This window comes from Microbacterium sp. 3J1 (assembly GCF_001049495.1).
In the GTDB taxonomy this organism is placed as follows: Bacteria; Actinomycetota; Actinomycetes; order Actinomycetales; family Microbacteriaceae; genus Microbacterium.
The window spans coordinates 56,026-168,860 of sequence record NZ_CDWI01000008.1 but is presented as its reverse complement, the minus strand read 5'-3'; the positions used below and the strand labels follow the sequence as shown (position 1 = coordinate 168,860).

Genomic DNA, 112,835 nt, shown 5'->3' with positions numbered 1-112,835 from the left:
CGGCGGCCGCGGAACTCGACTATCAGCGCAACGCGGCGGCGAGCCTGCTCGCCAGCGGCCGCCTCGCCGACTCCATCGGCCTCATCACCGGCGACTTCACGAACCCCTTCTACTCGGCGCTCGCTCACGCCATCGAAGACGAGATCCGCACCCGGGGAATGCACCTGTCTGTCGCCAACTCCCGGGAGTCGGCCGAGCAGGAGCAGCTCGTCGCCCACGATCTCGCCGACCGGCAGACGAAGGCCGTCATCACGGTGTCGGCCATGACCGATCATTCCGACTACGCGCAGCTGCAGGCTCGAGGCATCCCCGTCGTCTTCGTCGACCGGCCCGCCGAGAACCTCGCCGCCGACTCCGTCGTCTTCGACAACCGCGAGGGCGGACGATCGGCCGCACAGCACCTGATCGACGCCGGGCACACCCGGATCGCGTTCATCGGCGACTACGCGTGGCTTCCGACGTATCGGCAGCGCCTGGCCGGCATGGGCGACATCCTCGACGCCTCGGGAGAGCGCTGGCGCGACCTGCTGCGCACCGACGCGCACGACGTCGCCTCCTCGCGAGAGTGCGCGCGCGACCTGCTCGCGCTCGATGATCCGCCCACCGCGATCGTCGCGGGGAACAACCGCATCCTGCTCGGGGTCATGGAGGAGACCGCATCGATGACCCCGCACGAACGACCGGCCGTGATCGGCTTCGACGAGCCGGAGTGGGCCCGCGTCCTGGGCGTGAGCGTCGTCACCGGAGACGTCGAGGCTCTCGGACGTCACGCCGCGCGCCTCGCTGTCGCCCGACTCAGCGACCGCACCCGTGCGTTCGAGAGCGTCGTGCTGCCGATGCGGCTCATCGAGAGGCGTTCGACCGTCTGATCCGATCCGCCGTGCATGCGTCAAGGGGCTGCAGCGCCGGCTCCACATCGGCGACGCTGAGGGTATGGCAGGACAGGACCGCGAGACGGCGACCGACGCCGGACCCGAGCGCACCGAGGACGGTCACCACATGATCATCGACGGGCGGCGCTGGCGCGCCACGGACCCGTCGATCCCCGAGGGATTCCGTCAGGAGCTCGTCGACGAGCTCATGGCCGCCCGGCGCGCCGTGAAGGCATCCGAAGACGATGCGCGCCGCCGGGTGCAGGATGCGAAGACCGCCCTCGGCGAGCGCGGAGTCCCCTGGTGGGAGGATCGCGCGGGCGAGGCGTTCGACGAGCGGATCGCCTCCGTCATCCGGGCGCTGACGCGCAAGCGCTCGGGGTCGTCCATCTGCCCGAGCGACGTCGCTCGCACGCTGGGAGGCGAATCGTGGCGGACCCTGATGCCCGAGGTGCGACGGGTCGCCGCTGATCTCGCGGATCGCGCGGAGATCGTCGTGACGCAGAAGGGTGAACCCGTGAGCATCCGCGAGGCGCGGGGTCCGGTGCGGATCATCCGAGGACCTGGACTCTGACACCGGAGATCGATCCCGACGCGGGGTGATACCGCTGAACCGCCGATCTCGTCAATGCCCTCTTCCGTCACTCCGGCACGTCGCTACGGTCAGGCGAACCACGCAGCGCCGCATCGCGGCCGCACCGACATGGAGGACATCATGAGTGACACCGCACGTACACAGCGTTTCGCCGAGACCCCGATCCAGAAGACGGCGCTCATCGTGGGCATCGTCTTCCTCCTGGTCGGGATCGCCGGTTTCATCCCGGGCCTCACGCACTCCGCCGAGCACCTGCACGGAGCGGGTGCCGGGTCGGAGGCCCAACTGCTGGGCCTGTTCCAGGTCTCGGTCCTCCACAACTTCGTGCACCTCGCCTTCGCGGTCGCCGGAATCGCCGTGGCCGCTCGCGCCCGTGCATCCCGCCTCTATCTCATCATCGGCGGGCTCGCCTACCTCGTCGTCTGGCTCTACGGCCTGATCGCCGTCGGCAACGAGCAGCTCAACTTCCTTCCGGTGAACGACGCAGACAACTGGCTGCACCTCGGCCTCGGCATCGGCATGGTGCTGCTCGGCATCTTCGTCTCCCGCGACCCTCGCGTCCCGGGCAACGGCGGGCGAGCGGCTCGGGCCTGACTTCCTCGGCTCTGACCCTCGGGGCTGCACCGCCCCGAGGGGTCAGAGGAGGTCGTAGTACCCGCCGAACGGGGAATCCAGCTCGCCGGTGTCTCGTGCGTCGAAGGCGACCGCCGCGGTGCTGATCGTGACATGGCTGCGCGGAGTGATCAACACGCTCACCTGGCGGTTGCCGACGACCACGATGTCGATGAAGGTCCCGGCGGTCTGGACTGCGGCCTCGATCTGACGCCGGATCTCCTGGACGTCCTCGTTCTGAGCGAGCACGAAGCTCATCCCATCGAACGTGACCTCGGTCTGAACCATCAACTTCACCTCGCTCATGGAAGGACCCTACGCTGGCCGACCTGGTCGAAGAAGGGGGGTTGAAATCGAGTTCCAGGAATGCCAAGACCACCGGAATCGCCGCCGAGAACACGGGTGACCGTCTTTCTTGTAGGACGCCCGAGTTGTTAACAGATCCATCCACACCTGTGGAGGAAGAACCTCCGAGAAAACGAGAAGGCCCCGCACATGGCGGGGCCTTCTCGAACTGTCTCAACACAGTGTGGAGCCTAGGAGATTCGAACTCCTGACATCCTGCTTGCAAAGCAGGCGCTCTACCAACTGAGCTAAGGCCCCGTGAGGGTGTTTCTTGAATTGAGGAGTGGGGCTACCAGGACTTGAACCTGGGACCTCTTCATTATCAGTGAAGCGCTCTAACCGCCTGAGCTATAGCCCCGTCAACCTCCGAAACTTTACCGGAGATTCTTCGAAATACCCAATCGAGGGCGGGAGCCGTGAGGAGCTCCCGCCCTCGACCGCTCATCCGCCGGGACGGATGGTCACGCTGCCCGCAGACAGGGTGACGTCGATGAGGCGCCGCGAGTCCGAGGACTGGTCGACCTGAGCGTCGAGGGTCCCCGCGCTGACGTTCTGCGAGATCGTGTACGAGCTGCTCGGAACCGTGAGATCGACCGATCCGGCGCTGACGTCGATCGTCGTCTGCGTCGGAGCCTGCCCTGTCAGCTCGACGTCGAGGTCGCCCGCCGACACCTGGAACACCGCCTCGTCGACGCCGTCGGCCAGGACGTCCGCTCGGCCTGCGCTCATATCGATGTCGAGAGCAGTCGCCGCCCCCTCGAGATCGAGGGCGCCCGCATTCACCGAGATGTCGAGCGCACCGAAGTCGCCGATCACGTCGAGGCTGCCGGCGTCGAGCGTGAGGTCGGCGTCGAGCGCGGCCTCGCGCAGCGTCTCGGGCAGGGTGAGCACGGCGGACTCGTCGTCGCCGAACCAGCCGTCGAACCACCAGCCCCAGCGGAACTCCGGGCTCCGCACGACCAGCTCATCGCCCTCGCGCTCGAAGGTCCACCCGGGGCCGCGACCGTTCGTCACCGCGAGCTCGGCATCGTCGACATCGCCGAACTCGATGCGCATGTTGCCGGCATCCACGTCGAGCGCGAGTCTCTCGAGTCCCGACGCATCCTGCGTCTGCACGGAGTCGCTCCGATCCGACGAGGTCAGCAGGGTGCCGGTCGCCGCGAACGCCGCGGTTCCGCCCGTGCCCAGGAGCGCGAGCCCGCCGACGATGGCCGTGGTGACCATGATCGCCGTCTTGCCCGACGACCGCGCACCCGGGTCCGCCGGCGGCTGCTGCGGCGTCGGCTGAGGACCCGGCTGCGGAGCCGTGGGCTCGGCCGATGCCGAGGCCGACGCCGGAGGCGGAGTGAGGGGCGTGTGGCCCCCCTGGAAGTCGTTCTCATTCGTGGTCATCGTCCCGTTCCCGTCTGGCCGGTCGGAGGAATCGATCCTCCGGTGTTCTCGATGTGGGCGAGGGCGGCGAGCACGCGTCGGTTGCCCGACTCGTCCTGCTCGAAGCCCAGCTTCTGGAAGATCGCGGTGATGTGCTTCTCGACGCTGGCCTCCGAGAGGAAGAGCAGTCCCGCGATCGCCTGGTTCGACTTCCCCTCGGCGATCAGTGCGAGCACGGTGCGCTCGCGCTCGGTCAGCCGCAGCATCCGATCGTCGCGGTTGCGTCGGGTGAGCAGCTGCGCCACGACCTCGGGGTCGAGCACGGTCGCACCCTCCGAGATCCGCTGCACGGACGCGAGGAACTCCGCGACGTCCGCCACCCGATCCTTGAGCAGGTAGCCGAGCGGGCCGCCCTGCGCCGCGATGAGGTCCGACGCGTAGCGCTCCTCGACGTACTGCGAGAGCACGAGCAGCGGCAGCGCCGGATTCGTGACCCGGAGTCCGAGCGCCGCACGGATCCCCTCGTCTGTGAACGTCGGCGGGAGCCGCACGTCCAGGATGCAGAGCTCGGGATCGGTGTCCACGACGGCCTCGGCGAGACCCGACGTGTCGGGGAGAGCCGCGACCACGGTGTGTCCGGCGTCTTCGAGCAGTCGGATGAGACCCTCTCGCAGCAGGACCGAGTCCTCGCAGATCAGGATGCGCATGGCACGTTCACCTCCAGGCTGGTCGGGCCGCCGACGGGACTCTCGAGTCGGAACGTTCCGCCTGCCGCGAGGATGCGGTTCGCGATGCCGTCGAGTCCGCCGCCGGGCTGCACCTGAGCGCCGCCCATTCCGTTGTCCTCGACGCGTGCCCAGAGCACCCCGCCTTCACGGAGTCGCACGGTCACGCGCGCCTCGCTGGCACGGGAGTGCTTGGCCGCGTTGGTCAGTGATTCCGCGATGGAGAAGTACACGGCGGCCTCGGCCTCACGGCTGCACCGACCGTCCATCCGCACATCGAGCACGACCGGGATGTGCGACCTGCTCGCGAGCGCCGAGAGCGCCGCGTCCAGTCCACGATCATCGAGCACCGAGGCGTGGATGCCGCGGGCCAGCTGTCGCAGTTCGGTGATGGCGGCCTTCGTGGAGGTGTGCGCCTCGGCGATCAGCTCTTTCGCGGCATCCGGATCGTTGTCGATCTTTTGCTGCGCGAGTCCGAGTGTCATTCCCACCGACACGAGTCGCGGCTGGACGCCGTCATGGAGGTCGCGCTCGATGCGGGTGCGCTCGACATCCGCAGCGCGGACGGCCCCTTCGCGCTGTGCGGTGGTCGTGCGTACGCGCTCGGTCAACTCCGCCTCGCGGCTGCGGGCGACGATCGCGAGCGACAGCATCCGGTGCAGGAAGGCGAGGCCGATGATCCCCGCGACCGACGCGGCGAGCCCGAGGATGCCGACCAGCGGCGCCCACTCGACCGCGATGCCGCTGCCGCCGAACGGCCCGATCACGGCGCCGGCCTCGGTCAGCGGAGCGAACGAGATGGCGATCGACCAGACGACGGCCCACACGAGCCTGAGGACGATCCAGCCGAGGATGGAGGCGATGGCGAAGTTCGCGATGGCCCTCCACATCCGCCCGTCGATGGCCTGACGGCCGAGTGCGCGCAGCCACCCGGAGAAACCTGGGCGATCGCGCGGCCGCCAGCGCAGCGGGGTGATCGGGGTGCGGTACAGAGCGCTCACGCGAGCGACCTCGAACCAGCCGACACCGAAAAGGGCGTACACGAGGCCGACGAGCAGCACGGCCCCGATCCCCGCGGCGAAGAGGAGTCCCAGGCCGGTTCCGAGGAGCCCGGACAGGGTGGTGAAGATGATCCCGCCGAGCACGCCCACGCCCGCGAGATGCAGGATCGTGAGCAGGATGCGCAGCGGAGGCTTATCGCCTGTCGTCGCTGGTGGCGTCGCAGTCTGAGTGGTCATGTCTCCAAGGTACGGCGGCCTCTGTCGCGCCGACACCGAGGCATCCCGACACCCGGTTTCGGGATTTCCCTACCCCTGATTCCGGAAAACAGAAGAGGGGCGGATGCTGTACGCATCCGCCCCTCTTCCGTGAAGGTGCGTCAGTTGGACATGAAGCCGACGAGCAGCCCGCCGGTCACCTTCACTGCGACGTTGTAGATGCCGGCGACGACGGCGCCGAGCACGGTGAAGACGATGAGGTTGAGGATTGAGACGACGGCGGCGAAGGCCATCACCTGCGGCAGACCCGCGACCTCGGAGATGCGCACCGACTCGTCGGTCACGACGCCGATGAACTCATCGGCCTGGGCGAGGATGCCCGTGGCCTGGAGCACGAGGTAGATCAGGAAGAACGACACCATCGTGACGATCGCGAGCGCGACGGCTCCGAGGAAGGAGAGCTTCACGGCAGACCAGAAGTCGACGTAGACGAGGCGCAGGCGCACCTGCTTGCCGCTGGTCTTGCGCGTGGACTTCTTCGCCAGCTTGTCGGCTACTGTGCTCATGCGTCTGTGTCCTCAGGGTTCTCTGTGGTCTCGGGGGAGGGGAGATCCGCCTCCGCCTCAGCCGATCCTTCGTCCTCGGCGAGGCCCCGCTCACCATTGCGGGCGATGGCGAGGATCCGGTCGGCTTCTGTCGTCCGTGCGAACACCACTCCCATGGTGTCGCGGCCCTTGGCGGGCACCTCGGCCACGGCAGAGCGTACCACCTTGCCGCTGGACAGAACCACCAAGACCTCGTCGTCCTCCGAAACCATCAGACCACCCGCGAGAGTGCCCCGATCGTCGTTGAGTTTCGCGACCTTGATGCCGTATCCGCCGCGTCCCTGGACGCGATACTCCTCGATCGCAGTGCGCTTCGCGTAGCCGCCGTCGGTCACCACGAACACGAACTGACCGGGGGCCGCGACGGATGCCGACAGCAGGCTGTCGTTCTCGCGGAACTTCATGCCCTTCACTCCGGCCGTGGCCCGCCCCATCGGTCGCAGAGCCTCGTCGGTGGCGCTGAACCGCACCGACATGCCGCGTCGGCTGATGAGGAGGATGTCGTCCTCGGCGTTGACCATCAGCGCACTGACGAGCTCGTCGTCATCGTTCAGACGGATCGCGATGACGCCGCCCTGGCGGTTGGTGTCGTAGCTCGGAAGGCTCGTCTTCTTCACGAGGCCGTTGCGGGTGGCGAGCACCAGATAGTCGGCGACCGCGTAGTCGCGGATGTCGAGGACCTGCGCGATGTTCTCGTCCGGCTGCAGGGCCAGCAGGTTCGCGACATGCGTACCCTTCGCGTCGCGGCCGGCCTCCGGCACCTCATAGGTCTTCGCGCGGTAGACGCGGCCCTTGTCGGTGAAGAACAGCAGCCAGTGATGCGTCGTCGTGACGAAGAAGTGCTCGACGATGTCGTCCGCGCGCAGCTGAGCGCCCTTGATCCCCTTGCCGCCGCGGTGCTGCGAACGGTAGTTGTCGCTCCGCGTGCGCTTGATGTACCCCGCGCGGGTGATGGTGACGACCATCTCCTCCTCCGCGATGAGGTCCTCCATCGAGACGTCGCCGTCGAAGCCGTGCAGGATGTGCGTGCGACGGTCGTCGCCGAAGCGCTCGACGATGCCCGTGAGCTCCTCGCGGATGATGTCGCGCTGCAGCGCCTCGTCGGCGAGGATCGCCTGGTACTCGGCGATGAGCTTCTCGAGCTCCGCCGCCTCGTCGAGGATCTTCTGACGCTCGAGTGCTGCGAGGCGTCGCAGCTGCATGTCGAGGATCGCCTGAGCCTGGTCGTCGTCGATGTCGAGGAGCTTCTTGAGTCCCTCACGGGCATCCTCCACCGTGGCCGACCGACGGATCAGCGCGATGACCTCGTCGAGAGCATCGAGAGCCTTGAGGTAGCCGCGCAGGATGTGCATGCGCCGTTCGGCCTTCGCGAGGCGGAAGCGGGTGCGGCGGACGATCACCTCGAGCTGGTGCGTGATCCAGTGGGTCACGAACCCGTCGATCGCGAGCGTGCGCGGCACGCCGTCGACGATCGCGAGCATGTTCGCGCCGAAGTTCTCCTGCAGCTGCGTGTGCTTGTAGAGGTTGTTGAGGACGACCTTCGCCACGGCGTCGCGCTTGAGGACGACGACGAGACGCTGACCCGTGCGGTCCGACGACTCGTCGCGGATGTCGGCGATGCCCGTGATCTTGCCGTCACGGGCGAGGTCGCCGATCTTGACCGCGACGTTGTCGGGGTTGACCTGGTACGGCAGCTCGGTGATGACGAGGCAGGTGCGACCCTGGATCTCCTCGACGTTGACGACGGCGCGCATCGTGATCGAGCCGCGGCCGGTGCGGTAGGCCTCCTGGACGCCCTTGGTGCCGAGGATCTGCGCGCCGGTCGGGAAGTCCGGACCGGGGATGCGCTGGATCAGACCCTCGAGCAGCTCTTCGCGCGAGATTCCCGGGTTGTCGAGCGCCCAGAGCGCTGCGGCCGAGACCTCGCGCAGGTTGTGGGGCGGGATGTTGGTCGCCATGCCGACCGCGATGCCCACCGAGCCGTTGACCAGCAGGTTCGGGAACCGTGCGGGGAGGACCGTCGGCTCCTGGGTCTGACCGTCGTAGTTGTCGGTGAAGTCGACCGTGTCCTCTTCGATGTCGCGCACCATCTCGAGCGCGAGCGGAGCCATCTTGGTCTCGGTGTATCGCGGCGCCGCGGCGCCCATGTTGCCGGGGGAGCCGAAGTTTCCCTGACCGAGCGCCAGCGGATACCTCAGCGACCACGGCTGCACGAGGCGCACGAGGGCGTCGTAGATCGCCGAGTCACCGTGCGGGTGGTACTGACCCATGACCTCGCCGACGACACGGGCGCACTTCGAGAACGACTTGTCGGGACGGAAGCCGCCGTCGTACATGCCGTAGATCACGCGGCGGTGCACGGGCTTCAGTCCATCGCGGACGTCGGGCAGAGCGCGGCCCACGATCACGGCCATGGCGTAGTCGAGATAGCTGCGCTGCATCTCGGACTGCAGGTCGACCTGGTCGATCTTGCCGTGTTCGTGCTCCGGCTCGGGGCGGATGTCGTCAGTCATGTGTCATTTCCTGGTTGCTGAGCTTGTCGGAAGCTGGGTCGCTGAGCTTGTCGAACCGCGGGACCCGTCGGCGAGCTCGGGGACCCATGGAGTGTCAGATGTCGAGGAAGCGGACGTCCTTGGCGTTGCGCTGGATGAAGCTGCGTCGCGACTCGACGTCCTCACCCATCAGCACGCTGAAGATCTCGTCCGCGGCCGCGGCATCCTCGATGGTCACCTGACGCAGCGTCCGCGTCGTGTGATCCATCGTGGTCTCCCACAGCTCCTTGGCGTTCATCTCACCGAGACCCTTGTACCGCTGGATGCCGGCTTCCTTCGGGATCCGCTTGCCGTTGTCCAGGCCGTGCTTGAGCAGAGCATCGCGCTCGGCGTCGCTGAACACGTACTCGTGCGGCTGGTTCGTCCACTTCAGACGGTAGAGCGGGGGCATCGCCAGGTACACGAAGCCCGCCTCGATGAGACCGCGCATGTAGCGGAACAGCATCGTCAGCAGCAGCGTCGTGATGTGCTGCCCGTCGACGTCGGCATCCGCCATCAGCACGATCTTGTGATAGCGCGCCTTCTCGATGTCGAACTCCTCGCCGATGCCCGTGCCGAAGGCCTGGATCATCGCCTGGACCTCTTTGTTGCCGAGGGCCTTGTCGAGACGCGCGCGCTCGACGTTGAGGATCTTGCCGCGGAGCGCGAGGATCGCCTGCGTGTGCGGGTCGCGTCCCTGCACGGCCGAGCCGCCTGCGGAGTCACCCTCCACGAGGAAGATCTCGCTGATCGACGGGTCCTTGCTCGTGCAGTCCTTGAGCTTGTCGGGCATCGCCGCGGACTCGAAGACGCTCTTGCGACGCGCGGTCTCGCGTGCCTTGCGAGCGGCCATACGGGCGGTCGCGGCGTCGATCGCCTTGCGGATGACGTTCTTCGCCTGGTTCGGGTTGCGGTCGAACCAGTCGCCGAGCTGGTCGCCGACGACCTTCTGCACGAAGGCCTTGGCCTCGGTGTTGCCGAGCTTGGTCTTCGTCTGACCCTCGAACTGGGGCTCGCCGAGCTTGATCGAGATGACCGCGGTGAGTCCCTCGCGGACGTCGTCGCCCGAGAGGTTGTCGTCCTTCTCCTTGAGCAGGCCGTTCGCGCGGGCGTACTTGTTCACGAGTGTCGTGAGCGCCGCGCGGAATCCCTCTTCGTGCGTGCCGCCCTCGTGGGTGTTGATTGTGTTGGCGTAGGTGAAGACGTTCTCGGTGTACGAGGTCGTCCACTGCATCGCCACCTCGAGCGAGATCTTGCGCTCGGTGTCCTCGGACTCGAAGGCGATGATCTCGTCGTTGACGACCTCGGCGTGACGCACCTTGTTCAGGTACTCGACGTAGTCGACGAGACCGCGCTCGTAGAAGAACACGTCGTTCGGCTGGGTGAGGGTGGCCTGACCCTCGACCTCGACCTCGTACGCCGAGTCGGGGCGTTCGTCGGACAGCTCGATGCGGAGTCCCTTGTTCAGGAACGCCATCTGCTGGAAGCGTGTGCGGAGGGTGTCGTAGTCGAAGTCGACCGTCTCCTGGAAGATCTCGGGATCCGGCCAGAAGGTGATCGACGTTCCGGTGGTGTCGGCCGCCTCGCCCTTCTCGAGCTGCTGCTGGGGCACGCCGCCGTTAGCGAAGCTGTGTCGCCAGACGAAGCCCTTCTGCTTGACCTCGACGTCGAAGCGGGTCGACAGCGCGTTCACGACCGAGGAGCCGACACCGTGCAGTCCGCCGGAGACGGCATACGCGCCACCGCCGAACTTTCCGCCGGCGTGCAGGATCGTAAGGACGACCTCGACGGTCGACTTCGAGGGGTCGGAGGAGTGCGGGTCGACGGGGATGCCGCGGCCGTTGTCGATGACGCGCACGCCGCCGTCTTCGAGGAGCGTCACGAAGATCGTGTCGGCGTAGCCCGCCAGTGCCTCGTCGACGGAGTTGTCGACGATCTCGTACACGAGGTGGTGCAGACCGCGAGGCCCCGTGGAGCCGATGTACATACCCGGACGCTTGCGCACCGCCTCGAGACCCTCGAGGATCTGGATCGAGTCGGCGCCGTACTCACCCGGCTGCTGCGCCCTGGGTGCGGTCGATGCGGATCCGGTACCCGAGTTCGAAGGGTTTCCGTCGGTCGATTCCGTCTCGTCTGCAGGGGATTCAGGCGTCATCAGAGGGCATTCTCCACATCGATATCACGAACTCCCAGTCTAGCGGTCTTTCGTGTCGACATGCGGCTCAGCGGCCACGTATGGCCCTCTGAGCGTGTCGGACCCCTCGCATGGTGTCCTACCCGTAGGTATCGCGCGGACCCCGCCCTGGAACGACTCTGGGACCCCATTTCCAGGAGGGTACGTCCGGTCCGATGAAGCGGAGGTTCTCGACGCCGGCATCCGGGTAGCGTCTGCCGATCTCCGTGAGGATGGTCCCGCGCATGTACTGCAGGTTCTTCGCCCAGGCCGTCGAATCGCACTTCACGGTCAGCAGTCCGCGCTCCAACGACACCGGTTCGGAGTGCTTCGCGGTGTCGGCTCCCGCGAGATCGGCCCACTGCCGAACGAGGTCCTCACGAGCCAGCGTGGTCTGCCATCCGGAGTCGCGACTCAGCTTGTCGAGCACGGCGCCGAGCGACCCGGGGTCTCGTCCTGGGGTGAAGGGCGCATTGTCGTCGTCGGTCACGACACGACGCTTGCGCTTCCACGTCTTCGAGCTCGGCTGGAGTCCTCGCAGACGCAGATACGTGGCGACGGTCTCGGGGGCGTCGGATGCCGGGGCGGCCGCGGTGTCAGTCATCCGCCGTCTCCTCGTCCTGTGCGAGCGAGCGCTCGTCACTGATCGTTCCCGCGGTGATCCGCACGACGTGAGCGTGCAGCACCTCGGGGATATCCTCCTCCACCGCCGCGGTGACCACCACCTGCTCGTACCCCGCTGTGAGGGATGCGAGGCGCTGACGCCGGTCGGCGTCGAGCTCGGCGAACACGTCGTCGAGGATCAGCACCGGGTCGCCGGCCGGAGACTCGCTGCGCAGCAGCTCGGCCGATGCGAGCCGGAGAGCGAGGGCCACCGACCAGGACTCGCCGTGCGAGGCATACCCCTTCACCGGGAGCCCCCGCACGCGGAGGACCAGGTCGTCGCGATGGGGGCCGGTCAGCGTGAGGCCGCGGTCGAGCTCCTGGGTCCGCTTCGCGAGGAGCGAAGCCCGGAACAGCTCGGCGCACATCGACGGGCTCAACGTTCCGTCGGACTCGAGTGCCCCGCCTTCACCGTCTTCGGGATCCGCTCCGCGGATCGACAGCGCCCAGTCGAGCTGCGGCTGATGGTCGGCGCCCGCGATGGACGCATAGGCGTCGGCCACCGGCTGCTGCAGGTCGGCCGCCAGTCGTTGCCGGGCCACGATGATCTCGGACCCGAGCGCCACGAGCTTGTCATCCCAGACGTCGAGGGTACTGAGGGCTTCACCGCGGATGCCGCGCGCCCTGGCCGACTTGAGCAGAGCCGTTCGCTGCTTGAGCACCCGGTCGTAGTCCCCGAGCACCGCCGACATGCGGGGCGCGCGCTGAATGAGGAGCTGATCGGCGAAGCGTCGTCGGGAAGACGGATCGCCGCGGACGATCTGGAGGTCCTCGGGTGCGAAGAGGACGACATGCGCATAGCGGGGGAGCTCGCTCGTCTTCGCAGGCGAGCCGTTGATCCGTGCCTTGTTGGAGCCCTGGCGGTTGAGCTGCACCTCGGCGAGGACCTTGCGCTCACCATGGGAGAGGCGCGCGCGGATGATCGCGTACTCCTGACCGTCGCGCACCATCGGAGCATCGGACGAGACCCGGTGCGACCCCAGTGTGGCGAGGAACACCACCGCTTCGGCGAGGTTCGTCTTGCCCTGACCGTTGCGACCGACCAGCACATTGGGGCCAGTGTGGAGGGCCAGTTCTGCGGTCGCGTAGTTGCGGAAATCGACCAGACTCAGGTGCTCCACAATCACGGGATCAGCCTACCTTCGGCCTCTGACAGTGCCCCGGGTGGCGGCCCGACGGGCTCGGCCGTGCGCGTCGTCGAGATCAGCGAAGCAGGAGGTTCGGCTGCAGGAGGTACTTGAACGAGTCGAGACCTGCCTGGTCGACCGAGGTCTGGCTCGTGATGAGCACCGGGCTGAGCTTGTTCGCGTTGTCGCTGGAGGTGAAGGTCACGCGGACGAACTCGCTCTTCACCGCGCCCAGAGCCTCGATCAGGTACTGCGGGTTGAGGCCCAGAGTCACCTCGTCGCCGCCCGACAGGATCGCGTCGACGGACTCGGACGCACGGGCGTGCTCGCTCCCCGATGCATCCATCGTCACGCTGTCGGCGGAGAACGTGAAACGCAGCGGCGCAGCACGATCGAGAACCAGCGACACGCGACGGACGGCTTCGATGAGGTCTGCCGTGTTGACGACCGCGTAGTGGTCGGTCTGCTCCGGGAAGAGCCGACGGACCGGCGGGAAGTTGCCCTTGATGAGCAGCGACGTGACCGTCTTGTTGCCTGCGGTGAACGCGATGATCTCGCGATCGCCGGCACCGGAGAACGCGATCTGGATGGTGCCCGCGTGGCCGAAGGTCTTTCCCACCTCGAGCAGGGTTCGTGCCGGGACGAGTGCCGAGGTCTCGACCGCCTCGCCGTCCCAGGGGACGTCGCGGAGCGAGACGCGATAGCGGTCGGTGGCGACGAGGCTCAGGTTCTGGCCCGACACCTCGAGCTGCACACCGGTGAGGACCGGGGTCACGTCATCGCGGGAGGCGGCGAAGCCGACCTGTGCGATCGCGGTGCCGAAGTCGTCGGCGGGGACGACACCGGAAGAGCCGGAGACCTCGGGGATCGAGGGATATTCCTCGACCGGCATGGCGGCGAGCGTGAACCGCGCCGAGCCGCAGGTGACGGTGATTCCGCCGTCGTCCTCGACGGCGATCTCGATCGGAGCGTTCGGGAGGCGGCTGGCGATGTCGGACAGCAGGCGACCGTGGACGAGGATCGTGCCGGGGGTGTCGACCGTCGCCTCGATCGTGGTGCGAGCGGATGCCTCGTAGTCGAAGGCCGACAGCGTCAGACCGGAGGCGTCGGCCTCGATCAGGACTCCGGCGAGGATCGGCTGCGGGTTGCGCTGCGGGAGGAGCTTGACGACGAAGGACACAGCCTCGCTGAAGACATCGCGGTTGACCTGAAACCTCACGGGTGCTCCCTTGTCGTCGTTCTGTGACGCGTGGTGATGGGTCCTGCCAGTGCAGGGCTTCCCATGCTAGCCCCACAGTCGTACCGATCCCTACGACGAAGTGGATCGAGGGATGGGGTCGGCTATCCCCACCGTCTGGTGATCGGATCGCGCCTGAATTGAATTAACTCCTTAACGGTGTTAACACCTGTGGATACTGTGGATAAGTCGGTGGATAGCAGGCGTGAGTAAGGAACTACACGCTTGTCACTTGTGGAATCCCTGAGGAATCCGGGGCTGGACGCACATCGGAGGCGTTCGAGTCGGTTCGTAGTTATCCACAGGTAGGACGGTTTCCCCCACATCCGTCCCGACCCGACGGGGAATCATCCACAAGTTATCCACATGTGCAAACTGGCATCTACCGGATTCTGCATGCGGCGCGTCGCGGGACGACGAAGGGGATGCAGCGCCCTTTCGGAGCTGCATCCCCTTCGTGAGGGTCGGTGCCGGATTCAGCGACGACCGAGCTGCGTGGTGATCTCGGTCACCTGGTTGTAGATGGAGCGTCGCTCCTTCATGAGCTCGCTGATCTTCTTATACGCATACATGACCGTGGTGTGGTCGCGGTTGCCGAACAGCTGACCGATCTTCGGCAGCGAGAGGCTCGTGCGCTCCCGGCAGAGGTACATCGCGATCTGTCGTGCGGTCGCGATCTGCTGCGACCGGCTCGAGCCGTAGAGGTCGTCGACGGTGAGCTTGAAGTACTGCGCGGTCGCAGTGATGATGTCCGTCGGCGAGATGATGTTGTCCTCTGCCGTGTCGATGATGTCGCGGAGGACCGTCTGGGCGAGGGAGATGTCGAGCGCCGACCGGTTCAGACTCGCGAAGGCGGAGACGCGGATGAGCGCACCCTCGAGTTCGCGGATGTTGGAGGACACCACCGTCGCGATGTACTCGAGCACCTCGTCGGGGATGTGCAGTGCCTCGCTCTGCGCCTTCTTGCGGAGGATGGCGATACGGGTCTCGAGGTCGGGGGCCTGCACGTCGGTGATGAGGCCCCACTCGAAGCGGCTCCGCATCCGATCCTCGAAACCGGTGAGGTGCTTCGGTGCCACGTCGCTCGTGATCACGACCTGCTTGTTGTGATCGTGCAGCGTGTTGAAGGTGTGGAAGAACGCCTCCTGGGTCTCGGCGCGACCCTGCAGGAACTGGATGTCGTCGATGAGGAGGATGTCGACGTCTCGATACCTCGCCTGGAATGCGGCGCCGCGGTTGTTGGCGATCGAGTTGATGAAGTCGTTCGTGAACTCCTCGCTCGACACGTACCTCACCTTCACGCCTGCATAGAGGGACTGCGCGTAGTCGCCGATCGCGTGGAGGAGGTGCGTCTTGCCGAGGCCGGAGTCGCCGTAGATGAAGAGAGGGTTGTACGCCTTCGCCGGCGCCTCCGCGACCGCGACCGCCGCGGCGTGGGCGAAGCGGTTGGACTGGCCGATCACGAAGTTGTCGAAGGTGTACTTCGGGTTGAGACGCGATTCATGCCGGAGCTGCGTCGGCTGCTCCATGGGCGACTCGACGCGGATCTGCTCCTGCCGTCCGTAGTCGGCGACGGCGATGGGGGCGGTCGCCTGCTCCGCCAGCTCGTGGTTCACGACCACGCGGTAGGAGGTGACCTCTTCTCCGATGTGCGACAGGGCCTCCATGATCGGCAGCCGCAGGCGCTTGTTGATCTGCGCGGCGGTGAGGTCGTTCGGCACCTCGAGGTAGAGGGTCGCGGCCATGACACCGGCCGGGACGGCGAGACTCAGGAATCCCTGGAGCTGAGGCGTGACACGGTCGTCCGCCTCGAGGAGATCCTGCACCGTGGCCCAGATCGGAACGTCGGGCTGGGCTGGTGAGGACATGACGCTCCGCGCTGGGGGATCGGGGGCGGCTGTCGATGGACGCTCACCCCTGTGGATAACTTCGGATGCCACGGTAGTCATCACGGCTGTGAACGGCAACCTGCCTAGGGAATCATGCGCGCGTGTTGCGCATACGTGCAGCGCCAAGGTTGTGGATAATGGCTGTGCGGACCGTACAGCGGTCCGGGGCCGAGGCGCGCAGATTTGCTCTGCGCGCCGCCAGGACGTACCCTTAATCGGTTGACTTATGCCTGAACGGCAGATCCCTATGTCTCCGGTCAAAATGATCCCGGTGGCAGCATTCCCGGAGTGATTTCATGAGCAAGCGCACCTTCCAGCCCAACAACCGCCGTCGCGCCAAGAAGCACGGCTTCCGTCTTCGTATGCGTACCCGCGCCGGCCGCGCGATCCTGTCGGCTCGCCGCGCGAAGGGCCGCACCGAGCTCTCCGCGTAAACCGCTGTGCTCGCCCGCCCGTCCCGTCTGACTCGCGGGAACGACTATCGACTGGTCGTTCGACGCGGCTCCCGTTGTGGCGGGGCGCGCGTCATCACCTCGATGATGACGACGGGCGAGAGCAGGGCCGCGAGGTTCGGATTCATCATCAGCAAGCAGGTGGGCACTGCCGTGGTGCGCAACACCGTCAGACGACGGCTGAAAGCCGTCTGTGCGGAGGCGCTCCCCGGAGTTCCCGAGGGCACGGATGTCGTCATCCGTGCCCTTCCTGCGTCTGCGACCGCGAGCTACGCAGAGCTTCGCGCCGACGTTCACCGCTGTCTCGGGCGGCTGTCGCAGGTGCCGGCGTGACCGCGCTTCCCGCGTCGTCGATCGGGACCGGGCATCTGCAGTCGGGCGACGTTCTGCGCAGCATCCCGCTGGTGCCACGGAACCTCGTGCTCGGTCTCCTCGCCGGGTACCGCAAGGTGATCTCCCCCATGTACGGAGACGTCTGCGCCTACTACCCCTCGTGCTCGGCATACGCTGTAGGGGCGGTGCAACAACATGGGGCCGTGCGAGGAAGCATCCTCTCGGCATGGCGGATCCTCCGTTGCAACCCCTGGAGCCACGGCGGCGTCGACGACGTCCGTCCGCACGAACACTTCCGCTATGACCTGACCGCCCGCGGTTTCGTCGTCCCTGCCCGAAAGGACTGATCGGTGGGTCTTGACCTTCTGCTCGCCAGCACCACGCCCTCGCCGGAGCCCGCCTCCGGGGGTTTCGATCTGATCGGAACCATCCTCTGGCCGCTCAAGTGGATCGTCGAGCTCGTTCTCGTCGCGTGGCATTGGCTGCTCACCGCGGTGGGTCTCCCCGCGGCATCCGGTCTCACCTGGGTGCTGTCGATCGTCGGTCTGGTGATCGTCGTCCGCGCTGCCCTGATCCCGCTCTTCGTGAAGCAGATCAAGAGCCAGCGAAAGATGATGGAAATCGCTCCTGAGCTGCGAAAAGTTCAGGAGAAGTATCGCGGCAAGAAGGACCAGCTCAGTCGTGAGGCCATGAGTCGCGAGACCATGGCGCTGTACAAGAAGCACGGCACGACGCCCATGTCGAGCTGTCTGCCGCTGCTCGTGCAGATGCCGATCTTCTTCTCCCTGTTCAGCGTTCTGAGCGACGTCTCGAAGCACCACAATCTGGGTGTCGGAGGCGTCGGTCTTCTCAACGCCGAGCTCACCGAGCAGTTCTACAACGCCGAGCTCTTCGGCGTCGCATCGCTGCACGAGACGCTCGGCAACGCGGTGGACGCGGGCAACACCACAGCGATCATCATCCTGGTCACGCTCGTCGTGCTCATGATCGCGTCGCAGTTCTTCACGCAGCTGCAGATCATCTCGAAGAACCTGTCGCCCGAAGCCAAGACCGGCCAGGCGTACCAGATGCAGAAGATCATGCTCTACGTGCTGCCTCTCGGCTTCATCTTCTCGGGCATCTTCTTCCCGCTCGGCGTCGTCGTCTACTGGTTCATCTCGAACCTGTGGACCATGGGTCAGCAGTTCCTCGTCATCCGAGAGATGCCGACTCCCGGCTCCGAGGCCGCGAAGGCCCGCGAAGAGAGACTCGCCCGCAAGGGCAAGGCGATCGACGGTTCGGGCAAGGTCGTTCCGATGGCGGCTTACGAGGCAGAGCAGCGGCGTCTGCTCGAAGAGGCGGAGCGCGCGAAGGCGCAGGCCCCCAAGCGACAGCAGCCGGTGGGCAAGAAGCGTGCGAAGAAGAAGGGGAACGGCTCGTGAGCGAGAACGTGACGGCAGAGGTCGTGGAGCCCACCGTGGCTCAGCTCGAGAACGAAGGCGACGTCGCCGCGGACTACCTCGAAGAACTGCTCGACATCGCGGACATCGATGGCGACCTGAACCTCGATGTGCGACAGGGTCGTGCGTACGTCTCCGTCGAGGCGGAGGGTGACGGACTGTCGCTCCTCTCGGCGCCGGACACGGTGCAGGCGCTGCAGGAGCTCACCCGGCTCGCGGTGCAGAACAAGACCGGTTCGTTCTCTCGCCTCATTCTCGACATCGGGGGCTCGCGCGACACGCGTCGCCGTCAGCTCGAGACACTCGTGAACGCGGCGGCCGTGAAGCTGGATGAGGGTGCGTCTCAGGCGTCGCTTCCCGCCATGTCGAGCTACGAGCGCAAGCTGGTGCATGACATCGCCGCCGACCAGGGTCTCGTCTCCGAGTCGTATGGCGAGGGTGCCGATCGTCACACCGTTCTGCGTCGTCGTTGACGTTCTTCATGGACCATCTGGCGAAGAGGGCCTCATGAGCGCTGTCGAGGCCGAGCCCGCGGTTGCCGAGGAGCTCTTCGGCAACCGCATCGATGTCGCCCGGCGATTCACGACTGCCCTCGCGGAACATGGAGAAGAGCGCGGGCTGATCGGTCCGCTCGAGTTGCCGCGTCTCTGGACGCGCCACATTCTCAACAGTGCGATTGCTGCGCCGCTCTTCCATGGCACGGTCGCGGACATCGGATCCGGTGCGGGGCTACCGGGTCTGGTACTCGCCATTGCTCGGCCCGATGTGCAGTGGACTCTCGTCGAGCCGATGGAGCGGCGGATCATCTGGCTGAACGAGCAAGTGGATTCGCTCGGACTGGAGAACGTCGAAGTTCTGCGTGCTCGCGCCGAAGAAGTGCGCCGGCCCGAGGGGTTCGACGTCGTCACAGCTCGAGCGGTCAGTGCTCTACGGACGCTGATTCCGCTCACGGCGCCTCTCGTGCGCGACGGAGGAGAGCTCACTCTTCTCAAGGGAATGAACGCACCCAACGAGATCGACGCCGCGCAGAAGCAGATCAAGAAGTTCCGTCTGACGAATGTGCGCGTCGAGGTTCTCGGCGAAGGAGCGCTGCCGGAGACCACCCGCGTCGTTCGGGCTGTCGTTCGCTGACGATTCTGCGGTGATGTGCGCGGTGCGCGCTCATGTGAGCATCGCTGATGAGTGGGCGTTGGCGTGGTCCGGATGCTGGAGCAGTCATCCCCATCCGATCATCGAGTAATCGGGGTTCCAGTTCAGCTGCGTGACTATTCTCTCCGGGTGTGGGCTCGGTCCTGTTACTTCGTGAGCCGGGAGCCAGGACGTCCCGGTGTTTCACGTGAAACTCTCGCCCCGTGAGCACGCGCTGGTCGGGGCAGAGCGTCCGGCCGTAGGTTGCGACCGCACCCCTGTGTTGCCGAGACGCGAGCGCTCAGATACCTGATCAGGAACCTAGGGTCACTGGTTGGCGTTAGTAGGTAGGTGGGGAGCTTCGTGGTCGCCCCGACCTGATGGTTTGCGCCCGCAACGACGATTGCAATGTTTCACGTGAAACGCCAAGCGGTGAGTGGCTCGTCAGCGTCGCCACTCGCAGGGTTGTCGAGGATGGGGGCGGGTGGGCTAATGTGCGTTCGGAACGGCCCTTCCCCCAAGCGGGATGCGGGCCGCGGCTAGCCCTGACGGTGTGAGGCGTAGCGGCTAAGCGGGAAAGAGTGTTTCACGTGAAACATAGCCGAATGTGGAGTGAAGACGATACTTGACTTGCTATGGAGGAGGGGCCTGCAGCGAGGGCGTGGCACCGGAGGCGGTTGCTTGGCGGAGTAGCTCGGGGCTGGGGCTGGGGCTGGGCTCGGGCTGGGTTTGGGGCTCGGGCTGGTGCGCTTACTACTCGGGTGCGGCGAGCCAGCGAGCTCCTCGCCCAGGTCGGCTGGGTCACGGACCGGCCGCTCGGCAGCGTTTCACATGAAACACTCGGACGTGCTGGGCGTCGTCCATGTGGGGGAGGGCGCCATGCCGCCAGTGAGCTCGCATCTTGCTCGTGTGTTCAGCGCTCGATGGGCCTACTACCCCCTGTTCATGCAGTCCGCCAGACAAGATGAGCACCGAGCGGCCTTCGCGGTGTTTCACGTGAAACACCGGTCCATTCGGCAAGGGGTGGAATTACGGAGGCGGCGTAGCAAGGGATCGGTCAAGGTGACGTTGCAGTCTCTGCCGCCACCATCGTGAGACGACACGGGCCCGTGGGGCGGCCTCCGGGGTGAAAAACGTCCTGATTGTTGCGAATGCAGGCCCTCGTCGCGACGCAGTCGCCGGCAGGAGCACGTCAGAACGCCGCTGCGGCGAATCGAGTCCTCCGAAGGAGTAGGCGCTTGATGCGTGAACCGTCTGTGAACCGTGACTGAGGTCACTCGGCCGACGCGGTCTGTATTCGCGATTCGTATCAGCCGTCTCAGTCCTCCGCCTATGCGAGAGTTCTGGCGATGGGTGCACTCTGGCTCGCCCGCCCGGTCGAAGCGTTGGTTCCCGTGTTCGGTATGAGGGGTGAAGACGGACGATAGAGAACGCCCGGCGTTGCGAATGGGCAACTGCTGAGGAAGCTGTGACTCGGGTGCGGTCTCGACAGCCGATGTTTCACGTGAAACGTGCGTAGCTGCTGCCGCCAAGCGCCAACGGCGGCCGAGGACAGCTGCCGCAGACGAGGAGCCGGGCGGCGGGGCCGGCATGAGCTGCATGCGTCGCCCGACAGGTGTCGGACCTCGGTGGCTAGGGTACGGGGCGCTACCCCCACCCTCACCTCCTCGGATGACACCGCCGACGTTGGAACCCACGTGCTTCGTAGCTGCGGCAGACCGAGGTGAGAGCGCAGGACGGATCCGCGGGGGCACCTGGGGCACGAGTGGAACCGAGCGGACGACAGCGCTGACCTCAACGGCTTGGCGGCTGGATGGCGCGAGTACCGATGACTGGAATGTCTGGGTCAGGCAAGTCCGGACTCCTCATCACCCCTGCTGCGCACAATGGAGAATCACACGGACTTCTACGGTCGCGTCGCCCGAGTGGTCCCGACTGGACGTGACGCGTCCCATTCACTATCTCGCCGACAAGGTCGCTGATCTGTCGGGCAGCCCCAGCTTGTTTCACGTGAAACAACGACCAGCGGAACCGGATAGGGGAGGGCTCACTGCTCGCCAACCCATCCGCTGACCGGTGATGTCGGCGCGAGCGATTAGAGTGGAAGACGGCCCCGGAAGGAGTGGATGTTTCACGTGAAACAGTCCGAGAAAGCATCACCGAAAGACAGTTTCGGGATGGATACACCGCTCGCGCGGGAGCTCGCAGACCTGTCGGCACGCCGCCGGGTGCTGGAGGAAGTGAAGGTCGACTTCTCCGGAGAGACACGCGTCCTCACCGTCTCCAACCAGAAGGGCGGCGTCGGAAAGACGACGAGCGCCGTCAACATCGCATCCGCTCTCGCCGGCCTCGGTGCCAAGGTCCTCGTCATCGACCTGGATCCTCAGGGAAACGCCTCGACCGCCCTGGGTGTACCCCACAACGCGGACACTCCGAGCGTCTATGACGTCCTCATCGATGAGCTGCCGCTCGCGGACATCGTGCAGCAGAGCCCGGAGGACGAGAACCTCTTCTGTGCTCCCAGCACCATCCACCTGGCGGGCGCGGAGATCGAGCTGGTCGCGCAGGTCGCCCGCGAGCACCGCCTCCGCCGGGCACTGGACGACTATCTGGCCACGAACCCCGTGGACTTCGTCATCATCGACTGCCCGCCGTCGCTCGGCCTCCTGACCATCAATGCGTTCACCGCGGCGCGAGAGGTGTTCATCCCGATCCAGTGCGAGTACTACGCACTGGAAGGACTGAGCCAGCTGCTCGGCAGCATTCAGATGATCCAGAAGCACCTCAACCCCGACCTTCACCTCTCGACGATCCTGCTCACGATGTTCGACGGGCGGACCCGTCTGGCGCAGCAGGTGGCGGAGGAGGTGCGGACGCACTTCCCGGAGCAGGTGCTCGACACCGTGATCCCGCGCTCGGTGCGGGTGTCGGAGGCCCCGAGTTTCGGACAGACCGTGATCGCCTACGATGGGCAGTCGGCCGGCGCCGTCGCATACCGCGAGGCCGCCGTCGAGATCGCGTCGCGACACGCGACGCAGAGCAAGGAGAAATGATGGCGAAGCGCACTGGACTGGGCCGGGGGATCGGTGCCCTCATCCCCACCGCTGATCAGGCCGAGCGTCCTGTCGACGTGTTCTTCCCCGGCGCGAGCCTTCGTCCGGCCGTGGAGCCGGCCGTCTCCGAGCCGACAGAGACTGCGGATCTGGAGACCGTCCCCGGTATCCACCTCGTGCAGGTCGACCCGAACAAGATCGTTCCGAACCCGCGACAGCCCCGCACCCACTTCAATCCCGAGGACCTTGCGGAGCTCGTGCACAGCGTCCGGGAGTTCGGCGTCCTGCAGCCCGTCGTCGTCCGCAAGAACAGCGACGGCGAGTACGAGCTCATCATGGGTGAGCGTCGCACGCGCGCGGCTCGGGAAGCGGGTCTCGAAGCCATCCCGGCCATCGTGCGCGACACCGCCGACGAGGACCTGCTTCGTGACGCCCTGCTCGAGAACCTCCACCGCTCGGAGCTGAACCCGCTCGAAGAGGCATCGGCGTACCAGCAGCTGCTCGAGGACTTCGGCATCACCCAGGAACAGCTCGCCGCGCGGATCGGTCGATCGCGTCCGCAGATCAGCAACACCATCCGCCTGCTGAAGCTCCCGGTACCGGTGCAGCAGCGCGTCGCCGCAGGGGTGCTGAGCGCCGGTCACGCCCGCGCGATCCTCAGCCTCGACACCCCCGAGGCGATGCAGCGGCTCGCCGACAAGGTCGTGAACGAAGACCTCTCTGTGCGCGCCACGGAGGTGGCAGCGAAGACAGAGCCCGCCGCACCCGGACGCACCGCGAAGCCGACTCCCGGTGCTCGCCGCGCATACCTCGACGAGGTCGCGGGCAACCTCGGCGACCGTTTGAACACGCGCGTCAAGGTCTCGCTGGGTGCACGAAAAGGCCAGGTCATAATCGATTTCGCATCGATTCAGGACTTGAACCGCATCCTCAGCGAGCTTGGTGAATCGGGGTTCGGACCGGCGTGACGCCGCCCCGCACGACCTGAGCGCCCGTAGACTCGCGACATCGCCACGATGAAGGGGAGACGATGTCCACAGCGCAGACTCCATCAGGTTTCCAGCGACGAGTCATAGCGGTCAGCATCGCAGCTGCTCTCGGTGGCTTCCTCTTCGGCTTCGATACGGCCGTCATCAACGGTGCTGTCGATGCGCTGGCAGGGAACGTCTCGGGCTTCGATCTCGGCGTCGGGCTCAAGGGCTTCGCCGTCTCATCCGCGCTCATCGGCTGCGCGATCGGCGCATGGTTCGCGGGCCCCATCGCGAACAAACGCGGCCGCATCCCGGTGATGGTCGTCGCCGCGGCGATGTTCTTCATCTCCGCCATCGGGTCGGGTCTGGCGTTCAGCGTCGTCGACCTCATCATCTGGCGCGTGATCGGCGGTCTCGGCGTCGGCGCGGCATCCGTCATCGCCCCGGCGTACATCGCCGAGGTGTCTCCGGCGAAGATCAGAGGCAGACTGGGCTCGCTGCAGCAGTTGGCGATCGTCACAGGCATCTTCGCGGCACTGCTGTCGGACGCGCTCCTCGCCAACATCGCCGGCGCTGCCGATCAGCCCCTGTGGGGCCTCACCGCCTGGCGCTGGATGTTCATCGTCGAAGCCATCCCCGCACTCGTCTACGGGATCATGTCGTTGCGCCTTCCGGAATCGCCGCGATATCTCGTGCGAAAGGGTGACATCACTCGAGCATCCGAAGTGCTGCAGACCGTCACGGGCACCGTCGACGTGGACGCGAAGATCAAGGAGATCACGAGCACGATCGACACGGAGCGTCAGGAGTCGTTGCGCGACCTCCGAGGAAGCCGTCTCGGGCTGAAGCCGATCGTCTGGGTCGGCATCCTTCTGTCGGTGTTCCAGCAGTTCGTGGGCATCAACGTCATCTTCTACTACTCCACAACGCTGTGGCGGTCCGTCGGATTCGACGAATCCAGTGCGCTCCTCACGTCCGTGATCACCTCCGTCACGAACATCGTCGTCACCATCGTGGCGATCCTGCTCGTCGACAAGGTGGGCCGCCGCATCATGCTGCTCGTCGGCTCGGTCGGCATGACCGTGACGCTCGGACTCATGGCACTGGCGTTCTCGTTCGGCACACTCGACGCAGAGGGGACCGCAACCCTTCCGGACCCGTGGGCCACCGTCGCCCTGATCTGCGCCAACGGCTTCGTGGTGTTCTTCGGAGCCACCTGGGGTCCGCTCGTCTGGGTGCTGCTCGGGGAGATCTTCCCGAACTCGATCCGCGCAGGAGCCCTCGCGGTGGCCGCGGCAGCGCAGTGGGCCGCGAACTTCTTCATCTCGACCACCTTCCCGGTGTTCGCCGAGATCGGCCTGACGTTCGCCTACGGGTTCTACGCCTTCTTCGCCCTCCTGTCGTTCTTCTTCGTGTACTTCAAGGTGCCCGAGACCAAGGGCAAGGAGCTCGAGGAGATGACGGACGAGCTCAAGGTGGAGCGCCGCGGCACTCGCAAGGCGACGTAGGCTGGATGTATGACCGAGTCCGTCCCGCGCCGCGCAAGCCTCGAGGTTCTGCGCGCCGAAGCAGCGGACGAGCTCGCGGTGCTGATCCAGGAGCGACTGCTGGGCGGGGAGGATCCCTGGGAGTTCATGGAGGAGCTCCCCAGTGTCGATGAGCTCGTGGTCTACCTGCTGCGTGCCGACAACATCACCGCGAACGACGGTGTGCGACCCAATGCCGCGCGTCACTACCGTGTGCTCCGTCAGATCTCGCTGGAGTATCCCGAGCTGACGCCCGCCGTCTGGGGCCTGCTCGACGAGAAGCAGCGCCACCGCCGGTGGGATCCGTCCGTCGCCGACGCCTCCTGATCACCGCGCGATGCCTCGCATGCTCGTGACGTACGACCCGACCTGGCCGGATCGATTCGAGAGCATCGCCGCAGACCTGCGGGCGCGAGGGGATGCCGACTGGATCATCGAGCACATCGGATCGACGGCGATCCCGGGCATGCGCGCCAAGCCGATCATCGACCTGGCGATCAGGGTGGCCGATCTCGACGACCTCGAGGCGCACAGGCCGGCGCTCGAGGCTGCAGGGTGGCGGCAGGGGAGCGCTGTACGCACGCATCCGGTTCTGGTGCTCGAGATCGACGGCGTCCGCGCGGCGATCGCGCACTTCTTCGTCGCTGTGGAGTGGGATGCGGTGCACCAGCGTCTGCTCAGAGACTGGCTGCGTACGCACCCTGAAGACGCCGATCGGTACTCCCACGCGAAGTGCGATGCCGTCGCGGCCGCTGCGCGCGGACGATCGACGTACAACGCGGCGAAGACGCCGGTGATCCAGGAGATCGTCGATCGGGCGCGCGCGGCTCAGGGGCTGCCCTCGGTGCCGGTGTACGACAAGTAGCACCGCGGACCGAACGCCCCGGGGGCGCACGAGAAAGGCCGCCACCCCATGCGGGGTGACGGCCTTCAGAGGATCGATCAGCCGATGAACGCGGCGAGATCCTTCTCGAGCGCCGGCTTCGGCTTGGCGCCGATGATGGTCGTCTTGACCTCACCGCCGTGGAAGACCTTCATCGCCGGGATCGACGTGATCTGGTACTTCATCGCCAGCTCGGGGTTCTCGTCCACGTTGAGCTTGAGGATCGTGATCTTGTCGGGGTGGTCGGCCTGGATCTGGTCAAGGACCGGAGCGACCATGCGACAGGGGCCGCACCATTCCGCCCAGAAGTCCACCAGCACGGGACCGTCGGCCTGCAGAACGTCCTGCTCCCAGGTCGCCTGGCTCGTAGCCTTTGCACTCATCAGAGTTCTCCTTGATTCGAGGTTCGCCTGCTACAACAGCGGGCGGGGTGGATGTGTTCCCGAGGGCTCAGGCCGTGATGATCTCGGCGGCCTCGGCAGCCGGGAACTCGACCGAGACGTCTTCGAGATCCGCGAGGAAGTGCTCGGCATCCAGGGCCGCGACCGTTCCCGACCCCGCGGCCGTGATGGCCTGGCGGTAGGTGGGGTCGATCACGTCACCGGCGGCGAACACACCGGGCACCGAGGTGACCGACGAGCGTCCGTCGACCCAGATCGTGCCCTCTGCGGTCAGCTCGAGCTTGTCGTGCACGAGGTGCGTGCGCGGGTCGTTGCCGATCGCGATGAACAGGCCGTCGAGCGGAAGGTCGCTCAGCGTGCCGTCGACCGTGTTGCGCAGCTGCACACCGGTGACCGCGTCGCCACCGAGGATCTCGGCGACCTCGCTGTTCCACACGAACTCGATCTTCTCGTTCGCGAATGCGCGCTCCTGCATGATCTTCGAGGCGCGCAGCGTCTCCTTGCGGTGGATGACGTAGACCTTGTCCGCGAAGCGGGTGAGGAACGTGGCCTCCTCCATCGCCGAGTCGCCGCCGCCGACGACCGCGATCGTCTTCTCCTGGAAGAAGAAGCCGTCGCAGGTGGCGCACCAGGAGACGCCGTAGCCCGAGAGACGCTCTTCGCCCTCGATGCCGAGCTTGCGGTAGGCGGAGCCGGTCGCGTAGATGAGCGTCTGCGTCTCATGCACGGTTCCGCTGCCCAGCGTGACCTTCTTGACAGGGCCGGCGAGGTCGAGCTCGGTGACGTCGTCGTAGACGACCTCGGTGCCGAACTTCTCGGCCTGCTCCTGGAACTTCGCCATGAGCTCGGGTCCCTGGATGCCCTCGGGGAAACCGGGGTAGTTCTCGACCTCGGTGGTGTTCATCAGCTCGCCGCCGACCTCCACCGAGCTCGCGATGAGCAGCGGCTTGAGGTTCGCGCGCGCCGCGTAGATGGCGGCGGTGAATCCGGCGGGGCCGGAGCCGATGATGATGACCTGACGCATGTGCTCTCCGTGATCGGTGCGGTGTCCGCAGTGCTCGCGCACCACCGGACGTTCGACTGCTTCAACCAATGGTAACCGTGGGGCATTCCCCGGCCAGGAGACTCAGCGGCCGGGGAGGAAGCGGCGGAGCATGGTGCCGGCGGCCTTGAGCTCGGGAGCCCGCAGGAGGGCGAGGATGAGGACGTAGACGACCAGCACCACGAGCCCGACGATGCAGGTTCCCAGGGCGCCGAGGAGCTGGCTCTGCAGGGTCCATCCGTCGGGCCCGCCCATGAGGAGGAAGACGCCCCAGCCCGCGAAACCGGCGGGAACGGCAGCCAGGGCGAACCGCGCAATCGACAGCATGGAGGCGGCGAACTGGAGTCCGCCGATCTTGCGATGGAGCAGCCAGACCGCCAGGACGGTCTGCACGGTGCTCGCGAGCGATTGTCCGAGCGCGACCGCTGCCGCGAGGAGGCTTCCGGGAAGGACGTCGGACGTATAGAGGAACGATGCCAGCAGGGCGGTGCCGACCACGAGCGCGCACTGCAGGATCGTGAACCAGAACGGCGTGCGCGTGTCGTCGTAGGCGTAGAACGTGCGCTGCACGATGAACAGGATCGTCAGCGGCAGGAGCCCGATGAGGTAGGCGATCAGGACCGGCGCAGCGGCGAAGGCCTCGTCGGGTGAGCGGGTGAAGACGCGGGATGCCGGGAGCGTGGCGGCCGCGACGGCGGCGATCGCGGCCATGATGAAGAACACGAGCGTGCGGATGCTGCGGCCGATGTCGGCGCGCACCTCGTCGTCGCGTCCGGCTGCCGCGTGCTCGCTGATCTGCGTGAAGTAGGGCGTGCCGATCGAGAGCACGATGATCGAGTACGGGAGCATGAAGACGAGCCAGGCGTTCGCCATCACCGTGGTCGACGCGTCGGTGCCCGACACGGCGGTCGCGATGCTGGTCTGGAAGAACCCCGCGGCGATCCCGGCGAGAGCCATCATCAGGGTCCAGCCGGCCAGCCTTCCGACCGTGCCGAGGCCGGCGCCGCGCCAGCGGAAGTCCGGCCGCAGCGAGAGACCCGTGCGTCTCCAGAACACGAGCAGCACGAGTGCCTGGAGCGCGATGCCGAGGGTGGCGGTACCTCCGAGCATGGCCGTCATCTCGGGCGTCCACGCCGCGGCTCTGGTCGGGACGTCGCCGAACAGGGCGCCCAGCGCCAGGAAGCCGGCGATGGACACGACATTGTTGACGACGGGCGCCCACGTGAACGGGCCGAAGATCCGACGGGCGTTCAGTGTCTCGCCCAGCAGCGCGTAGATGCCGTAGAAGAGGATCTGCGGCAGGCACCAGTAGGCGAGAGCGGTCGCCAGGGCCCGCAGTTCCTGCTGCGTGTCGGACGTGGCGAGCGTGACCAGCGCCGGAGCGGCGAGCATGGCGATGGCAGTGCAGATCAGCAGCACCACCACTCCGAGCGTGAACATCTTCGAGATGAACGCCCCGCCGCCGTCGGGCTTCGCGGTGGCCTTCACGATCTGCGGCACGATCACGGCTGTCAGCACACCGACCGAGATCAGTTGGAAGACGCTGTTCGGCAGCTGATTCGCGACGGTGAACGCATCGGCCGCCTGCGAGATGGAGCCGAGGACGCCGACGAGGACGATGCTGCGCAGCAGACCCGTCACGCGCGACACCATCGTGCCGGCCGCGATGACGGCGCTGGCGCGGCCGAGACTACTCATTCGACTCCTCCGCCGGCGCGCGGACCGCGTCGGCATCCGTCTCTGCATCCTCAGGCTGTTCCGCGTCGGGCTGTTCCGCGGCCTCGCGACGCTTGCGGCGCACGGTGCGGATGAAGCCGAGTCCGAGCAGCAGCACGATGAGGCCGCCGAAGACGGCGAGGCCGATGGTCTCCCACTCCGCACGCACCGACACGCGCACGGTCTCGGGCTGGCTGATGGGCACTCCGGTCGGGCTGGAGAGCTCGAGGGTCAGGCTCACTTCGCCGCTGCCCACGCGTGCGGACACCGGCACCCGCACACGGGTGGTCGTTCCCGCCGGGATGACCCAGGGCGTCACGCGCTGGACGTCGAGGCGGGTGTCGCTCGGGAGCACCGTGAGGCGCACGTTGACCGGCCATGGCAGCTCGTTGCGCACGGAGAACGGCAGGTCGGCGTTGGCCGAGAGGAGCTGGATGGTGCTCGCGGGCGGGATGTCGACCGCTTCCAGGGTGTCGCGGGTCGCGGCCTCGACATCGGCCACGGCCTCCTCGAATCCCTCGCCGCTCAGGCCGACGGCGGTCGCGCGCATGATCTGGATGCGCTGGGGGCTCAGGAGGAGCTGCGGATCGTCGAGGATGGTCGCGAACTGCGTCAGCGGGCCCTCGCTCGCGAGCATCCCCTGCAGGGAGGTGGCGCGAGACGCGTCGGGCTCCGTCGTCAGCGCTGCCGTGGCTGCCGGGGCAGCGCGCACCGCTTCGAGCCCGACACCGAGGGAGTCGACCGCCGAGATCGTCTCCTTGAGAGCGTCAGCCGTACGGGCGTCGTCGCGGTCGAGACCGACGAGCAGCGGCGCGCCGCCGCTGGTCTGCCCGGAGAGGTAGAGGTGCGCGTTCGCTTCGGCGAACCAGTGCTGCCGGATCGCCGCGTCCTCTTCGCCGGCCGCGCGGGAGAGGGCATCGGATGCTGCGGCTTCGGCCACGAGGGCGTCGGATCCGCCGATCGTCGCATGCGCCCCGACTTCTCCGCCGACCGCTGTCGACGAGACGACGGTGGTGGCCGTTCCCCCGACATAGGCCGAGAACACCGAGAGATCGGCGGCGGACACGTCGCTGCGCGGCCACAGGATGCCCGGTACCGCGGCCTCGACGACGGACAGGTCTTCGTCATCGGGAAGCACCGGGCCATCGGTGGGTGCGGGTGACGGGACGGCGGTGGGAGTGGCTCCCGGGTCGACCGCTGTCGCGGCGAAGTTGCTGGGGTTCAGGAAGGGCGCCAGGGTCGTCGGCCGCAGGAGCTCGGGGAGGCCGGCCTGCGCCTGCGTCGTGGCATCCGCATCGCCGAACTGCAGTGCGAACCGCTCGTTCGGGAGACCGTCGAGCTGTCGCAGCCACTCCGTGGCCTGCGCGGGTGCGGCGGATCCGAGGGCACGGATGGCCGCGGGGATCGACGGGTCGATGGCGAGGATCGCCGAAGTGCCCGCGACGCCGTCGAGCGCGGCGGTGAGCGCGCCTTCTGCGGCGGTCAGCGCGGAGAGCTCGTCGGCGGTGAGCAGTGCGCCGTTCTCCGGCGTGGCGGTCAGGGGGACCATCACGGCGACGGGGGCCGAGGGAGCTGCTGTCACGACCAGCACGGTCGTGGAGGTCACGGCGTCGGCGTCGTCGTCCTGCGCATCGGCCAGACTCGCACGCAGCGGGTAGACGCCGGGAGCAAGGTCGCCGAGGCTCTCCTGGGCGAGGGGGAGGGTGCTGGTGACCGCGCCGTCGGGATCGACCGGTGAGACGGAGTCCGTGCCGATCTGCTCGAAGTCGCCGTCGGCCTTCGAGTCGTCGAGCCATGCCTCGACGGCCTGCTCGTCGGTGAGCGGCGTGCGGTTGAGCTCGACCGTGACCCGCCCGGCGGAGAGCCGGCTCTGCGAGTCGTTCTGCACCGTGACAGAAGCCGTGGTCGCGCTGCCGGGGGCGACCGTCCCGCGGACGCCGGCCGTCACATGCAGTTCGACGGGAGTCGTGTCGGTCACTGCCCCGTCGGCGGCGAAGGCACTGCCGGCCCCGGTGCCGCAGGTCGCGAGCACGATCGCGAAGACGACGGACCCGCGTGCCAGGCGGTGCAGGCGCGCGCGGAGGCCGTTCTCGAGGGTGGTCGCGGTCATGAAGGTCTTCCTCGAACGCCGGGAATCCGGGCTGCTCGTGAGTGGTGACCTTGCGATTCTAGGCGGGAGGCTGAGGGAGAACGCTGAAGACGCGTAGAGTGACGGCCGTGTCCGACGCCCCCGCTCCCGTGCCAGATCCGATCCTCAGCGCCGCGCTCGCCGCCGATCTCGACGCCGCAGACTTCCGGTCGGAGCCGCTGCGGCGCCTCTGGGGTGAGGAGGCCGACGATGCGCTGGCCCGGGGGATGCGTGAGCCGATCCTCCGCGCGATCGCCGATGACGAGGGCCCCCTGGCCACCCTCGGCCGTCTGCTCGTCCTGGGCATGCGGCAGCCCGCTCCCGCGGTCGCGGCGGCCCTGCCCACGCTCGGTGTGGGCGGGCTCGAGTCCCTCGGCCTCGGGCGAAGGGACGGAGAGACGGTCGTGGCGTCGGCTCTCGTGCGCCCGCAGTCGTTCGTCGACGCCGACGGCATCGGCGAGTGGTGGATCGCGAGCGATCTCGACGAGGTCGCTCTCGACGGCGTGCTTCCGGCCGACCACGTGCTGGGCGTCGGCGGCGCGTCTCGCACCCTGGCGGAGATCATCATGCCGATCGAGGTCGACCGGGCGCTCGACCTCGGCACCGGATGCGGCATCCAGGCGCTGCTCGTCGCTCGTCACGCGGGCTCGGTCGTCGCCACCGACATCTCCACCCGCGCGCTCGCCTACGCCGAGCTCAACGCCCAGCTCAACGGCGTCACCACGATCGAGTTCCGGTGCGGGAGCATGTTCGACCCCGTCGCCGGGGAGACTTTCGACCTGATCGTGTCGAACCCTCCCTTCGTGATCACACCGCGGGTGGAGGGAGTGCCCGAATACGAGTACCGCGATGGTGGACTCGTCGGCGATGCGCTGGTCGAGCAGTTCGTCCGGACGGCCCCGTCGTTCCTGAACCCCGGAGGAGCGGCGCAGCTGCTCGGCAACTGGGAGTCGCGGGGAGGACAGCCGGCGCTGTCGGGGCGTGCGGGTCTCGACCGTCTCGCCTCGTGGGTGGCCGACGACCTCGACCTGTGGGTCGTGCAGCGCGAAGAGCTCTCGCCCCTCGGCTACGCGGAGCTGTGGATCCGCGACGGCGGCACGACGCCGCGCGATGCGGCCTTCACTCCGCTGCTCACGGCCTGGCTCGACGACTTCGAGGCCCGTGGGGTGAGCGCGGTGGGGTTCGGCTACATCCTCGTCCGGCGCCCCGCCGCGGATGCGGCCGACATGCCGCCGATGCGCCGCCTCGAGCGGCTGTCGCAGCCTGTGTCGAACGTCGGCGGCGCGCTCCGCGCGGGCATGGCGGCCCACGACCTGCTCGGCCACGGCCTGCCGGAGGCCCTCGTGACCGCATCCGATGTCACCGAGGCTCGCCACCTGCTGCCGGGCAACGACGACCCGAGCATCATCGAGCTGCGCCAGGGCGGCGGCTTCGCCCGCACCATCGCGGTCGACCCGGCGCTCGCCGCCTTCGTCGGGGCCTGCGACGGCGAGCTGACGGTGATGCAGATCGTGGCGGCGATCGCCGACCTGTTCGAGGTGCCGCTGGTCGAGCTCTGGGCGGACCTCGAACCGCGCATCCGCCAGCTCGTCCTCGACGGACTGCTGCTGCCCCGCGGATGACGTCGGAATACGCCGCCGCATTCATGCGTTCGAATACACCATGAAGGCTTTCGGATTCCTCTCGTTCGGGCACTACGCCGACGTGCCCGGCTCGGCGACCCGCACGGCGGGCGACATGCTGAAGCAGACCATCGAGATCGCCGAGGGTGCTGACGAGCTCGGCGTCAACGGCGCGTACGTGCGCGTGCATCACTGGGCACGGCAGGCGGCGTCTCCGATGCCCCTGCTCTCGGCGATGGCGGCCCGTACGGAGCGCATCGAGGTCGGCACCGGCGTGATCGACATGCGGTATGAGAACCCGTTCCAGTTCGCCGAGGAGGCGGCTGCGCTCGACCTCATCGCCGACGGGCGCATCGCACTGGGGGTGAGCCGCGGTTCACCCGAGACGGCCCTGCGCGGCTACGAGACGTTCGGCTTCCACGACGAAGAGGACCCGGAGCGCGGCAGCACCATCGCCCGCGAGAAGTTCGACCTCTTCCTTCGCGCGATCGACGGGGAGGGCATCGCCCCCGGAGACCCCCGGATGGTGGGCGCGGGTCGGTACCTCGCGATCGAGCCGCAGTCGCCGACCCTGCGCGACCACGTCTGGTGGGGCTCGGGGTCGCGTTCCACCGCCGAGGAGACGGGCCGCAAGGGCCTCAACATGATGAGCTCGACGCTTCTCACCGAGGCCACCGGCGTGCCGTTCCATGAGCTCCAGCGCGAGCAGATCGACCTCTACCGCGCCGCGTACAAGGAGGCCGGTCACACCGGCACGCCGCGGGTGTCGGTGAGCCGCAGCGTGTTCCCGCTCGTCTCCGACATGGACCGGGCGTACTTCGGGCTTCGCAGCGAGGAGAACGCCGACCAGGTGGGCATCATCGACGGCTTCCGATCGACGTTCGGGAAGACCTACGCGGCCGAGCCCGACGTGCTCGTCCGGCAGTTGCTCGCCGACGAGGCGGTCATGGCCGCCGACACCCTGATGCTGACCATCCCCAACCAGCTCGGGCCGGAGTACAACCTGCACGTCCTCGAGGCCTTCGCGGAGCATGTCGCGCCGGCCCTCGGATGGAAGCCGAACGCCGAAGGACCCGTGCAGGGAGACGCGATCTGATCGATCCGGCGGCCGGCTGGCTCTGAGGCCCGGGCACGCTGACGCCGAGGGGCGGATACGAGGCGCAGCGGCCTCTCCCCGAACCTCGACGCGCCCAGCGGTATCCCGATACTCTGGCCGCATGCGCGCGCGGAAGAGCGGAATCCTGGCCGGAGCAATCATCCTCGTCGCGGTGCTCGTCGGCGCGATCCCGGCCGCCGCCGCGACCACGACCGCATGGGCGACCTGGCAGCCGCTGACCGGCACCGGCGGGGCGTTCACGACCACCGTGCAGGTCGCGGACCAGCCCGCCGTGACCGCGACGATGACGAGCGATTCCCGAGCCGGTCAGGTCGGCATCATCTCAGGAGCCACGAACTGGCTCGCGGAGGGGACGCCCGTCGGTGCGAAGTACGGCACCAGCGTCGGTCAGCAGTACCTCAACCTGCGGCCGAAGGCCGACAGCGCGACGAGCCCGTCGACGACGACGTATTCGTTCGCGACGCCGACTCCGGCATCCGGGTGGACGTTCGTCCTGGGCGACATCGACGCCGACGCCGTGCGGATCCAGGCCGTCGGCGCGAACGGTCAGGTGCTGACGGCCGACGAGCTGGGATTCAACGGCGGCTTCAACTACTGCGCTCCGGGGATCGCGGGCAAGCCCTCGTGCACCGGCAGCGCGGCCGACGTGCCCTCGTGGGACCCCGCCACCCAGACCCTGACCGGCAACGCGGCCGCGGCGGACACGAGCGGAGCCGCGGCCTGGTTCGAGCCATCGGTGCCGATCACGTCGCTCAGCCTCATCTTCACCCGCCGCTCCGGTTTCCCGGTGTACCAGACGTGGTTCGCGTCGATCGCGCGCGACATCACCGGAACGGTCACGGATCAGGCCGAGGGACCGCTCGAAGGCCTCGCACTGTCTCTCATCGACGGCAACGGCACCGTGGTCGGATCGACGACCACCGCAGCGGGCGGCGTGTACGCGTTCACCGGTTTCGTCGCCACCGCCGGATACTCCGTGCGGGTCACGCCGCCGGACGGCAAGATCGCCGTCGGGACCACGGCGCAGCCTGTGGACCTGACGGAGGATGACGCGGTCGCCGACTTCACCGTGCGCGACATCGTTCCCGTGGCGGTGTCGGGCCGGGTGGTCGACGCAGACGGGCAGCCGATCGGCGGGGTGACCGTCACCGTCGACGGAGTGCAGACGACCACGACGGATGCCGACGGCGGCTATCTCTTCGACGCGGTGCCGATCGGTCCGCACTCGGTGCTCGTGACGCCGCCCGCCGGATACAGCACCGCCGACCCGATCGAGCCGCTCGTGGTGCCGGAGGACAGCGAGGTGCCGATCACGATCGACGACTTCGTGCTGTTCGAGAATCCTGATCTCAGCGGCACCGTGCGCGCCGTCGGCACCGGCGTCGCGGGCGTCACGATCACGGCCGCCGACGGCGAGGATGTCGTCACCGCCGTCACCGACGCGAACGGCGCCTACCGGTTCCCGAGGCTCCCGGCGGGCGAGTACGAGATCACCATGACCACCCCGGGAGGCTTCGCCGCTGCGGGACCGGTGACACGCACCGAGAGCGTGACCACCACGGATGTCGCGGGCGTCGACTTCGAGCTGGCTCGCCTGGGCTCGGTCGCAGGGGCCGTGCGCGATGAGGACGGCGCGCCGGTGGCCGGAGCGACCGTCACCGTCGGAACGGGCGAGGGCTCGCAGCAGCTGACCACGGATGCCGACGGCGGGTACGGCCTGGCCGGCCTGGTCCCCGGCACCTACACGCTGACGATCGCCGCTCCGGCGGGGACGACGATCGTCGGGCCGGCGACACTCACCGTGGTCGTCACGGCGGCCGGCGAGACGTTCGTCGATCAGGACTTCACGCTCGCCGCGGCGGTCGTCGTGCCTCCGACGGATCCGCCCACGACCCCGCCGACTGACCCCACGACGCCGGCCGACCCCACGACGCCGCCCGCCACCGGGGGTGCGACCGACGGACGGCTGCCGGCGACCGGTCTCGCGCCCGAGACCTTCGCCTGGGCGGCGGTCGGAGGAGCGGTGCTCGTGCTGGGTATCACGCTCCTCGGGATCTCGCGCCGACGCGCCCGCCGTGACGATGATGCACCGGGCCGGGGGTGACGGAGGACGCGACCGCCCCGATCAGTCCCCTCCCCGATCAGTTCGGATGGATGACCCGGAACCGCTCGCAGACCACCGGCATGTCCGGCGCGAAGCCGCGCGGATTCTCCGAGTGGGCGCGCCAGTATCTCTCGTGCACCGTCCGCCAATGATCGAGGGTGCGGTCGCCCTCGCCTTCTGCATGCGCGTGTTCGGCGGTGACCCGGTCGAACGGAACGGTGACGACGTCCGTCGTCTCGAGGACCGCGCGCGGCACACCGGAACCGTCGAGGACGATGCTGAGCTCACCGACTCGGGGCACAGGGTCGAGGGTCGCTTCGTAGTCCCAGAGCGACGAGGCGGTGCCCGTCTTCCTTCCCTCGAGGACGAGAGCCAGCAGGTCATCGGCGTGCGCGGGGGTGGCACCGAACGCCCAGGCCTCGGGTGGTGCTTCGGGCAGCGTCGGCTCGGAGTCGCGCACGTCTCGCCAGAAGGCGACTATCGAAGCAGCATCGTTCATTTTCCCAGCCTAGAAGCGGATGCCGTCAGGACCCCTTCGGAGGACCGAAGAGCTCCTCTCCATGCTGGTGAAGAAGGCGATACGCGTCGGCGAACGTCTGCGGCTCGGGCTCTTCGGGTCGGCCGTACTTCGCGATCAGCAATCCGAGCAGGCCGCGCGCCGGGGGCGTAAGGGGCTTCAGCTGCGCGGGACTCCCGGGCGCGGGCTCCGAGCGCTCGGGGTTGGGCGGCGTATAGGCCGGAGTCGTCACGGGCCAATCCGCAGGATGCCGCGGCTTGTCCAGGTTGACGACGGTGAACAGCGTGTTGGCCGACTGGTCACGATCGTTCAGGGGCGCGAGCCCGTGCAGCCTCGACAGCGTCGCGGTGACGGAGCCGTGGTGCATCTCGTCGTGGATGATCGAGCCGCGCTTCGTGTACGCCGACACCGCGATCGCCGGCACCCGGCATCCGAGCCTGTCGAAGGTGAAGCCCATCTCTCCGGGCTGCGCGTCCTTCGTCGGCGGTGTCGCTGCCGGCGGCGGCACGTGGTCGTAGCATCCGCCGTGCTCGTCGAACGTGATGAGCAGCAGGGTGTTGACGGCGTTGGACCCCGTCGGCGATGCGCTCGTGCGCACCGCCTCGTAGATGTCGTGGACGAGCCGATCGCCGGCCCTGACGTCGGAGATCGCGCTGTCGTACACCTCCTGACCGTCGACCTCGCCCTCGCGCGGTGATCCGAACGGCGGGTGGAAGTCGTTGTGGTCGTAGACCATGCGCGGCTCGATGAACGCGTACGCCGGAAGCGTGCCGTTCTTCGCATCCGCATAGAAGTCCTCCATGGTGCCGAAGTGCTCGGTGCGCCAGTACTTCTCCAGCACCGCGGCGTGCAGCATCCCCGTGTACGAGACGAGCTGCAGCTTGTCGATGTAGATCCGCCAGCTGAGCTTCTTGTCCTCGAGCCGGTTGAACACCGTCGGCGCGGCCGGCGCGTCGAGCCACTTCCGGAATCCGACGCCCCCCTGATTCGTGACGTACCCGTGCGAGGTCGAGGCGTGGAAGAACGAGCGATTGCAGAAGGTCTGAGACGGCACGGCCGCGTACCAGTGGTCGAACACCGCGAACTCCGCGGCGAGGGTCGAGAGCACGGGCAGCATCGCGGGGGAGAACGACCCCATGATGTGCGCCGCCTCCTCGGGCTTCGGCGCAGTGCCGCCCTTCAGGCGACGGAAGTTGATGATGTAGTCCTCGAGGAACCCCGACATCGTCGCCTTCTCGCCGTTCGTCGGAGCGTTGAAGGGGGCCGTCATCTGCTCGGCGAAGAGGTCGGCGTTGCCCTTCGGGTCGACGGTGCCGAAGATCTGGGTGTTGACGTGCGGATACTCCTCGCCGGGATCCGGGTCGGGGTAGCTCATGATCCGGTCGGTGTCGCCCCGGTACACGTGCGCGTCGACGGTCGTGCCGTCGGATGCCGTGTTGCTGTGCGTGCCGAACGCGAGGCCCTCGAACTTCTCGCCCGCCGGCAGCGTGTCCGTCGAATACAGGTAGCCGAGCAGGTTGTCGAAGGACCGGTTCTCGCCCATCACGACGACGATGTGGTCGAACCCCGGCTCGCTGCGCGGCGTCAGTGCGGCGAACGGGTCGGGATCAGACGTGAAGCCGTCGCGGCCGCCGGCTGCGACCGTGGCGCCGATGGCCGCGCCGCCGACGCCGCCGATCACGGCTCCGGCGAGGGCCGCACCGCCCATCTTGAGGAACCCGCGGCGCGAGGTGTCCGGAACGCCGGGGGACTCGTCTTCGCTCATGGGGCGATCCTAGGGCGGCGCCGGGCCGGGCGCACCAGGTCGCTGCCGCGCCCCCGCGGCACCTCTGACGCCGTGCCCCGAAGAGCCCCGCCGAGGGTCGGCATCGTGCCCCGGGTACGCTGGAACCCATGCTCAACATGGCCGAAGGCCTCTCCCGTCTCGGGGCGCTCGCCGAGGATCCGGTCGTCCGCACCCTCGCTGATGCCTTCGCCGCGGCGGGCTTCGACCTCGCCGTCGTCGGGGGTCCGGTGCGCGACGCGCTGCTGGGTCGGCCGACGCATGACCTCGACTTCACCACCGACGCGCTGCCCGACGACATCCTGCGCATCGTGAAGCCGATCGCGACCGCCCACTGGGACATCGGTCGCGCGTTCGGCACGATCGGTGCTCGCGTGCAGGGCGAGCAGGTGGAGATCACGACCTACCGCGCCGACAGCTATGACGGCACGACACGCAAGCCGACGGTCGAGTTCGGGGACACGATCGAGGGCGACCTGACGCGACGGGACTTCACCGTGAACGCGATGGCGCTGCGCGTGCCCGCAGTGACGCTCGTCGACCCCACCGGCGGCGTCGAGGACCTCGTCGCGGGAGTCCTCCGCACCCCGACCGATCCGCAGGTGTCGTTCGGGGACGACCCGCTACGCATGCTGCGCGGTGCGCGATTCAGCGCGCAGCTCGCCTTCCGTATCGAGGACGCGACGTCGGCGGCGATCGAGCAGCTGCGCGGCACCCTCGCGATCGTCAGTCCCGAGCGTGTGCAGTCGGAGCTCGTGCGCCTGATGCAGACGGACGATCCGGTGCGCGGCATCCGCGTGCTGGTCGACACGGGCCTGATCGAGGAGTTCCTCCCGGAGGTCAGTGCGCTGCGTCTCGAGGTCGACGAGCATCACCACCACAAGGACGTCTACGAGCACTCGCTGACCGTGCTCAGCCAGGCCATCGGGCTCGAGCGGTCGCGCCAGCCGGGCGCTGCGCCCGACGTCGCCCTGCGCATCGCGGCCCTGCTGCACGACATCGGCAAGCCGCGCACGCGCAAGCTCGAGGACGGCGGAGCGGTCTCGTTCCACCACCACGACGTCGTCGGATCGCGCATGGCCCGCAAGCGCCTGCAGGCCCTGCGCTTCGACTCCGCGACGACGGATGCCGTGGCCAAGCTCATCGAGCTGCATCTGCGCTTCTTCGGATACGCCGAGGGCGCCTGGACGGATGCCGCGGTGCGGCGCTACGTGCGCGACGCCGGCGACGAGCTCGAGCGGCTGCACATCCTCACCCGCGCCGACGTGACGACGCGCAACAAGCGCAAGGCGGCGCGGCTGGCGAGCGCGTACGACGACATCGAGTCGCGCATCGCGACGCTGCGCGAGCAGGAGGAGCTCGACTCGATCCGCCCCGAGCTCGACGGCAACCAGATCCAGACGATCCTCGGCATCGCTCCCGGTCGCGAGGTCGGCGAGGCGTATCGCTTCCTGCTCGAGCTGCGTCTCGACGAGGGCGTCATCGGGCCGGATGCCGCCGAACAGCGCCTGCGGGAGTGGTGGGCCGCTCGGGCCTGAGCCGGGTCACCTCTGGGGCTCGTCACTCCTCCGATTCGTCCGCCCCAGCCGCCTGCCCCGGGGCCAGCTGCCCCAGGGCCGCCTGCCCGAGGGCCGCCTGCACGAGGTGGGTGATGTCGATCGAGATGATGCGCTCGCTCATATCGCGTCCTCAGGGTGCGGGGGTGGGGGTCGGCTGCGGGTCGGGCGTCGGAGTCGGTGTCGCGCTCGCCGCATCGATGCTCGGCGCCTTCAGGAACGGCGGGGCGGGATGCTTGGTCGTCGACAGGTCGGGCTGACCGGTCATCGGGTCCCACTCGGCCTCGTCGAGAGGGTAGATGTTCCACACGGGCTTGCCTCGGTAGTCCTCCGACGGGATGGTCGTCAGCTGACCGTTGTCCTGCGACCCGAACTGCAGCGCCTCGCCGTCCTCGGTGTACATGACCTGCCCTCCGCCCGTTCCGTACAGGTCCAGCGGCGTGCCCTTCCCGGTGAAGAGCTGCACGCGCTCGATCGGGTTCCCGTCGGCGTCGAAGGCGAAGATGTTGTTGATCTGCACGCCGTCGAGCGCCAGACCCGCGACGCCGACGGGATCGGACGTGTAGACGTGCTCGACGCGCGGAGTCAGCAGCGAGGTGACGATGCCCGGGAGCACCAGCACGGCCAGGATCCCGGCGACGGTGCGCACGTGGCGCAGCGGATTCCTCGGCAGCCACCGGTCGCGTCCCCATTGCACGCTGACCACCACGAAGCCCAGCAGCGCGAGCCAGTGCAGCGGCGAGGAGGGCATCTCCCACATCCCGTAGGACTGGAACGGCGGATAGGGGAAGGGTGGGAGGTACGCGATGAGCGCCGCCAGCGCCGCATACAGGCCGATGCCGCGCAGCACCCACCACACGGGCCGCAGCGCGAGCAGCAGATCGAGCACCCATGCGCCGATGGAGCTGCGACGGATGCCGTCGACGACACGCGTCCGCCCGGCACGGAGTCGCTCGCGCAGGCGCCGCCGATGGATGACCTCCTCGCGCGGAGGCAGACCCGCCGCCGACCTCAGCTCGTCGGCGTACGCCTCGGGGTCGCCGAGTTCGAGGACGCCGTCGTTGTCCGCGGCCTGATCGGCGAGGTCGGCGCTCAGCCCGCCCACGATCTCGTCGAGCTCGTCATCGGGAAGATCGTCTAGGTGCGTGCGCACGGCGGCGGCGAACGAGCGGATCCGCTCGTCGATCGAGACGTCGGTGTCGTTCATGAGTTCTCTCCGTTCGAGGATGCGCCGGCGCCGTCGTCGGTGAGGAGGGAGGACATCGCGCCGGCGAAGTCCAGCCAGGTGACGGTCTGCGACTCCAGGGCCGTCCGACCCTGAGGGTTGATCGCGTAGTACTTGCGATGGGGGCCGCCCTCAGAGGGGACGACGTAGCTCGAGAGGCTGCCCGCGGCATAGAGGCGTCGCAGAGTGCCGTACACCGAGGCGTCGCCGACGTCGCCGAGTCCGGCATCCCTCAGGCGGCGCACGATGTCGTAGCCGTATCCGTCCTCCGTGCGCAGCACCGCGAGCACCGCCACGTCGAGCACGCCCTTGAGCAGTTGAGTGGTGTCCATAGGACCTCCTTCGATGCAGTGCACACTACCACGCAGTACACAGTAGTGCGCGAGGCGTGGGTGCGGCGTGGCATCCGGTTCGCGCACACCCTGTGCGGGAACCGATATACCGCCCTGTCGGCCGCTGCACCCGGCTCGTACACTGAGACCACGCTCCACCGAAGACGATGGGAGACGCTGTGGTCGCGTCGTGGCAGGTGCAGGAAGACAGCCATTCGGAGGCATCCCGGCTCCTCATCGAGCGCGCGCACGAAGAGCTCATCGCCGGCAACCTCGACGACCACCGCCTGGCGCAGGTGCGACCGCTGGTGCGCGAGTCGTGGGTGAGATCGTGGCAGGGCCGGGTCGGGCCCGAAGGCGCACCCCGGCTCGAACTCGTCAGCGAGGAACTCGAGGAGTATCGACGCGCGCATCCGCTCGCATCCGCGATGGACATGATCCGCGCACTGCTGCTGCCGGGAGAAGCCGAGGACTCGGGAGTCGTCATCGCAGTGGGCGATCAGGCGGGCCGGCTGCTGTGGATCGAGGGCGACCGGCAGCTGCAGTCGCTCACCGACGGCATGGGCTTCGTCGCCGGCGCCAACTGGGCGGAGGATGCCGTCGGCACCACCGCCCCGGGAACCGCGCTCACCCTGGACCGCACCGTGCAGATCCGCGGCGCCGAGCACTACAACCGGCTCGTGCATCCGTGGTCGTGCACGGCTGCGCCGGTCCATGACCCCGAGAGTCGGCGGGTGCTCGGGGTCATCGACATCACCGGGGGAGACGAGGTCGTGTCGACCCAGGCCCGCCTGCTCGTCGACGCCACCGCTCGCGCGGTCGAGTCCGAGCTGATGGTCGCCCGGCTGCGGGCGCGCAGCGAGGTCACGCGCCCGACCACGTTCTCCTCGAGAGCGAAGCCGACGACCAGGGCCACGCTCCACGTGCTCGGACGCGACAGGGCGCGACTCGAGATCGAGACGGAGCTGGAGGAGTCGATCATCGAGCTCGGCGCCCGGCACGCGGCGATCCTGCTCATGCTCGCCGTGCACCGGCAGGGTCTCTCGGCCGAGCGGCTGAGCGAGCTCGTCTACGGATCCGACGCCTCTCCTGACACCCTGCGACCGGAGATGGTGCGTCTGCGGAAGGTGCTCGAGAAGCATGCGCCCGGTCTGGTCCCCGAGTCGCGTCCCTACCGCCTGCCCGTCGTTCTGGAGACGGATGCGCACGACGTCCTGTCGCTGCTCGACAGAGGCGCCCACCGCGTCGCGCTCACCGCCTACCGGGGTCCCGTGCTTCCGGAGTCGACGTCGCCCGGGGTCGAGGAGTTCCGCGCCGTCGTGCGGGGAGCCCTCCGAGAGGCCATGCTGTCGGAGGCGAGCCTCGACGTGCTGCTCACCTACGCGGACATCCCCGAGGGTCAGGGGGATGCCGAGGCGCTCCGCCTCGCGCTCGAGATGCTTCCTGCGCGCTCGCCGAAGCGGGCGGGACTCGTCGCCCGGATCGAACGGATCGAGGCGGGCTGACGACCCGAGGGGAGCCCGCCGCCCGTTCTGCACACCTCGCCCCGTCGTGCACACGTTCTGCACCGGAACGTGTGCAGAACGGGGCTTCGTCCGCGATTCGGAACGATGTCAGGGGCGGGGCAGCCGCGGAACCGCGTCGACCAGCGCCCGCGTGTAGGGGTCGTGCGGGGCGTGCAGGACGGATGCCGTAGCGCCCTGCTCGACGACACGGCCGTCCTTGAGCACGACCGTGCGGTCACAGGCCGACGCGATCGCGGTGAGGTCGTGCGACACCATCACGAGCGAGAGGCCGTTCTCGCGGCGGAGGCGGTCGAGCAGCTCGAGCACCTGCACCCGCGTGGTGACGTCGAGGGCGCTCACCGGCTCGTCGGCGAGCAGCACCCGAGGCCGCGAGACGACAGCCCGCGCGATGGCGATGCGCTGCCGCTGTCCGCCCGAGAACTCGTGCGGATACCGGCGGGCGGTGTCGGTCGGGAGCCCGACGGATTCGAGCGCCTCGGCGATGCGGCGCTGGGCGTCGGCGCCGGATGCCAGGCGCAGCGAGCGCAGGGGCTCTCCGATGATGCGATCGATGCGCTGCCTCGGGTCGAGCGACGAGTACGGATCCTGGAACACCGGCTGCACACTCGCCCGGAATCGGCGCATCTGCGCACGGCGCTTCGACACGCTCAGCGTCCCGGTGCTCAGAGGCTCGCCGTCGAACAGCACCTGGCCGTCGCGAGGTGCCGAGAGCCCCAGCAACAGGCGCAGGATCGTGGACTTGCCGGCGCCGGACTCACCCACGAGGCCGAGCGACTCGCCCTCGTCGAGGGTCAGCGAGACGTCGTCGAGCACCCGGCGCGATCCATACGAGAAGCCGGCGGCGCGCAGTTCGAGAAGGCTCATGCCCCGGCCTCCTTCGCATCGAGGAACGCGTCGAGCGCACGCGCGCTGTCGACCAGCATCCGCGTGTACGGCTCCACCGGGTTCCGCAGCACCTGCGCGACCGCTCCCTCTTCGACGACGAGTCCCTCACGCAGCACGACGATGCGGTCGACCATGCGCGACACGACGGCGAGGTCGTGGCTGATGAACAGCAGCGCCATGCCGCGCTCGGCGACGAGTCGCTCGACCAGGGTGAGCACGGCATCCTGCACGGTGACGTCGAGGGCGGTCGTCGGTTCGTCCGCGATGAGCAGCTGCGGCCGGGCGGCGAGGGCGATCGCGATCGCCACGCGCTGCCGCTGACCGCCCGAGAGCTCATGCGGGTACGCGCGCGCGATGCGCGGCTCGGCGAGGGAGACCTCGTCGAGCGCCGCGGCGACAGCGGACCGCAGCTCCGCCCCCCGCAGACCGAGGTGCCGACGCAGCGGCTCGGCGATCTGCCTGCCGACCCGCATCAACGGGTCGAGCGCGGTCAGGGGCTCCTGGAACACGATCTGCGCGACGGGGCCGCGGAGCGGGCGCAGCTCGGAATCCCGCGCGCCGACGACCTGGTGCCCGTCGAGGAGCACCGACCCGGAGGCGACGAGAGAGTCGGGCAGCAGCCCGGTGACGGCGAGGGAGGTGAGCGACTTGCCGGATCCGGATTCGCCGATCACGCCGAGACGCTCGCCGGGCTGCAGCGAGAACGACACGTCTCGCACCAGAGGGCCGGATTGCGAGCGAACGGCCAGACCGGTGACGTCGAGAAGGCTCATCGGCTCCTCCTGCGGGTCGGGTCCGCGAGATCGCGCAGGCCGTCGGCGAGGAAGTTGACCCCGAGCACGAGCGCGATGATCGCGATGCCGGGGGCGATGGCTCCGACGGGCGCGGTCAGCACGGTCCCCTGCGCCTCCTGCAGCATCCGGCCCCACGAGGCGTTGGGCGGGGGAGCGCCGAGTCCGAGGTACGACAGGCTCGCCTCGGCGAGCACGGCGGCGCCGAACTGCAGCGCCAGACTGACCGCGAGCGTGGGGGCGATGTTGGGCAGGACGTGCTGCACGACGATGCCGAGCACGGACGTGCCGCTGGTGCGGGCGGCCGTGACGAACTGCTCCTGCAGCACCCGACGGGCGAGGATGCGGGTGAGCCGCGCCACCACCGCCGACATCGCCAGGCCGATCGCCAGCACCGCCGACCACAGCGAGGCGCCCTGCACCGCGACGACGAGCATCGCGAGCAGCAGCACGGGGAAGGCGATCACGACGTCGAGTCCGGCCGAGAGCGTGTCGTCGATCCAGGGGCGGGCGAACGCGGCGACGAGTCCGACGATCGTGCCGAGGATCGCCGCGATCGCGACGGAGCAGAGGCCCACGATCAGAGCGATGCGCGCCCCCCACATGAGCTGCGACAGCAGGTCGCGCCCGAGGCGGTCGGTGCCGAGCAGGTGCAGCGCGCTCGGCCCTTCGAGCCTGCTGCCGCTCGTGTCGGCGAGCGGGTACGGCAGCCAGAGCACCGAGACCAGGGCGATGAGCACGACGAGCCCCGTGAGCACGAGTCCGATGAGCAGCGTCGCCTTCGGACGGCGGCGCACGCGCACCGGTCCGGTGATCAGCTGCTCGGCGACGCGGCTCATCGGTTGCCCGAGACGCTCGTGCGCAGACGCGGATCGATCAGACGCTGCACGATGTCGGCGGCGAACCCGACGAGCAGCACGAAGAGAGTGCTGACGACGAGCACGCCCTGGATGACCTGGAAGTCGTGCTGCTCGATCGCCGAGAGCAGCAGGCTGCCGAGACCGGGAAGAGTGAAGACGCTCTCGACGACGACCGCGCCGAGCAGCGTGGTCGAGAGCTCGATGCCGAGGACGGCGACGACGGGAACGGCGCCGTTGCGCACGCCGTGGCGCACCAGCGCCTCGGGCATGCTCGACCCTCCGGCGCGGGCGGTGCGCAGGTAGTCGCTGCCGATCACGTCGAGGGTGGCCGAGCGGACGTAACGGCTGAGAGACGCACTCATGACGATGACGATCGTGAGGATCGGGAGGGCGAGAGAGCGCAGCGCATCGGCGGGATCCTCCCAGTCGTCGCGCGGGAATCCGCCCGAGGGCAGGAGGCCGAGCCCGAGGGCGAAGACCCAGACGAGCACGACGCCCAGCCAGAAGACGGGCACGGCGACGCCGAGCTGGGCGAAGCCCGAGAGGGCGACGCCGTACCAGCGGTCGGATTTCACAGCGGCGGTGATGCCGATCACGAGCGAGACGAGCAGCGCGAGGGCGAAGGAGATCAGCGTCAGCGGCAGGGTCACGGTGAGGCGATCGGCGATGTCGGGACCCACCGGGCGCGAGCTCAGGAAGGACTCACCAAGGTCGAAGCGCAGCAGCTGCCCCGCCCAGGTCGTGAACTGCTGCAGCAGCGGCTGGTCGGAGCCCACCTGGGCACGGGCCGCGGCGATCTGCTCGGACGTCGCGTTGACCGAGAGGAGCGCGTTGGCCGGGTCGCCGGGCAGCAGGCGCAGCAGGACGAAGATCGCGATCATCGCGACGACGAGGGACACCACGAGGAACGCGAGGCGGCGCAGCAGGTAGGCGAGCATGAGTTCTCAGGATGCTGAGGGGGATGCCGACGCGCAGCATCCCCCTCGCGCGTCAGGACTTGACGATGTCGTAGGCGAAGAACTGGGAGTTCAGGCCGTTGACCGGGTATCCGCTGAGGTCGCTGGAGGCGACGACGAGCTGCGGATACAGGTACAACCATACGCTCGCGGCATCTTCGGCGATCTTCTCGTTGACCTGCGTCAGCAGCGCGGTCTGCTCGTCGGTCGTGGCGGCCTGCTCGGCCTGCGCGACCCACTGCTGCACCTGGGCGTCGTCGTAGCCCCAGTAGAAGTCCGGGTTGCCGTACCAGACCACGTCGCGGTCGTTCACGTGCTCCTGCAGCGTGGCCTCGAAGTCCTGCTCCTTGAACACCTTCGTGTACCACTCGTCGGCGCTGATCGTGTTGATCTCGACCGTGATGCCGACCTCGGCGAGCTGCGACTGGAGGAACTCCGCGACGGCCGGGTGCGGGTCGTAGCTCGGAGTGTCGAGCGTGAACGTGAAGCCCTCGGCGTAGCCGGCCTGCGCGAGCAGATCCTTCGAGAGCGCGACGTCATAGGGGTTCACCGAGGTGAGGTCCTCGTACCAGGGGTCGGTCGGCGGGACCATCGAGCCGATGAGCGTGCCGTAGTCGCCCCAGATGGAGTCGAGGAGCTTCGCGGTGTCGATCGCGGAGTAGATCGCCTTGCGCACGAGAGCGTTGTCGAAGGGAGCTGTGCGGTCGTTGAAGGCGAGCAGCTCCTTCGTGGTCGAGGTGCCCTCGCTGATGACGTAGTCGTCGTTGTCGAACTGCGCGAGCGAATCGGGGCTCTGCACGCTCGTGATGACGTCGATCTCACCGGTGAGCAGTGCGTTGTTCTCGGCCGTCGCGTCGGTGAAGTACGTGTAGACGACCTCGCCGTTCTCGGCGGCCTCGCCCCAGTAGTCGTCCCAGCGGGTGAGGGTCAGGGTCGAGCCCTTCTTCCACTCGTCGAGCGTGTACGGGCCGGTACCGTCTTCGGTCGAGGTGATGTCGCCTGCCTCGTCGTTGACGATCCACACGTAGCTGAGGTTGTAGAGGAACGAGATCGAGCGCTGCGAGAGCGTGAACACGACGGTCCGGTCGTCCGGCGTGGCGATGTCTTCGATGGTCGCGAAGCTCGACTTGCGGGCCGAGACCGAGTCCTCAGCGGTGACGGCCTCGACACTCGACTTCACGTCGGCGGAGGTGAGAGGGTCGCCCGAGTGGAAGGTCACGTCGTCGCGCAGCGTGATCGTGTAGGTCAGCCCGTCGTCGGACACCTGCGCATCCTCGGCGAGCAGGGGCTCGACCTCGCCGTCGTCCGTGAGCCGGTAGAGGCCCTCGTAGACGTTGCCCGTCAATGCCTCGGTCACGCCCTGACCGCCACCCTGCGTGTTGCTGAGGTTGGTCGGCTCGTAGAGCGAGCCGATGGCGATCGTGGCGTCTTCGCTCGCGGTGTCGTCGGACGCACCTGATGCGCAGCCGGCCACCAGCGCCAGCGTCGCGACTGCGCCGAGCGCGCCGAGGAAGCGGGTTCTTCTCATGAGGACTCCAGGGTGAGGGTGTGCGGCGTCACGCCGCGTAGATGTCGAAGCCGTCGCGGAACGCGACGTTCTTCTCTCCTGCGCGGACAGGCAGGGGGAAGCGGTTGGATGCCGGAGGCAGCGGGCAGTTGTACTGGGCGCTGAAACCGCACGGCGGCACGAAGGCGCGGTTGAAGTCCAGCGTCACGGTGCCCTCGTCGTCGCGCAGCTCGACGAACAGGAAGCGGCCGGACCCGTAGGTCTCGGAGCCGTTGGTCTCGTCGCCGAACACGAGCAGCAGCGTTCCGCCGTCGTCGAAGGCAGCGAGGTCGTAGACGCGGCCGTCGAGCTCGACACGGATGTCACCGGGAACGACGAGGTCGCGGGTGCCGCCGTTGTCGCGGATGTGCTCGAACGAGACCCTGCGGTCGCCGGACACGGGGGTGAAGTGACCCTCGAGCACCCATGCCGGGTCGTATTCGTACGTGTCGATGCGATCGAACGCGCGGATGGCCGGGGCGTCGGCATCCCACACCCGCAGCCCGTGCTCGGCGGCGCCGGTCTCGATGTTCGTCCGCTGCACGGGGGTGACGGTGACGGTGTCGTCGACCGCAGCCCGTTCGGCGTCGAGATCGGGCTCCGCGCCGGTCCAGCGGGTCTCGATCAGGGCGAGGTTGCCGGTGGCGGAGGTGACGAGGGCGCGGCGTTCGGCCTGCCAGAGAGTGTGGGCTTCGCGTTCAGACATCGCTTTCCATTCTCTTGCATGCAGAGAGGGGCGGCTCCGCTCTCGTCACTGGGGGTAACGCACGGGGCGGTCGTTCACTTCCCGCGCAGAACGTGCGATTCCGGCTCTCTTCGCGACACGCCGAAGGTGCACGGAAACCGGTGAGAAACGAGCAGATCGGTCACGAATCCGTGCATCGATGCCGCTCCGCACACGAGATCGTTCGCCGCAATTCCGTGCAACCTCCACCGGTATACCGTTATGCCAACGCGTTGATTCGTCAGTCCCCAGCTGACCGCGCGTCGGACGGTTCGGCCGTCCTGCGGAGGGAGAGTCAGATCTTCTTCTGATCCCGAGGGGGGATGGGGTGGGAGAGCTGTTCCCCAGACAGCACCCACCCCCACACCCGCCCTGAGCGGATCCGAGAGATCCGCTCAGCGGTTGAGGTCGTCCGCGTCCCAGGTGAGATCGGCGCCCTCGCGGATCTGGAACGCCTCGACGCGCGGGTCTGCGAGAAGCGCGACGATGAGCTCCCGCCGCCCGGCGATGATCGTGGAGTCGTAGTCGATCTCGCTCACGAGCACCCAGCTCCGGTCCTCCGGCCAGAGGAGCGACGGGGCCTGAGCCGAGGGCGCGAAGCCCCGGGCCTCCGACGGGCGATCCCGCCAGGGCACGTGCACCTGCCAGTCGGCGTCCTCGAACACGCGCAGAGAACCCCGGAACAGCACGTGATCGCGGCCCGGCAGCGAGAGTCGCGGACCCTCGGAGACCTCGCGGGACAGGATGCCCTCCTGCCAGGTGGGCCTGCGGAAGACGTTGTTGAACGGATCCCGCGTGCTGCGGTCGAGCATCGCCTGGTGGTTCGGGTCATCGCCGAACAGGGAAGACGCTCCCGACGGCGGGTGACCCAAGTGCCCGAGCAGGGTGCCCCGACCCTCCCAGAGCGCGACGAATCCGGCATCCGGCGTCGTCGTGTGCGCCACGAGGTGAGAGGCGACGGTCGCGAGGTCGTCGGGGAGCATCTCGCCCTCGAGCGGCGCCGAGAACTCGCGCCCGTCGGGGGAGATGCGCGTGTGCCAATCGCCGTCCATGGGGGTGCGCACGATCCGATGCCACTGGGCGAGCGGATGCAGGACCGTGTCGAACGCGGCCGCCGTCTCCGCCCAGGTGACAGGAGCGTCCTGCAGCCGCTCGATCACGCGAGTGCGCTCATCCTCCGAGAATCTCTCCCACTCCTCCGGTGCGGGCACGGGCCGGTCGGGCAGCGAGCGCACCGTCGCGGGGTGAAGGACGCGTGCGTATGCGGGGAAGCCGCGCGGCACGACATCGTGCATCGTCCCGTTCCAGGCATCATCGATCCGGTCGCGCAGCCAGTCTCCGGCCGAGGCGTCGGGGGTCCATTCCATGGCCCCACGGTACCGGCGCGTGCGGACACCTGCGCTCCCTAGCGACGAATGCGGGCTCGGACGAATGGGGGCGGGATGCCGCGGCATCCGTGCTTTCGTCTCGCCCTCCCCGCCGCGCGACCGACGGGGAGAGACGCTTCGTGAAGGGGTCCGACGCCGCGGAGGGCGTCCCTCATAATCGATGGGTGACTCCGACTGCACCCATCCCCTCGCTCGACGGCCGCCGCTTCCGCATGGTCTCCTCGACCACGTCGGCGGTCGACCCCGAAGCCCCGAGCGTGTTCACGTACTGGGAGAAGGACGGCGCGATCTGGGGCGACTACGAGGGCGACACCGTCACCTTCGGGCGCTTCGTGGGCACCCGCACGGACGACACCATCTGGGTGTCCTTCGTGCACGTCCTCGTCGCCGACCGCAGCGTCGTGACGGGCAACGGCGAGAGCCAGCTGGAGCTCACCGACGACGGTCGCATCCGTCTCGTGGAGCACTACGAGATGCACGGCCTGCCGCAGCTCAGCGTCTGCGAAGAGGCCGCCGCCGCCTGAGGGACGTTCGACGTCAGCGGGGCGGCAGCGTGTCCCGACCTGGGGATGCCGGCGTCCAGCGCGTCATCCCGAGCGGCGTCTCGGTGTCGCGCTCGGGAAGATCCGAGGGCAGCAGGTAGGAACGCCGCACCACCTCGTCGAGCACGACGACGCTGACCACCGTGCGCACCTCGGGAAGCTGCGCGATCACGCCGGTCGAGAACTCGTGCACGCCGCTCACGTCGACGGCGCGGATCAGCAGCATCGCGTCGTGCTCGCCGGTGGTGATGGCGCACCACTCCACGTCGGGCATCTCGATGATGCGCTCGCGGAACGACGCCCACGCCTGGGGGTGCACCGTGACGAAGACGAGGGCGCCGATAGACAGACCGGCCTTCGCCTGATCGACCCTGGCGCTGAAGCCGGTGATCACGCCGTCCTGCATCAACGTCTCGACGCGCGTGTAGGCATTCGCTCGCGAGATGCCCACCGTCTCGGCCAGCGCGGCGATCGAGATACGACCGTTATCACGCAGCGTGTCGAGGATTCTGTATCCGATGTCATCCACAGGCGTGGCACTTCGTCCAGCCTGCTTCGACGGTTCGACGGTCTTCGTGGACATCCTGCTCCTCATGGGCGAGGTTCTGAACAGACCGTGATGACGATCCGCACTCTTGCTGGACACATAGTCCCATACAATGCGAATCTGATCACCGGTCGTCCACCCGGAGTCGACCATCCCGATGAACTCCTCGCCCTTGGAGGCCCTCATGTCGTCACGTCGTAGCACGTCCGTCATCGCGATCGGAGCCGTCGGCCTCCTCGCACTCGCAGGCTGCTCGGGAGGCAACTCCGCGAACACGGGAGGCGACTCCTCCGGTTCCGACTCCCTCGTCATCGACACCGCGTTCTCGATCGAGACGGCCGACCCGGGTCACACCTACGACCCCACCGGCAACATGATCGCGAAGGCGCTCTACGAGACGCTGGTCGACTTCGAGGGCTCGGACGTCTCCACACCGGTGCCGGGCCTCGCCTCGTGGGAGCAGAACGACGCCGCGACCGAATTCACCTTCACGCTCGAGGGCGACCGCGTCTTCTCCGACGGCACGCCGATCGAGGCGAAGGACGTCGTCTTCACGCTGCAGCGCATCCAGGGGATGACCGAGGCGAAGCCGAACTTCCTGCTCGGCGGCCTGACCATCGCCGAGGTCGACGAGAAGACCGTCTCGATCACCTCCGAGACCCCGCTGCTCCAGCTGCCCGCGATCCTCGCCAACCCCGCCCTCGGCATCGTCAACTCCGACGTCGTCATCGAGAACGGCGGCTCCATCGACGGCAGCGACAGCGCGCAGGCGTTCCTCGACGGCGAGTCGGCGGGCTCGGGCCCGTACACGCTCGACACGCTCGACCTGTCGTCGCAGGTCGTCCTGACCAAGAGCGACGAGTACGACGGCGACGAAGAGGCGGGATACGACCGTGTCGTCGTGCGCAACGTCTCGGAGAGCGCGACCCAGCTCGCCAACCTCAAGGGCGGCGACTCCATGGTCGCGATGGACCTCAACGGCGACCAGGTCGCAGGCCTCGGCGACGGACTCCAGGTCGACTCCGTGCCCTCGGGCCAGACGATCTTCCTGCTCCTCAACCAGTCGTCGGCGGTCGCCGGCGACCTCGCGAACGTGAAGATCGCCGAGGCGATCCGCTACGCACTCGACTACGACGCCCTCCTGGAGCTCGCGGGTTCCGGTGCCGTGCAGGCGACCGGCGTCATCCCGCCCGGATTCGAGGGCGCCCTCGAGACGGGCGTCGAGCAGGACCTCGAGAAGTCGAAGGCGGCGCTCGCCGAGGCGGGCTACACCGGCCAGACTCTGAAGCTGCAGTTCCCGAACGACTACCCCGTGGGCGGTGTGGAGTTCACCCCGCTCGCCGAGCGCGTGCAGGCACAGCTCGAGGATGCCGGCATCGCCGTCGAACTCGCGCCGGCGCCGTTCGCGACCGAGCTCGACGCGTACGTCAACGGCACCGAGGGCTTCGGCCTGTGGTTCTGGGGCCCCGACTACGCCGACTCCGCCAACTTCCTCCCGTTCGCGCCCGGCCTGAAGGTGGGTCTTCGTTCCGGATGGGCCGCCGAGGCCAACCCCGAGATCGCGGGCATCGCGGCCGGTGCAGCGGCGGCGACCGACGAGGCTCAGCGCAGCGAGGCCTTCACCGCCTTCGCCGAGGCCATGCAGGCCGAGGGTCCGTTCGTGCCGCTGATCGTTCCGGGTCGCAACATCGCCACGGCGGATGCCGTCTCCGGCGCCGTGTACAACTCGGTGTGGGAGATGGACATCGCCGAGATCACTCCTGCCGGCTGAGCGGGGGACTCCTATGACGACGGTGGCCGTGCAACGCCAGGCGCAGCGGCGCAGGTCGCCGCTCGTCGGCTACCTCCTGCGACGGGTGGGCACCTCCCTCCTGCTGCTGGTGGGCGTCACGATCGTGACCTTCGCGCTGACCAATCTCGTGCCCGGCGACCCCGTGTCGGCGGCGCTGGGGGAGGGAGCGTCGCAGAACCCGGCGACGCGCGAGGCGTTCATCAAGGCCAACGGTCTCGATCAGCCGCTGATCGTCCAGTACTTCATCTACATGGGGAATCTGCTCCGCGGAGACCTCGGCACATCGCTGGTGACCGGGCGACCGGTCACCAGCGATCTCGCCACCGCGGTGCCGGCCACGATCGAGATCGCGATCGGCGCCATCATCCTCAGCCTCGCGGTGAGCGTGGTCCTCGGCACGCTCGCGGCCTACCGCCGCGGCCTCGTGACGGACCAGGTGATCCGCATCGTGACGCTGATCGGCCTCAGCGTCCCGACCTTCTGGCTCGCCCTCGTCAGCTTCTACGTGTTCTTCCTCGAGCTCCGCATCGCACCCGGATCCGGTCGCATCTCGCCGTCGATCACCCCGCCGCCGCGCGTCACCGGGATGTACACGATCGACTACCTCCTGAACGGCGACAGCGTCGGATTCTTCGACGCCCTCGCGCACCTCGCGCTGCCGGTGCTCGTCCTGTCGCTCGTGACGATCGGACTCCTCACGCGGTTCATCCGCACCTCCGTGCTCGAGGTCCTCGACAGCGACTACGTACGCGCTGCTCGGGCCAAGGGCCTGCCCGCGATGCGCGTCATCGTCGGATACGTGCTCCGCGGAGCATCCCTCCCGATCCTCACGGTCGTCGGCGTCGCCTTCGGGTCCCTGCTCTCGGGCACCGTGCTCGTCGAGTCGGTGTTCGCCTGGCCGGGCCTCGGCACCTACGCCTACAACTCCGCCGCGAACCTCGACCTCCCCGGAATCATGGGCGTCGGTCTCGTGGTCGGCGTCATCTACCTCCTCATCAACTTCGTCGTCGACCTGCTCTACGGCGTCCTCGACCCGAGAGTGAGGATCGCATGAGCCGCATCGACTCGGCATCCGGGCCCTGGCGCTTCCGCTTCCGCTGGCCGCGCGCCTGGCGCACGCCGCTCGGCGTGATCGGCACCGTCATCGCGGGCGCCTGGATCATCGTCGCGTTCACCGCGCAGTGGTGGGTGCCGTTCGCTCCGAACGCCCAGGTCCTGCCGCGTCTGCAGGCACCCGGCATCGACACCCTGCTCGGCACCGACGGCAACGGCCGCGACATCTTCTCGCGGCTGATGACCGGTGCCACCGTGAGCCTTCCGCTCGCGCTGATGCTCGTGATCGCCGCGATGATCATCGGCACGGTGATCGGCGCGGTCGCCGGGTACTTCGGCGGCTGGGTCGATGAGACCCTCATGCGCATCACCGACCTGTTCATGGCCTTCCCGACCGTGATCCTCGCGATGGTCGTGGCGGCATCCCTCGGTCCGTCGCTGTTCAACGCGGTGATCGCGGCGATCGTCGTGTCGTGGCCGCAGTATTCCCGCGTCACCCGCAGCATCGTGCTCGGACTCCGCGGTCAGAACTACGTGATCGCCGGGCGCCTGCTCGGCCACTCCCCGCTGCGCACGCTGTTCGTCGACATCCTCCCGAACATCGCGGGCCCCGTGCTGGTGCTGGCGACGCTCGACATCGGGGCCGCGATCCTCCTGCTCTCCGGACTCTCGTTCCTCGGGCTCGGCGCGCAGCCGCCCACCGCCGAGTGGGGGTCGATGATCTCCGCGGCCATGCAGAACTTCGACGCGTGGTGGCTCGGTGTCTTCCCCGGACTCGCGATCCTGACGGTCGTGCTCGCCTTCAACTTCCTGGGTGACGCGATGCGCGACATCCTCGACCCGACCGCCGAGGTCACCCACGAGAAGCAGGCCGAGCACGTGGCGTCGGCGAAGGGGGCGGCAGCATGACCGCGCTGAGCATCCGCGATCTGACGATCGACATCGGTCGTCCGCTCGTGCACGGGATCTCGCTGGATCTCGAGGCCGGGCGCATTCACGGACTCGCCGGCGAATCCGGATCGGGCAAGACGCTCACGTCGCTCGCCGTGCTCGGGCTCCTGCCCCGGCAGGCGCGCACCGGCGGGTCGATCACGCTCGCGGGGGAGGAGCTCCTCGGCCTCCGTCGGCGGTCGCTCAACCGGGTCCGCGGCAAGCGCATCGCGATGATCTTCCAGGATCCCTCGGCCTCGCTGCACCCTCAGCTGCCGATCGGCCGTCAGCTCACCGATCACATGCGCGTGCATCTCGGTCTGCGTGGCGACGCGGCGAAGGCCCGGGCGATCGAGCTGCTCGAGACCGTGCAGGTGCCGAATCCGGATGCCGCGCTGAAGCGCTACCCGCACCAGTTCTCGGGCGGACAGCGCCAGCGCATCGCGATCGCCTGCGCGCTCGCCTGCGACCCCGAGGTGCTGCTGGCCGATGAGCCGACCACCGCTCTCGACGTCACCGTGCAGGCCGGCATTCTGCGTCTGCTGCGCGACCTCGCGATCGAGCGCAACCTCGCCGTGCTGCTCGTCACGCACGACCTCGGGGTCATGAGCGCCATCGCCGACGAGGTCGCCGTCATGAAGAACGGGCACATCGTCGAGCGGGCCGACCGCGAGACGCTGTTCCGCTCGCCCCAGCACGAATACACCCGCACGCTGCTCGCCGCACTGCCGGGGTCGAAGATCGCGGATGCCGATGCCGGTGCGGTGCCGGCGGATGCGGTGTCCGCACCGGCGGATGCCGTGTCCGCGCCTGCGGGTGCGGTGCCTGCACCCGATGAGGAGGACGCACATGAGTGAGGTCGCCGTCCTCGACGCGCAGAACGTCGTGGTCCGATACCCGGGCAATCCTCCCGTGGTGGCCGTGAACGATGTCTCCCTGCAGGTCGCTCCTGGTGAGACCGTCGCTCTGGTCGGAGAATCCGGCAGCGGCAAGTCGAGCCTCGCCCGGGCAGTCGTCGGCATCGAGAAGCTCGCCGGTGGGGACGTGCGCTTCCGCGATGCGCCGGTGAAGCCGCTCGGCATCCGCCGCCGCGACCTGGCGCTCACCGGCATCCAGATGGTCTTCCAGGATCCGTCGACGTCGCTCAACCCTCGCCGACGGGTGGGCGATCAGATCGCCGACGGCATCTCGACGGCCCGCGCCCGCGGTGCTGCCGGATCGACGGTGGAGGAGTGGCTCGAGCGCGTGGGGCTGCCCGCCGAGGTCGCCTCGCGCTTCCCGCACCAGTTCTCGGGAGGACAGAAGCAGCGCATCGCGATCGCGCGGGCACTCGCCGCTCGGCCGTCGCTGCTCGTTGCCGACGAGCCGATCTCGGCACTGGACGCGTCGACCCAGACGAGCGTCGCCGGTCTCATGCGCGATCTCGTCGCCGAATCGGGCGCCGGGATGCTGTTCATCTCGCACGACCTCGCCGTGGTGCGACGCATCGCCGACCGCACGTTCGTGATGTTCGCGGGGCGGGTGCTCGAGTCGGGACCCACGGACCGCGTCTGGTCGTCACCGCAGCATCCGTACACCCAGGCGCTGCTCGCCGCGATCCCCGAGCCCGACGGCCGGGGTCACATTCCGATCGCGCCGTCGACGAACGATCGCCTCCTCTGGTCGGAGATCCCGCCGGTCCTCGGCTGACCCTCGGCTGACCCTCGGGCGCTGCGCGTCGGGCGGAGATCCACCTGTCGGGCGGACTTTTCGTGACGAAACCTCCGCCCCACGGGGACTTCTCCGCCCGAGAGGGTGCGGGCGGACGGGATGCGGGTGCGAAAGGAAGGATGCCGGGGCCCAGACTTTCTGAAGTCCCCAGACGCGTCCGGACATACTCCTGCTCCGCCCCCGCGCCTCGGTCCCTCAGCGCCATCACAGCGTCGGGCGGAGAACCACGCGTGGGGCGGACTTTTCGTGAGGAAACCTCCGCCCGAGGGGGAGATCTCCGCCCGACAGGGTGCGGGAGGATGCGGGTGCGCAAGGAAGGATCCCGGCGCCCAGACTTTCAGGACTCCGACGCGTGCCCGACGTACTGCGGATCCGTGCGCCCCTGCCGCCGTGCCGCCCCACCGCCGCCCTACCGCCGTGCGCCCGTGCCCCCTACCACCACCGCCATCACCGCGTCGGGCGGAGAACCACGCGTGGGGCGGACTTCTGGTGACGAAACCTCCGCCCCAGGGGGAGATCTCCTCCCAACCGGGTGCGGGCGGCCCCGGGACGCAGTGCGGGCCGAGGCGATGCCCCGGCCCGCACGGTCGACGTCGTCCGTCAGATCGGGGCGACGATGTCCTGCGCGACGTCCCACTCGGTGATCTCGAGCGACGTCTCGATGGACTGGCCGGCTGCCTCGGTGGTGCCGCTGGTCGCGAGGACCACGTAGTCGGAGGTGACCTCGAACGTGACATCGACCGCGACGCCCTGCGCCTCGGACGTGCCGGTGAGGACGTACACGTCCTGGCCGAGGCGCGTACCCATGCCGGTCACCGTGAACTCACCCGTGAGCGCACCGGCCGCCGTCGCGGGGTCGGCCTGAGACGCCGCCGCCGCACCGCTGCTCAGGGACGCGATGATCGGATCGGGCGAGTTGGGGTCGGCGACCTGCCATTCGCTGGTCGCGGACTTCACCCAGGCATCGTCTCCGATGACGATGAGCGAACCCATCGGCGTGATCGTCTCGACGGCCTTCGTCTCGGGGTTGTACCGGGCGGTCGTGTCCATGCCCAGGATGCTGGTCTTGGCGGCGTAGCCGGCGGTGTCCGTCATCGCTTCGGTGATGCAGGTGCCGAGCGCCGTGCCGTCGACGGTCGCGCCCTCGGACAGCTCGGGGCAGTCGGACTCGGGCGCCGTGGTCTCCTCGGCGGTCGCGGCCGGCTTCTCGTCAGCGGGCTCCTCGGCAGCTGCGGTGCATCCGGTGAGCAGTACGGCGGCGGTCAGGACGAGTCCGACCCCCCATTTCTTCACGCGCATGGCGTTCCCCCTTCGGTCGCGTGCACGACGTCGTTCGCCACGCACGAATACCAGCATGCCAATAGCGTGGGGGAGATCGTGGGAACACCGCGAAGGAATCTCCGCTAGACTGTCAAGGTTGTCTGCCCTGGGCCCCTGTGCCCATCGATGGGCCGGCACGTTCACACACCCTCCTGTTTCCGGGAAAGCCCCGGAAACCGTTCTAGTCCGAAGGAGGTGGGTAAGTGACGCACCAGTACGAACTCATGGTCATTCTGACCCCCGAGATCGACGAGCGCCAGGTCGCACCTACGCTCGACAAGTTCCTGAAGGTCATCACCAACGATGGTGGCTCGATTGACAAGGTCGACATCTGGGGCAAGCGCCGTCTTGCGTACGAGATCCAGAAGAAGAACGAGGGCATCTACGCCGTCGTCAACTTCACCGCCACCAGCGAGGCCACGCAGGAGCTCGACCGTCAGCTGAAGCTGAACGAGCAGATCATGCGCACCAAGGTCCTCCGCTCGGAAGAGGCTCAGGCGATGGTCGCTTCGGAGGCCAAGCGCTCCGAGGAGAAGGCTGCTCGCAAGGCCGCCAAGGCTGCGAAGGCCTAAGGCTCATGGCTGGCGAGACCGTCATCACCGTGGTGGGAAACCTCACGGCCGACCCCGAACTGCGGTACACGCAGAACGGGCTGCCGGTGGCGAACTTCACCATCGCATCGACGCCTCGGAACTTCGACCGCGCCGCGAATGAGTGGAAGGACGGCGAAGCGCTGTTCCTCCGTGCATCCGTGTGGCGGGAGTTCGCCGAGCATGTGGCAGGTTCGCTGACCAAGGGTATGCGCGTCATGGCGCAGGGCCGTCTGCGTCAGCGCTCCTACCAGGACCGCGAGGGCAACCAGCGCACCGCGATCGAGCTGGAGGTCGACGAGATCGGCCCCTCGCTCCGGTACGCGACCGCACAGGTCACCCGTGCGGCGTCGACCGGCGGTGCCGGCGGCGGTGGCGGACAGTCCCGCCCCGCACAGCAGCAGCAGGTGTCGGAGGAGCCGTGGTCCACGCCCGGCTCGTCGACCAGCGCAGATGCCTGGAGCACTCCGGGCAGCTTCGGTGACGACACCCCGTTCTGATTCACGATCTATGGCCCTGAGCTCGACCCGCGTGGTCCGTGAGCTCGCCGAAGGGCCGTCTCATCACTAAGGAAAAACTATGGCTGGAAAGTCGAGCGGCGACCGCCGCAAGCCGCGGAAGGGCGCGAAGAACGCCGCTCCCGCGAAGTCCATCCGGGTTGGCGTCATCGATTACAAGGACGTCGCCACCCTCCGCAAGTTCGTCTCGGAGCGCGGCAAGATCCGTGCCCGTCGTATCACCGGTGTCTCGGTGCAGGAGCAGCGTCTGATCGCGACCGCGATCAAGAACGCGCGCGAAATGGCGCTCCTGCCCTACGCTGGCGCCGGCCGGTAAGGGGTACTGAGATGGCAAAGCTGATTCTCACGAACGAGGTCGCAGGGCTCGGAAGCGCCGGCGACGTGGTCGAGGTCAAGAACGGGTACGCCCGTAACTACCTCATCCCCCAGGGCTTCGCTACGGCGTGGACCCGCGGTGGCGAAAAGCAGGTCGCTTCGATCCAGGCTGCTCGTCAGGCTCGCGCGATCCACGACCGCGACGAGGCCGTGACCCTGAAGAACAACATCGAGAGCACCAAGGTTCGCCTCGCCGTCAAGGCCGGCAACGAGGGTCGCCTCTTCGGTTCGGTCAAAACCGAGCACATCGCGGATGCTGTCGCAGCTGCGGGTCTCGGTTCGATCGACAAGCGCAAGGTGCACATCGGATCGGCCATCAAGGTCGTCGGTGAGCACGAGGCCACTGTTCGTCTGCACGACGACGTGACCGCTGTCATCACCCTGCAGGTCGTCGCCGCCAAGTGACGATTTCGTCGATGGGCCACTGAGCCCGTCGAGGTGCGAACGCCCCCTACCTCTCGAGGTAGGGGGCGTTCGGCGTATCGGGGATGCACGTCGACCTGCGGCCGTATGACAGGAAACGAGGCATGGCGGATGCCCCGTGCTGGGGACACGGGGCATCCGCGAACTGCGCGGCATCGCGGACGGCGGGAAGGGAAGGGGTTCCCCTCCCGCCGTCAGGGGATCCGCACACCGACGGCGCCACATCTCCTCCCCCGAGGATGGAGGCGCCGCCGGGATCTGGCGGCTAGGCCGTCACGTGTCGGCGACGCAGCATCCCGGCTCCGAGAAGGAGAAGGACGGCTGCAAGAGCTCCGAGTGCGGTCGGGAACGAGCCGCCGGTGGCGGCGAGTCCCTCGGTCGCGGCGGTAGCAGTCACAGCTCCGCCGCTCGCGATCGCACTGGAGGCTCCACCGAGGGTGGTGGCGGTGCCGTTGCCGGGCTCAGTGCTGGGGTTCGTTCCTGGGTCGGTTCCGGGGTCGGTGCCGGGGTCCGTGCCGGGGTTCGTTCCGGGGTCGGTGCCGGGGTCGGTGCCGGGGTCGGTTCCGGGGTCGGTTCCGGGGTCCGTGCCGGGGTCCGTTCCGGGGGTGGTTCCCGGGCCCGTCACCGTGCTCTCACCGACCACGGAGATGGCGTTGCCACCGATCGTGATCGGCAGGGTCACGGGAGCGGTCACCTGGGCGCCGCCGAGGATGCCGTCGTCACCGCTCGTCATCCCACCGGTGCTGGGGGCACCGGTGCTGGGGGCGCCGGCGGCCGGGGCCGTGCCGCCGGTGACGTCGCTGTCTCCGAGGACGGAGATCGCGTTGCCACCGACGGTGACCGGAGCGGTGACGGGTGCAGTGACCTGGCTGCCGCCGAGGGTGCTGTCGTCACCGCTCGTCCCTGCACCGGTGCTGGGGGCACCGGTCGTGGGCGTGGCCGGGGCCGTGCCACCGGTGACGTCGCTGTCTCCGAGGACGGAGATCGCGTTGCCACCGACTGCGACCGGGGCGGTGACGGGTGCGGTCACCTGGGTGCCGCCGAGGGTGCTGTCGTCACCGCTCGTTCCCGCACCGGTGCTGGGGGCACCGGTGCTGGGGGAGCCGGCGGCAGGCGCCGCGCCGCCGGTGACGTCGCTGTCTCCGAGGACGGAGATGGCGTTTCCGCCGACAGTGACCGGGGCGGTGACGGGTGCGGTCACCTGGGTGCCGCTGCCGACACCGTCGTCGCCGCTCGTCGCACCACCGGTGCTGGGGGCACCGGTCGACGGTGCGGCAGGGGCCGTTCCGTTCGTGACGTCGCTGTCTCCGAGGACGGAGATCGCGTTGCCGCCGACGGCGACCGGGGCGGTGACGGGTGCAGTGACCTGAGTGCCGCTGCCGACACCGCCGCTCGCCGCTCGTCGCACCACCGGTGCTGGGGGCACCGGTGCTCGGGGCGGCAGGGGCCGCGCCGCCTGCGACGTCGCTGTCTCCGAGGACGGAGATGGCGTTTCCGCCGACAGCGACCGGGGCGGTGATGGGTGCGGTCACCTGGGTGCCGCTGCCGATACCGTCGTCACCGCTCGTCCCTGCACCGGTGCTGGGGGCACCGGTGGTCGGGGCGGCCGGGGCCGTGCCGCCGGTGACGTCGCTGTCTCCGAGGACGGAGATGGCGTTGCCACCGAGATTCACCGGTGCGGTGATGGGTGCGGTCACCTGGGTGCCGCTGCCGACACCGTCGTCACCGCTGGTTGCACCACCGGTGCTGGGGGCACCGGTCGACGGGGCGGCCGGGGCCGTTCCGCCCGTGACGTCGCTGTCTCCGAGGACGGAGATGGCGTTGCCGGTGGCGTTCACCGGGGCGGTGACGGGTGCAGTGACCTGGCTGCCGCCGAGGGTGCTGTCGTCACCGCTCGTCCCTGCACCGGTGCTGGGGGCACCGGTAGACGGGGCGGCCGGGGCCGTTCCGCCCGCATCGCTGTCTCCGAGGACGGAGATGGCGTTGCCGGTGACGGTGATCGGCACGTCGACGCTCACGATCCCTTGCGTGCCGGACAGCAGTCCGTCGACGCCGCTGGTCGTGACCGCCGGTGCAGGGGCCTGGGGAGCCTCCGCCGGCGCGGCCGCTGCCTCGTTCGACGAGTCCTCGGTGACGCTGATCGCGTTGCCGCTGATGGTCACGGGAAGCGTGACGTCCACCACAGCCTGGGTGCCGGATGCTGTGCCGGAGTCACCGCTGGTGACGGGTGCGGGTGCGGGTGCGGGTGCCGGAGCAGGCGCCGGTGCCGGAGCAGGGGCGGGTGCCGGCTGCGCGGAGGAGTCTCCGAGCAGTGAGATCGCGTTGCCCGCGATCGTGACGGGTACGGAGATCGGTGCCTCCGCCTGGGTTCCCGAGAGAAGACTGTCGTCTCCCGAGGTCTCGGCCGCATTGGCCGCTGTCGCGCCGAACAGGGTGACCCCGCCGGCGATGAGCGTGCCCCACAGGGCCCGCTTCAGATAGGTACGCATGATGACCTTCTCCTGACTGTTCTGGGTGTGTCTGGATGGGTGCGTGCGGAATGTGTGCGCGCGCAGCACGGCATCTGTCGTCCTCGAAGGGACGACGCGACAACCCGTCAGTCAGGAGAGACGTCGGTGTCGGCGACCAGCGACGTCGGCAGGACGTCGTCGGGTGCGCCGGGGGTGCGCTCCACAGCGGGGAGCACGGGGAGATCCACGTCGCCGAGGCGGGCGTGGGAGAGAGCGGATGCTCCGCCGGAACCGGACGTGCCGGACAGCGGGACGGGGGAGCCGACGGGCACCGGAACCGGAGTCCCTTCCTCGTCGGACGCGGGTGCACTCGAGGTCGATGCAGCGGGGACGGCTACCGGCTGGAGTGCGGTGCGGGAGTCGGTGAGAAGGGCGCGGGACGTGCCTGCAGAGCGCAGATCGGTAGCCCGGGACGGTGCGGCGGCAGAGACCGCGGAGAGGATTCCTGGCCTGTCTGCAGGAGCCGCCGTGACGGGGTCGAGTACCACTGCGTCAGGCGGATCGATGATCTCGACGACCTCGTCGACGGCCTCGTCGACCACGCCGCCGACGGTCGAGGTCGCTTCGTCGACGACGCCCGCGAGATCCTCCACCAGGGTGAAGACTCCGAGTCGGTCGAGAAGCGCACCCAGGATGGGCAGCGATGCCGCGGCATCCGTCACGGGCCCGACGACCTGAGACGCCGGCGAGTCTTGGAGCAGAGCTGCTACGGGGGCCGTCACCGACTCGGTCGTCTCTGCGACGGCGTCGGCGGTTGTCTCCACGACCGTCTCGACGACCGGAGCGGCCGGCTGGCCGACCACGGGGACCTGCGTCACCGTCTCGGAGACCGTCTCGATGACCACGGGAGCCGCCTGCTGCACGGGTGCGGCCACGTGCGTGACCACGGGTGCGACGACCTCGGTGACCACGGGTGCGACGACCTCGGTGACGACGGGTGCGACGACCTCGTTCACGACGGGTTGCGTGACTGCGGTGACCGTGTCGCCGACTGTGGAAACGGTCTGGCTCACGAGCGAGCCGACGCCGTCGAGGAGCGAGGAGTCGCCGTCGTCCGCGTGTGCGGAGGAGCCGCCGGTCAGCACGGTGAGGGCCGCCCAGGCGAGCGTGCCCAACCCACCCCAGAGGGCGACGGCCGGTATGCCGCGCCGGGTGGCTTGAGCGCTCATCGACTTTCCCTCCCCCGAGAGACGATCGTTCCGACGCACTTGCGTCGATGAGGTGGACCATACTCCCGGCATATCGCGTTGTCCATACCCCTTGACGAAAATCCGGCCGCGGATCCGCCAGATTCGCGGCGTGTCGTCGTGTGACGCGCCCGGTGAAATCCGAGCTTGACTTTCCCCAGGTTCTACACATGTCTAACTCGGTTAACCAAACCTTCAATGCGCAGTTGAAGCGCGTTTTCATCCACAGGCTGGGGAAACGGAAAAGCCCAGATGGGAGTCGATTAGCATCGAGCGGAATGAGGTACTCCACCGGGTTATCCACATGCGTTCTGCACAGACACTCCGGACTTGTTCGCACGCTTTCCACACGGTTATCCACAGGCTCTGTTGCGACGGGAAAACCGCGCTCGTAGCGTGGTCGAGCGACCCGATGTCGGTGGCTGCTGTTTCGCTGATCAGGCGGTATCCAGTAGCCGCCCTGGCGCAGCGAGACACCGCAGCGCATCCATCCAGCTCGTCGCATCGAAGGGAAGACAGTGTCGATCGCCGACATCTCAGAGGAGCGCCTCGGAGGGCAGCCGCAGCGCAAGCCCGAGCGCACACCGCCGCACGACCTCCTCGCGGAGCAGAGCGCGCTGGGTGGAATGCTCCTGTCGAAGGATGCCGTCGCCGATGTGATCGAGACCCTCAAGGGCGCGGACTTCTACATCCCCAAGCACGAGCTCATCTTCGAGGCGATCCTGTCGCTGTACTCGCACGGCGAGCCGACGGACGTCGTCGCGGTCACCGACGAGCTCATCAAGACCGGAGAGCTCAGCCGCGCGGGTGGTGCCGACTACCTCCACACGCTCACCTCCATCGTCCCGACGGCGGCGAACGCCGGCTACTACGCGGGCATCGTGTCGGAGCGGGCGATCCTCCGCCGCCTCGTCGACGCAGGCACGCGCATCGTGCAGCTCGGCTACGACGGGCAGGGCGATGCGACCGACATCGTCAACAACGCCCAGGCCGAGATCTACTCGGTGACGGGCACCGAGACCGCCGAAGACTACGTCCCGCTGACGACAGCGGTCGATGCTGCGATCGAGGAGATCGAGGCGGCCAACGGTCGCGACGGCTCGATGACCGGCATCCCGACGGGGTTCAGGGAGCTCGACGAACTCACGAACGGCCTGCACGGCGGTCAGATGATCGTCGTCGCGGCGCGTCCTGCGATGGGTAAGTCGACGCTCGCCCTCGACTTCGCCCGCGCGGCCTCGATCGGTCACGACTACCCGTCGATCTTCTTCTCGCTCGAGATGGGCAAGAGCGAGATCGCGATGCGACTGCTCAGCGCTGAGGGCGCGATCCCGCTGCAGAACATGCGCAAGGGAACGCTCGACCCGCGCGACTGGACGACTGTCGCGTCGACCCGCGGCCGCATCAACGACGCGCCCCTCTACATCGACGACAGCCCCAACATGACGCTGGTCGAGATCCGTGCCAAGTGCCGTCGCCTCAAGCAGCGGGCCGGGCTGCGGATGGTCATCATCGACTACCTGCAGCTGATGACCTCGGGCAAGCGCGTCGAGTCGCGTCAGCAGGAGGTCTCGGAGTTCTCGCGAAGCCTGAAGCTCATCGCCAAGGAGCTGCAGGTGCCGGTCATCGCCCTGTCGCAACTGAACCGTGGTCCTGAGCAGCGTCAGGACAAGAAGCCCGCCATCAGCGACCTGCGTGAGTCCGGCTCGATCGAGCAGGACGCCGACATGGTGATCCTGTTGCACCGCGACTCGGTGTACGACAAGGACGTGCGTCCCGGCGAGGCCGACCTCATCGTCGCCAAGCACCGCAACGGCCCGACGGCGACGATCACCGTCGCCTTCCAGGGTCACTACTCGCGCTTCCACGACATGGCGCCCGGCGGCGACTTCAACTGATGTAGGTGCGTGGTCCGTGCGCTTGCGAAGATCCCGCTCGTGCCGGACGCGGCGAGACACGCGGTGCAACTGGTCGTCGACCCGCCCCGGTAGCCGACCGGCGTCCCCGCGGCCCGTCACCCGACATCGGATACCCGCCGCGCCCCGGCGACGCAACCCTCTGGGGCTACTCGTCTTCGAGCCGATACGTTCGACGTCAGACGTACGAACGCGACGGCGGCCGGGTGGCTTCGCCGTGAGAGGGACGCCGCATGGTCGATATCGGGTATCACGCATCGCACGAGCAGCACACGCCGCGGGAGCTGCTGGCAGCGGTCCGACTGGCCGAGGTCGTCGGCTTCGACGAGGTGATGTGCTCCGACCACCTCGCTCCGTGGACCAGAGCGCAGGGCCAGTCCGGCTTCGCCTGGAGCTGGCTCGGAGCCGCGATGGCGACCACCAGCATCCCGTTCGGCCTCGTGAATGCCCCGGGGCAGCGGTACCACCCCGTGATCGTGGCGCAGGCGATCGGCACCCTCGCGCAGATGTTCCCCGAACGGTTCTGGGTCGCGCTCGGCAGTGGCGAGGCCCTCAACGAGCACGTCACGGGTGACCCATGGCCCGCGAAGCCGGTGCGCCAGCGACGCCTGCGCGAGAGCGTCGACGCGATCAGGGCGCTGCTCGACGGGAAGCGGGTGGACGTCGACGGGCTGGTGCGGATCCACGACGCGCGGGTGTGGACGCGCCCCGAAGAGCCCGTGCCTCTGCTCGGCGCCGCGGTCAGCGCCGACACCGCCGGGTGGATCGCGGACTGGGCGGACGGGCTCATCACGGTGGGGTCGGATGCCGAGCAGACGCGCGAGGTGCTCGACCGCTTCCGCGGGGCCGGGGGCCGGGGAACTGCACGCCTGCAGATCCATCTCAGCCTCGAGGACACGCACGAAGAGGCGCTCGCCGCCGCGCGGGACCAGTGGTCGCAGAGCATGGCGCAGGACGTGAGCACGTGGGATGCCGAGAATCCCGAGGACTTCGAAGCCGCGATCGTGCCGTCGGACGACGCACTCGAGCGCGGGCTGCTCGTCTCGGCATCCGCTCACGACCTCGCCGAGCGGATCGCTGCGATGGCGCAGGGGTTCGACCACATCTACCTGCACCACGTCGGCCGCGACCAGGCCGCGTTCCTGCGGCGGTGCGAGAGCGAACTGCTCCCCGCGCTGCGGAGCGCCCTGTGAGCGGCGCGCGGTTCGACGTCGACGCCTGGAGCGTCGGCATCCACGGTCTCGACCCCGATCGCCTCGCGCACGAGGAATCGGTGTTCGGTCTCTCGAACGGACACCTCGGGTGGCGGGGCAACCTCGACGAGGGCGACCCCCGCGGCCTGGCAGGCAGCTACCTCAACGGCGTCTTCGAGGAGCATCCGATGCCGTACGCCGAGGACGGCTACGGATACCCCGAGGCCGGCCAGAGCGTCATCAACGTCCAGAACGGCCAGATCATCCGGCTCCTCGTCGACGACGAGCCGTTCGACATCCGGCACGGCACGATCACCAGGCACGTGCGGCGGCTCGACCTCCGCGACGGCACCCTCACGAGGGAGTTCGACTGGACGAGTCCCGCCGGTCGGCGGGTGACCGTGCGATCGACGCGCCTCGTCTCGTTCACGCACCGGGCCGTCGCCGCCGTCCGATACGAGGTCGAGGCGATCGACGACGGGGCCGAGATCACGATCGTCTCCGAGGTGCTGGCCAACGAGCCGCTGCCGATCGAGCATGAGGACCCGCGGGTCCAGGAACTGCTCTCCGAGCCGCTCGTCACCGTCACCGCCGACGCGGCGGGCGCGCGCGGCACGCTCGTGCACCGCACTCGGCGCAGCGCTCTCACCGTCGCGGTCGCGATGGACCACCGGACCGACGACTCGGATGCCAGAGCATCCACGGAGGCGGGCGGCGACCTGGCCCGCACGACGATCCGCCGGCGGCTCGGGGCGGGCGAGACGCTCGAGGTCGTCAAGTACGTCGCGCACGAGTGGTCGCCCGATCTCGCCCCGGCGACGCTGCGCGATCGGGCCGAGGCAGCGGCCGATGCGGCGGCGACCGACGGGTGGGCGCAGCTGCTCGACGATCAGCGCCGCACCCTCGACGACTACTGGCGGTGCGCCGACGTCACGGTCGAGGGCGAGCCGCGGCTGCAGCAGGCGATCCGCTTCGCCCTGTTCCAGGTCTTCCAAGCCGCCGCGCGGGCCGAGCTCCGCTCCGTGCCGGGCAAGGGTCTCACCGGGTCGGGGTACGAGGGGCACACCTTCTGGGACTTCGAGGCGTTCGTCCTCCCGGTGCTGACGGCGACCGCGCCGCACGCGGCCGAGCAGGCTCTGCGCTGGCGCCATTCGACGCTCGGGCACGCCCGCGACCGTGCGGCGCTCCTGCACCTCGAAGGCGCGAGCTTCGCATGGCGCACGATCGACGGCCGGGAGAGCTCGGGATACTGGCCGGCGAGCACCGCGGCGTTCCACATCAACGCCGACATCGCGGCGGCCGTGCTGCACTACGTGCGAGCGACGGGCGACACCGACTTCGAACGCGACTACGGGCTCGAGCTCCTCGCCGAGACCGCGCGGCTGTGGGCGTCGCTCGGACACCACGACGCGAAGGGGGCATTCCACATCGACGGCGTCACCGGCCCCGACGAGTACTCGGCGATCATGAACGACAACGTGTTCACCAACCTCATGGCGCAGCTGAACCTCCGCGGAGCGGCCGCGGCGGCGCGGCGGCATCCGGAGAGGGCACGTGGTCTCGGTATCCGCGCGGAGGAGCCCGGGGAGTGGGATGCGATCGCCGACGCGATGCACATCCCGTACGACGAGGAGCGAGGGGTGCACCCGCAGTCCGCCGGATACACCGAGCTCGAGCGGTGGGACTTCGAGGCCACGAGTCCCGACCAGTACCTCCTGCACGACCACTTCCCGTACTTCGACCTGTACCGCAAGCAGGTGCTGAAGCAGGCCGATGTCGTACTCGCCCTGCACTTCGCGCACGAGGCGTTCACCCACGAGCAGAAGGCGCGGGCGTTCGAGTACTACGAGGCGCTCACCGTGCGGGACTCCTCGCTCTCGGCGTCGCCGCAGGCCGTCATCGCCGCGGAGCTGGGCCACCTCGACCTCGCCTACGACTACCTCGCCGAGGTCGCGACGATCGACCTCGACGACGTGCACGGCAACACGCACGAAGGACTCCACATCGCGGCGCTCGCCGGAGCCTGGACGGCGATCGTCGCCGGCTTCGGGGGAATGCGCGACACCGCCGACGGCTTCCGCTTCCGTCCTCGCCTGCCGTCACGACTCACGCGGCTGGGGTTCGGCGTGCGCATCCACGGCGAGACGCTTCGCCTGGACGTCACGCAGACCGAGACGACGTATCGCTACAGCGGCAGCGAGCCGCTCGGCATCCGGCACTTCGATCAGGAGGTCGTGCTCACCGGTGAGGATGTGACCCTGCCGACTCCGCCTGCGGACGACGCGGGGCCGCGGCCCACGCAGCCTCGCGGTCGCGAACCGCGCCCGGCGACCGCGGCGTTCGGTTCGCCGACGGACGCGGACGGCTGATCTCCACGCTCGGGACTCGGGACTCGGGACTCGGCACTCGGAGGCGACGCTCGGAGGAGGCGGGACGCCCCACCACGGGGGAGGCGGCAGAAAGGGCGCCCCGCCGATGCCGTCATATGGGCGGCACCCCAGCTGCCGCTGTCGCGACAGAGCTGTGGGGCAATCGTGACACCGGGGAGCCGGTCCCGCAAGACCTCTCGCGGTCACGGGTGGCGCGGGCTCCCCAGAGCCGCGGACAGCAGCGACGCCGCGCAGCCCCGTGCGGTGACGAACGGGTTCGGGAAGGTGGCCATGCCCACGGTGACGATCGCCCCTTCGTAGAGCAGCATCATCGCCTGCGCGATCGACAGCGGATCGCGGGCGCCGGCGTCTGAGCAGAGCTCGGCGAACAGATCGAGCAGCCACACCTTCTGACGCTGCACCTCGGGCAGCACGAGTCTGCCGTCGCGAGGGTCGCCGATCTCGGCGCGAGCGTTGATCGCGCTGCATCCCTTCGGGCTGTTCTCGTCGGACCACGAGATCGCGGCGTCGAAGACCGCGAGGATGCGGTCGGCACCCGCATCCGGCACGGCGGCCAGGTGCTCGCCGAGGTGCGCCCGCCACCGCGCATCGCGGTGCTGCAGATAGGCGACCACGAGCGCCTCCTTGGATCCGAAGCGGTCGTAGAGGGTCTTCTTCGTGACTCCCGCGAACTCGGCGATGGTGTCGACGCCCACGGCATGGATGCCGCGTTCGTAGAACAGTGACGACGCGGCGTCCAGCACGCGCCGGGCGGCGGGGGTGAGCACGTCGAGGTCGGGAACAGGGTGGGGCATGCAAAAACTATACCCACCTGTATAGTGGCGTCGATGAGTAAACAGATCGGTATAGTACGAGCGTCGGTGACCGTCGCGGCGGCCACCGCATTCGTCGTGACGTGGAGCTCGGGATTCCTCATCCCGGCCATCGCGACGGTCGACGACTCACCGCTCACGCTCCTGGTCTGGCGGTTCGCTCCCCTGGCCGTCGTTCTCATCGGCCTCGTCTGGGTGTCGGGCTCTGCGAGGGGAGCGACGCCGAAGGACATCGGGACGCAGGCTCTGATCGGCCTGTTCGCGCAGTTCGGATACTGCGTCGCGGTCTACGCCGCCATCGCCGCGGGCATAGCCACCGGCACGGTGGCGCTCATCGATGCGGTGCAGCCGCTCGTCGTCGCCGTGCTCGTCGGTCCGCTGCTCGGCCTCAGAGTGCGCGGGATGCAGTGGGCCGGGCTCGCGCTCGGGGCGGTCGGCGTGCTGCTGGTCGTGCGCTCTCAGTTCGGATCCTCCGCGGCATCGCCGATCGCGTACCTTCTCCCGGCGCTCGCGATGGTCTGCCTCATCATCGGAACCTTCATCCAACGGCGCTCACCCGCGCAGACGGGGGTGCTGCTCACCCTCACCATCCATGTGGTCGTGACGTCCGTACTGCTCGTCATCGTCGCCGCCGTCACCGGATCCCTCGCGCCGCCCGCATCGCCGTCGTTCTGGCTCGCGGTGGTGCTCACCGCACTGTTCCCGACCCTCGCCGCCTACGGCCTGTACTGGTGGCTCCTGCGCAGGGTGGGCATCACGGTGCTCAATGCGCTGCTGTTCCTGATCGCACCGACCACGGCGCTGGGCGGCGGCATCCTGCTCGGCGAGACGCTCACCGCCGTCACGATCGCCGGCTTCGTCCTCTGCGGCGTCGGCGTCGCGGCGGTGCTGGTCGGTGAGACGAAGAACGGTGAGATGAAGAACGGTGAGACGACGAACGGCCGGTCGGAGGCGAGCGGCCCAGCGACGAAAGATGGGCCGGATGCCGCGGAGCGGTCCGGCGTCGAGGTCTGATCGTCCTTACAGGACGATATCGGCCGGTGAAGTGAGAGACCGCCAGGCGCTGTCTCGCGCCGCCCGGCGACGAAGAACGTCGGCGTCGGCGAGCGGGCCGACATCGACTCCGCTCAGGGCGGCGATCTCGTCGATCGGCACCTGGAAGGTGCGGAAGGTGCCGAGGGGCGGCGCGGCGAGCACTCCGTTCTCGGTGTCGACGAGCTCCGACTGGTCGAGCACGAACCCGGCCGCAGCGGCGCCGTCGGGCCCGTGCCACGCGGCGATCTTCCAGAACCGCAGCGGGATGCGGATCCCGCGGTACGGCGGGTCCTCGTCGCCGAGCACGGGCGCGGTGAACACCGAGAGACGCTGGTCCGTGGTCTCGGCGTAGGCGAGCACGTGGTCCTCCAGGCCCAGCCACAGCTCCTTGGACTGATTGAACCCCGCGGCCTGCGGGGCGGCGTTCGTGTAGAAGAAGGTCGCCGCCATGGCGTCGCGCGCCTCGTCTGCACTGCCCCAGCCCGGGTCGCGGCGCCGCACGAGATGCCCGCGGTCGAGGTCGTTGCGGGCGTAGACCTCAGGACCGGTCTGCTCAGTGGCATCCGCCCTCGAATCGAGACGCCACTCGCCGACGCGCGGCAGATCTCGCAGCGACCCGCCGTCGATGTTGACCGCGGTGACGGCGGCGAGTCTGCGCTCGGTGTCGAGGAGCACCGAGAAGCGGGGGTAGGTCAGCTCGCGCGTCTGCCGCGCGGGCCGGGGAGAGGGAATCGTGTCGGGAGGAAGTCGAGGTCGTAGCCGTCCGCCATGGCACCATCGTGCCCCATGCCTCCGACAGAGCGAACGACACTCGGCTCGGGAGACGGAACGCGGCGAGGGACTCGGGGTCCGCTCGCCGCGCTTCGTCTCTGTCGTGGTGCGGGGGCTCAGGGAGTGGGCATTCCGCCGTTCACGTTGAGCGTCTCACCGGCGACGTAGCTCGACTCCGCCGACGCCAGGAAGACGTACGCGGGCGCGAGCTCGGCCGGCTGACCCATGCGTCCGAGCGGGGTGTCCTCGCCGAACTGGTCGATCTTCTCCTGCGGCTGGCCGTCGCTCGGCTGCAGCGGGGTCCAGATGGGGCCGGGCGCGACTGCATTCACGCGGATGCCCTTCGGGGCGAGCTGCTGCGCGAGGCCCTTGGTGAAGGCGTTGATCGTCGCCTTGGTCGACGCGTAGTCGACGAGGATGTCGGACGGCGAGTAGGCCTGGATCGACGTCGTGTTGATGATCGTCGAGCCGGGCGTCAGGTGCGGGAGCGCCGCCTTCGTGATCCAGAACATCGCGTAGACGTTGGTCTTGAAGGTGTCGTCGAACTGCTCGTCGGTGATGTCGGTCAGCGACTCCTGGAAGATCTGCTTGCCACCGTTGTTGACGAGGATGTCGAGCCCGCCGAGAGCGCCGACCGCCTCGGAGACGAGCGTGCGGCAGTACTCGGGGTCCCGAAGGTCGCCCGGGATCTGCGCGACGGTCGCGCCGGCCTCACGAAGGATGCCGGCGATGCGCGCCGCGTCCTCCTCCTCCTCGGGGAGGTAGGAGATCGCGACGTCCGCGCCCTCGCGGGCGAAGGCGATCGCGGTGGCCGCGCCGATGCCGGAGTCGCCTCCGGTGATGAGGGCCTTGCGTCCCTTCAGGCGGTCGGTGCCGCGGTACGACTCCTCGCCCAGGTCGGCCTTCGGGGTGAGGTCGGCGTCGAGACCGGGCTCGGGCATGTGCTGCTTCTCGGGCTCGATGTCGGAGTAGAGCTCGGCGGGGTTGACGAAGGTGTACTGGTCACGAGACATGGTGTGTCCTCTCCTTGTTTTCCGTTGGGTCTTTCAGGTCTGGGGTCGTAGAAGGGGTCGAGCGGGTCATCGATCGGCGAGCTTCTCGGCGGGCACGACGTCGCGGATCGTCATCGCCGCGGTGAGGAAGGCGAGGTGACTGAGCGCCTGAGGCGTGTTGCCCCACGCGGACCCGTCGCCGGCGTCGATCATCTCGGCGTAGACCCCGACGTCGTTCGCGTGGCGGATGAGCTTCTCCATGCGCTCCACCGCCTCGTCGTGACGGCCCACGCAGGCGAGCGCCTCGACCACCCAGAACGCGCACGCCACGAAGGTCTTCTCCTCCGAGCACACCCCGCTGTAGCGGTAGAGCAGGGAGTTCTCGCCGAGCTCGACGGTCAGCGCGTCGATCGTCGACGACATGCGCTCGCCGCGGTCGAAACCGCTCGGCGCGTGCAGCAGCACCGAGGCGTCGAGCTTCTCGCTGCCCGGGTAGAAGACGTACGCGTTGCGGCAGTCCGACCAGCAGTGCTCCTCGATCCACGTGCGGATGCGGTCGCGCTCTGCCCGCCATCTCTCGGCGCTGCCCGGGATCGCGCCGGACTCGGCCAGCGCCACCGCGTCTTCGAGCGCCTTCCAGCAGCCCATCTTCGACGAGGTGTAGTGCCGCTGCTCGGGAAGCTCCCACATGCCGGAGTCGGGATTGCGCCAGAGGTCGCAGGTGCGGTCGGCGATGCCGGCGAGCATCCGCGAGGTCGCGACGTCGAGCACGTTGCCCGCGTCGACGTAGGTGCGGCAGATCGCGATCAGGTCGCCGTACACGCCGAGCTGCAGCTGATCGCCCGCCGGGTTGCCGGTGACGACGGGGCCGATGCCGCGCCAGCCCGGGACGTCGTACTCGCGGGGCTCCGGGACCAGCTCGCCGTCGAGCGCATACATCACGTGCAGCTCCGAGCCGTGCCGACGAATCGTGCGCAGCAGCCAGGAGAGCGCGGCATGGGTCTCCTCCCGCAGCCCGAACCGCACGAGCGCATGGGTCGTGTACGCGAGATCGCGCACCCACGCGTGGCGGTAGTCCCAGTTCTTGCCGCCGTGAGGATCCTCCGGAAGAGACGTCGTCGCGGCGGCGGCGATCGCGCCGGACGGGCTGTGGATCAGCAGCTTCAGCACCAGCGCGTTGCGTTGCACGTGGTCCTTCCACGGCCCGTCGTACGAGAAGACGGACGACCAGTGCTGCCAGTTCTCGATCGTGCGGTCGATGCTGTCGTCGACGTTGTGCGGGTCGGGCAGGTGCAGCGGCTCGTCGTGCGTGGCGACGAGGCCGAGCAGGTGGCGCGAGCCGGCTGATGTCGAGAAGGAGCCCTCGAGCTGCGGTCCGTCGTACGAGTCCGGGTCGGACGCGGACGGGCCGTGCTCGAACCCGAAGACTGCGAGGTTCGTGGCGCCGCTGCGGATGATGTCCGCGTGCGGGGTGTGCTCGATCCAGGGCGCGGCGGTCTGCAGAGACGACCCCGGAAGCACCCGCCAGCGCATCGCGACGGTGCCCTCGACGCCTTCGACGCGACGGGCGAGCTCGGCCCACGGCAGACGCCCGGCGACCCCCGACACCATCGCGTCGGTCATGCGCACGATGCCGGCATCCGTGGTGAACGTCGTCTCGAGCACGTTCGTCTCCGGCACGTAGCGGCGCGTCGAGCGGAAGTCGCCGTCGGGCCGGAGTTCGATGCATCCGCCGGTGTGCTCGTCGAGCAGTCGCGCGAACACGGGCACATCCGCGACGCCCGGCAGCGGCAGCCAGTCGATCCGCCCGTCGCGGCCGATGAGCGCGACCGTGCGGCCGTCGCCGATGGGCGCATAGTCCGCGATCGGACGACCGGAGGGGTGGGCTGACATGTCCTCATCGTCTGTCGCCCGACGGATCGCGGCTACGGCCTTGCGTCTGCGGGATACGGTCGCTAGGAGCCCTGGACCGATGGGATGCCCGGGAGTAGCCTCGCCGCATGGGCCGCCTCATCTACTCCATGATCACGTCGGTCGACGGCTACGTCAGCGGCCCGGACGGCGGGTTCGACTGGGCGCTCGACTCGCAGCTGCACGACTTCATCACCACCCAGTTCGCCGACGTGGGCACGTACCTCTATGGGCGCCGCATGTACGAGACGATGGTCTACTGGGAGACCGCGCACCTCGAGCCCGATCAGGAGCAGGCGGGCATCGACTACGCGAAGGTCTGGCAGGCGGCCGAGAAGGTCGTGTTCTCGAGAACCCTCGCCGAGGTGTCGAGCGAGCGGACGCGCATCGAGCGCGAGTTCGACCCGGCGACGATCGAGAGGTGGAAGGCGGAGTCCGATCGCGACTTCACGGTCGACGGGCCGACTCTCGCGGCAGAGGCGATGCGCGCGGGGCTGGTCGACGAGTTCGGTCTGTTCATCGGTCCCGGTGTCGCCGGCGGCGGCAGGCGCTTCTTTCCCGATGGCGTGAGCGTCGAGCTCGAGCTCGCCGAGGATCGGCGCTTCGACAGCGGCGTGATGTTCCTCCGCTACGAGGTCGTCAGACGCTGACGGTCGGGCTCACGGGCGGACGCGCACCGTGCGTCCCTCGAACGTGACGAGGTCACCGTCGTGCAACTGGCGACCGCGTCGGCGGTCGACCTCGCCGTTGACCTTCACGAAGCCGTCGATCACGACCTCCTTGGCGTCGCCACCCGAGTCGAGGAGCCCCGAGTACTTCAGGAACTGCCCGAGACGGATCATGTCGCCGCCGATGGAGACCTCGTCCGGATCAGAGTTCGTCATGCCTGAAATGGTATCCGGCGTCGACCGCGACACCGACGTCAGGAGCGGGCAAGGGCGGTGTTGACGGCGGATGCCGAGTACTCCCGCTCCACGACCATCGCGGCGAGCCCGACGACGGTCGCCCGTTCGCCGAGCGTGGACTGGCTGATGCTGAGGTGCCGGGTGGCACGGGGGAGCGAGCGCGGATACAGGGTCTCGCGCACCCCGGCGAGCAGAGGGGGCGACGCGAGCATCCCGCCGAGCACGACCTCGGAGGGGTTGAGGAGGGACACCACGGTGGCGACCACCTCGCCGATCACCCGCCCGGCCTCCTGCGCCAGGCGCGCGGCATCCGGATCGCCCTCGGTCAGGTAGGCGCCGACGTCGGAGGCGGAGGCTGCGGGCTTGCCCAGTTCGGTGAGCGCGCGGGCGACGGCCCGGCCGGACGCCACCGCCGCGAGGCATCCGTGCGCCCCGCACTGGCAGAGGAGGTCGCCGTGGCCGGCGATCTTCACGTGGCCGATGTCGCCGGCGCCGCCGTCGGCTCCGCGGTAGACCCGCCCGCCGAGGACGATCCCGGTGCCGATGCCGGACGACACCTTGAGGAAGCACAGCGAGCGGGAATCGGGATGCGCGGCGCGCTGCTCGCCGAGAGCGGCCGCATCGGCGTCGTTCGAGACGAGCACGGGCACGCCGAGTGCATCGCCCAGGTGCTCGGGGATGGGGTAGGCGTCCCACCCCGGCATGATCGGCGGCTGGCTGGGCCGCTGGGTGTCGGGGTCGACCGGACCGGGGATGCTGAGCGCGATCGCGGCGACATCGCCGCGGTCGATCCCCGCGCGCGCGAGCAGGTGTCTGGCGTGCTCGGCGATCGCGTTGAGCGTGACGTCGGGGCCGTCGGCGACGGCGACCTCGATGGGCTCCTCGACCGTCACCTGACCTGCGAGGTCGGTGAGCGCCACCGTGGTGTGGGTCGTGTCGACGTTCGCGGCGATCACGTGCGCGTGCGCGGTGTTGAACTCGAGGCGCCGCGACGGGCGTCCGGCGGAGACGCGCTCCGTGCCCGATTCGACGATGAGACCTGCCTCGAGCAGGGCGTCGATGCGCGTGGCGACCGTCATGCGCGACATGCCCGTGACCTCCAGCACGTCGCCGCGGGTCGACGCCCTGCGCTCGCGAATGAGGTCGAGCACCTCTCCTGGACCAGACATCCGCGCCTCCCTGCGATCGGTTTCAGCATAATGCTTGACAGCTAGGCGACTTATGTCTAGCTTTTAGTCGTAATAGCGGTCGGCCCGACGGCTCAGCCCTGTAGTTCCAGCGCAAGGAGGCGCATTGTGAAGACCCGTGCGACAGCAGCAGCGATGGCCGTGGTGGGCCTGACCGCGATCGCCCTCACCGGATGCACCAGCTCCGGGGACGACGACGCAGGAGATTCCGGCATCACGTTCTGGGTGCAGGAGGACCTGCCCGACCGCGTCGCCGCCACCGAGGACATCGTCGATGCGTTCACCGAGGAGACGGGCATCGAGGTCGAGGTGGTGTCGGTCGCCGAAGACCAGTTCGCCCAGCTCATCACGTCGTCGGCCGCGGCCGGCGACCTCCCCGACGTGATCGGCGGCATCTCGCTGCCGCAGGTGCGCACCCTGTCGGCCAACGAGTTCGTCGACACAGACGCCGTCGCCGCCACGATCGAGGCCCTCGACCCGTCGACCTTCTCGGAGAACGCCCTCACCCTGACCTCCGACGGCGACACCGCGCTCGCCGTGCCGAGCGAGTCGTGGACGCAGATGCTCCTGTACCGCACCGACCTGTTCGAGGCGGCAGGGCTCGACGCCCCAGACTCCTACGACGCGATCCTCGAGGCGGCGCAGGCCCTGGATACGCCGGACATGGCCGGATTCGTCGGTGCGACGGCACCGGGCGACGCGTTCACCGAGCAGACCTTCGAGCAGATCGCGCTCGGCAACGGCTGCGAACTCGTGAACGAGGACGGCGAGGTGGAGCTCGACTCCGACGCCTGCGTCAGCGCCTTCGAGTTCTACGGCGACCTCACCGAGAACTACTCGGTGCCCGGCGCACAGGACGTCGACACGACCCGCGCGACGTACTTCGCCGGTGACGCCGCGATGTTCATCTGGTCGAGCTTCGTGCTCGACGAACTCGCCGGTTTGCGCGAGGACGCGAAGCCGTCGTGCCCCGAGTGCGTCGCGGATCCCGCCTTCCTCGCCCAGAACACCGGGGTCGTCACGTCGATCGCCGGACCGGATGCCGATGCGCCGGCGCAGTTCGGCGAGATCACCTCGTGGACGATCACCGAGGGAGCGGACGCCGAGGCCTCGCAGTCCTTCATCGAGTACATGATGGGCGACGGCTATGAGCCGTGGATCGCGATCGCACCCGAGGGCAAGGTCCCGGTGCGCACCGGGACGGCGGACGAGCCCACCCTCTACTCCGACCTCTGGGCCACCCTGCCCGCCGGCGTCGACACCAAGGCGCCGCTCTCGGACTTCTACGCCCCCGAGGTGCTCGAGGCCGTGGCCGCGGGTCCGCAGGACCTCGCCCGCTGGGGCATCACCCAGGGACAGGGCGACCTGCTGGGCGCACTCCAGGGCGAGCTCCCGGTGGCCACCGCCGTCAGCGACGTGGCGCAGGGCGGAGACCCGGCCGCCGCGGCATCGACCGCCGCCGAGGCGGTGCGTTCGATCGGCGAGTCGCTCCAGTGAGCAGAGTCGCAGAGGGAGCCGGGATCGGGGCAGGCCGCCCCGATCCCGGCAGCCCCCCTCGGTCCCCGGCGACGACGGGCCGCGCTCGCCGCAGCTCCCGGCACAGCCGCGATCAGAACCGCGCGGGGCTGCTGCTCATCTCGCCCACGTTCATCATCATCCTCGTGGCGGTGGTGCTGCCGATCATCTGGGCGATCTCCCTCGCCTTCCAGGACGTCAGGCTCATCAACATCCGCGGCACCGGGATCATCGGCGAGTACACGCTCGACAACTTCGTCGACGTGCTCACCTCGCCCGGCTTCTTCACCGCACTGTGGACGACCATCGTCTACTCCGTCTGCGGCACGGCCCTCGCCATCGGCGTCGGTCTCGTCGCGGCCCTCGCGCTGCGCAGACCGTTCCGCGGACGCGGCCTGATCAGGGCCTCGCTGCTGCTGCCGTACGTCGCGCCCGTCGTGGCGGCGACGTTCGTGTGGTCGACCATGCTCAACCCCCAGTTCGGCATCGTCAACTGGTTCGGCACGACCGTTCTCGGCTGGGAGGAGCCGATCGCCTTCCTCTCGGACCGCGCCCTACCCGTGAGCATCTTCGGGTGGCAGGTCGAGCTGCCCATGGCGCTGATCACCGTCATCCTGTTCGAGGGCTGGCGCTCCTTCCCCTTCGCCTTCCTCTTCCTGACGGCACGGCTCGAGGCGGTGCCCGGGGTGCTCGACGAGGCCGCGATGGTCGACGGAGCGACGCCCACCCAGCGCTTCCGTCACATCCTGCTGCCGCAGCTGCTGCCGACGATCGCGGTGCTGTGCGTGCTGCGGTTCATCTGGACCTTCAACAACTTCGACGACATCTACCTGCTCACCGGTGGCGGGGCGGGCACCGAGGTCGTCTCGGTGCGCGTCTTCGACCTCCTCACGGCGCGCGGCGACATCGGCGGCGCCGCCGCCCAGGCCCTGGTGCTCGCCGCCATCCTCGCCGTCCTCGTCGGCGTCTATCTGAAGTTCTTCGGCCGTCAGGAGGAGCAGGCATGAGCGCGACCACGGATGCGACCCGCTCGACGACACGGCAGCGCGGCGGATTCGACAGGGATCGCTTCGAGAACGGGCTGTTCCGGGTCCTCCGGCCGGTGGTCATCGTGCTCCTGGTGCTCGTCGCGGTCGTGCCGTTCTACTACATGGTCCTGATGAGCTTCCGCTCGCTCGACTCGCTGCTGCAGAATCCCGGGGCGCTGTGGATCTCGATCGAGGAGCTCGACCTGTCGACCTACCTCGACGTGCTCGCGCCCGTGGATGCCGGTGGCCAGGGTTTCATCGTCTTCATGCGCAACTCGCTCCTGGTGGCGCTCGCGACGGTGGCTCTGACCCTGCTGGTGTCCATCCCCGGGTCGTACGCGGTCAGCCGGCTCGAGTTCTTCGGCCGTCGCCAGGTCTCGGCTCTGTTCCTCGCCGTCTACTTCTTCCCGGCGATCCTGCTGGCGGTTCCGCTCTTCGTCTTCTTCACGCAGATCGGATTGCGCGGCTCGCTCGTGGGGCTTCTGCTCGTGTACGTGTCGCAGGTCGCCGCGGTGTCGATCTACACGCTCCGCAACTACTTCGCCACGATCCCCGTCTCGCTCGAAGAGGCGGCGGCGCTCGACGGATGCAGCAGATTCCAGACCATGCGCCGAATCAGCATCCCCCTCGCGATGCCGGCGATCGTGTCGAACGGCCTGTTCATCTTCATGATCGCGTGGAACGAGTTCCTCTTCGCGCTGCTCTTCCTGGTCGAGAAGCGGGACTCCTGGACGGTGTCGCTGGGCCTGTCGCAGCTCTCGGGGAGCATCGAGGTGCCCACCACCGTGCTCATGGCCGGATCCGTCATCCTGACCCTTCCCATCATCGCGCTCTTCTTCGCCTCGGAGCGGCTCCTCGTCGGGGGCCTCACCGCCGGGGCGGAGAAGGGCTGAGACCCCCATCCGCTGGAAAGCAGGCACCCCCATGCCCCACGTCGTGCAGTTCTCCGCCGTCCGCGAGGTCGAGCTGGTCGAGATCGAGGAGCAGCCGCTGACGCCGGGCGGCGTCCGCATCGCGACCTGGTACTCGGGGATCTCCGCCGGCACCGAGCTCACCGCGTACCGCGGCACGAACCCCTATCTCACCTCGACGTGGGATGCGGAGCGGCGACTGTTCCTCCCGGGGGAGCCGAGCTTCGGCTACCCGGTGAGCGGCTGGGGGTACTCCGAGGTCGGACAGGTCGTCGAGGTCGCGGACGACGTGACGGGCGTGCGGGTCGGCGACGTCGTGCACGGCATCTGGGGGCACCGCAGCGACGCGGTGGTGCCCGCGTCGCAGGTGTCGGGCAGAGTCGTCCCCGAGGGCACCGACCCCGTGCTGGGCACCTTCGCTCGGGTCGGTGCGATCGCGCTGAACGCCGTGCTGGCCGCGGACGTGCGCCTCGGCGAGCAGGTCGCGGTGTTCGGGCAGGGCGTCATCGGTCTGCTCGCGACCCGCCTCGCCTCACTCGCCGGCGGCAGGGTGATCGCGGTCGACACCCTGCGGTCGCGGCTCGCGACGGCCACGGCGTTCGGCGCCGTGCACGTCGTCGACGCGCTCCGTGAGGGCGGGGCCGGCGCGCTGATCCGCGAGCTGACGGGAGGCGGGGCAGACAGCGCCATCGAGCTCTCCGGCACCGATCGTGCGCTGCACGAGGCGGTCCGCTGCGTCGTGACGGAAGGTCTCGTCGCGGCATCCGGCTTCTACCAGGGCGGAGCCGCGAACCTGCGTCTCGGCGAGGAGTTCCACCACAACCGGGTGCGCATCGTCGCGAGCCAGATCTCCGGCGTGCCGGTGTCGCTCGGCGGCCGCTGGGACCAGGCGCGACTCGTGCGCACCGTCATGGGGCTGATCTTCGCGGGCGACGTCGACGCGGGGGCGCTGGTGTCCGACGTGGTGCCCGCGGCGGACGTCGCGTCGGTGTTCGCGCGACTGGATGCCGGTGATCCGGAGATCCTGCAGGCCGTGCTCCGGTTCGACGCGGCGCCGGAGCGCGCGCGGTGATCGACGCCCTCTCCGCCCGCCCGCGCTTCCCTGCCGCGCCCCTCGGGGTCGGCCTCGTCGGAGCCGGCGGCATCGCCCGCTCCGCGCACCTGCCCGCCTACCGCGCGTGGGGCGTCCCGGTCGTCGCAGTCGCCTCCCGACGCCGAGCGGATGCGGCGGCACTCGCCGCCGACTTCGGAATCGACACCGTGCACGACTCGGTCGCCGAGCTCCTCGCCGACCCGCGCGTCGAGATCGTCGACCTCGCGACCGGACCCACCGGCAGGGTGGACCTCATCGAGGCGGCCGTCGCGGCGGGCACGCACGTGCTGGCGCAGAAGCCGCTCATCAGCCACGAATCCGAGCTGCCGCGTCTCCTCCGCGTGCTCGACGAGGCGCGCGAGCGCGGCATCCGCGTCGCGGTCAATCAGAACGCGCGGTGGGCTCCGGCCTGGCGGCTGGCGACGCTGCTGATCAGGGACGGACGCATCGGCGAGGTCGTCGGCGTCACCCACCTGCACGACAAGCCCCTGCCGCCGCTGGCGGGGACCCCGTTCGACGACGTGCCGCACATGCTTCTGAACGACTACCTCGTGCACTGGGTCGACATCACGCGATGCTGGCTCGAGGGCGGGCGGGTCGACGCTGTCGCCGCCTCCGACCACCGGGTGCCGCGTCAGCCCGCCGACGCCCGCAACCCCTGGGGAGCGGACATCCGGATCGAGACCTCCACCGGCGCCGGCGCGTCCATCCGCATCGTCGGCAGCGCCCGCACGCGGGGCGGAGGGTGCCCGTTCTGGATCCACGGCACCGAGGGGACCCTGCGGGGCAGCATCCTGCTCGGGTCCGACCGCCTCCAGCTCGACGGACCCGAGGGCACCGAGGACTTCGCGCTCGAAGGGCAGTGGTTCACCGACGGCTTCGCCGGAGCGATGGGCGAGCTGCAGACCGCGATCGCGGAGCGGAGAGAGCCCGAGAACTCGGCCGAGCACGTGCTGGCGTCGGTGCGGACGACCTTCGCCGCCGTCCGATCCGCCGAACTCGGAGGCGTGCCGGTGCATCCGGAGGACCTCGAACTGACGAGAGCCCTGCAGGGGCGGAACGGGGCAGCATGAGCATCCTGAGTGAGATCGCCGTCGGGCCGAAGGCCCGCATATACGCCGAGGGATGGCAGAGCTGGAGCCCGACGACCTGGTACTCGCGCGACGACGCGGTCCTGCGCCCGGAGGAGCCCTGGCAGCATGCGATGCGCTTCCGGCCGGGGACGGAGATCGCCGCGGATGCCGTGCAGGGCGAGGGGCTTCTCGTGGTGGACCCCGGCGACGGGGCGCCGGCGCACGTCTTCGGAGCTCGGGACGTGGGGTCGACCGTACCCACGATCCGCGCCGCCTGGCACGACGACCGCGTGACCGTCGACACCGACGACGGGTCGGCCTCCGCCGTCACGACGTGGTCGGTCGACGCCGCAGCCGGCGGAGCGGATGCCGGGGCCACCGGGTCCGCCGCGCTCGCATCGTTCGGCGAGCGCTTCGGTGCGGCGGCCGGCGCGCGCACCGGTGCGCCCTCGCCGCGCGTCTGGTGCACCTGGTACCAGTACTTCGAAGAGGTGACCTCCGCCGACGTCGTCGAGAACGTGCGCGCGATCGACGACCGCGGCCTCGACATCGACGTCGTGCAGATCGACGACGGGTGGAGCCTCGGCACGGGGGAGTGGACGGCGGCGAACCCCCGCTTCGGCTCACTGCCCGACGCCGTCGCCGCGATCCGCGACTCCGGGCGGCGGGCGGGCATCTGGGCCGCCCCGTTCTCGGTCGGCGCGACGTCGACCGTCGCCCGCGAACATCCCGACTGGGTGCTGGGCGACGCCGGACGCAACTGGGGCGACGACCTCCGCGGCCTCGACCTCACGCATCCGGGTGTGCGCGACTACCTGACCCGCGTCTTCAGCGGCATCCGCGACCTCGGCATCGACTACGTGAAGCTCGACTTCCTCTACGCCGGCGCGATCCCGGGCGCGCGGTGGGATGCCGATGCGACGCCGATCTCGGCGTACCGCTCGGGACTCGAGCTCATCAGGGAGGTGCTCGGCGACGAGGCATTCCTGCTCGGCTGCGGTGCGCCGATCCTGCCGAGCGTCGGCCTCGTCGACGCCATGCGGGTGTCCGGCGACACGTTCCACGAGGGCGGAGAGGACGGATCCCAGGGACTCCGCGGACGCATGTCCCTGGAGGCGAGGGCGTGGCAGCACGACCGCTTCTGGATCGACGATCCCGACTGCCTCGTCGCGCGCCCCGAGTTCGCGCTCCGCGAGGAGTGGGCCGAGGTCGTGCTCGCGGCCCCCGGCATCCGCGGATTCTCCGACCGGATCGACGGGCTCGACGACCGAGGCCTCGACCTGGTCCGCGAGCTTCTGAAGGAGACGAACGCATGACCGACGTCCGACGACTCGCCCCCGCGCACGGTCTGGCCCACAGGCTGGAGCCCCTCGTACGGCAGCTGTATCCGGATGCGGTCGACGAGGTCGTCGACGCGCTGCTCGGGCTGGCCGAGGCCTGGAGGGAACGGCTCGGCCCGACACGGCAGCCGCGCCCCGACGAGCGCACCGCCTACCTGATCACCTACGGCGACTCCTTCCGCCGTGCGGGGGAGACGCCCCTGCACACGCTCGCCGGAGTGCTGAGCGAGCACATCGGCGACGCCATCAGCGACGTGCACCTGCTGCCGATCTATCCGTGGACCTCCGACGACGGCTTCGGGGTCGTCGACCACCGTGAGGTGAACCCGGGCCTCGGCACCTGGGACGACGTCGCCGATCTGGGGGAGCAGTACGCACTCGCCCTCGACTTCGTCGCGAATCATGTCTCGAGCTCCTCGCCCTGGTTCCAGGCGTGGCTCGCACGCGACCCGCGGTACGCCGGGTACTTCCTCGATCCGTCGGCGGACTTCGACGTGTCGCAGGTCGTGCGTCCGCGGACCACGCCGCTCGTGCACGAGTACGCCCGGCCGGACGGCACCGTGGCGCGGGCCTGGACGACCTTCGGCGCCGATCAGGTCGACATCGACCCGAGCACGCCGGCCGTGCTGCTCGATCTGACCGACATCCTCCTCGGCTACCTCGCGCGCGGTGCCACGACGGTGCGCCTCGACGCGATCGGCTACCTCTGGAAGCAGTCGGGCACCAGCTGCATCCACCTCCCGCAGACGCACGCCGTCATCCGGCTCTGGCGCATCCTCGTCGACGAGCTCGCACCGGGAACCCTGCTGCTCACCGAGACGAACGTCCCCCACGCCGACAACATCACCTACTTCGGCGACGGAGACGACGAGGCGCACATGGTGTACCAGTTCGCACTCCCGCCACTCGTGCTGCATTCGTTCGTGACCGGTGACGCGACGGCGCTCGCCGCGTGGGCGGCCGGGGTGGGTGCCGTCAGCGAGACGGCCACGTGGTTCAACTTCCTCGCGAGCCACGACGGCATCGGGCTTCGTCCGACCGAGGGCCTGCTGACGGATGCCGATCGCGACCGCCTCGTCGAGCGGACCCTCGCCCGCGGCGGCCGGGTGTCGATGGCGAAGCGTCCGGACGGGAGCGAGGGCGTGTACGAGCTGAACACGAACTTCCTCGACGCTCTTGTCGACCCGGCCGACGCGGACCCCGATTCGTCGGCGGTGCAGCGGGGGCTCGCGGCGCACGCGATCCTGCTGTCGCTGATCGGCGTCCCTGCGATCTACCTGCATTCGCTGTTCGGGTCGGAGCAGGACCACGACGGGGTGCAGGAGACCAACATCGCCCGGCGCATCAACCGCGAGGTGCTCGATGCCGACGAGCTCAGGGAGGCGCTGCGGGTCGAGGGCCGTCGGTCGGGGATGCTGCGGGGCATTCGCGAGATGCTCGCCGTGCGGCGAGAGACCGAAAGCTTCTCGCCGTTCGCGACCCAGTCCGTCGACCATGTCGACGACCGGGTCCTGATCGTGCGGCGTGCGGCGGGGACCCCGGACGAGGTCGTCGCAGTAATCAACGTGAGCGCCGAGTCCGTCGCGGTGCCCTCGCTGCGAGGGCGGGATCTGCTCTCCGGAGAGACCTCCGAGGGTCTGACCCTCCCGCCGTTCGGCTACGTCTGGCTCGTGCCGGAGGGCTGACCGCGCTGATGCGGCGGGAGGAGAGGGTCGGGCCCTCTCCTCCCGCCGCTGAACGACTCGCGCGGATCAGTCGTCGCTGTCGGTGCCGATCACGGCGAAGTCGGCGCTGAAGTCGATGTCGATCGACCGGTTGTCGCTCGTGAGCACCGACGCGTCGTAGGGGCTCGACGTGTCGTCGTCGACATCGAGGTCGGTGATCATGCCGTCGGCTTCGGCCAGGGCGGCGTCGACGAGTGCGCGGATGGTGTCGTCGTCGAGAGTGAGCGCGGGAGCGCTGTCGTCGTCGGACTCGGTGGAGATCACGGTCGCGGCGAGCTCGGAATCCACCCGCACCTCGCTCTCCGCACCCGAGGCTGAGGCCAGCTGCACCTCCCAGGTGCCGTCGCGCTTCGCGTCGATCGAGGTCACGTCGCCCTCCGCGGCGCCGCGCGCAGCATCCGCGATGGCGATGATCTCGTCGGCGGAGTCGGTGCCGATCCCCGAGACCGGTCCGCCGCCCCGAGGAGCGTCCTGACGGTCGTCGTCGCCGTCACGGTCGTCGCCCCGCTGGCCGTCGCTGTCGTCGTCCTGGCGCGGGCCGTCCGACATCGACGGGCGGTCGTCGTCGTCGCCGAACTCGTCGCCGATCGCCGCGCCGACGGCCACGCCGCCTCCGGCCAGGACCAGGGCCGCCGCGATGCCGCCGCCGATGAGGAGGCCGCGCTTGCGTCCACGCCTGCCACGAGCGGCCGGCGTCGTGTCGGCTGCCGCTGCGGGCGCGGATGACGCGGTGGTCGCGTCGGAGTGCACCGGCGCGACGGGCACGGTTTCGGCGTCGGGTCCTGATGCCGGTGTCGCTGCGGGGGGAGCGGGCGGTGCCGGCGGGGTGGGGTTCGCGGGCGTCTGGTCGGGAGTCGGGATGGTGCCGTCGGTGGGGTTCTTGTCGTTCATGCCTCGATGGTCTCCCGCGGGTGCTGAAGCCACCCTGAAACGTCCTGAAGACGCCTTCAGGAAAGCGGTCAGTCCGACAACGGGAGCGTCACCACGAAGCGGGCGCCGCCCCATCGCGAGTCGTCGACCGACACGGTGCCGCCGCTCGCGGCCGCGATGCCGCGGACGATGGCGAGTCCGAGACCGCTGCCGCCGGCGTCCCGGCTCCGAGCCTCGTCGAGCCGGACGAATCGCTCGAAGATGCGGTCGTGCTCGTCTGGCGGAACGCCGGCGCCGTCGTCCTCGACGGTCAGGAACACGTGCCCGTCGACCGGGGTGACCCCGATCGCGACGTGCGCCGCGCGGTGGCGCGCGGCGTTGTCGGCGAGGTTGCGCACCAGCTGGCCGAGCAGACGCGGATCGCCCTCGACGCGGGCGGCGCGGATTGCGGAGCCGTCGACCTCGACACCGGCGGCGCGCAGCCGGCGGACCTCACCCAGCGCGATGTCGTCGAGATCGACCGCTTCGTGGTGCACACCCCCGCCCTCGTCCAGCCGCGCGAGCAGCAGCAGTGATTCGACGATGCCCTGCAGTCGGAGTCCCTCGTCCGACACGACCTCGGCGAGCTCGCCGATGCTCGTCGTCCCCGGGTGCGCCTGCGCGAGCTCGGCATGCTGACGGATCGTGGCCAGCGGCGAGCGCAGCTCGTGCGACGCATCCGACACGAATCGGCGCTGTGCCGTCGCTGCGGCGTCGAGCCGGTCGAGCATCCTGTTCATCGTGGCCGCGAGGGCGGCGATCTCGTCGGCCGACGGCGGCACCTCGACGCGCCGATCGAGGTGCTCGGCGGTGATGCCGTCGACCTCCTGGCGGATGCGGGTCACCGGCTTCAGCGCCCGGCCGACCACGAGCCAGGTCGTGATCGCGACGAGCACCAGCAGCAGCGGCACGGCGACGGCGAGCAGCACGGCGACGGTCGAGAGCGTCTCGGCGTCGTCCTCGACCGAGACGGCGAGCACGAGCGTCCGGTCGCCCTCGATGTCCTCCGAGACGACGAGCATGGGTTCGCCGCCGATGGTGAGCGTCCGCGAATCGCCGTCGACGGGCAGTGCGGTCGCACCGAGTTCGTCCCGTGCATCCTCGCTGGCCGCGCGCACCGATCCGTCGGGGCCGAGGACCTGCACGATCTCGTCGTCGAGCGTCCCGATGTCGCGGTCTCCGCCCGGTCCTCCGCCGGGGCCGCCGAGGCGATCGGCGAGCTCCTCCAGGCGCTGCTCGGCGGCGCGCTCGGTGCCCGAGTGGATGCTCGAGCTGAGGATGCCGTAGAACGAGAGCGCTCCGATGATCAGCGCCACGGCGACCACGAGCGTGGCGCCGAGAGTCGTCCGGCCGCGAACGGAACGCCAGCCCCGCGTGCGCTCAGCCACCGTCGGCCGCCAACCGGTAGCCTGCCCCGCGGATCGTCTCGATCGCCTCGCGCCCGAACGGCTTGTCGAGTTTGCGCCGCAGGTGTCCGACGTACACCTCGACGATGTTCGGATCGCCGTCGAAGTCGTCGTCCCACACGCCCTCGATCAGCGCCCGCTTCGTCAGCACCTGACCGCGATGCCGCATGAGGTGCTCGAGCACCGAGAATTCGCGCGCCGTCAGCGTGACCGGTGTCTCGCCGCGCCACACCCGGTGCGACGCCGGGTCGAGGCGCAGGTCTCCCGCTTCGAGGATCGTCGGGCGAGCCACGGCCCCCCGCCGGACCAGCGCGCGGATGCGCGCCACGAGGATCGCGAACGAGAACGGCTTCGTGACGTAGTCGTCGGCTCCGGTCTCCAGCGCCTCGACCTGATCCCATTCGCCGTCCTTGGCGGTGAGCATGAGCACGGGCGTCCAGTTCTCCTCGGCGCGCAGCGCTTCGCAGACCTTCCATCCGCTCATGCCGGGCATCATGAGGTCGAGCACGATCGCGTCGTAGCTCGTCTCGCGCGCACGCCAGAGCCCGTCGACGCCGTTGTGCGCGACGTCGACCGCGAACCCCTCGGCCTCGAGCCCCCGGCGTACGGCGTCGGCGAGACGCACCTCGTCGTCAACCACCAGGATCCGCATCCCTCCAGTGTGGCGGTCGCACGCTGAATCCGCGCTGAAGCGGAGCGGGCGGTGAGATCGGGCCGCGACTGTGGTTGCATGAGGGCATGACCGGCATCCGGGGGGACAGGTCGAGAGGTGCACGTCTGCTTCTCGTCCTCGCTACGACGACTCTGCTCGCGGGGTGTGCGACTGCCACGGCGGGTCCGCCGGGAGCATCACCGACCTCCTCTCCCACGCCCACCGCGGCGTGCCCGCAGGTGGAGGGCGTGGAGCTCCCGCCGGAGTGCGCCCCCTACGACCCGGAGCACGCGATGGCCCAGAACGACCGCCACCGCCAGCGCATGGACGTCTCGGGCGAGGCGCGCGCCTCGGCGGACGAGGTCGTCGACGAGGTGCGCACCGCGCTCGAGGCCGTGCGTTCGTCGGGGTCTCTGAGCGTCAGTGCCGTCGAGTCGGCGCTGCGGGACGCGGGCCTCGTGGATCCGCAGGTGAACGGCGATTCCCGGTCCGTCGAGTTCGGCGCTGCCGGCCCCGACGGCGGATGCGTGTTCGGCGAGGCCTCGGTCGAACTCGGCGTGAGCGTCGAGGTCGACGGCTACGTCATGGACGGCGGCTGCCTCGCGGCCGAGGGGCACTGACGCAGATCTAGATCAGACGTCGGTGCGGAATCCCGACGCCTTGTGCGTGCCGTCGCAGAACGGCTTGATCGTCGACAGGCCGCATCGGCACAGCGCGACCGTGCGCCGGGTCACCTCGATCGGCTCCCCTCCCTCGGTCTGCAGTTCGGCCGCACCGCGCACGAGCAGCGGCCCGTCGGGGTACGGCGTGATCGTCACACGCTCGGCGGATGCGCTCATCGCGCGTCCCGGTCGTGCAGCGACGACTCGCCGTGCGAGAACGAGTCGAGCATGTGGCCCGCCATCCAGCCGTCGACCGTCAGACACGCGGCAGCGCCGAACATGATGTCGCCCAGCATCTCGGGGTGGTCCTCGGCCAGCGCGCCGGCGAGGTCGCGGCCCGCGATCTGCTCGTGCACGGCATCCGCTTCGACGTGCTCGTCGAAGTAGTCCGTGACCTCCTCGGGGAAGCCGAGGCGGCGGAGGCCGTCGGCGTAGAGCCGGCACGGGATCGACGAGGTCATCTCGTAGGCCGCCAGGTGGCCGACGATGGCGCCGAGCAGGCGCCGGTTGAGCCCGAACAGCGACATCGTGTTGTGCGAGGCGAAGGTGATCGCCGCGGCATCGTCGACGTAGGCGCCGTACGTGTCGTCGAGTCCGACGCCGCGCATCGCCCTGGCGTAGATCGTCTGGTGCACGCGGTCGGGTCGGCCGCCGCCGTACTCGTCGGACTGGATCTCGACGAGCGCCGCCTTCGCGCGTCCGTGCAGGCGCGGGATGGCCCAGGAGTGCGGGTCGGCCTCGCGCAGCGTGTAGATCGAGCGCTGCATGAAGAACTCGACCATGTTCTCGGCCGTCGCCTTCTTGGCGACGTACCGCGACAGGCTGGGGCCGGTGTCGGCGTCCGCGAGGGCGAAGAGCGCTCGACCGACGGCATCCACCGTGGGCTCCGGGAGCTCGGGCTGCGGCACGACCTCGCGCAGCGCCCGCTCGAAGTGCTGCTCGAGGAGGCGCCGCGTGGCGATCAGCTCGGGGTCCCATTCGAGGTCGGCGTCGAGGCCGGGCAGTGAGCCGTACGACGACGCGTACAGCAGGAACAGCGCGAGCTGGATGTCGTCGTCGCGGATGATGTCGGTGGTCGTCTCCAGGGCGACCTCGGCGTGCGTGCGGTGGTCGGCGTCGACGTCGCCGCCGAAGCGGCGCAGCACTGCGTCGCTGAGCGGTCCGCGGGCGGTGACGCCGAGGACGGTGGAGGGGGTGAGGGCAGGCGCGGTCACGGAAGTGCTCCCATCGTTCGAGTGGACTCAGTCTCCCCACGAGCGGGCGGACCGGGAAAGGGTCTTGACGGCGACGTGCGAATGCGGAAGGACGAGCGGATGCCGCGCGACGGCAGCCGCCGCCCGGTGTGGTGCCGCTGCAGCCGCGGTGCGCGGCACCCCATCGCCGTAGGCTGGTCGTATGACCAAGAACTCGCTCTGGACCATCGTCGGCGTCGTGCTCGCCGTGATCATCGCCTGGTGGATCGTCAGCGCGCTCTTCTCGCTGCTGTGGTTCATCGCGAAGCTCGCGATCGTCCTGGTCGTCGCGGTGGTCGTCTTCCTCGTGCTGCGCGGCCTGTTCACGTCGAAGGCCGACTGACCCGGCCGCGCTCGCCCGTCGGGGCCCGATCTCGCGCCGACGGACTCACGCCGCGGGCGTCGTCGCTCCGACCCGGTAGCGAGCCGCGCGATGCGTGTCCTGCACCCGGTCGCCCTTGCCCTGCAGCTTGTGTCGCAGCGTGCCCGGCGTGTACTCCTCCGGATACACGCCGCGCTCGCGGAGCACCGGGATCACATGGTCGATCACGTCCTGCCAGGTGCCCGGCGTGACCGCGTAGGCGAGGTTGAACCCGTCGATGTCGGTCTGCTCGACCCACGACTGCAGCTCGTCGGCGATCTCCTCGCCCGAGCCGACGACGGTCGGTCCGAGACCGCCGATGGAGTTGTGCCGCCCGAAGTCGCCGACGGTCCACTCCCGGCCGAGGTCGGCCTCCTCCTTGAGATGCTGCAGCACGGACTGGATCGCGTTGGACTCGACGTTGCCGACGGGCTCGTCCTCGGCGTACTGCGAGAGGTCGACTCCCATCCAGCCCGACATGAACGTCAGAGCGCCTTCGGGGCTGGCGTACGAGAGGTACTCGGCATGCTTCGCCGCAGCATCCTCGCTGGTCGCCCCCGTGATGACCGTGAGGAGTGTGTAGATCTTCGCGTCGTGGCGGTCCCGGCCTGCGGCCTCGAGTGCATCGCGGATGCGCGTCACGGTTCCCGCGAGCACCTCCTTCGACGGCGCGGCCACGAAGATCGCCTCGGCGTTCTCGGCCGCGAAGCGCACGCCGCGGGGACTCGCGCCGGCCCGGTAGATGACCGGGGTGCGCTGCGGAGACGGTTCGGAGATGTGGATGCCGGGGACGCTGAAGTGCTTGCCCTCGTGCCCGATCGGATGCACCTTGGACGGGTCGGTGAAGATGCCGCGCTCGCGATCCTCGACGACGGCGTCGTCCTCCCACGACCCCTCCCACAGCTTGTACAGCACCTCGACGTACTCGTCGGCGTGGTCGTAGCGGTCGTCGTGCGCGAGCTGGTCCTCCTGGCCCATGTTGCGCGCGGCGCTGGGGAGGTAGCCGGTGACGACGTTCCAGCCGACGCGACCCTGCGTGAGGTGGTCGAGGGTGCTCAGGCGGCGGGCGAAGGGATACGGATGCTCGAAGGCGGTGCCCGCGGTGATGCCGAACCCGAGGTGCTCGGTGACGGCCGCCATGGCGCTCACCAGCAGGATCGGGTCGTTCACCGGCACCTGGGCGCCGTTGCGGATAGCGGCCTCGTTCGTGCCGCCGTACACGTCGTACGTGCCGAGGACGTCGGCGATGAAGATGCCGTCGAAGGTCGCGCTCTCGAGCAGCTTCGCCAGATCCGTCCAGTACGAGATGGTGTTGTACTGGCGGGAGCGGTCGTCGGGATGCCGCCACAGCCCGGACGACTGGTGGGCGACGCAGTTCATGTCGAAGGCGTTGAAGCGGATCTGACGGGTCATGCGCTCCATGAAAGGCGATGGTCCGGGCTTTCGGCCACCACCGCCGACATGCGGCGCAACAAAGAGTGCGGCCGCGGGCGGTCCGGCGCTGGTCGTCAGTGCTGGCCGTCGTCGATGGTCCTGATCGAGGAGGTGATCGGTCGGGGATCCGGCATGATCGTCTCGACCTGGGGCTTGTCGTTCGCCTGCGCGCGGCACCAGACCACGAATCCGACCGCGGTGAAGACGCCGTAGAAGACGTACATGAATCCGGTCGCATAGAAGCCCGAGGCGAAGAGCAGCGGGACCCCGACCACGTCGACGGCGATCCAGATGAGCCAGAACTCCGTCCAGCCCTTGGCCATGCCGTAGGTGGCGAGCAGGGAGCCGACGAACGTCCAGGCGTCGGCCCAGACCGGCTCGAAGGAGCCCAGTGCACGGAAGAGCGGGGTGAGCGCGACCGTCCCGATGACGAGCGCGAGCACGAGTCCGACGCGGGCGCTGTTCGGAGCCCAGCGCGGGGTGACCCTGCCTCCGTCGGACGACGCCCGCCGCCAGCGCACCCACCCGTAGATCGCCACGACGATGAACATGACCTGGCGTCCGGCCTGGCCGAGCAGGTGAGGCAGCTCGTGGTCGGGGTTGAGGATCGTGCCGAGGAAGACCGTGAGCAGCAGCACGTTGCCGATGATCCCCACCGGCCAGGCCCAGATCCGACGTCGCATCCCGCCGAGGGCGCTGGCGAGCCCGAAGGCATTGCCGACGACCTCGCGCACGAGCAGCGCCTGACCGCCGGGCAGGATCCACTGCGAGTTGAAGGCGTCGACCAGCCAGAGCAGCGGATTCATCGGGCGCCGACCGCGTCGTCGGGAAACGGCCGCTCGTCGAGCACCAGCTGGAGGAAGGTGAGGTCGAGCCAGCGTCCGAACTTGGCGCCGACCTGCGGCATCCGCCCGACCTGCATGAAGTCGAGCCGCTTGTGCAGAACGATCGACCCGAGATTGCTGCTGTCGACGGCTGCGACCATGACATGCACGCCCAGGCGGCGGGCGCGGTCGATGAGCTCGATCATGAGGGCCTTGCCGATTCCGCGACCCTGCGCGTCGTCGCGGACGTAGACCGAGTGCTCGACCGTGTGACGGAAGCCGCTGTGGGGGCGCCAATCGCCGAACGACGCGTATCCCACGACGCCGCTCCCGTCGACCGCGACGATCACGGGGTGGCCGCGCTCCTGCCGGCCCGCGAACCAGGCGGCACGGTCGTCGACGCCGACCTCCTCCTCGTTCCAGATCGCCGTGGTGTGCAGCACGGCGTGGTTGTGGATCGCGGTGATCGCCGCGAGGTCGCCGACCTCGGCATCCCGGATCTGGTGCTCGGTCATCGGGTCTCCTGCATCTGCGCTCGGGTGCGCACGGGACGACGGTAGCAGGATGCTGCAGAGCCGGATGCCGCGGGGGCGCTCGCTGCGCTCGCGGATGCCGTGTCGTCGCCCCTTGTGGACGGCGATGCCGCGCGGGCACGCTGGGTTCAGGCGCTCCGCGCCTCGGAGAGAGCGGGAGTCGGATGAAGATCGTCGTCGCAGGGGGAACAGGACTGGTCGGGCGGTACACGGTCGCGGCCGCGCGCGACGCGGGCCATGAGGTGTCTGTCCTCTCGCGGTCGGAGGGCGTGGACGTACTGACCGGGTCGGGTCTTCCGGCGGCGATCGCCGGGGCTCGGGCGGTGATCGACGTGACGAACACCACGACCCTGTCGGCGGCGACGTCGACGGAGTTCTTCGAGACGGCGACGCGGCATCTGCTCGCCGCGGAGACGGATGCCGGTGTCGGACACCATGTCGCGCTGTCGATCGTGGGGATCGACGGGATCGACGCGGCCTATTACGCCGGAAAGCTCGCGCAGGAGCGGGCGGTCGCCGCGGGCGATGTGCCGTTCACGATCGCGAGGGCGGCGCAGTTCCACGAGTTCGCCGGTCAGCTGCTCGCACAGCAGAGGGGTCCCGTGGCGGTGCTGCCGAAGCTCCTCATGCGACCCGTGGCGGCGCGGGAGGTGGGTGAGCATCTGGTCCGGGTGGCAGAGGCCGGTGCCGTCGGGCGCGCGCAGGATCTGGTCGGCCCGCGCGACGAGGTGCTCGTCGACGTCGCGCGGCGGCAGCTGGCGTTCGAGGGTGCACGGCGACGCGTGCTGGGGGTGCGTCTTCCCGGTGCCTACGGACGTGGGCTCGCGTCGGGCTCTCTGCGCGGGGGTCCTGACGCGCTGCGCGCGGCGACCACGTTCGACGAGTGGCTGCGCAGTGAGGACCGCCCGCCGGGCGCATGACGGCGGACGTTCGACCGCCTGGATCGGATGCCGGGATTCTGCTCGAAGATAGAACATATGTTCTAAACTCAAGGCATGGCGAACCCGCACCCCACCCTCCTGCTCGAGGCCTTCACAGGCCTCGAATCGGCGTGGGGCGAGGCAGAGTCGGCGCCGCAGCTGTCGCGCACAGAGCTGCTCGATGTGCTCGCGTCCCTCGGCGCGCTTCAACGCAGAATCGACGGACTCCACGCGGAGGTCGCTGCCGCGGTCGCATTCGAGTCACGGGTCGAGTTGGGGCCCGACCGATTGGCCGGACAGCACGGATACCGCAGCGCGGCGGCCATGATCGCCGCCGTGCTGGGCGGATCCTCCGGCGACGCGGCACGGTTCGTGAGGGTGGGACAGGCGACAGCGCCGCGCACGAACCTGCTCGGTGACGTCCTGCCCCCGAAGTACCCGGCTCTCGCCGAGGCGCTCGCCGCGGGCACGCTGGGCGTTCAGGCCGCCGCCCTCATCGTGAGCCTGCTCGAGCGGGTCCGACTCGAGGTCGGGTCGGCGGTGATCGCCGAGGCCGAGGAGTTGCTGGTCGCGCGTGCTGCGGGCATGTCCCTCGACGACGTGCGCACACTGCTCGCGAGGGCCGAAGCGTGGCTCGACCCCGACGGGATCGAGCCGAAGGAACGCGATGCTCGCGACAGGCGCTCGCTGGCCATGTTCGAACGCGACGGATCGCTGCACCTGTCGCTGAAGACCGACATCGCGTCGGGCGCGGCGATCAAGGCCGCGATACAGGCGTACGTCACGGCGACGTTCCAGTCTCGGGCTGTGGCACCCGATGGAGGTGCGGCAGACGCCGACCGTCGGACGGTCTCGATGATCCAGGCCGACGCACTCGCCGTGATCTGCGAGCACGCTCTCGACTGCGACAACGGAGGCATGCCCGCGACGGGCGCCACGGTCGTGGTGCGGACGGATCTGCGCGACCTGACGTCGGGGCTCGGATCCGCGACGATCGACGGCAGCGGTCAGCCCGTGAGCGCGAGCACGTGCCGCAGGATGGCCGCCGGGGGCGGCATCATCCCGGTGGTGCTCGGGGGTGCGGGCGAGATCCTCGACTGGGGGCGTGAGAAGCGGCTGTTCACACGGGCTCAGCGGCTCGCGCTGGTCGAACGCGACGGCGGGTGCGCGATGTGCGGCCTTCCGCCACAGATGACGAAGGCGCATCACCTGAGATGGTGGCAGCGAGATGCGGGGCGCACAGACCTCGACTACGGTGTTCTGCTCTGCGAGTCCTGCCACCACCGCATCCACGACAACGGGTGGGATGTTCGCGTCGAGGGGGTCGGAACAGCGGCGAGGGTGTGGCTGATCCCACCGCCGACGATCGATCCCGACCGAAGGCCCCGCCTCGGCGGGCGCGCCCGCTACGACATGGCGGCGTGACGCGATGCGTGTCGGCGGTCAGACGTGCACGTCGGCGGGGGATTCCTCGCCCTCGTGGAAGTTCGCCTTCTTGCCCAGGAGCCTCGTGATGCCGAGGATGATCCCGACGATGATCAGCCCCGCGACGAGGCCGGCGACGGCGGAGAACAGGGTGTCGCCGATCCAGACGATGACGGGCCCGGCGGGCTCGAGAGCGTGCTCGATGCCGTGCAGGATGTCGGCACCGAAATGCACGCCCACCTCCGCGAGGTTGACCAGAAGCAGGTGGCCGCCGACCCACAGCATCGCGACGGTGCCGAGGATGCTGATGAAGCGGAAGACCGCGGGCATCGACCGCACGATGCGGGTGCCGGTGTGGCGCACGCGCTGCACCGGGTTCTTCGCCATCTTCAGGCCGATGTCGTCGATCTTGACGAGAAGGGCGACAGCTCCGTACACGACACCCGTCATGACCAGGGCGATGACCGCGAGGATCGCGAGGGTCGTCCAGATGTCGAGACCCGCCTCGAGGTTCGCGAGCGAGATGAGCATGATCTCGGTCGAGAGGATCAGGTCGGTGCGCACCGCACCGAGGACGAGCTTCTTCTCGTCGCGGGCGCTCTCGTCGGCATGTCCGTGCTGCACGCCGAACCACTCGAGAACCTTCTCGGCACCTTCGAAGCACAGGTACGCGCCGCCGAGGATGAGCAGGTACGGCAGGACCCACGGAGCGAAGGCGGTGAGCAGCAGGGCGATCGGGATGATGATCACGAACTTGTTGACCAGCGACCCCAGTGCGATCTTCGCCACGACGGGGAGTTCGCGCGCCGGTGTGATGCCCTGCACGTACTGCGGGGTCACGGCGGCATCGTCGATCACGACGCCTGCGGCCTTCGCCGAGGCCTTCATCGCGGCGCTCAGAATGTCATCGACGACCGCCAGCAGTCCAACGGACATGTATGTCTCCCCTGTGGTGTGATCAGCGGAGCAACTCTATCGAGTCCGTCTGCGTCAGACGCGCGCCTCCCGCGTGCTCGCCAGCGCGCGCTGCAGAGGCTGATAGTGCTCGACGACGGCGCGGCGGTAGGCCTCGACGTCGCCGGCCCGCGCCGCCCTCAGCATGTCGCCGTGCGCCTTCGCGGTCTGGTGGATGTCGGCCGGCTGGGCGATGCCGAGCTGGGGGAGTACAGCGGTGTGGACATCCCAGAAGGCCCCCACGAGCTGTCCGACGAGCCGGTTGTCGATCGCATCGAACAGCTTCGTGTGAAAGGCCCGGTCCTCCTCGAGGAAGTACTCGCCCCGCGTCGCCTTGTCGACCATCTCGTCCACCAGCTGGTCCAGCTCGTCGTCCTCCGCGTCCTTCGCTGCTGCGACGACGCGCTCCGCCATCGACAGGTCGAGGGCGAGCCGCACCTCGACCACCTCGCGCAGTGCCTCGAGCGACCCCTCCGGAGACAGGACACCTCGGAAGACCAGAGCTTCGACCATCGGGTCCAGCGACATCGGTCCGACGTACGTGCCGTGACCGTGACGCACGTCGACGATGTCGAGCGTCGACAGCGTCCTGATCGCCTCGCGCACGGACGAGCGGGACACGTCGAGCTCCTCGCAGAGCTCGGCCTCGGTCGGCAACGGGTCCCCGGGCACGAGTCCGCGCGTCAGGATGAGCTGCTTGATCTGATCCGCCGTCGTCGAGCGCCGCATGCGCGCCGCCCTGTTCGTGGTGGACTTCATGGGGTTCCCCTCGTGCCTCACAGAATTGCTCCGATCCTCCCACTCTTGTGATCTGGTCGAACCTGTGTTTAGAGTACATCAGACATCAGATGTCCTCAAGATGTCCCCCACCACCCTGGAGCACACATGAACCGACACGTCACCCGCCGCCATGCGGGTCGATTCGCGATGCTGATCGCCGGCACAGTCGCCGCATCCATCGCCCTCGCCGGCTGCGGCGCCGGCGCGACCCCCGCCCCCGAGGAGAGCGCGTCTGCCGCCCAGGTCGATCCCGACGCAATCATCGAAGCGGGCATCTCGTACACCCTGAACGGCAGCTTCGACCCGATGATCGCCTCCGGTGCTGTCACGGTTTCGGCCAATTGGCACGTCTTCGAAGGTCTCGTCGACCTCGACCCGGTCACGCAGAAGGCCGAGCCCGCGCTCGCCGCTGAGCTTCCGGCCAAGGTCGACGACACGACCTACGAGGTCGACCTCCGCGAGGGCGCGACCTTCCAGAACGGCGATCCCGTCACCGCCGCCGACGTGGTCTTCAGCTATGAGCGCGTCATGAACCCCGACAACAACTCGCTGTTCCGGACGTTCATCGACTTCGTCGACACCGTCACCGCCGTCGACGAGGACACGGTGCAGATCACCACGGACTACCCGTTCTCGCTGATCGAGCAGCGGCTCGGTGTCGTCAAGATCGTGCCGAAGGCCGTGGTCGAGGCCGACCCCGAAGGCTTCGGCGCGAACCCCGTCGGATCCGGTCCGTACTCGCTCGTCTCGGCGGTGCCCGAGGACAAGCTCGTCTTCGAGCGCTACGAAGACTACAACGGACCCCACCCGGCCCTCGCCGCCGGCATGAACTGGAACCTGCTGTCCGACGCCTCCGCCCGAGTGACGGCGATGTCGACCGGCACCATCCAGGCGATGGAGGACGTCCCCTACATCGACGTCGACTCCCTCGCATCCGCCGCCGATGTGGAGAGCGTGCAGTCGTTCGGTCTGCTGTTCATGATGTTCAACACCAAGGCGGCGCCGTTCGACGATGTCCGCGTGCGTCAGGCGCTGCACTACGCGCTCGACATGGACAAGATCATCGAGACCGGGATGCTGGGCAACGCCACCGCGGCGACCTCGTTCCTGCCTGAGACCTACCCGAACTACAACGAGGCGTCGACGGTCTACTCCTACGACCCCGAGAAGGCGAAGGAGCTGCTGGCGGATGCCGGTGTCTCCGACCTCTCGATCACGCTGCTCACCACCGACACCGGTTGGGTGAAGGAGGTCGCTCCGCTGATCAAGGAGTCGCTGGATGCCGTCGGCATCGACACCACGCTCGACATCGGCCAGTCCGCATCGATGTACGAGAAGGTCGACTCCGGTGAGTACACGGTCGCCGTCGCCCCGGGCGACCCGTCGGTCTTCGGCGTCGACCCCGATCTGCTGATGAACTGGTGGTACGGCGAGAACGTCTGGACCAAGACCCGCACCAACTGGGCGGATTCTCCGGAGTATGCCGAGCTGCGCACCCTGCTCGACACTGCGGTGACGCAGCAGGGCGACGAGCAGCAGGCGACCTGGGATCAGGCGTACGACCTGATCTCCGACCAGGCGGTGCTCTACCCGCTCTTCCACCGCAAGCTGCCCACCGCGTGGAGCAGCCAGGAGCTGGTCGGCTTCGAGCCCGTGCCCACCACCGGTCTGTCGTTCCTCGACGTCGGCGTGGCTGCGAAGTAGCAGCATCTTCACGGCGGGGGTGCGTCCCCGAGCGCACCCCCGCCCTCCCGTCCTGACCCTGGAAGGAGCGGCTCGTGTCCCCCACGCTCCGCCTCATCGGCCGGCGACTTCTGCAGCTGCCGGTGATGATCCTCGGCATCACGTTCCTCGTGTTCTTCGTGATGTCGTTCTCACCCGTCGACCCGGCGCGCACGGCGCTGGGCGAGACCGCGTCACCTGAAGCGCTCGAGGCGTACCGCGAGAAGTACGGCCTCGACCTCCCGCTGCTCGTCCGCTACGTGAACTTCCTGCTGGGTCTCGTGCAGGGCGACCTCGGCACGTATTCGGCACGGAGCCTCCCCGTCATCGACGAGGTCGTGCGCGCCTTCCCGGTGACGCTCGCGCTGACGTTCCTCGGCCTCCTCATCGCGGTCATCGTCGCCTTCGTGATCGGCGTCCTCGCCGCGGTCTACCGTGACCGCTGGCCCGATCAGGTGATCCGCGTGTTCGGCGTCGCGTCGCTGTCGACGCCGTCGTTCTGGCTCGCGATCCTCCTGATCCAGCTGTTCACCCTCACTCTGAACGTCCTGCCCGCCTCTGGTCCCCTTCCGGACTTCTGGGCCGATCCCTCCGGCTGGCTCGCGCGGATGACCCTCCCGGCCGTGGCGCTCGCGGTGCCCGTGATCGGGCAGCTCTCCCGCGTGGTGCGCACGTCGATGGTCGAGGAGCTCGACCGCGACTACGTCCGCACGGCGCTCGGCGCCGGCATCCCGCGTGTGGTCGTCGTCGGCCGCAACGTGCTGCGCAATGCCCTGATCACGCCGGTCACGGTGCTGGGTCTGCGCATCGGCTACCTGCTCGGCGGTGCGGTGGTGATCGAGATCATCTTCGCGATCCCCGGCATGGGCACGCTGATCCTCAACGGCGTCACGAACAACGAACCCAACCTCGTACAGGGCGTGACCCTCGCCGTCTCGCTGGCCTTCGTGGTGATCAACATCATCGTCGACCTCCTGTACGTCCTCATCAATCCCCGAATCCGGGCGGTGTGACATGCGTCGCAAACTGACTGAACGACTCTCCGTGCCCGGGCTCCGCTTCGGCGGGCTCTCCCTGGGCTCGATCATCTGCCTCGCGGTGCTCGCGGTCATCGCGTTCGCCGCCGTCGCAGCCCCGCTGATCACCCCGTTCGACCCGCTGGCATCGGGCAGCCCCGTGCAGCCGCCGAGCGCCGAGCACTGGTTCGGCACCGACCGGCAGGGACGCGACATCTTCTCGCGCCTCGTCTACGGCGCCCGCTACTCGCTCGTGATCGGACTCGGGGCGACGCTCGTCGCGCTGGCTGCGGCCTGCATCCTCGGCACGATCGCCGCGACGGCACCACGGTGGATCTCCGAGATCCTCATGCGGGTCATGGACGTGGTGATGTCGTTCCCCGGCATCGCGCTCGCCGCGGTCTTCGTTGCTGTGTTCGGCAAGTCGCTCCCGGTGCTCGTGCTGACGATCGCCTTCCTCTACGTGCCCCAGCTCACGCGCATCGTCCGCGCGAACATCCTCGACCAGTACGGCGAGGACTACGTCTCCGCCGTGCGGGTGATGGGAGCGGGCACCCCGCGCATCATCGCGAGGCACGTCGCGCGCAACGCGATGGCTCCGGTGCTCGTGTTCGCGACCGTCCTCGTCGCCGATGCGATCGTCTTCGAGGCGTCGCTGTCGTTCCTGCAGGCCGGCGTCCCCGACCCCGAGCCCTCGTGGGGCAACGTGATCGCTGCCGGACGCAACCTGCTCATGAGCGGCGCGTGGTGGGCGACGTTCTTCCCCGGCATCCTCATCATGCTCACGGTGCTGTGCCTCAACATCCTCTCCGAGGGGATGACGGATGCCATGGTCTCGCCCCGTGCGCGCAAGATCACCGCCGATGCGGCGAACACCGAGGAGTCGACCCACGAGCTCGAGGAGGCGGCCGCCGGACCCGACGACACGAACGTGATCGTCACGGTCGACACATCGGTCAACCTCTCGGTGCCGAGCGGCGTACCGGACACCCTCGTGGCCCGCGCACCCGCCGTGCCCCTCGCCGATCGTCTGGCCGAACTGCGCGAGCGCGAGTTCGCGCGCACCGACCGGCTCGTCTACACGGGCGACGAGACCCCGCTGCTCGACGTGCAGGACCTCTGCATCTCGTTCCCCCGACACGGCGACGTCGACGTCGTCGACCACGTCAGCTTCACGGTGCGCCCCGGCGAGACGATGGCGCTGGTGGGCGAGTCGGGCTGCGGCAAGTCGATCACCTCGCTGGCGATCATGGGTCTGCTCGACCCGAAGGCGGACATCCGCGGCCGCATCCTGTTCGATGGCGAGGACCTGCTGCGGATGTCGCCGAAGCAGCGCAACGCGCTGCGCGGTCACGACATCGCGATGATCTACCAGGATGCGCTGAGCTCGCTGAACCCGGCGATGCTCATCCGCTCGCAGATGAAGCAGCTCACCTCGCGCGGCGGCACCCGTTCGGCCGAGGAGCTGCTCGAGCTCGTCGGCCTCGACCCGACGCGCACGCTCGCCTCGTATCCTCACGAGCTGTCGGGCGGCCAGCGTCAGCGCGTGCTGATCGCGATGGCGCTCACCCGCGACCCCCGACTCGTGATCGCCGATGAGCCGACCACGGCCCTCGACGTCACGGTGCAGGCGCAGGTGGTCGAGCTGCTCATGCGGCTGCAGAAGGAGCTCGGCTTCGCGCTGGTCTTCGTCTCGCACGACCTCGCGCTCGTCGCCGAGCTGACCCATCGCATCACGGTGATGTACGCGGGGCAGGTCGTCGAGCAGGGCACCACCAGCGAGATCCTCACGCAGCCCGTGCACGAGTACACACAGGGGCTGCTCGGCGCGGTGCTGTCGATCGAGGCCGGCTCCGACCGACTGCACCAGGTGTCGGGCGTCGTCCCGTCACCGCGGGACTTCCCCGCGGGCGACCGCTTCGCGCCGCGCTCGTCGAACCCGGAGCGCTACGCCGGGGTCACGCCGGTGCGTCGGCGGATCGATGGCACCGAGCACTACTACTCCGCGCATCCCGACGATGCGCCCGTCGACGCGATCGGAGCAGGACGATGAGCGAGTCCGTCATCGAGCTGAAGGACGTGCATGTGCGGTACAAGACGCGCGCCTCCACGCTCTTCCGGCCGCAGCACGTCGACGCGCTCGCGGGCGTCTCGCTCACCGTGAAGCGGGGGCAGACCCTCGGAATCGTCGGCGAGTCCGGCTCGGGCAAGTCGACCTCGGCCAAGGTGCTGATCGGACTCGAGAAGCCCACGAGCGGCCAGGTCGTCTTCGGCGGCGAACCGGTGACGTCGTTCACCCCCGCGGTGCGCCGGCGACTCGGCCGCATCCTGTCGGTCGTCTTCCAAGACCCCGCGACCGCGCTCAACGCGAGGATGACCGTGCGAGACGCCCTGCTCGATCCCCTGCAGGTGCACCGCCTCGGCACGCCCGCGACCCGCGGCCGCAAGGTGCGCGACCTGATCGGGCTGGTCGGACTCCCGGCATCCGCCCTCGATGCGCTGCCGAGCCAGCTCTCGGGCGGCCAGCGACAGCGCGTCGCGATCGCCAGGGCGCTCGTGCTCGACCCGCAGGTCATCGTCGCGGACGAGCCGACGTCGGCGCTCGACGTCTCGGTGCGCGCGCAGATCCTCAATCTCCTCACCGACCTGAAGGAGCAGCTCGGCCTCGGGATGGTCTTCATCTCGCACGACATCCAGACCGTCCGCTATCTCTCCGACGAGATCGCCGTGATGAACCGGGGGAGGGTCGTCGAGTTCGGCGACGCCGCCCGTGTGTTCGAGGCGCCCTCCGACGACTACACCAGAACGCTCCTGGGCGCTGCGCCCTCGCTGCTCGAACCGACCCACTGAAACGACCGGAACACCATGACTGCTGCATCCTCTTCCCTCATCTTCTCGGGCGTCGTCCCGCCCGTCGCCACCCCGCTGTCGCCCGACGGCACCATCGACCACGTCTCTCTCGAGCGGCTCGTCGAGCGACTGATCGCCGAGGGCGTCTCGGGCCTGTTCGCGCTCGGATCCACCGGCGAGACCGCGTACTTCACCGACGACCAGCGTGTGGAGCTGCTCACCACGATCGTGAAGACGAACGCCGGCCGCGTCCCGATCATCGCCGGCGCGATCGAGCTGACGGCTCCGCGCATCGTCGAGACCGCCCGACGGCTGATCGCCGCGGGTGCGCAGGCGATCGTCACGACGGCTCCGCTGTACACGCTGAACTCGGCCGCCGAGGTCGCCGACCACTTCCGCACCATCGCGGCGGCGATCGACGCGCCCCTCTGGGCCTATGACGTCCCGGTGCGCGTGCACGCCAAGCTCGGCATCGATCTTCTCGTGCAGCTGGGCGCGGAGGGCGTGATCCACGGTGTGAAGGATTCGTCGGGTGACGACGTCTCGTTCCGTCGCCTGATCGCGGCGAACATCGCGGCGGGGCGCCCCCTGCAGCTGCTCACCGGCCACGAGGTCGTCGTCGACGCGATGGCGCTCGCGGGCGCCGACGGCGTGGTGCCCGGACTCGCGAACGTAGAGGCTGCGGGCTACGTGCGCCTGTGGGATGCCGCGCAGCGAGGCGACTGGAACGAGGCGCGCGCCGAGCAGGAGCGCATCAACCGCGTCTTCGACATCGTCTTCCAGCCGCGGGGTCTCTCGGGAGACGCCACGGGCGTGGGCGCCTTCAAGGCGGCCATGCACGCCCGCGGCATCATCGACCACGCGACGATGGCCGACACCGTGCAGACCCTCGACCACGACGCGGTGTCCCGTATCCGCGAGATCCTGTCCGCGCAGGGGCTGCTGCCCGTCGCCGTCTCCTGATGGCGGCGTCGTCCGAGGTCGTGCTGGCCGTCGACATCGGGGGCACGAAGACCGCCGCGGCCCTCGCGGATCGCGACGACGTGCTGCTGCGCATCGAGACGGCGGCGACACCGGCGTCGGAAGGTCCGGCGGCGGTCATCGCCACGGTGGCCGTGCTCGCGGACAGGCTGCTCGGCACGGTCGATCTGCGCCTCTCGGGTGTCGGGATCGGCACCGCGGGAGTCGTGGATGCCGGCACCGGGACCATCGTGTCGGCGACGGACACCTTCGCCGACTGGCCGCGCACGCCGGTCGCTGCGCTCGTCCGCGAGGCACTGGGCGACCTGCTCCTGCCGGGTGCTCCCGTCGTCGTGCAGAACGACGTCGACGCGCACGCGGCGGGGGAGTATCGGCACGGGGCCGCGGCGGGGTCCGACAGCGCGCTCGTCGTCGCCGTGGGGACGGGAGTCGGTGCGGGCCTGATCCTCGCCGGAGATGCCGTGCGCGGCGCCCATCACGTCGCGGGCGAGATCGCGCACCTGCCCACACCCGGAGCCGATCATCTGCGCTGCCCGTGCGGGCGCATCGGTCACCTCGAGGCGATCGGCTCGGGCATCGGCATGCACGCGCACTTCCGCTCGCTCGGCGGCGATGCCGGCATCCGGGATGCGCGAGGAGTCGCCGGCGCCGCGGCATCCGGCGACCCGATCGCCCAGCGTGCGCTCACCGAATCCGCTGCGGCGGTCGGTCGTGCCTTGGCCGGCGCCGCCACCATCCTCGACCCGCAGCGCATCGTCGTCACCGGTGGCGTGCCGAACATCGGCGACGCCTGGTGGCGGCCGATGCGCGACGCGTTCCACGCCGAGGCCATCGACGCGCTGCAGTCCACCCCGATCCTGCCGGGAACGCTCGGCGACGACGCACCGCTGCGCGGAGCAGCGGCATCCGCCTGGAGGGCCCCGTGAGATTCCCCGACGCACTCGACCGCCTGAGGGGGGGACTCGTCGTCTCCTGCCAGGCCTACCCCGGCGAGGCCATGCGCGACCCTCGGACGATGTCGCAGGTCGCGGCCGCCGCGCTCGTCGGCGGAGCCGTCGGCATCCGCGTGCAGGGCATCGCCGACATCCGCGGGGTCGCCGACCTGCCCGTACCCATCGTCGGCCTGTGGAAAGACGGCGACCACGAGGTCTTCATCACCCCCACGCTGAACCACGCGAAGGCGGTGGCGGATGCCGGTGCCGACGTCGTCGCTATCGACGGCACCCGGCGTCCCCGTCCAGACGGCCTGACTCTCGCCCAGACCGTCGAGGGGCTGCGGACACACACCGATGCCCTGATCATGGCCGACTGCGGGTCGCTCGACGATGCGCTCGCCGCCGAGGCCGCAGGAGTGGACATCCTCGGGACCACGCTGTCGGGCTACACGGGCGAACGACCGAAGACGGACGGACCCGACCTCGACCTCATCGGGCTCATCGCCGGCCGCTGCGCGCTGCCGATCATGGCGGAGGGGCGCATCCACACGCCCGCCCAGGCGGCTGCCGCGATCGCCGCCGGCGCCTTCTCGGTCTGCGTCGGCACGGCCATAACGCATCCGTCCACGATCACGACCTGGTTCGCGGATGCCGTCGCGAAGGCACGTCCGTGACGGCGCCGATCCTGCTGAGCGCGTACCCGCTCTCGCCGGCGCATCGGCGGTGGGATCCCGATCTCGAAGCCGACCTGCTGCCCGCGCTCTGCGCTCTTCCCGGCGTCGCCGGGCTCGAGGTGCCGTGGGTGGGAGGCATCCACCCGCACGACGCCGAATGGTTCCTCGGGAACGTCCCCGCCGTCGCCCTGGCTGTGACGCCCATCCCGCACGTGATGGGACGGGTGGGCGTGCGCCCCGGGTACGGCCTGGCATCGGCCGACGACGAGGGGAGGGCGGCCGCGATCGACGACCTGCGCCGGGTCGCCGCCGACGTCTCACGCATCGAGCGGGACAGCGCCGCGTCCGTCGCCGTCGTCACCCTGCACACCGCACCGCAGGCGGGTGGCGATGTTACTGCCCTCGCCAGGTCGCTGGATCAGGTCGCGGACATCGACTGGTCGGGTGCCCGGCTGGTCATCGAGCACTGCGATGCGCATGTTCCCGGGCAGGTGTACGAGAAGGGTTTCCTCCCCCTCGACGGCGAGATCGCCGCCATCCGCGAGTCCGGTGCTCCGATCGGTCTCTGGCTCAATTGGGGCCGATCGGCGATCGAGTTGCGCGATGGGGATGCCGTGACGGAACAGATCGCGGATGCCGCAGCATCCGGACTCCTCGCGGGTCTCGCGCTGTCGGGGGCGGCGCCTGCCGAGAGCCTCTACGGGCACCCCTGGATCGACGCGCACCTCCCGATCGCCGAGACCCACCCCGAATCCACTTCGCTCCTCGACGCGGTGCACGTGCGCGCCGCGCTCGCCGCCGCGGGCGATGTGCCGTGGCTGGGGCTGAAGGTCGCCCGCCGCCCGGACGATGTCACCGTGGACGATGTCGTGCGCACCGCGGAGGCGAATCTCTCCGTCGTCGTCGCAGGTGCCTGAGCAGAGGTCAACCCCCGTTCGCCGCTTTCCCGCAGCTTCTACGGTGGCGGCATGCACCAAGAGATTCCGCCGCGCGTGAGCCGTCCGGCCGACGGCCGGCCGACCGTCGGCGTCGTCATCCCCTCCCGCGACGACGCGCCGCTGCTCGAGCGATGCCTGCGCGCGCTCCGGGCGCAGACCCGGGTGCCCGACGAGATCGTCGTCGTCGACGACGGCTCGCGCGATGACACCGCAGCGGTGGCCCAGGCGTTCGGGGCCAGGGTGGTCGTGCTCGACGGTGAGGGAATCCCGGCGGCCAGCGCGGCCGGATACGACGCGGCGACGACCGACATCATCTGCCGGCTCGACGCGGACTGCGTCCCGCCGGCCGACTGGGTCGAGACGATGTCCGGCATCCTCGAGGCGGATGCCGGGCTCGTCGCCGTCAGCTGCGGGGCCCGTGCCGTCGACGGCCCGCCGCGGTGGCGCTCGCTCGTGCCGCGGCTGTACCTCGGCGCGTATCGAGCCGTGCTCACGCCGACCCTCGGGCATCCGCCGCTCTTCGGCTCGGGGCTCGCGCTGCGCCGCGACTCATGGCGCGCCGTGCGCGGCTCCGTGCACCGCGACGATCCGCTCGTGCACGACGACCTCGACCTCGCCTTCCATCTGGGCCTCGTCGGCCGCCTCGACTTCCGATCGGACGTGACGGTGGGCATGGCCTGGCGGTCGTTCGAGGGATTCCGCTCCGGAGTCCTCCGAGTGCGGCGCGGCTTTCACACCGTCGTCGTGCACTGGCCGGAGGAGTTCCCACCGCAGCGCTGGGCACGCCTGGCCCGCGGTCGCAGAACTCACAGCCCGCTCACAGACCCGCGGGACCAAAACCGGGCCCTCGACGGTTCTTCTCTATGACGCCGCAGCCAGCCGCGTCGGACAAAGGAGACAGACCATGTCGAACGACTACCGCAAGACGCCCGAGGCCGTCAGCGACCTCACCCATCTGCAGTACGAGGTGACGCAGGAGGACGCGACCGAGCCGCCCTTCCGCAACGCGTACTGGAACACCCACGACGACGGCATCTACGTCGACGTCGTGTCGGGCCAGCCCCTGTTCGCCTCGACCGACAAGTTCGACAGCGGCACCGGATGGCCGAGCTTCACGAAGCCCATCGAGGCCGACGCCGTCACCACGCGCACCGACCGGAAGCTGTGGATGACGCGCACCGAGGCCCGGTCCACTGCTGCCGACAGCCACCTCGGGCACGTCTTCGACGACGGGCCGCGCGATGCCGGCGGGCTCCGCTACTGCATGAACTCGGCGGCCCTGCGCTTCATCCCGGCTGACAGTCTGGAAGATGAGGGGTACGGTCGCTACCGTCACCTCTTCGCCGGCTCGGATGCCGACACCACCACCCCCACCTCCACCTCCACCTCTGAGGAGCAGTCATGACCGACACCGGAACCATCACCCGCACGCCCGGGACCGAGACCGCCGTGCTCGCGGGCGGCTGCTTCTGGGGCATGGAAGACCTCATCCGCCGCCAGCCCGGCGTGCTCGACACCCGTGTCGGCTACACGGGCGGCAGCAACGACCACGCCACGTACCGCAACCACCCGGGTCACGCGGAGGCCGTCGAGATCGTCTTCGACCCCACGAAGACGACGTACCGCGACATCCTCGCGTTCTTCTTCCAGATCCACGACCCGTCGACCAAGGACCGTCAGGGCAACGACATCGGCTCGAGCTACCGCTCCGCGATCTTCCCGCTCAGCCCCGAGCAGGAGCAGGTCGCGCGCGACACCATCGCCGACGTCGACGCCTCGGGGCTGTGGCCTGCTAAGGCTGTGACCACGATCGAGCCGGCGGGCCCGTTCTGGCAGGCCGAGGAAGAGCACCAGGACTACCTGCTCAAGTACCCCAACGGCTACACCTGCCACTTCCCGCGCGCGGGATGGGTGCTGCCCAAGCGCGAGGACGCCACCGTCTGACCCCGGTCCTGAGCCCGTCGGAGGGCGGGGCCCCTGAGCCCGTCGACGGGCGAAGGGGCCTACCCCTCCGACAGGAACCCCAGCGCCGCCTCCTTGAAGGCGCGCGAGCCGGGCGCATTGAAGTGATGGCGGTCGGGGATCTCGAAGAAGCGGCCCTGCGGCGCCGCCGAGGCGAGCGCGCGGGAACCCTCGATGATGCCGTCCTTCGAGCCGGTCGCGAAGAGGATCGGGCCGGCCGGAGCGTGGGAGGGGTCGGGGTCGATCGTCCGCGACGACCTCAGCCCCTCGGCCAGCGCCACCAGCGCGCCGAGGTCGTTGCCCGGCACGCGTTCGGTGAGCGTGATGTAGTTCTGCGTCGTCGTGTCGGCGACCGGAGTGCCGTCGGCCAGGTAGGTCCGCACCTGCTCGAGGTTCAGGCGCGCGAGGGGGATGCCGTCGGGCACCCCGCCGAGCACGGCCCGACGGATGCGGTGCGGCAGGTCGCGGACGACCTCCCAGCCGACGCGGGCGCCCAGCGAGTACCCGACGTAGAGGGCCTCGTCGACGAGATACGTGTCCATGACCGTCTCGACGTCGGTGGCCAGGGTGCGGATGCCGTACGCCTCCGGCTGATGCGGCTTCTCGCTGAGCCCGTGCCCGCGCTGGTCGAGGGCCAGCACGCGGTACCCGGCTCTGGTGAGCTCGCGCACCCATCCGGTGAGCACCCAGGTGTCGCGGGCGCTGGAGGCGAAGCCGTGCACGATCACCACCACAGGGGCGTCGAGCTCGCCCCAGGTGTAGGTCGCGAGGCGAGTGCCGTCTGCGGCGTACACCTGCTGCGGTGCGGGCATGCTGGTCAGGTCGGAGAGAGGTGCGGCCACGGCATCCATTGTCCTCCTGCGCAGACGACACGAGACCCACCGGCCGTGGGGCCGATGGGTCTCGTGATCAGGGGGATGCGGCTCAGAAGCGCGCGCGCAGGGCGTCGCCCAGCGCAGCATCCACGTTCGTCCAGTACTGGAAGAAGCGCTCGCGGATCGCGTCGATCGTGATGGCCTGGCCCTGACCGGTCAGCGTGTCGAGGAAGCGCGCGCGCTGCTCGTCATCGAAGACCATGCGGTACAGCGTGCCCGCCTGACCGAAGTCGTCGTCGTCCAGGTGCAGGGTCGCGGCGGCGCGGATGAGCTCGCCGTCCGACTCCCAGCTCGCCTCGACACCGGCTGCCGGGTCGGCCGCGGGGCCACCGGCCGGGCCGAACGAGTTCGGCGTGTAGACGCGGTGCTCGGCCGGGTTGAACTTGTACTGCATCTGGCCTTCGTGCATGTAGTTGCGCACCTCGGCCGCGTGCGGCTGGTTGACCGGCAGCTGGTTGTAGTTCGCACCGATGCGGTAGCGCTGAGCATCCGAGTAGGCGAAGACGCGCGCCATGAGCATCTTGTCGGGCGAGATGCCGGTGCCGGGAACCTGGTTGCCGGGCGAGAACGCCGCCTGCTCGATCTCCGCGAAGAAGTTCTGCGGGTTGCGGTCGAGCGTGAACGTGCCGACCTTGATGCGCGGGTAGTCCTTCTTCGACCAGGTCTTCGTGAGGTCGAACGGGTTGAAGCGGTAGGTCTTTCCCTCTTCGTAGGGCATGACCTGCACGTAGACGTCCCACGAGGGGGCGTCGCCGTTCGCGATCGAGTCGAACAGGTCGCGGCGGTAGTAGTCGGCATCCGACCCGGCGAGCTTCTCGGCCTCTTCGGCGCTCATCGCCTCGACGCCCTGGTGGGAGAGGAAGTGGTACTGCACCCAGAAGCGCTCACCGGCGGCGTTGACCCACTGGTACGTGTGCGAGCCGTAGCCGTTCATGTGACGCCAGCTCCGGGGCAGACCGCGGTCGCCCATGAGGTAGGTCACCTGGTGGGCGGACTCGGGGGAGAGCGTCCAGAAGTCCCACTGCATGTCGGCGTCACGGAGGCCCGAGTCGCCGAGGCGCTTCTGCGAGTGGATGAAGTCCGGGAACTTCATGGCGTCGCGGAGGAAGAAGGTCGGGGTGTTGTTGCCGACGATGTCGAGGTTGCCCTCGGAGGTGTAGAAGCGCAGCGCGAAGCCGCGCACGTCGCGCCAGGTGTCGGGGGAGCCCTGCTCACCGGCCACCGACGAGAAGCGCAGCAGCGTCTCGCTCACGGCGCCCGGCTGGAACGCGGCGGCGCGGGTGTAGGCCGAGACGTCCTCCGTGACCGTGAAGGTTCCGAACGCTCCGCCGCCCTTGGCGTGCGGGTTGCGCTCCGGCACGCGCTCGCGGTTGAACGACGCGAGCTTCTCGACGAGGTACCGGTCGTGCAGGACGGTGGGTCCGTCCGCTCCGACGGTGAGCGAGTGCGCGTCGCTCGCGACCGGGGTTCCGGTCTGCGTCGTGGTCGGGGGAAGGGGCGTGGTCGATGGGTCGGTCATGTTCTTCTCCTTCTGCTGCGTGGGCGCGACGGACACCCCCGGATCCCCGGGAGCGGTCGGCGGACTCGCCTACGCGGCGTTCTGACAACTGGGGCAGAGGCCCCAGAAGGTGACTTCGGCTGTCTGGACGGTGAATCCGCCGGCCGAGGACGGGGTGAGGCACGGCGCTTCGCCGACGACGCAGTCCACGTCGCCGATCGCGCCGCATGCGGTGCAGACGATGTGGTGATGGTTGTCGCCGATGCGCCGTTCGTACAGCGCCGCGGAGCCTGCCGGTTCGATCCGGCGGAGCAGCCCCGCCGTCGTCAGGTCCGCGAGGATGTTGTGCACCGACTGGATCGACGTCGTCGGAAGCACGTCGGACACAGCGCGGTAGACCCGCTCCGCATCCGTGTGGGGCATGGACTCCATCGCCTCGAGCACGGCGACGCGGCCCGCGGTCGACTTCAGACCCGCATCGCGCAGCGCGGTGTCGTAGTCGGTGTCCATGCCTCGACCCTATCCGGTTATTTTGAGTTATTCAAAATATCGGATGCTGCTGGCGTGTCGCCCGTCGGATCAGGACTCGGCCGGAGCGGACGGCAGCTCCGGCCCGTAGTTCCACGATAGGATCGCGGGCTGCTCCCGCGCGAAGCCCAGCACCGAGACCGACCCCGCATCCAGACTGATCTGCGCTCCGAACCGAGGAGCCTGCCAGAGATACACCGCGGTGAGGATGCGCAGGAAGTGACCGTGCGCGACGAGCGCGACGTCGCCGTGCTCCATCGCGGGCAGCACGCGCGTGAGCACCCGCGACGCCCGCGCGGCGACCTCCTCGACGGTCTCCCCAGGGGTGCGACCGGGGATCACGCCGTGGCTGAACGTGCTCCAGTCGTAACCGAGTTCGGCGCGGATGTCCTTCGTCGTCCGGCCTTCGTACCCGCCGTAGTCCCACTCGACCAGGAGCGGGTCGATCTCCGCGCGGAGGCCGGCGAGCTCCGCGGTGCGCTGCGCGCGGATCAGAGGCGAGGTGAGCACCATCGAGAAGTCGTAGTCAGACACCAGGTCCCCGGCGCGGCGGGCGAGATCCTCCCCGCGGGCGGTGAGCGGGATGTCGGTGAGCCCGGTGTGCCTGCCGGCCCGCGACCACTCGGTCTCGCCGTGGCGGAGGAGTACGAGCTTGCCGGCGGGGGCATGCGGCGCCGGTCGAGGAGAAGGCTGAGCGTCTGCGGGCACACCGCAACCGTAGCCCGATGACGGCCCCGCCCGCAGGGCGACCGCCTACATCATCCGCGGGTGATGGTGAACCCGCCCGCGCGCACCCGGACCTTCCCGCCGCCGACCGCCTGACCGCGCTGAGAGCCGTCGGCCTCGTACGCGCGCCCCGCACCGGGCGCGAGCGTCGGGACCCGCTGATCCCTCGTCGTGCCGTTCGCGTAGAGCACCGCCGCCCCGGTCGTGGTCGCGTACGTCGCCGTGGACACGGCGGGCTGGATCACCAGCGCGTCGAGCCGGACATCGCCGCGGCTCGTGCAGCGCACGACGACCTCGTCCGCAGGCAGATCTCCGCCCAGAAGCTGCGGCACGAGCATGCCGTCGGCTTCGGTGAGGCCGCGGTCGCCGGTGCCACCCGCAGGCGTCGTCGACGACCACAGTCGCCGTCGGCCGCGGAACACCTCCCACACCGCATCGCCGACGTTCGCCGCCTGCCGCCAGACCAGGCCGTGAAGGATGCCGCCCGCCTCGGTCACGTCGAACTCGACGGTCTCGCCGCGAGGCACCCTCACGTACGCGCCGCCGGAGAGATTGCCCTCGCCCGTCCACGCACCGGTCGCGGGGCGCACGATCGTGCAGCCCGCGGAGAGCCGGGCATTCTCTGCGTCGACCACCCGCAGCCCGGAGAACGAGGTCAACCCCGTGATCGACGTCGCGATCTTCGCGATGTCGGCGTTGGCGTCGAGCAGCAGCATCGTCAGCAGCCCGTGGATCGTCGACTCCGCGCCGGAGTTGCGGTTGACCCGTCCGTCGGTCTC

The 112,835-nt window shown here is 69.0% G+C and carries 106 protein-coding genes, 2 tRNA genes and 2 pseudogenes (2 of these 110 only partly in view); 56 read left to right on the top strand and 54 right to left on the bottom strand.

The window, feature by feature from the left end; all coding sequences use genetic code 11:
* The 3 genes from BN2660_RS05790 to BN2660_RS05780 form a co-directional block, all read left to right on the top strand.
* Positions 1-869: the 3' portion of a LacI family DNA-binding transcriptional regulator gene (locus tag BN2660_RS05790; RefSeq protein WP_091228358.1), read on the top strand. The gene continues 145 nt to the left of window position 1, outside the view; the window shows 869 of its 1,014 coding nt (coding positions 146-1,014); its start codon lies off the left edge, out of view; it ends in the stop codon at positions 867-869.
* Positions 870-933: 64 nt separating this feature from the next.
* Positions 934-1,446 (top strand): DUF3253 domain-containing protein, encoded by a 513-nt coding sequence (locus BN2660_RS05785; protein WP_091228355.1) that lies wholly within the window; start codon positions 934-936, stop codon positions 1,444-1,446.
* Positions 1,447-1,587: 141 nt separating this feature from the next.
* The gene (locus BN2660_RS05780) at positions 1,588-2,061 is read left to right on the top strand and encodes a DUF4383 domain-containing protein (RefSeq protein WP_176697102.1); all 474 of its coding nucleotides are present in this window, start codon (positions 1,588-1,590) and stop codon (positions 2,059-2,061) included.
* Positions 2,062-2,103: 42 nt separating this feature from the next.
* On the opposite strand, the gene BN2660_RS05775 is transcribed toward BN2660_RS05780, so the two are convergent.
* The 13 genes from BN2660_RS05775 to dnaA all read right to left on the bottom strand — a co-directional run bounded on the left by BN2660_RS05775 (position 2,104) and on the right by dnaA (position 15,941).
* A complete protein-coding gene (locus BN2660_RS05775) occupies positions 2,104-2,385 on the bottom strand; it encodes a hypothetical protein (protein ID WP_255305051.1) in 282 nt (93 codons plus the stop codon).
* Positions 2,386-2,609: 224 nt separating this feature from the next.
* A tRNA-Ala gene (locus tag BN2660_RS05770) sits at positions 2,610-2,682 on the bottom strand.
* 26 nt (positions 2,683-2,708) lie between these two features.
* A tRNA-Ile gene (locus BN2660_RS05765) sits at positions 2,709-2,782 on the bottom strand.
* Positions 2,783-2,865: 83 nt separating this feature from the next.
* Complete coding sequence (locus tag BN2660_RS05760) at positions 2,866-3,816, bottom strand: DUF4097 domain-containing protein (RefSeq protein WP_255305050.1); 951 nt, start codon at positions 3,814-3,816, stop codon at positions 2,866-2,868.
* The gene (locus BN2660_RS05755; RefSeq protein WP_091228349.1) at positions 3,813-4,502 is read right to left on the bottom strand and encodes a LuxR C-terminal-related transcriptional regulator; all 690 of its coding nucleotides are present in this window, start codon (positions 4,500-4,502) and stop codon (positions 3,813-3,815) included. The genes BN2660_RS05760 and BN2660_RS05755 overlap by 4 nt, the downstream gene beginning before the upstream one ends.
* On the bottom strand, positions 4,490-5,758 hold the full coding sequence (locus tag BN2660_RS05750) for a sensor histidine kinase (protein WP_091228347.1): 1,269 nt from the start codon (positions 5,756-5,758) through the stop codon (positions 4,490-4,492). Before BN2660_RS05750 ends, BN2660_RS05755 begins: the two co-directional genes overlap by 13 nt.
* Positions 5,759-5,898: 140 nt before the next feature.
* On the bottom strand, positions 5,899-6,303 hold the full coding sequence (locus BN2660_RS05745; RefSeq protein WP_091228345.1) for a DUF3566 domain-containing protein: 405 nt from the start codon (positions 6,301-6,303) through the stop codon (positions 5,899-5,901).
* Complete coding sequence (gyrA, locus tag BN2660_RS05740; protein ID WP_091228344.1) at positions 6,300-8,855, bottom strand: DNA gyrase subunit A; 2,556 nt, start codon at positions 8,853-8,855, stop codon at positions 6,300-6,302. The genes BN2660_RS05745 and gyrA overlap by 4 nt, the downstream gene beginning before the upstream one ends.
* 94 nt (positions 8,856-8,949) lie before the next feature.
* Positions 8,950-11,028, bottom strand: coding sequence for a DNA topoisomerase (ATP-hydrolyzing) subunit B (gene gyrB / locus BN2660_RS05735; RefSeq protein WP_091228342.1), 2,079 nt, complete (start codon positions 11,026-11,028; stop codon positions 8,950-8,952).
* Positions 11,029-11,146: 118 nt separating this feature from the next.
* Positions 11,147-11,650, bottom strand: a complete 504-nt coding sequence (locus BN2660_RS05730) for a DciA family protein (protein ID WP_091228340.1) — start codon at positions 11,648-11,650, stop codon at positions 11,147-11,149.
* Positions 11,643-12,836 (bottom strand): DNA replication/repair protein RecF, encoded by a 1,194-nt coding sequence (gene recF / locus BN2660_RS05725; RefSeq protein ID WP_091228338.1) that lies wholly within the window; start codon positions 12,834-12,836, stop codon positions 11,643-11,645. Before recF ends, BN2660_RS05730 begins: the two co-directional genes overlap by 8 nt.
* Before the next feature lie 76 nt (positions 12,837-12,912).
* The gene (dnaN, locus tag BN2660_RS05720; RefSeq protein ID WP_091228336.1) at positions 12,913-14,055 is read right to left on the bottom strand and encodes a DNA polymerase III subunit beta; all 1,143 of its coding nucleotides are present in this window, start codon (positions 14,053-14,055) and stop codon (positions 12,913-12,915) included.
* Between the two features lie 494 nt (positions 14,056-14,549).
* Entirely contained in the window at positions 14,550-15,941 is a 1,392-nt protein-coding gene (gene dnaA / locus BN2660_RS05715) for a chromosomal replication initiator protein DnaA (protein WP_091228334.1), read from the bottom strand.
* Positions 15,942-16,258: 317 nt separating this feature from the next.
* Between dnaA and rpmH the strand changes: the two genes are divergently transcribed.
* The 11 genes and pseudogenes from rpmH (at position 16,259) to BN2660_RS05660 (ending at position 25,729) form a co-directional block, all read left to right on the top strand.
* The gene (gene rpmH / locus BN2660_RS05710; RefSeq protein WP_022889115.1) at positions 16,259-16,396 is read left to right on the top strand and encodes a 50S ribosomal protein L34; all 138 of its coding nucleotides are present in this window, start codon (positions 16,259-16,261) and stop codon (positions 16,394-16,396) included.
* Positions 16,397-16,402: 6 nt separating this feature from the next.
* A complete protein-coding gene (gene rnpA / locus BN2660_RS05705; protein WP_091228332.1) occupies positions 16,403-16,747 on the top strand; it encodes a ribonuclease P protein component in 345 nt (114 codons plus the stop codon).
* Positions 16,744-17,094: a membrane protein insertion efficiency factor YidD gene (gene yidD, locus BN2660_RS05700; protein WP_091228330.1), complete on the top strand. Its 351-nt coding sequence runs from the start codon at positions 16,744-16,746 to the stop codon at positions 17,092-17,094. The genes rnpA and yidD overlap by 4 nt, the downstream gene beginning before the upstream one ends.
* A gap of 3 nt (positions 17,095-17,097) precedes the next feature.
* Positions 17,098-18,168 carry a membrane protein insertase YidC gene (gene yidC, locus BN2660_RS05695; RefSeq protein WP_091228328.1) on the top strand — a complete coding sequence of 357 codons (1,071 nt, stop codon included), beginning with the start codon at positions 17,098-17,100 and terminating at the stop codon, positions 18,166-18,168.
* Positions 18,165-18,659 carry a Jag family protein gene (locus BN2660_RS05690; protein WP_091228326.1) on the top strand — a complete coding sequence of 165 codons (495 nt, stop codon included), beginning with the start codon at positions 18,165-18,167 and terminating at the stop codon, positions 18,657-18,659. The genes yidC and BN2660_RS05690 overlap by 4 nt, the downstream gene beginning before the upstream one ends.
* Before the next feature lie 34 nt (positions 18,660-18,693).
* Positions 18,694-19,317, top strand: a complete 624-nt coding sequence (gene rsmG / locus BN2660_RS05685) for a 16S rRNA (guanine(527)-N(7))-methyltransferase RsmG (RefSeq protein WP_091228323.1) — start codon at positions 18,694-18,696, stop codon at positions 19,315-19,317.
* Positions 19,318-21,491: 2,174 nt separating this feature from the next.
* Entirely contained in the window at positions 21,492-22,367 is an 876-nt protein-coding gene (locus tag BN2660_RS05680) for a ParA family protein (RefSeq protein WP_255305049.1), read from the top strand.
* A complete protein-coding gene (locus tag BN2660_RS05675; protein WP_091228319.1) occupies positions 22,367-23,335 on the top strand; it encodes a ParB/RepB/Spo0J family partition protein in 969 nt (322 codons plus the stop codon). The genes BN2660_RS05680 and BN2660_RS05675 overlap by 1 nt, the downstream gene beginning before the upstream one ends.
* A 59-nt stretch (positions 23,336-23,394) precedes the next feature.
* Positions 23,395-24,846: pseudogene (locus tag BN2660_RS05670) on the top strand (sugar porter family MFS transporter); the annotation flags it as partial.
* Between the two features lie 9 nt (positions 24,847-24,855).
* Entirely contained in the window at positions 24,856-25,191 is a 336-nt protein-coding gene (locus BN2660_RS05665; protein ID WP_091228314.1) for a tryptophan synthase subunit alpha, read from the top strand.
* A 10-nt stretch (positions 25,192-25,201) separates the two neighbouring features.
* Complete coding sequence (locus BN2660_RS05660) at positions 25,202-25,729, top strand: GrpB family protein (RefSeq protein ID WP_091228312.1); 528 nt, start codon at positions 25,202-25,204, stop codon at positions 25,727-25,729.
* A gap of 77 nt (positions 25,730-25,806) precedes the next feature.
* Here the strand turns inward: BN2660_RS05660 and trxA are convergent, their stop codons facing one another.
* From trxA to BN2660_RS05640, 4 genes are all read right to left on the bottom strand, one after another.
* A complete protein-coding gene (gene trxA / locus BN2660_RS05655) occupies positions 25,807-26,130 on the bottom strand; it encodes a thioredoxin (RefSeq protein ID WP_091228310.1) in 324 nt (107 codons plus the stop codon).
* A 67-nt stretch (positions 26,131-26,197) separates the two neighbouring features.
* Complete coding sequence (trxB, locus tag BN2660_RS05650) at positions 26,198-27,172, bottom strand: thioredoxin-disulfide reductase (RefSeq protein WP_091228891.1); 975 nt, start codon at positions 27,170-27,172, stop codon at positions 26,198-26,200.
* A 102-nt stretch (positions 27,173-27,274) separates the two neighbouring features.
* Positions 27,275-28,888: a murein biosynthesis integral membrane protein MurJ gene (gene murJ / locus BN2660_RS05645; RefSeq protein WP_091228308.1), complete on the bottom strand. Its 1,614-nt coding sequence runs from the start codon at positions 28,886-28,888 to the stop codon at positions 27,275-27,277.
* On the bottom strand, positions 28,881-31,016 hold the full coding sequence (locus BN2660_RS05640) for a DUF6049 family protein (protein WP_091228306.1): 2,136 nt from the start codon (positions 31,014-31,016) through the stop codon (positions 28,881-28,883). The genes murJ and BN2660_RS05640 overlap by 8 nt, the downstream gene beginning before the upstream one ends.
* A 107-nt stretch (positions 31,017-31,123) precedes the next feature.
* Here BN2660_RS05640 and BN2660_RS05635 point away from each other — a divergent pair, with 107 nt between their 5' ends.
* The 3 genes from BN2660_RS05635 (at position 31,124) to BN2660_RS05625 (ending at position 35,877) form a co-directional block, all read left to right on the top strand.
* Complete coding sequence (locus BN2660_RS05635) at positions 31,124-32,656, top strand: DUF7059 domain-containing protein (RefSeq protein ID WP_091228889.1); 1,533 nt, start codon at positions 31,124-31,126, stop codon at positions 32,654-32,656.
* Between the two features lie 40 nt (positions 32,657-32,696).
* The gene (locus BN2660_RS05630; protein WP_091228304.1) at positions 32,697-33,752 is read left to right on the top strand and encodes an LLM class flavin-dependent oxidoreductase; all 1,056 of its coding nucleotides are present in this window, start codon (positions 32,697-32,699) and stop codon (positions 33,750-33,752) included.
* A gap of 121 nt (positions 33,753-33,873) precedes the next feature.
* The gene (locus tag BN2660_RS05625) at positions 33,874-35,877 is read left to right on the top strand and encodes an MSCRAMM family protein (protein WP_091228302.1); all 2,004 of its coding nucleotides are present in this window, start codon (positions 33,874-33,876) and stop codon (positions 35,875-35,877) included.
* Positions 35,878-35,914: 37 nt separating this feature from the next.
* Here the strand turns inward: BN2660_RS05625 and BN2660_RS05620 are convergent, their stop codons facing one another.
* Together BN2660_RS05620 and BN2660_RS05615 are read right to left on the bottom strand one after the other, a co-directional pair.
* Positions 35,915-36,376, bottom strand: a complete 462-nt coding sequence (locus BN2660_RS05620; RefSeq protein WP_091228300.1) for an ASCH domain-containing protein — start codon at positions 36,374-36,376, stop codon at positions 35,915-35,917.
* A 25-nt stretch (positions 36,377-36,401) separates the two neighbouring features.
* Positions 36,402-38,159: an alkaline phosphatase family protein gene (locus BN2660_RS05615; RefSeq protein ID WP_091228298.1), complete on the bottom strand. Its 1,758-nt coding sequence runs from the start codon at positions 38,157-38,159 to the stop codon at positions 36,402-36,404.
* 128 nt (positions 38,160-38,287) lie between these two features.
* On the opposite strand from BN2660_RS05615, the gene BN2660_RS05610 reads away from it, so the two are divergent.
* Positions 38,288-39,715 carry a CCA tRNA nucleotidyltransferase gene (locus tag BN2660_RS05610; RefSeq protein ID WP_091228294.1) on the top strand — a complete coding sequence of 476 codons (1,428 nt, stop codon included), beginning with the start codon at positions 38,288-38,290 and terminating at the stop codon, positions 39,713-39,715.
* 151 nt (positions 39,716-39,866) lie between these two features.
* Here BN2660_RS05610 and BN2660_RS05605 read toward each other — a convergent pair whose 3' ends face one another.
* Both BN2660_RS05605 and BN2660_RS05600 read right to left on the bottom strand, forming a co-directional pair.
* Positions 39,867-40,940, bottom strand: coding sequence for a hypothetical protein (locus tag BN2660_RS05605; protein ID WP_091228293.1), 1,074 nt, complete (start codon positions 40,938-40,940; stop codon positions 39,867-39,869).
* Positions 40,937-41,290 (bottom strand): PadR family transcriptional regulator, encoded by a 354-nt coding sequence (locus BN2660_RS05600; RefSeq protein ID WP_091228291.1) that lies wholly within the window; start codon positions 41,288-41,290, stop codon positions 40,937-40,939. The genes BN2660_RS05605 and BN2660_RS05600 overlap by 4 nt, the downstream gene beginning before the upstream one ends.
* Before the next feature lie 167 nt (positions 41,291-41,457).
* Between BN2660_RS05600 and BN2660_RS05595 the strand changes: the two genes are divergently transcribed.
* Entirely contained in the window at positions 41,458-42,795 is a 1,338-nt protein-coding gene (locus tag BN2660_RS05595) for a GAF domain-containing protein (protein WP_091228289.1), read from the top strand.
* A gap of 108 nt (positions 42,796-42,903) precedes the next feature.
* On the opposite strand, the gene BN2660_RS05590 is transcribed toward BN2660_RS05595, so the two are convergent.
* The 7 genes from BN2660_RS05590 to BN2660_RS05560 form a co-directional block, all read right to left on the bottom strand.
* On the bottom strand, positions 42,904-43,680 hold the full coding sequence (locus BN2660_RS05590; RefSeq protein WP_091228287.1) for an ABC transporter ATP-binding protein: 777 nt from the start codon (positions 43,678-43,680) through the stop codon (positions 42,904-42,906).
* Positions 43,677-44,474: an ABC transporter ATP-binding protein gene (locus BN2660_RS05585; protein WP_091228285.1), complete on the bottom strand. Its 798-nt coding sequence runs from the start codon at positions 44,472-44,474 to the stop codon at positions 43,677-43,679. Before BN2660_RS05585 ends, BN2660_RS05590 begins: the two co-directional genes overlap by 4 nt.
* On the bottom strand, positions 44,471-45,331 hold the full coding sequence (locus tag BN2660_RS05580) for an ABC transporter permease (RefSeq protein ID WP_091228282.1): 861 nt from the start codon (positions 45,329-45,331) through the stop codon (positions 44,471-44,473). The genes BN2660_RS05585 and BN2660_RS05580 overlap by 4 nt, the downstream gene beginning before the upstream one ends.
* A complete protein-coding gene (locus tag BN2660_RS05575) occupies positions 45,328-46,290 on the bottom strand; it encodes an ABC transporter permease (protein ID WP_091228277.1) in 963 nt (320 codons plus the stop codon). The genes BN2660_RS05580 and BN2660_RS05575 overlap by 4 nt, the downstream gene beginning before the upstream one ends.
* A 52-nt stretch (positions 46,291-46,342) precedes the next feature.
* Entirely contained in the window at positions 46,343-47,836 is a 1,494-nt protein-coding gene (locus BN2660_RS05570; protein ID WP_091228275.1) for an ABC transporter substrate-binding protein, read from the bottom strand.
* A 28-nt stretch (positions 47,837-47,864) separates the two neighbouring features.
* Positions 47,865-48,560: a DUF1684 domain-containing protein gene (locus tag BN2660_RS05565; protein WP_091228273.1), complete on the bottom strand. Its 696-nt coding sequence runs from the start codon at positions 48,558-48,560 to the stop codon at positions 47,865-47,867.
* A 413-nt stretch (positions 48,561-48,973) separates the two neighbouring features.
* Positions 48,974-49,945, bottom strand: a complete 972-nt coding sequence (locus tag BN2660_RS05560) for a hypothetical protein (RefSeq protein WP_091228271.1) — start codon at positions 49,943-49,945, stop codon at positions 48,974-48,976.
* 185 nt (positions 49,946-50,130) lie between these two features.
* Here BN2660_RS05560 and BN2660_RS05555 point away from each other — a divergent pair, with 185 nt between their 5' ends.
* Entirely contained in the window at positions 50,131-50,490 is a 360-nt protein-coding gene (locus BN2660_RS05555; RefSeq protein ID WP_255305048.1) for an avidin-fold protein, read from the top strand.
* Between the two features lie 13 nt (positions 50,491-50,503).
* Here BN2660_RS05555 and BN2660_RS05550 read toward each other — a convergent pair whose 3' ends face one another.
* Positions 50,504-51,091 (bottom strand): Lrp/AsnC family transcriptional regulator, encoded by a 588-nt coding sequence (locus BN2660_RS05550; RefSeq protein WP_255305047.1) that lies wholly within the window; start codon positions 51,089-51,091, stop codon positions 50,504-50,506.
* 148 nt (positions 51,092-51,239) lie between these two features.
* On the opposite strand from BN2660_RS05550, the gene BN2660_RS05545 reads away from it, so the two are divergent.
* From BN2660_RS05545 to BN2660_RS05525, 5 genes are read left to right on the top strand one after another with little or no spacing between them, the layout of a single operon-like run.
* Positions 51,240-52,826: an ABC transporter substrate-binding protein gene (locus BN2660_RS05545; RefSeq protein WP_091228269.1), complete on the top strand. Its 1,587-nt coding sequence runs from the start codon at positions 51,240-51,242 to the stop codon at positions 52,824-52,826.
* Positions 52,827-52,839: 13 nt separating this feature from the next.
* Entirely contained in the window at positions 52,840-53,901 is a 1,062-nt protein-coding gene (locus tag BN2660_RS05540) for an ABC transporter permease (RefSeq protein ID WP_091228268.1), read from the top strand.
* Positions 53,898-54,809, top strand: coding sequence for an ABC transporter permease (locus tag BN2660_RS05535; RefSeq protein WP_091228266.1), 912 nt, complete (start codon positions 53,898-53,900; stop codon positions 54,807-54,809). Before BN2660_RS05540 ends, BN2660_RS05535 begins: the two co-directional genes overlap by 4 nt.
* Complete coding sequence (locus tag BN2660_RS05530) at positions 54,806-55,687, top strand: ABC transporter ATP-binding protein (protein WP_091228264.1); 882 nt, start codon at positions 54,806-54,808, stop codon at positions 55,685-55,687. Before BN2660_RS05535 ends, BN2660_RS05530 begins: the two co-directional genes overlap by 4 nt.
* Positions 55,680-56,519, top strand: coding sequence for an ABC transporter ATP-binding protein (locus BN2660_RS05525; RefSeq protein WP_091228262.1), 840 nt, complete (start codon positions 55,680-55,682; stop codon positions 56,517-56,519). The genes BN2660_RS05530 and BN2660_RS05525 overlap by 8 nt, the downstream gene beginning before the upstream one ends.
* Positions 56,520-57,140: 621 nt before the next feature.
* On the opposite strand, the gene BN2660_RS05520 is transcribed toward BN2660_RS05525, so the two are convergent.
* The gene (locus BN2660_RS05520; RefSeq protein WP_255305046.1) at positions 57,141-57,839 is read right to left on the bottom strand and encodes a hypothetical protein; all 699 of its coding nucleotides are present in this window, start codon (positions 57,837-57,839) and stop codon (positions 57,141-57,143) included.
* Positions 57,840-58,063: 224 nt separating this feature from the next.
* On the opposite strand from BN2660_RS05520, the gene rpsF reads away from it, so the two are divergent.
* The 4 genes from rpsF (at position 58,064) to rplI (ending at position 59,748) form a co-directional block, all read left to right on the top strand.
* Positions 58,064-58,432 carry a 30S ribosomal protein S6 gene (gene rpsF, locus BN2660_RS05515; RefSeq protein ID WP_029264265.1) on the top strand — a complete coding sequence of 123 codons (369 nt, stop codon included), beginning with the start codon at positions 58,064-58,066 and terminating at the stop codon, positions 58,430-58,432.
* Positions 58,433-58,437: 5 nt separating this feature from the next.
* Complete coding sequence (locus tag BN2660_RS05510; RefSeq protein WP_067121966.1) at positions 58,438-58,950, top strand: single-stranded DNA-binding protein; 513 nt, start codon at positions 58,438-58,440, stop codon at positions 58,948-58,950.
* Between the two features lie 79 nt (positions 58,951-59,029).
* Entirely contained in the window at positions 59,030-59,284 is a 255-nt protein-coding gene (gene rpsR / locus BN2660_RS05505; RefSeq protein ID WP_017203799.1) for a 30S ribosomal protein S18, read from the top strand.
* Between the two features lie 11 nt (positions 59,285-59,295).
* Entirely contained in the window at positions 59,296-59,748 is a 453-nt protein-coding gene (gene rplI / locus BN2660_RS05500; RefSeq protein ID WP_091228258.1) for a 50S ribosomal protein L9, read from the top strand.
* 283 nt (positions 59,749-60,031) lie between these two features.
* Here the strand turns inward: rplI and BN2660_RS16565 are convergent, their stop codons facing one another.
* From BN2660_RS16565 to BN2660_RS05490, 3 genes and pseudogenes are all read right to left on the bottom strand, one after another.
* The gene (locus tag BN2660_RS16565; protein WP_255305045.1) at positions 60,032-61,192 is read right to left on the bottom strand and encodes a beta strand repeat-containing protein; all 1,161 of its coding nucleotides are present in this window, start codon (positions 61,190-61,192) and stop codon (positions 60,032-60,034) included.
* Positions 61,193-61,448: 256 nt separating this feature from the next.
* Positions 61,449-62,255, bottom strand: a pseudogene (locus BN2660_RS16860) (chaplin family protein); the annotation flags it as partial.
* Between the two features lie 107 nt (positions 62,256-62,362).
* On the bottom strand, positions 62,363-63,445 hold the full coding sequence (locus BN2660_RS05490; RefSeq protein WP_176697099.1) for a hypothetical protein: 1,083 nt from the start codon (positions 63,443-63,445) through the stop codon (positions 62,363-62,365).
* Between the two features lie 536 nt (positions 63,446-63,981).
* Between BN2660_RS05490 and dnaB the strand changes: the two genes are divergently transcribed.
* From dnaB to BN2660_RS05470, 3 genes are all read left to right on the top strand, one after another.
* Positions 63,982-65,361, top strand: a complete 1,380-nt coding sequence (gene dnaB / locus BN2660_RS05480; RefSeq protein ID WP_091228250.1) for a replicative DNA helicase — start codon at positions 63,982-63,984, stop codon at positions 65,359-65,361.
* Between the two features lie 251 nt (positions 65,362-65,612).
* Positions 65,613-66,572: a TIGR03885 family FMN-dependent LLM class oxidoreductase gene (locus tag BN2660_RS05475; RefSeq protein ID WP_091228248.1), complete on the top strand. Its 960-nt coding sequence runs from the start codon at positions 65,613-65,615 to the stop codon at positions 66,570-66,572.
* Complete coding sequence (locus tag BN2660_RS05470; RefSeq protein WP_091228246.1) at positions 66,569-68,941, top strand: glycoside hydrolase family 65 protein; 2,373 nt, start codon at positions 66,569-66,571, stop codon at positions 68,939-68,941. The genes BN2660_RS05475 and BN2660_RS05470 overlap by 4 nt, the downstream gene beginning before the upstream one ends.
* A 203-nt stretch (positions 68,942-69,144) precedes the next feature.
* Here the strand turns inward: BN2660_RS05470 and BN2660_RS05465 are convergent, their stop codons facing one another.
* Positions 69,145-69,756, bottom strand: a complete 612-nt coding sequence (locus BN2660_RS05465; RefSeq protein ID WP_091228244.1) for a TetR/AcrR family transcriptional regulator — start codon at positions 69,754-69,756, stop codon at positions 69,145-69,147.
* Positions 69,757-69,789: 33 nt separating this feature from the next.
* Here BN2660_RS05465 and BN2660_RS05460 point away from each other — a divergent pair, with 33 nt between their 5' ends.
* Positions 69,790-70,788, top strand: a complete 999-nt coding sequence (locus BN2660_RS05460) for a DMT family transporter (RefSeq protein WP_255305043.1) — start codon at positions 69,790-69,792, stop codon at positions 70,786-70,788.
* Positions 70,789-70,794: 6 nt separating this feature from the next.
* On the opposite strand, the gene BN2660_RS05455 is transcribed toward BN2660_RS05460, so the two are convergent.
* The 3 genes from BN2660_RS05455 to BN2660_RS05445 all read right to left on the bottom strand — a co-directional run bounded on the left by BN2660_RS05455 (position 70,795) and on the right by BN2660_RS05445 (position 74,465).
* On the bottom strand, positions 70,795-71,484 hold the full coding sequence (locus BN2660_RS05455; RefSeq protein ID WP_369690536.1) for a DNA/RNA non-specific endonuclease: 690 nt from the start codon (positions 71,482-71,484) through the stop codon (positions 70,795-70,797).
* Positions 71,485-71,696: 212 nt separating this feature from the next.
* Complete coding sequence (locus tag BN2660_RS05450) at positions 71,697-72,593, bottom strand: SDR family oxidoreductase (RefSeq protein ID WP_091228240.1); 897 nt, start codon at positions 72,591-72,593, stop codon at positions 71,697-71,699.
* A gap of 66 nt (positions 72,594-72,659) precedes the next feature.
* Positions 72,660-74,465: a glycoside hydrolase family 15 protein gene (locus BN2660_RS05445; protein ID WP_091228239.1), complete on the bottom strand. Its 1,806-nt coding sequence runs from the start codon at positions 74,463-74,465 to the stop codon at positions 72,660-72,662.
* A gap of 107 nt (positions 74,466-74,572) precedes the next feature.
* Between BN2660_RS05445 and BN2660_RS05440 the strand changes: the two genes are divergently transcribed.
* Entirely contained in the window at positions 74,573-75,133 is a 561-nt protein-coding gene (locus BN2660_RS05440; protein ID WP_091228237.1) for a dihydrofolate reductase family protein, read from the top strand.
* A gap of 9 nt (positions 75,134-75,142) precedes the next feature.
* On the opposite strand, the gene BN2660_RS05435 is transcribed toward BN2660_RS05440, so the two are convergent.
* Both BN2660_RS05435 and BN2660_RS05430 read right to left on the bottom strand, forming a co-directional pair.
* Positions 75,143-75,367 (bottom strand): RNA-binding S4 domain-containing protein, encoded by a 225-nt coding sequence (locus BN2660_RS05435; protein ID WP_091228235.1) that lies wholly within the window; start codon positions 75,365-75,367, stop codon positions 75,143-75,145.
* A 38-nt stretch (positions 75,368-75,405) separates the two neighbouring features.
* Positions 75,406-76,557 (bottom strand): ROK family transcriptional regulator, encoded by a 1,152-nt coding sequence (locus tag BN2660_RS05430; protein ID WP_091228234.1) that lies wholly within the window; start codon positions 76,555-76,557, stop codon positions 75,406-75,408.
* Between the two features lie 126 nt (positions 76,558-76,683).
* Here BN2660_RS05430 and BN2660_RS05425 point away from each other — a divergent pair, with 126 nt between their 5' ends.
* The 7 genes from BN2660_RS05425 to BN2660_RS05395 are packed head-to-tail and all read left to right on the top strand — an operon-like array spanning position 76,684 to position 85,220.
* On the top strand, positions 76,684-78,072 hold the full coding sequence (locus BN2660_RS05425) for an ABC transporter substrate-binding protein (protein WP_091228233.1): 1,389 nt from the start codon (positions 76,684-76,686) through the stop codon (positions 78,070-78,072).
* Positions 78,069-79,097, top strand: a complete 1,029-nt coding sequence (locus BN2660_RS05420; RefSeq protein ID WP_255305042.1) for a carbohydrate ABC transporter permease — start codon at positions 78,069-78,071, stop codon at positions 79,095-79,097. Before BN2660_RS05425 ends, BN2660_RS05420 begins: the two co-directional genes overlap by 4 nt.
* A complete protein-coding gene (locus tag BN2660_RS05415) occupies positions 79,094-80,011 on the top strand; it encodes a carbohydrate ABC transporter permease (RefSeq protein WP_091228231.1) in 918 nt (305 codons plus the stop codon). The genes BN2660_RS05420 and BN2660_RS05415 overlap by 4 nt, the downstream gene beginning before the upstream one ends.
* 31 nt (positions 80,012-80,042) lie before the next feature.
* Complete coding sequence (locus BN2660_RS05410) at positions 80,043-81,101, top strand: zinc-dependent alcohol dehydrogenase (RefSeq protein WP_091228229.1); 1,059 nt, start codon at positions 80,043-80,045, stop codon at positions 81,099-81,101.
* Positions 81,098-82,195: a Gfo/Idh/MocA family protein gene (locus BN2660_RS05405; RefSeq protein ID WP_091228227.1), complete on the top strand. Its 1,098-nt coding sequence runs from the start codon at positions 81,098-81,100 to the stop codon at positions 82,193-82,195. The genes BN2660_RS05410 and BN2660_RS05405 overlap by 4 nt, the downstream gene beginning before the upstream one ends.
* Positions 82,192-83,511 (top strand): glycoside hydrolase family 36 protein, encoded by a 1,320-nt coding sequence (locus tag BN2660_RS05400; protein WP_176697098.1) that lies wholly within the window; start codon positions 82,192-82,194, stop codon positions 83,509-83,511. The genes BN2660_RS05405 and BN2660_RS05400 overlap by 4 nt, the downstream gene beginning before the upstream one ends.
* Positions 83,508-85,220, top strand: a complete 1,713-nt coding sequence (locus tag BN2660_RS05395) for an alpha-amylase family glycosyl hydrolase (RefSeq protein ID WP_091228224.1) — start codon at positions 83,508-83,510, stop codon at positions 85,218-85,220. Before BN2660_RS05400 ends, BN2660_RS05395 begins: the two co-directional genes overlap by 4 nt.
* A gap of 66 nt (positions 85,221-85,286) precedes the next feature.
* Here BN2660_RS05395 and BN2660_RS05390 read toward each other — a convergent pair whose 3' ends face one another.
* From BN2660_RS05390 to BN2660_RS05380, 3 genes are all read right to left on the bottom strand, one after another.
* Entirely contained in the window at positions 85,287-86,150 is an 864-nt protein-coding gene (locus BN2660_RS05390) for a hypothetical protein (protein WP_255305041.1), read from the bottom strand.
* Positions 86,151-86,218: 68 nt separating this feature from the next.
* Positions 86,219-87,556 carry a sensor histidine kinase gene (locus BN2660_RS05385; RefSeq protein ID WP_091228222.1) on the bottom strand — a complete coding sequence of 446 codons (1,338 nt, stop codon included), beginning with the start codon at positions 87,554-87,556 and terminating at the stop codon, positions 86,219-86,221.
* Positions 87,549-88,226 carry a response regulator transcription factor gene (locus BN2660_RS05380; RefSeq protein WP_091228221.1) on the bottom strand — a complete coding sequence of 226 codons (678 nt, stop codon included), beginning with the start codon at positions 88,224-88,226 and terminating at the stop codon, positions 87,549-87,551. The genes BN2660_RS05385 and BN2660_RS05380 overlap by 8 nt, the downstream gene beginning before the upstream one ends.
* A 248-nt stretch (positions 88,227-88,474) precedes the next feature.
* On the opposite strand from BN2660_RS05380, the gene BN2660_RS05375 reads away from it, so the two are divergent.
* Complete coding sequence (locus BN2660_RS05375; RefSeq protein ID WP_091228219.1) at positions 88,475-88,846, top strand: hypothetical protein; 372 nt, start codon at positions 88,475-88,477, stop codon at positions 88,844-88,846.
* Positions 88,847-88,858: 12 nt separating this feature from the next.
* Here BN2660_RS05375 and BN2660_RS05370 read toward each other — a convergent pair whose 3' ends face one another.
* Entirely contained in the window at positions 88,859-89,065 is a 207-nt protein-coding gene (locus BN2660_RS05370; RefSeq protein ID WP_091228217.1) for a CDGSH iron-sulfur domain-containing protein, read from the bottom strand.
* Positions 89,062-90,102, bottom strand: coding sequence for an iron-containing redox enzyme family protein (locus tag BN2660_RS05365; protein ID WP_091228215.1), 1,041 nt, complete (start codon positions 90,100-90,102; stop codon positions 89,062-89,064). Before BN2660_RS05365 ends, BN2660_RS05370 begins: the two co-directional genes overlap by 4 nt.
* Positions 90,103-90,283: 181 nt before the next feature.
* On the opposite strand from BN2660_RS05365, the gene BN2660_RS05360 reads away from it, so the two are divergent.
* On the top strand, positions 90,284-90,463 hold the full coding sequence (locus tag BN2660_RS05360) for a hypothetical protein (protein ID WP_091228213.1): 180 nt from the start codon (positions 90,284-90,286) through the stop codon (positions 90,461-90,463).
* 45 nt (positions 90,464-90,508) lie between these two features.
* Here BN2660_RS05360 and BN2660_RS05355 read toward each other — a convergent pair whose 3' ends face one another.
* The 3 genes from BN2660_RS05355 to BN2660_RS05345 all read right to left on the bottom strand — a co-directional run bounded on the left by BN2660_RS05355 (position 90,509) and on the right by BN2660_RS05345 (position 93,254).
* Positions 90,509-91,894, bottom strand: a complete 1,386-nt coding sequence (locus BN2660_RS05355) for an LLM class flavin-dependent oxidoreductase (RefSeq protein WP_091228875.1) — start codon at positions 91,892-91,894, stop codon at positions 90,509-90,511.
* A 95-nt stretch (positions 91,895-91,989) separates the two neighbouring features.
* Complete coding sequence (gene pnuC, locus BN2660_RS05350; RefSeq protein WP_176697097.1) at positions 91,990-92,721, bottom strand: nicotinamide riboside transporter PnuC; 732 nt, start codon at positions 92,719-92,721, stop codon at positions 91,990-91,992.
* Positions 92,718-93,254, bottom strand: a complete 537-nt coding sequence (locus BN2660_RS05345) for a GNAT family N-acetyltransferase (protein ID WP_091228211.1) — start codon at positions 93,252-93,254, stop codon at positions 92,718-92,720. Before BN2660_RS05345 ends, pnuC begins: the two co-directional genes overlap by 4 nt.
* Before the next feature lie 182 nt (positions 93,255-93,436).
* On the opposite strand from BN2660_RS05345, the gene BN2660_RS05340 reads away from it, so the two are divergent.
* Together BN2660_RS05340 and BN2660_RS05335 are read left to right on the top strand one after the other, a co-directional pair.
* On the top strand, positions 93,437-94,192 hold the full coding sequence (locus BN2660_RS05340; RefSeq protein WP_091228209.1) for an SDR family oxidoreductase: 756 nt from the start codon (positions 93,437-93,439) through the stop codon (positions 94,190-94,192).
* Positions 94,193-94,267: 75 nt separating this feature from the next.
* On the top strand, positions 94,268-95,617 hold the full coding sequence (locus BN2660_RS05335; RefSeq protein ID WP_091228207.1) for an HNH endonuclease: 1,350 nt from the start codon (positions 94,268-94,270) through the stop codon (positions 95,615-95,617).
* Positions 95,618-95,635: 18 nt separating this feature from the next.
* On the opposite strand, the gene BN2660_RS05330 is transcribed toward BN2660_RS05335, so the two are convergent.
* Both BN2660_RS05330 and BN2660_RS05325 read right to left on the bottom strand, forming a co-directional pair.
* Positions 95,636-96,553: a DUF808 domain-containing protein gene (locus tag BN2660_RS05330; RefSeq protein WP_091228205.1), complete on the bottom strand. Its 918-nt coding sequence runs from the start codon at positions 96,551-96,553 to the stop codon at positions 95,636-95,638.
* Positions 96,554-96,607: 54 nt separating this feature from the next.
* Positions 96,608-97,330: a FadR/GntR family transcriptional regulator gene (locus BN2660_RS05325; RefSeq protein WP_255305040.1), complete on the bottom strand. Its 723-nt coding sequence runs from the start codon at positions 97,328-97,330 to the stop codon at positions 96,608-96,610.
* A gap of 126 nt (positions 97,331-97,456) precedes the next feature.
* Here BN2660_RS05325 and BN2660_RS05320 point away from each other — a divergent pair, with 126 nt between their 5' ends.
* The 11 genes from BN2660_RS05320 (at position 97,457) to msrA (ending at position 108,411) form a co-directional block, all read left to right on the top strand.
* Positions 97,457-99,055: an ABC transporter substrate-binding protein gene (locus tag BN2660_RS05320; protein ID WP_091228203.1), complete on the top strand. Its 1,599-nt coding sequence runs from the start codon at positions 97,457-97,459 to the stop codon at positions 99,053-99,055.
* 74 nt (positions 99,056-99,129) lie between these two features.
* Positions 99,130-100,086 carry an ABC transporter permease gene (locus BN2660_RS05315; protein WP_091228201.1) on the top strand — a complete coding sequence of 319 codons (957 nt, stop codon included), beginning with the start codon at positions 99,130-99,132 and terminating at the stop codon, positions 100,084-100,086.
* Between the two features lies 1 nt (position 100,087).
* A complete protein-coding gene (locus BN2660_RS05310) occupies positions 100,088-102,142 on the top strand; it encodes a dipeptide/oligopeptide/nickel ABC transporter permease/ATP-binding protein (RefSeq protein ID WP_091228200.1) in 2,055 nt (684 codons plus the stop codon).
* The gene (locus tag BN2660_RS05305) at positions 102,139-102,939 is read left to right on the top strand and encodes an ABC transporter ATP-binding protein (protein WP_091228198.1); all 801 of its coding nucleotides are present in this window, start codon (positions 102,139-102,141) and stop codon (positions 102,937-102,939) included. Before BN2660_RS05310 ends, BN2660_RS05305 begins: the two co-directional genes overlap by 4 nt.
* Positions 102,940-102,954: 15 nt before the next feature.
* Complete coding sequence (locus BN2660_RS05300) at positions 102,955-103,902, top strand: dihydrodipicolinate synthase family protein (protein ID WP_091228196.1); 948 nt, start codon at positions 102,955-102,957, stop codon at positions 103,900-103,902.
* The gene (locus BN2660_RS05295; protein ID WP_091228194.1) at positions 103,902-104,846 is read left to right on the top strand and encodes an ROK family protein; all 945 of its coding nucleotides are present in this window, start codon (positions 103,902-103,904) and stop codon (positions 104,844-104,846) included. The genes BN2660_RS05300 and BN2660_RS05295 overlap by 1 nt, the downstream gene beginning before the upstream one ends.
* Positions 104,843-105,529, top strand: a complete 687-nt coding sequence (locus BN2660_RS05290; protein ID WP_091228192.1) for an N-acetylmannosamine-6-phosphate 2-epimerase — start codon at positions 104,843-104,845, stop codon at positions 105,527-105,529. The genes BN2660_RS05295 and BN2660_RS05290 overlap by 4 nt, the downstream gene beginning before the upstream one ends.
* The gene (locus BN2660_RS05285) at positions 105,526-106,446 is read left to right on the top strand and encodes a DUF4862 family protein (RefSeq protein WP_176697096.1); all 921 of its coding nucleotides are present in this window, start codon (positions 105,526-105,528) and stop codon (positions 106,444-106,446) included. Before BN2660_RS05290 ends, BN2660_RS05285 begins: the two co-directional genes overlap by 4 nt.
* A 51-nt stretch (positions 106,447-106,497) precedes the next feature.
* Positions 106,498-107,334: a glycosyltransferase family 2 protein gene (locus tag BN2660_RS05280; RefSeq protein ID WP_091228190.1), complete on the top strand. Its 837-nt coding sequence runs from the start codon at positions 106,498-106,500 to the stop codon at positions 107,332-107,334.
* A 37-nt stretch (positions 107,335-107,371) separates the two neighbouring features.
* Positions 107,372-107,872 (top strand): peptide-methionine (R)-S-oxide reductase MsrB, encoded by a 501-nt coding sequence (gene msrB / locus BN2660_RS05275; RefSeq protein WP_091228189.1) that lies wholly within the window; start codon positions 107,372-107,374, stop codon positions 107,870-107,872.
* Positions 107,869-108,411, top strand: a complete 543-nt coding sequence (gene msrA / locus BN2660_RS05270; protein WP_091228187.1) for a peptide-methionine (S)-S-oxide reductase MsrA — start codon at positions 107,869-107,871, stop codon at positions 108,409-108,411. The genes msrB and msrA overlap by 4 nt, the downstream gene beginning before the upstream one ends.
* A 59-nt stretch (positions 108,412-108,470) precedes the next feature.
* Here msrA and BN2660_RS05265 read toward each other — a convergent pair whose 3' ends face one another.
* The 5 genes from BN2660_RS05265 to BN2660_RS05245 form a co-directional block, all read right to left on the bottom strand.
* The gene (locus tag BN2660_RS05265) at positions 108,471-109,271 is read right to left on the bottom strand and encodes an alpha/beta fold hydrolase (RefSeq protein ID WP_255305039.1); all 801 of its coding nucleotides are present in this window, start codon (positions 109,269-109,271) and stop codon (positions 108,471-108,473) included.
* 82 nt (positions 109,272-109,353) lie between these two features.
* Positions 109,354-110,823: a catalase gene (locus BN2660_RS05260; protein WP_091228183.1), complete on the bottom strand. Its 1,470-nt coding sequence runs from the start codon at positions 110,821-110,823 to the stop codon at positions 109,354-109,356.
* Between the two features lie 69 nt (positions 110,824-110,892).
* Positions 110,893-111,312: a Fur family transcriptional regulator gene (locus BN2660_RS05255; RefSeq protein ID WP_091228181.1), complete on the bottom strand. Its 420-nt coding sequence runs from the start codon at positions 111,310-111,312 to the stop codon at positions 110,893-110,895.
* A 69-nt stretch (positions 111,313-111,381) separates the two neighbouring features.
* A complete protein-coding gene (locus BN2660_RS05250) occupies positions 111,382-112,038 on the bottom strand; it encodes a histidine phosphatase family protein (protein WP_091228179.1) in 657 nt (218 codons plus the stop codon).
* Between the two features lie 50 nt (positions 112,039-112,088).
* On the bottom strand, positions 112,089-112,835 hold the final stretch of the coding sequence (locus tag BN2660_RS05245) for a hypothetical protein (protein WP_091228177.1). Its footprint extends 1,314 nt past the window's final position; 747 of the gene's 2,061 nt are visible here — the last part of the coding sequence; the start codon falls outside the window, past its right edge — the gene reads right to left on this strand; the stop codon is at positions 112,089-112,091.

What these genes read in the sequence shown, in the direction of transcription:
- BN2660_RS05785 (WP_091228355.1), top strand. Translation starts at nt 934, where the DNA reads ATGGCAGGACAGGACCGCGAGACGGCGACCGACGCCGGACCCGAGCGC.
- BN2660_RS05780 (WP_176697102.1), top strand. Translation starts at nt 1,588, where the DNA reads ATGAGTGACACCGCACGTACACAGCGTTTCGCCGAGACCCCGATCCAG.
- BN2660_RS05775 (WP_255305051.1), bottom strand. Translation starts at nt 2,385, where the DNA reads ATGAGCGAGGTGAAGTTGATGGTTCAGACCGAGGTCACGTTCGATGGG.
- BN2660_RS05760 (WP_255305050.1), bottom strand. Translation starts at nt 3,816, where the DNA reads ATGACCACGAATGAGAACGACTTCCAGGGGGGCCACACGCCCCTCACT.
- BN2660_RS05755 (WP_091228349.1), bottom strand. Translation starts at nt 4,502, where the DNA reads ATGCGCATCCTGATCTGCGAGGACTCGGTCCTGCTGCGAGAGGGTCTC.
- BN2660_RS05750 (WP_091228347.1), bottom strand. Translation starts at nt 5,758, where the DNA reads ATGACCACTCAGACTGCGACGCCACCAGCGACGACAGGCGATAAGCCT.
- BN2660_RS05745 (WP_091228345.1), bottom strand. Translation starts at nt 6,303, where the DNA reads ATGAGCACAGTAGCCGACAAGCTGGCGAAGAAGTCCACGCGCAAGACC.
- gyrA (WP_091228344.1), bottom strand. Translation starts at nt 8,855, where the DNA reads ATGACTGACGACATCCGCCCCGAGCCGGAGCACGAACACGGCAAGATC.
- gyrB (WP_091228342.1), bottom strand. Translation starts at nt 11,028, where the DNA reads ATGACGCCTGAATCCCCTGCAGACGAGACGGAATCGACCGACGGAAAC.
- BN2660_RS05730 (WP_091228340.1), bottom strand. Translation starts at nt 11,650, where the DNA reads ATGACTGACACCGCGGCCGCCCCGGCATCCGACGCCCCCGAGACCGTC.
- dnaA (WP_091228334.1), bottom strand. Translation starts at nt 15,941, where the DNA reads ATGTCCTCACCAGCCCAGCCCGACGTTCCGATCTGGGCCACGGTGCAG.
- rpmH (WP_022889115.1), top strand. Translation starts at nt 16,259, where the DNA reads ATGAGCAAGCGCACCTTCCAGCCCAACAACCGCCGTCGCGCCAAGAAG.
- rsmG (WP_091228323.1), top strand. Translation starts at nt 18,694, where the DNA reads ATGAGCGCTGTCGAGGCCGAGCCCGCGGTTGCCGAGGAGCTCTTCGGC.
- BN2660_RS05680 (WP_255305049.1), top strand. Translation starts at nt 21,492, where the DNA reads ATGGATACACCGCTCGCGCGGGAGCTCGCAGACCTGTCGGCACGCCGC.
- BN2660_RS05675 (WP_091228319.1), top strand. Translation starts at nt 22,367, where the DNA reads ATGGCGAAGCGCACTGGACTGGGCCGGGGGATCGGTGCCCTCATCCCC.
- BN2660_RS05665 (WP_091228314.1), top strand. Translation starts at nt 24,856, where the DNA reads ATGACCGAGTCCGTCCCGCGCCGCGCAAGCCTCGAGGTTCTGCGCGCC.
- BN2660_RS05660 (WP_091228312.1), top strand. Translation starts at nt 25,202, where the DNA reads ATGCCTCGCATGCTCGTGACGTACGACCCGACCTGGCCGGATCGATTC.
- trxA (WP_091228310.1), bottom strand. Translation starts at nt 26,130, where the DNA reads ATGAGTGCAAAGGCTACGAGCCAGGCGACCTGGGAGCAGGACGTTCTG.
- trxB (WP_091228891.1), bottom strand. Translation starts at nt 27,172, where the DNA reads ATGCGTCAGGTCATCATCATCGGCTCCGGCCCCGCCGGATTCACCGCC.
- murJ (WP_091228308.1), bottom strand. Translation starts at nt 28,888, where the DNA reads ATGAGTAGTCTCGGCCGCGCCAGCGCCGTCATCGCGGCCGGCACGATG.
- BN2660_RS05640 (WP_091228306.1), bottom strand. Translation starts at nt 31,016, where the DNA reads ATGACCGCGACCACCCTCGAGAACGGCCTCCGCGCGCGCCTGCACCGC.
- BN2660_RS05630 (WP_091228304.1), top strand. Translation starts at nt 32,697, where the DNA reads ATGAAGGCTTTCGGATTCCTCTCGTTCGGGCACTACGCCGACGTGCCC.
- BN2660_RS05625 (WP_091228302.1), top strand. Translation starts at nt 33,874, where the DNA reads ATGCGCGCGCGGAAGAGCGGAATCCTGGCCGGAGCAATCATCCTCGTC.
- BN2660_RS05620 (WP_091228300.1), bottom strand. Translation starts at nt 36,376, where the DNA reads ATGAACGATGCTGCTTCGATAGTCGCCTTCTGGCGAGACGTGCGCGAC.
- BN2660_RS05615 (WP_091228298.1), bottom strand. Translation starts at nt 38,159, where the DNA reads ATGAGCGAAGACGAGTCCCCCGGCGTTCCGGACACCTCGCGCCGCGGG.
- BN2660_RS05610 (WP_091228294.1), top strand. Translation starts at nt 38,288, where the DNA reads ATGCTCAACATGGCCGAAGGCCTCTCCCGTCTCGGGGCGCTCGCCGAG.
- BN2660_RS05605 (WP_091228293.1), bottom strand. Translation starts at nt 40,940, where the DNA reads ATGAACGACACCGACGTCTCGATCGACGAGCGGATCCGCTCGTTCGCC.
- BN2660_RS05600 (WP_091228291.1), bottom strand. Translation starts at nt 41,290, where the DNA reads ATGGACACCACTCAACTGCTCAAGGGCGTGCTCGACGTGGCGGTGCTC.
- BN2660_RS05595 (WP_091228289.1), top strand. Translation starts at nt 41,458, where the DNA reads ATGGGAGACGCTGTGGTCGCGTCGTGGCAGGTGCAGGAAGACAGCCAT.
- BN2660_RS05590 (WP_091228287.1), bottom strand. Translation starts at nt 43,680, where the DNA reads ATGAGCCTTCTCGAACTGCGCGCCGCCGGCTTCTCGTATGGATCGCGC.
- BN2660_RS05585 (WP_091228285.1), bottom strand. Translation starts at nt 44,474, where the DNA reads ATGAGCCTTCTCGACGTCACCGGTCTGGCCGTTCGCTCGCAATCCGGC.
- BN2660_RS05580 (WP_091228282.1), bottom strand. Translation starts at nt 45,331, where the DNA reads ATGAGCCGCGTCGCCGAGCAGCTGATCACCGGACCGGTGCGCGTGCGC.
- BN2660_RS05575 (WP_091228277.1), bottom strand. Translation starts at nt 46,290, where the DNA reads ATGCTCGCCTACCTGCTGCGCCGCCTCGCGTTCCTCGTGGTGTCCCTC.
- BN2660_RS05570 (WP_091228275.1), bottom strand. Translation starts at nt 47,836, where the DNA reads ATGAGAAGAACCCGCTTCCTCGGCGCGCTCGGCGCAGTCGCGACGCTG.
- BN2660_RS05565 (WP_091228273.1), bottom strand. Translation starts at nt 48,560, where the DNA reads ATGTCTGAACGCGAAGCCCACACTCTCTGGCAGGCCGAACGCCGCGCC.
- BN2660_RS05560 (WP_091228271.1), bottom strand. Translation starts at nt 49,945, where the DNA reads ATGGAATGGACCCCCGACGCCTCGGCCGGAGACTGGCTGCGCGACCGG.
- BN2660_RS05550 (WP_255305047.1), bottom strand. Translation starts at nt 51,091, where the DNA reads ATGTCCACGAAGACCGTCGAACCGTCGAAGCAGGCTGGACGAAGTGCC.
- BN2660_RS05545 (WP_091228269.1), top strand. Translation starts at nt 51,240, where the DNA reads ATGTCGTCACGTCGTAGCACGTCCGTCATCGCGATCGGAGCCGTCGGC.
- BN2660_RS05540 (WP_091228268.1), top strand. Translation starts at nt 52,840, where the DNA reads ATGACGACGGTGGCCGTGCAACGCCAGGCGCAGCGGCGCAGGTCGCCG.
- BN2660_RS05535 (WP_091228266.1), top strand. Translation starts at nt 53,898, where the DNA reads ATGAGCCGCATCGACTCGGCATCCGGGCCCTGGCGCTTCCGCTTCCGC.
- BN2660_RS05530 (WP_091228264.1), top strand. Translation starts at nt 54,806, where the DNA reads ATGACCGCGCTGAGCATCCGCGATCTGACGATCGACATCGGTCGTCCG.
- BN2660_RS05525 (WP_091228262.1), top strand. Translation starts at nt 55,680, where the DNA reads ATGAGTGAGGTCGCCGTCCTCGACGCGCAGAACGTCGTGGTCCGATAC.
- BN2660_RS05520 (WP_255305046.1), bottom strand. Translation starts at nt 57,839, where the DNA reads ATGCGCGTGAAGAAATGGGGGGTCGGACTCGTCCTGACCGCCGCCGTA.
- BN2660_RS05510 (WP_067121966.1), top strand. Translation starts at nt 58,438, where the DNA reads ATGGCTGGCGAGACCGTCATCACCGTGGTGGGAAACCTCACGGCCGAC.
- rpsR (WP_017203799.1), top strand. Translation starts at nt 59,030, where the DNA reads ATGGCTGGAAAGTCGAGCGGCGACCGCCGCAAGCCGCGGAAGGGCGCG.
- rplI (WP_091228258.1), top strand. Translation starts at nt 59,296, where the DNA reads ATGGCAAAGCTGATTCTCACGAACGAGGTCGCAGGGCTCGGAAGCGCC.
- BN2660_RS05490 (WP_176697099.1), bottom strand. Translation starts at nt 63,445, where the DNA reads ATGAGCGCTCAAGCCACCCGGCGCGGCATACCGGCCGTCGCCCTCTGG.
- BN2660_RS05475 (WP_091228248.1), top strand. Translation starts at nt 65,613, where the DNA reads ATGGTCGATATCGGGTATCACGCATCGCACGAGCAGCACACGCCGCGG.
- BN2660_RS05465 (WP_091228244.1), bottom strand. Translation starts at nt 69,756, where the DNA reads ATGCCCCACCCTGTTCCCGACCTCGACGTGCTCACCCCCGCCGCCCGG.
- BN2660_RS05460 (WP_255305043.1), top strand. Translation starts at nt 69,790, where the DNA reads ATGAGTAAACAGATCGGTATAGTACGAGCGTCGGTGACCGTCGCGGCG.
- BN2660_RS05450 (WP_091228240.1), bottom strand. Translation starts at nt 72,593, where the DNA reads ATGTCTCGTGACCAGTACACCTTCGTCAACCCCGCCGAGCTCTACTCC.
- BN2660_RS05445 (WP_091228239.1), bottom strand. Translation starts at nt 74,465, where the DNA reads ATGTCAGCCCACCCCTCCGGTCGTCCGATCGCGGACTATGCGCCCATC.
- BN2660_RS05440 (WP_091228237.1), top strand. Translation starts at nt 74,573, where the DNA reads ATGGGCCGCCTCATCTACTCCATGATCACGTCGGTCGACGGCTACGTC.
- BN2660_RS05435 (WP_091228235.1), bottom strand. Translation starts at nt 75,367, where the DNA reads ATGACGAACTCTGATCCGGACGAGGTCTCCATCGGCGGCGACATGATC.
- BN2660_RS05430 (WP_091228234.1), bottom strand. Translation starts at nt 76,557, where the DNA reads ATGTCTGGTCCAGGAGAGGTGCTCGACCTCATTCGCGAGCGCAGGGCG.
- BN2660_RS05415 (WP_091228231.1), top strand. Translation starts at nt 79,094, where the DNA reads ATGAGCGCGACCACGGATGCGACCCGCTCGACGACACGGCAGCGCGGC.
- BN2660_RS05410 (WP_091228229.1), top strand. Translation starts at nt 80,043, where the DNA reads ATGCCCCACGTCGTGCAGTTCTCCGCCGTCCGCGAGGTCGAGCTGGTC.
- BN2660_RS05400 (WP_176697098.1), top strand. Translation starts at nt 82,192, where the DNA reads ATGAGCATCCTGAGTGAGATCGCCGTCGGGCCGAAGGCCCGCATATAC.
- BN2660_RS05395 (WP_091228224.1), top strand. Translation starts at nt 83,508, where the DNA reads ATGACCGACGTCCGACGACTCGCCCCCGCGCACGGTCTGGCCCACAGG.
- BN2660_RS05390 (WP_255305041.1), bottom strand. Translation starts at nt 86,150, where the DNA reads ATGAACGACAAGAACCCCACCGACGGCACCATCCCGACTCCCGACCAG.
- BN2660_RS05380 (WP_091228221.1), bottom strand. Translation starts at nt 88,226, where the DNA reads ATGCGGATCCTGGTGGTTGACGACGAGGTGCGTCTCGCCGACGCCGTA.
- BN2660_RS05370 (WP_091228217.1), bottom strand. Translation starts at nt 89,065, where the DNA reads ATGAGCGCATCCGCCGAGCGTGTGACGATCACGCCGTACCCCGACGGG.
- BN2660_RS05360 (WP_091228213.1), top strand. Translation starts at nt 90,284, where the DNA reads ATGACCAAGAACTCGCTCTGGACCATCGTCGGCGTCGTGCTCGCCGTG.
- BN2660_RS05355 (WP_091228875.1), bottom strand. Translation starts at nt 91,894, where the DNA reads ATGACCCGTCAGATCCGCTTCAACGCCTTCGACATGAACTGCGTCGCC.
- pnuC (WP_176697097.1), bottom strand. Translation starts at nt 92,721, where the DNA reads ATGAATCCGCTGCTCTGGCTGGTCGACGCCTTCAACTCGCAGTGGATC.
- BN2660_RS05345 (WP_091228211.1), bottom strand. Translation starts at nt 93,254, where the DNA reads ATGACCGAGCACCAGATCCGGGATGCCGAGGTCGGCGACCTCGCGGCG.
- BN2660_RS05340 (WP_091228209.1), top strand. Translation starts at nt 93,437, where the DNA reads ATGAAGATCGTCGTCGCAGGGGGAACAGGACTGGTCGGGCGGTACACG.
- BN2660_RS05335 (WP_091228207.1), top strand. Translation starts at nt 94,268, where the DNA reads ATGGCGAACCCGCACCCCACCCTCCTGCTCGAGGCCTTCACAGGCCTC.
- BN2660_RS05330 (WP_091228205.1), bottom strand. Translation starts at nt 96,553, where the DNA reads ATGTCCGTTGGACTGCTGGCGGTCGTCGATGACATTCTGAGCGCCGCG.
- BN2660_RS05325 (WP_255305040.1), bottom strand. Translation starts at nt 97,330, where the DNA reads ATGAAGTCCACCACGAACAGGGCGGCGCGCATGCGGCGCTCGACGACG.
- BN2660_RS05320 (WP_091228203.1), top strand. Translation starts at nt 97,457, where the DNA reads ATGAACCGACACGTCACCCGCCGCCATGCGGGTCGATTCGCGATGCTG.
- BN2660_RS05310 (WP_091228200.1), top strand. Translation starts at nt 100,088, where the DNA reads ATGCGTCGCAAACTGACTGAACGACTCTCCGTGCCCGGGCTCCGCTTC.
- BN2660_RS05305 (WP_091228198.1), top strand. Translation starts at nt 102,139, where the DNA reads ATGAGCGAGTCCGTCATCGAGCTGAAGGACGTGCATGTGCGGTACAAG.
- BN2660_RS05300 (WP_091228196.1), top strand. Translation starts at nt 102,955, where the DNA reads ATGACTGCTGCATCCTCTTCCCTCATCTTCTCGGGCGTCGTCCCGCCC.
- BN2660_RS05295 (WP_091228194.1), top strand. Translation starts at nt 103,902, where the DNA reads ATGGCGGCGTCGTCCGAGGTCGTGCTGGCCGTCGACATCGGGGGCACG.
- BN2660_RS05280 (WP_091228190.1), top strand. Translation starts at nt 106,498, where the DNA reads ATGCACCAAGAGATTCCGCCGCGCGTGAGCCGTCCGGCCGACGGCCGG.
- msrB (WP_091228189.1), top strand. Translation starts at nt 107,372, where the DNA reads ATGTCGAACGACTACCGCAAGACGCCCGAGGCCGTCAGCGACCTCACC.
- msrA (WP_091228187.1), top strand. Translation starts at nt 107,869, where the DNA reads ATGACCGACACCGGAACCATCACCCGCACGCCCGGGACCGAGACCGCC.
- BN2660_RS05260 (WP_091228183.1), bottom strand. Translation starts at nt 110,823, where the DNA reads ATGACCGACCCATCGACCACGCCCCTTCCCCCGACCACGACGCAGACC.
- BN2660_RS05255 (WP_091228181.1), bottom strand. Translation starts at nt 111,312, where the DNA reads ATGGACACCGACTACGACACCGCGCTGCGCGATGCGGGTCTGAAGTCG.